The following is a 115,343-nucleotide window of genomic DNA, read 5'->3' on the forward strand; positions in this document are numbered from 1 at the left end:
ACGCTCTTCGACTTGCCGCCCCCGCCCTTGCGCCCCTTGCCGAACAGCCCCTTGACCTTGTCCTTGAGGGCGTCCTTGGCGTGGGAGGCGCCTGCGGTCAGCACGGCCTGGGCGGGGCTCTTCCCCTCGCCGAGCGCCTTGCCGCCCTTGGCGAGGCTCTTGACGGCACCGCCGGGCGCCTTACCCTCGGCGAGCCTGCCCGCGCCTTCGCCCAGCCTGCGGCCGAGGTCGGTCACCGTGTGCTGCGCCCGTGCCCGGAGGTAGTTCTGCAGTTCCTCCTTGAGGCGCTCGGTGGCGGGGTTCTCCGCGACCTCGTTCTTCAGTTTGCCGAACGCCGACTCAGCCACGGTCGTCACCGCCCCGGGTCTTGCGGGCCGCCGACGACGTGCTCTTGCGGGCTCCGGACGCGGCCTTGCGTGCGGTACCGGCCGTCTTCTTCCCGGCGGCCCCGCCCGATGCCGTGCGGCGCGGCCGGGAGGCGGCCCGGCCCGTGGACTCCGCGGAGGACTTCGTCTTCGCCCGTGCCTTCGCGGCCGGCCTCCCCGAAGACCCCGAGGACCCCGTGGACTGCTTGCGGCGCGACGCCGGCTTCCCGTCGCCCTCGCCGTCCTCGTCCCGCTCGTCCCGATGGCCGTCGTCCGGCTCCTCGTCGTCCGCCGGCTCGTCGTCCGCCGGCTCCTCGTCGAGGGGCTCGTCGTCGTCCTCGTCACGCGCCTTCGGGTCCTCCAGTTCCCGGGTGCGCCGCTGGAGCGCGTCGGCGAGGCCGGTGGCCCGCTGGGTCAGCGCGCCGGTCGCCGCCGACCGGGTGGCCTCCACGATCTCCTTGCGGACCTGGTCGTTGAGGGCGCCGAGGACCGGCGAACCGGCCAGCATCTTCCCCAGCCGCTGCGGGTCCAGCGGCAGTTTCCTGCCGGCCAGGAACATTCCGAAGCCGATCGCCAGCCTGGCCTTCTTCGTACGTCCCAGCAGATACCCGCCGACCAGTGCGGCGCCTATCCTGGCATTTCGTGTCATCTCTCGAACACCTCGGTCTCCTGCGGTCAGGAGTTGTTTGTCGTGCGGTTCCGGTACGTCTCGCATTCCGCGAGGCGGTCGAGCAACTCGTCCTCGTACCGGTCGAATTCGTCCTCGTCGATCTCCCCGTCGAGCAGTCTCCGCTCCAGGGCGGCCAGTTGCTCGCGGACGGGGGCCGGGTCGTAGTACTCGCGTTCCGCGGCGAGCACGACCTGGTCGAGGACCCATGCCGTCCCCCGGACCGGGGCGACGGGCAGGGTGAGAAGCTGCGCGATGAGGCCCATGGGCCGCCTCCGCTCGGTGGGGTGCCGCTTCAGACGAAGCTGTAGGGCGGCAGGGGCCCGTTGAGCACGAAGGTGTGGTCCTCACCACGCCGTTCGGCCTCCTCGTGGACCGCCTGGGAGAACGCCGCCGCCTCGTCCCTCCGGACGAGGAAGGAGACGTTCAGGAAGTGGTTCTTGCCGGGTTCCCCCTGCGAGGTCCGCTCGGCGGCCGGAGCGACGGCGTTCGTGATGTCCTCGGCGAGCGCCTCGTGGCGGGTCCGCACCTCGCGGGCCACGAGTTCGCCGAGCGCCATCATCGAGTCGTGGGCGTCGGGGTTGTCGCGGGTGTGGGCGCTGAGCCGCCTGGCCTCCTCGGAGTCCGCGAGGATCGCCCTGAGCACACTGCTCTCCTCGACGGAGACCTTCAGGTTGTACTCCAGGCGTCCGTCGAGTTCCCGGAGCCGGGCCGTGTAGCCGTCCCGCCCCTCTTCGAGCGCCGTGCGCACCTGCTCGTCGTCCGGGCCCAGCAGGCCGAACCTCATCGGCAGCGCGGCCCCGTCCGCCATCAGCCTCTCCAGGACGTTCTGATGGATGATCAGGTCACGGCGTTTGGCCCGCAGGTCCTCCGGGGCGTCGCTGACGACCGCGGCCAGTCCCGCGGCCTTGACCGCCCTGAGGTCCGGGGCCCGCCCTCCGACGCCCGTCAGGGCGTCCAGCCGCAGCGGGTGCTCCGCGGTGGTGACGGCGTAGATGTACGTGGGCATGTCCTACTCCTCACGTCGCTGGGTGGTGCGCCGGCTGCTGCTCGACGCCGTGGGCTTGCGGGCGGGCTTCTTCTCCTTCTCCTCCGAGTCCTCGCGGCCGCCCTGGAAGGACTCGGTGAACGCCTCGACGGCGCCCGTCAGAGCGCCCTTCGACTTGCCCTTGGCCCCGCTCTCCACCGTGTCCCCGACTATGTCGGTGAGCTGGGTGGGGGCCTTGCGGCCGGACTCGAGGTCGAGCCGGTTGCACGCCTCCGCGAAGCGCAGATACGTGTCGACGCTGGCGACGACGACACGTACGTCGATCTTGAGGATCTCGATGCCGACGAGCGAGACGCGCACGAAGGCGTCGATGACGAGTCCCCTGTCGAGGATGAGTTCGAGCACGTCGTAGAGATTTCCGCCGCCTCCGCTGCCGGAGGCGTTGCTCTGCTGAACCAGACTCATGGTCGGTCGTCCTTCCGATGAGTTCGTTTCCTGTCGTTTCCCGCCGGTCGCGGGGCGGGAGCGGTGAATTCGACTCCCCTGCCCCGCCGCGGGTCGGGAACCGCGGACCGGTACGGTCAGCGGTCCACCTGTCCCCGGGTGTACCGGCGCACACGTTCGTATCCGAGGAGCCGCCCACGGCCGTCGAGCGATACCCGGTAGGAAGCCATGACGCTCATGGTGTCCGGGATCTTCTCGATCTCCACGACCTCCACGTCCGCGGTCCATCCCTCGTCCGTGGCCTTCAGCGAGGAAACCGAACTGGGTTCGATCTGAAGCAGTTCGGCGAGCTGCCCGGCCGCTCGGCGCAGGGCCGTGGACACATCGATCCGGCTGTCACCGTCCGCACTTCCGGCGTTTTCACCGGTGCTCTTTTCCGTGGAAGTCATGGGGTCACCTGCCGTGGGTCGTCGTGGCCGCCTCCGGATTCTCCGGTGGGTCATTCATCCGGGGATGCAGTGCACGTGCCCATGGGATCCGAACATATGCATGAGCCTTCGCGGGAGGAGCCGGATCGCCTCCGGCCGGGACCCCGGACCGGCCGGCTCCGGCCGTCGCTCCAGGGCGATCACCTGCGGTCCGGGCCCGTCGCGCCTCCCGGCCTCCGGTCCGGCCGGGGCCGGCCGCGCGCACGGCGCGCCCGGCCCTCCCCCGGGTCTTCCCACTCCACCCGCATGACAGCGGCATTTCCTGCCGAAAGAACGGAGGGAGGCATCAACCGAAATAATGTACGAACGTTCTGATGGCGAACCGAACGAATGCGCACAGGAGGCACACCGGTCCTCCCGGCACCAGGGAACAGGCCGCAGTGGGGCGGAAATCTCCCTGGGCCGCGGGATTTCCGCTCTTCCGCACTCCGGTGTGCGCCATCGAGTTTCGGACTCTTCACGAGCGGTCAACTCGATAAACCCTCCGGCCTGTTAGCGTCCCGGAAGGGAAGGGCGACGGAACGGGGGGCGGGAAATGCGGGGAACGGCGGTGCGGTTGACGCTCATCGTCCTGGCCGTTCTTCTGCCGTTCCTGGGTTCTCCGTCGCCCGACCGGAGCGGTTCCGCTCCCGGCGTCTTTGACACGGCTGTCCCCCGGGCCTGGCTGCCGGAGGAGGCGCCCCGGGAGGCCGAGCGGGTCCACGGCTCCTGCCTGGTCTCGCCGCGTGGCGGTGAGGCGAACGGCCTGCCGCGCCGGCACGACCGGATCCGTCCGGATTCCGGGTCGGCACCCGTCCGTACCGTGTGGGCGCAGAGCACCGGCGGCCCGTTCGCGCCGGTGCCGGCCCGCCCGCCCGGCGAGTCCCGCCACGCCCTCAGATCCCCGGCCGCCTCTTCCTCCTCCGCTCTCCAGGTCTTCCGCTGCTGAGAGCGGCCGGCACGTGGAGGAGCGGCGCGGGGCCGTGTCCGTGCTCCCTCCGGGGCCAGGGGGGATTCCGGCCGCGGTGACGCCGGTCGCCGTGGTTCCGCCACGGCCCGCCCACCGGCACCGCGCCCGTCCGTCCGTCCGGTCCCGCTCCTTCCTCCACTCCCCGTGTACCGGTCGACCCGCGGTGCGCGAAGGCACGCCTCCCTGCCGTCCCGAGGGCGCGGCGAGGCCCTTCGCCCATGCCCTCGTGCCCGCCCGAGCCCACTCGTGTACGTATGCCGACGCGCCGGTGGCGGCGCGCCAGGAGGAACAGCCCGATGCATTCCCCCACTGCTCCACGGATAAAGAAGTTCCCCGGTCTGCGGCAGGATTTCGCCGCCTCACTCGTCGTCTTCCTCGTCGCCCTGCCCCTGTGCGTGGGGGTCGCCGTCGCCTCCGGTGTCCCCGCCGAACTGGGGCTGATCACCGGCATCGTGGGCGGTCTGGTCACCGGGTCCATGCGCGGCAGCAGCCTCCAGGTGTCGGGGCCGGCCGCCGGGCTCTCGGTGCTGGTCCTCGAGGCCGTCCGGTCCTTCGGACTGCCGGCGCTCGGGGTGATCGTGTTCACCGCGGGGCTGGTCCAGCTCGCCATGGGCGCCCTGCGGCTGGGCCGCTGGTTCCGGGCGATCTCGGTCTCGGTGGTCGAGGGCATGCTCGCGGGCATCGGCCTGGTGATCATCGCGGGGCAGCTGTACGCGGCGGCCGGGCAGGAGGCACCCGCGTCGGGGACCGCCAAGCTGGCCGGACTGCCCTCGGCCGTGGCCCGGGCGGCTTCCGGCGGGGAGGCGCTCGCGTCGCTCGCGGTCGGCACGGGGACCGTGGTGCTGCTGGTGGTGTGGAACCGGGCGCCGAGAGCCGTGCGGGCCGTACCGGGCGCGCTCGCCGCGGTCGTCCTCGCCACGCTGGCCACGCTCCTCCTCTCCCTGCCGGTGTCCACCGTGCGGGTGCAGGGTCTGCTGGACGCCGTCCGGATGCCCTCTCTCGCCGAGTTCGGCGGTCTCGCCGACGTGGGTCTGCTGGGGACCGCTCTGGCCTTCGCCCTGATCGCGTCCGCCGAGACCCTGTTCAGCGCTGCCGCGGTGGACCGGCTCCACGACGGCCCGCGTACCGGGTACGACAAAGAACTGATCGCCCAGGGAACCGGTAACACGGTGTGCGGACTGCTGGGCGCCCTGCCCATGACCGCGGTCATCGTGCGCAGTTCGGCCAATGTGCGGGCGGGCGCGAGGACCAGGGCCTCGCGGGTACTGCACGGGGTGTGGCTGCTGCTGTTCGCGGCGCTGCTGCCGGCCGCGCTGGGGCTGATCCCGCTGCCCGCCCTCGCCGGGGTCCTCGTGCACGCGGGCTGGAAGCTGATCCCGCTGCGTACGGTCGTGGAGCTGTGGCGCGGGCACCGCGGGGAGGCTCTGATCCTGCTCTCCACCGCTGTTTCGATCGTCGTGGTGAACATGTTCGAGGGGGTTCTGATCGGTCTGGCCCTGTCGGTGGCCAAGGCCGCCTGGGACGCGTCCCACATCCGGCTGGATGTCGTGGACCACGGGACCGGCACCGTACGGGCGCGGCTCTCGGGCAACGCGACCTTCCTGCGGCTGCCGAAGATACTGGACAGCCTGGAGGCCCTGCCGCAGGACCGGCCGGTGGAGCTGGACCTGTCCGGGCTGCACCATCTGGACCATGCCTGCCGTGCGGCGCTGGGGAACTGGGCGCAGCGGCACGGCGCGCCCGGCACCGGCCCCGTGCGGCTGACGGGGGCGGAAGCGGTGCCGGCGGGGTCCTGAGCCCTCCGGTGCGCCTGCGCCCGTGTGCGGGCGTGGCGTGGCGGAGGACGCCGACGGCCGTGCGCCGCCGTACCGGGGTGGTACGGCGGCGCACGGCCGGTGCGGCGCGGCGGGGGTCAGCCGTTGGGCAGGATGACCGCCCGGCCGTTGATCTTGCCGGCGTGCAGCCGCTCGTAGGCGAGCGGTGCCTCGTCGATGGAGTACGTCTCGACGTGGACGTCGACGGACCCGGCGTGCGCGAGTTCGATGACCTCGGCCAGTTCCCTGCGGGTGCCCCAGTACGGCGCGGTGACCGAGGTGGAGAACGGCAGGACGCCGAAGCCGACGGGGAGCAGGCCGCCGCCGATACCGACGATGGTGACGTCGCTGTCGATGGAGGCGACCGCGCCGGCGGTCTTGACGGTCGGTTCCACGCCGACGAAGTCCAGGACCACCTCGGCGCCGACGCCGCCGGTGAGTTCGCGGACCCTGGCGGCCGCCTGCGCGTCGGAGATCACGGTCTCGTGGGCGCCGACGGTACGGGCGAGGGCCAGCTTCTCCTCGGAGACGTCGAGCGCGATGACGCGTACGGCGGTCATCGCCCTCAGCAGCTGGATGGCGACGTGTCCGAGCCCGCCGGTTCCGATGACCACGGCGGTGGCGCCCGGCCGCAGCTTCGGCAGCGAGCGCTTGATCGCGTGGTAGGGGGTGAGTCCGGCGTCGGTCAGGGAGACGGTCTTGACCGGGTCCAGGTCACCGATGGGCGTCAGGTGCCTGGCGTCGTCGACGATCATGTACTCGGCCATGGCCCCTGGGTTGCCGAGGCCGGGCGGGTTGATGCCGAGGTCGGCGGCGCGCAGGCAGTAGTTCTCCCTGCCCTCGGCGCAGTTGACACAGGTGCCGCAGCCCCAGGGGCCGTAGACGGCGACCGCGTCACCGACCGAGAAGCCCTCCGCTCCGTCGCCGAGCGCGGCGACGGTGCCGACGCCCTCGTGACCGAGGGTGAGCGGCAGCTGGTAGGGGAAACCTTCCGCGGGCCAGCTCATCACGGCGATGTCCGAATGGCAGACTCCGGCGGCGGTGACCTTCAGGAGGATCTGGCCCGGCCCCGGGGTGGGCTCGGGGATGTCCACGACTTCGGGTGCCGCGCCGACGGTGCGGTACTGGACGGCTTTCATGGCTCTCCTTCGTTCTTCCTTGACTACCTTTGTGACCCTGTCGGCGCTCTCGCGCCACCCGGGGTCAGGAGGCCGAGTAGCCGCCGTCCACCAGGTGGTAGCTGCCGTGGACGAAGGAGGCGCGGTCGGAGAGCAGGAAGGCGGCCAGTTCGGCGACCTCCTCCGAGGTGCCGAGGCGGCCCGCGGGGTGCAGGGAGATCAGGTGCTCGCGTGCCGGGCTGTCCGTGTCGCGGAGCAGCGGGGTGTCGATGAAGCCGGGGCCGACCGCGTTGATCCGGATGTTCTTGTCCGCGTACTCGAGGGCCGCGGTCTTGGTGAGGCCGACGACGCCGTGCTTGGCGGCGACGTAGGCCGGGGAGCCCGCGAAGCCGTTGGTGCCGAGGATCGAGGACATGTTGACGACGGCTCCGCCGCCCGCGGCGAGGATCTCGGGGAGTTCGTAGCGCATCGAGTAGAAGACGCCGCTGAGGTTGGTGGCGACGACCTTGTTCCAGTCCTCGATGCCGTACTCGCCGGTCGGCTGCGAGGGTCCGCCGATGCCGGCGTTGTTCACGGCGAGGTGCAGGGCGCCGAAGGTGTCCACGGTGAACCGGACACCGGCTTCGACGGAGGCGGGGTCGGTGACGTCGAGGGCGACCGCCGCGGCGGGGGCTCCGGACGCCTTCAGCTCGTCGGCGGCCTCGCGGGCGCTGTCCGCGTTGTAGTCGGCGACGACGACGCTCGCGCCGCTCGCGGCCAGGCGCCGGGACAGGGCCAGGCCGATTCCGGAGGCGCCGCCGGTGACCAGGGCGACCTTGCCGGCGAATTCCGCCTCGTAGGCGGTGGGGAGGTGGGTGCTCATGATGAGGTGCCTTCTTCAGTGGTGCTGTGGGGCGCCGGCCCGTCCTGCCGGGAAGCCGGCAGTTCTGCGGAGAGGGCGTCGAATGCCTGGGTGACGAATTCGGGCAGGGCGGCAGGTGCGCCGCCCCGTACCCATGCCGCCTGGGCCGCGAGGAGCGCGCCGGCCCCCGCGGCCACGGCCACGGCGGGGCGGAGGTCCTGCCGCGGGTCGACTCCGAGCCGGTCCGCGACGATGGCGACCGACTCCTCCTGGGCGTCCACCCGGATGTGGTGGTACGCCGCGTAGAGGGTGGGTTCCTCCTCGGCCATGACGAGCAGGTCGAAGATGCGCGGCCGCAGGTGCCAGGGCTCGGCCACCGGGTCGGCGAGCCAGTCCAGGACGGCTCGCCGGTAGGCGGTGAGCGGGGGTTCGGCCGCGGGCCGCGCGCGGAGCGCTCGGTTGATCCGGTCTCCGTCGCCCCTGATCACGTCGAGGACGGCGGCCTCCTTGCTGGGGAAGTACCGGCTGAAGGTCCTCCGGTCGACGTCGGCCGCCTGCGCGATCTCCTCGACCGTGACCTCACGCAGTCCCCGGTCGAGCACCAGCTCGAACGCGCACCGCGCCAGCGTGTCCCGGGTTCTGCGCGCCTTGCGGCCGCGCCGTTCCGGAACTCTTCCTCCCGAATCCATGGTTTCAGCGTACACCTTTATGTCCCAGCGGGACATATATCCCAGTGGGACATTTCCGGGCTCCTCCGGGGCCCGGGCGGCCCCTTTCACGCGTCCGCCCCCGCCGGCCGGGGCCGACGGGGGCGGATGCGCTGTCCACGGAAGGAGACGGGCCGGGGCTACCGGGACCGCGCCGGGCCCTCCGTCCGCTCCTCAAAGGCGCGGCTGAGCTTTCCGGGCCACCAGGCGAGGCGGCCGATGTCCCTGACCAGGGCGGGTACCAGGAGGGATCGCACCACCAGGGTGTCGAGCAGGACACCGAAGGCGACGATGAAGGCGATCTGCACCAGGAACGCGAGCGGGATGACACCCAGCGCGGCGAAGGTGGCGGCCAGGACAACACCGGCCGAGGTGATGACCCCGCCCGTGGTGGTCAGGCCGCGCAGCACGCCTTCCCGGGGGCCGTGCAGCAGGGACTCCTCGCGGACCCGGGACATCAGGAAGATGTTGTAGTCGACGCCGAGCGCGACGAGGAAGACGAACCCGTACAGGGGGACGGACGAATCGGTCCCGCTGAAGCCGAACACGTGCTGGAACACCAGTGACGAGATGCCCAGGGTGGCCAGGAAGTTCAGCGCCACCGTGGCGACGAGGAGCAGCGGCATCAGCAGCGAGCGGAGCAGGCCGATCAGGATGACCAGGATGATCACGAGCACCACCGGCACGATGATGCCGCGGTCGTGCTCGGCGGTCCGCTGGGTGTCGTACTGCTGCGCCGTGTAGCCGCCCACCAGGGCGTCCGCGCCGGACACCGCGTGGACGGCGTCACGCAGCCGGGCCACGGCCGCCTTGGCGGCGTCGCTGTCGGCGGCATCCGCGAGGGTGGCGTCGACGCGGACCCGGCCGTCGACGACGAGCGGGGTGCCCTGGCCGGGACGGCCGGAGGCGGTGACCGGGGAGGCCCCGGCGATGCCGTCGACCCCTTCGGCGGCCTCGGTCACCTGCTCGACGCGGTCGGCGTTCGCGATGATCACGGCCGGGTTGCCCGAACCGCCGGGGAAGTGCTTGCCGAGGGTCTGCTGGGCGGCCACGGAAGGCGCGTCGTTGACGAAGATCTCCTCCAGGGGCACGCCCTTGGAGTTCAGCGTCGGCATGAAGGCCGCGCAGACGAGGAGGCCGCCCAGGGTGAGCGCCCAGACCTTGCGGGGGGCGCGGTCGACCAGGGCCGCGACCTTGGACCAGATGCCGGTCGAACCCGAGGCGGCGTCGCCCTCCTTGGGTTTGGCGGGCCAGTAGGCGCTCCGGCCGAGGAGCACCAGGACGGCGGGGAGGAAGGTGAGGGCGCTCAGGACCGAGCAGACGATTCCGATGGCGCCGACCGGTCCGAGGGCACGGTTGTTCGTCAGATCGCTGATCAGCAGGGCGAGCAGCCCCAGGGCCACGGTGGCGGCGCTGGCCGCGATCGGTCCGGCGGACTCGCGGAGCGCCGCGCGCATGGCCGTCCACCGGTCGGCGTGCCGGGCGAGTTCCTCCCGGAAGCGGGCGGTGAGCAGCAGGGCGTAGTCGGTGGCGGCACCGATGACGAGGATCGACAGGATGCCCTGCACCTGCCCGTCGACCCGGACGACGTCGTGGTCGGCCAGGACGTACACGACCGCGCAGGAGACACCGAGCGCGAACACCGCTCCGACGATGATGACCAGGGGCAGCAGCACGCTGCGGTAGACCAGCAGGAGGATGACGAGCACGGTGACCAGGGCGACGCCGAGCAGCAGTCCGTCGATGCCGGCGAAGGCGTCGGAGAGGTCGGCCTGACTGGCCGCGGGGCCGGCGATCCGGGCCTCGGCGCCGGGGACCCGGTCGGCGGCCTCCTGGATCGCGGCGAGGGCGTCGGGAAGCCCGTCGCCCAGGTCGTTCTTCAACTGGACCACGCCTTCGAGGGCCTGACGGTCCTTCGAGGGAATCGCGGGCGACACCTTCCCGGTCACCCCCGGTCCGCCCTTCATGTCCGCGAGGGCCTCGGTGGCCGCCCGCCGCTGCCCGGCGTCCAGCTCACCGCCCTCCTCGTCGGAGGTCCAGACCACGATGGCGGGCACCGTCTCCTGACTGCTGAACGCCTTCTGGGCGTCGATGACCCGGGTGGACTCGGCGCCCTGGGGCAGGAAGGACGCCTGGTCGTTGGTGGCGACCTCCCCCAGCTTCCCCGCGTACGGACCGAAGGCGCCGCCGGCCAGGAGCCAGGCGACGACGAGGAAGACGGGGATCAGCCAGCGGATCGGCCTGCGTGTGGTGGACATGGTGCTCCCGGATCGGACCAGATCAACTCAATTATTGAGTATCTTAATCATTGAAATAGTGCGGGGAGACCGCCCCGCGACATCCGGGAAGGGAAAGGCGCCCGGAAGGGAGGTGGTACCCCGAAAGGGCGAGGACACCGCCGGAACACGGAGAACGCCACGGCGGACCGTCAGCGGCGCGGGGACTCCACGCGCGCGAGCTCCTCGTTCATACGGGCGAGGAAGCGGAGAGCCGCCGCCGCCTCCTCCGGCTCCGAGAGGGAGCGGGCGCCCGAGGCGGCTTCGGCCAGGGGCATGAAGAACGAGCGGGCCACCGACTTCGCCGCGGGTTCGTAGTGGAGGTGCACGACACGCCGGTCCGCGCTGTCCCGGGTCCGCCGGATGTGCCCGGAACGCTCCAGCCGGTCGAGGCACGCGGTGACCGCACCCGAGGTGAGGCCGAGGTGGTCACGCAGCCGGCCGGGGGTGAGCGGGGTGTCCGCGTCGAGTATCGCCCCCAGGGCCTGGACGTCCGTGGCGTGCAGGCCCTGGGCGTGCGCGAACGCGTGGACCAGGCGGTTGATCTCGCCGTTCATCCGGCGGAGCTGCACGGCGAACGCCTGGAGGTCGGCGGCGGCGGACGCGTCGCCGAGCGGTTCGCGGTGCGTGCCGTCCGTACTGTTCACGGCCCCATCGTAGAGCCGTCACCACCGCCTCATCCCCCCTCTATGCTTCTACAGTTGCGTAGAAACGACGGTGCGCGCGGTACCGCGCGCACACCGCGTACGGAAGAAGGAGTGGACGCCGGCATGGTGTTCAAGAAGCTGCTCGGCTCGCTCGGGGTGGGCGCTCCCACCGTGGACACGGTCCTGTCCGGCGGCGCCGCCGTCCCCGGGGGAAGCCTGACGGGTCAGGTCCATCTGAAGGGCGGCAGCGCCGACTTCACCATCGAGGCCGTCACCCTCGAACTCGTCGCACGGGTCGAGGCGGAGCACGAGGAGGGCGAGACCGAGGGCATGGCCGCCTTCGGGCGCTTCACCGTATCGGGTGGTTTCGTCCTCACCGAGGGGACGGAGCTGAGCATCCCCTTCGACATCGCCCTGCCGTGGGAGACCCCGGTCACCGAGCTGTACGGCCAGGACCTCGGCATCGTCCTCGGGGTGCGTACGGAGCTGGCGGTGGCGGGGGCCCGGGACAAGGGGGACCTCGACCGGCTGGCGGTCGCCCCGCTGCCCGCGCAGGAAGCGGTCCTGGAGGCCCTGGGACAGCTCGGCTTCGGCTTCCGCTCCGCCGATCTGGAGCTCGGCCACATCCGCGGCACCGGCCAGCAGCTGCCCTTCTACCAGGAGATCGAGCTCACCCCCGCACCGCAGTACGCCCACGAGGTGAACGAGGTCGAGCTGACGTTCCTGGCGGGGCCCGGGGGCCTGGAGATCGTGCTGGAGGCGGACAGGCGCGGCGGTCTCTTCTCCGAGGGGCACGACGTCCTGGGCCGCTTCACGGTGGGGCACGACGACTACCGGGGGCGGGACTGGGCCGCCGAGATCGACTCCTGGATCCGCTCGCTGTCCGCGGCCCGCTCGGCGTACGGCACCCCGTCGGCGTACGGCGGGCACCACGGCCACGAGGGCCACTTCCACGGCGACGGCCACGCCGAGGGGCACCGCTCCGGCCCCGGCATGGGGACGGTCGTCGCGGCCGGGGCGGCCGGGCTCGCCGTGGGTGTGGTGGGCGGAATGGTGGCCGCCGAAGTCGTCGACGAGGTGGGCGACTTCTTCGAGGGCGACGAGGAGGACGAGGACGGCGGCGAGGACGCCTGAGACGGATGTCCGGCCGGCGGTGCGGGGCCGCGCGAGGGGCCGGCCCCGCACCGCCGGCCGGCGGGCCGGACACCCTCCCACCGGTCTCTACAGTGCTGTAGATTTCTTCTGACCGGGGGACAGCGGGCCGCCCGAGGCGGGCAGGCCGACCAGGGGAGTGTTCAGTCGTCATGTTCGGCATCAGCGAGATCGCGATCTTCCTCGTCATCGTCATCCTGCTCTTCGGCGCCAAGAAACTCCCCGAACTCGCCCGGTCCATGGGCAAGTCGGCCCGCATCCTGAAGAGCGAGGCGCGTGCCATGAAGGCGGACGGCGGCTCCCCCGCCACCCCCGGTCCCCCCGCTGCCGCCGGCTCCCCCGCCGCTCCCGTCACCGATCTCGGGACGGACGCGGACGGCCACCGTGTCATCAGGGGGACGGCCACCGAGCGTCCCGGCACACACTGACGGCTGACGTCTGACGGCGCGGAGTTGACGCGGTACCGGGCGCGGCGGCCCGTACGGAGCCCGCGCGGCACCGGACGCGCGGGGCGCCCCCGGCGGTCCGGCTCCGCGCCCCCCGGCGGTCCGGCCCCGCGCGCCCCCGCCGGACGGCGCCCCGGGTGGTGCATGGTGGGGTGCCGCGTCTGCCACCGCGCGCTGCCGCTCCTCGCGTCACGCCCGGTGACGTCGCCGCTCACCTTCGCACCGTCTGCCGGATCCGGCAGACGGGGCGAAGGGGCGGGACACCGTGCACCAGGGCGCGGCGGCACGAACGGAGAGACGATGGAGGCCGGCGAGGACCGTGCCGTTCTGCGGTGCCTGGTCACCGGCGCCACCGGGTACGTCGGGGGCCGCCTGGTTCCCGAACTCCTGGGCGCGGGCTACCGGGTGCGCGCTCTGGCGCGGGATCCGGGCAAGCTGCGGGACCACCCGTGGGCCGACGAGGTGGAGGCGGTCCGGGGCGATGTGACCGACGCCCGGTCCGTCGGCGCGGCGATGCGGGACGTCGATGTCGCCTACTACCTGGTGCACGCGCTGGGCAGTGGTCCGGACTTCGAGGAGACCGACCGCCGGGCGGCCCGGATCTTCGGGGAGCAGGCGCGGGCCGCCGGGGTGCGCCGCATCGTCTACCTGGGCGGTCTCACCCCCGCCGGGGTCCCGGAGCGCCTGCTGTCGCCGCATCTGCGTTCGCGGGCCGAGGTGGGCCACATCCTGCTGGCGTCGGGTGTGCCGACGACCGTGCTGCGCGCGGCGGTCGTCATCGGTTCGGGTTCGGCCTCCTTCGAGATGCTGCGTTATCTGACGGAGCGGCTGCCCGTCATGGTCACCCCCAGCTGGGTGTCGACCCGCATCCAGCCGATCGCGGTGCGGGACGTGCTGCGTTACCTGGCCGGCTCGGCGCGGATGCCCGAGGGGGTGAACCGGGCCTTCGACATCGGGGGCCCGGACGTCATGACGTACCGGGACATGATGCAGCGGTACGCGCGGGTGGCCGGGCTGCCCCGCCGGCTGATCCTCCCCGTCCCGATGCTGTCACCGGGGCTGTCCAGTCACTGGGTCGGGCTGATCACCCCCGTACCGGCGTCGATCGCCCGCCCGCTGGCGGAATCCCTGCGGTACGAGGTGGTGTGCGCCGAGCACGACATCGCGGAGTACGTCCCGGACGGTCCGGGGCGGCCGCTCCCCTTCGACACCGCGCTCTCGCTGGCCCTGCGCCGGGTGCGCGAGGCGAAGGTGACGACCCGGTGGTCGTCCGCCTCGACGCCCGGTGTCCCCAGCGACCCGCTGCCCACCGACCCGGACTGGGCGGGCGGCAGCCTGTACACGGATGTGCGCGAGCAGGAGGTGGACGCCTCCCCCGAGGCGCTGTGGCGGGTGGTCGAGGGTGTCGGCGGCGACAACGGCTGGTACTCGTTCCCCTCGGCCTGGGCGGTCCGGGGGTGGCTGGACCGGCTCGTCGGAGGGGTGGGACTGCGCCGGGGCCGGCGGGACGCGGAGCGTCTGCGGGTCGGGGACTCGCTGGACTTCTGGCGGGTCGAGGAGATCGAACCGGGCCGGCTGCTGCGGCTGCGCGCGGAGATGCGCCTGCCCGGCCTGGCCTGGCTGGAGATGTACGTCGAACAGGGCCCGGAGGGTGACGGGCGGTCGCGTTACCGGCAGCGGGCCCTGTTCCATCCGTCCGGCCTGCTGGGCCACGCCTACTGGTGGAGCGTGTCGCCGTTCCACGCGGTGGTCTTCGGCGGGATGGCACGCAACATCGCGCGGGCGGCGGGGCGGACGGCGTCCCGGGGAGGTTCCTCATGAGTACGGCGGTGGTGCTGTTCACCTCCGATCTGCGGCTGCACGACCATCCGCCGCTGCACGCGGCCCTCGCCTCGGCCGACGAGGTGGTGCCGCTCTTCGTGCGTGACGACGCCGTGGACCGGGCCGGTTTCGGGGCGCCGAACCGGCGGGCGTTCCTCGCCGACTGCCTCCGCGACCTGGACGAGGGCCTGCGCCGGCGGGGCGGGCGGCTGGTGATCCGCTCCGGCGAGGTGGCCGAGCAGGTCTGCCGGGCCGTCGCGGAGACGGGCGCGGACGCGGTGCACATGTCGGCCGGGGTGAGCGGGTTCGCGCAGCGCCGTGAGGAGCGGTTGCGGGCGGCGCTCGGCGAGCAGGGGTGCCGGCTGGTGGTCCATGACGCGGTGGTCACCGCCGTCGCGCCGGGTGAGGTGGTCCCCTCGGGCAAGGGCAAGGACCATTTCGCGGTCTTCACCCCGTACCTCCGGTCCTGGTCGCGGGCGCGGCTGCGGACCCCCTTCGGTGCGCCGCGCGCCGTGCGGGTGCCTCCGGGGCCGGTGTCGGAGCCCGTGCCCGCGCGGTCCGGGGTGTCCGGGGTGTCCGCGGGGCTCGCCGAGGGCGGGGAGGCGGAGGGCCGCCGGCGGCTGGCCGCCTGGCGCCGCGACGGTGTGGACGCCTACGAGGAGCGCCACGACGACCTGGCGGGGGACGCCACCTCCCGGCTGTCACCGCATCTGCACTTCGGCACCCTCTCCCCCGCCGAGATCGTCCACCGGGTGCGCGCCGCGGGCGGCCCGGGGGCCGAGGCATTCGTACGCCAGGTGTGCTGGAGGGATTTCCACCACCAGGTGCTGGCGGCCCGCCCGGCCGTGTCCCACGAGGACTACCGGCCGCGGGGCGACCGGTGGCGCGGCGAGGTGGCGGCCGCGGACGACATCGCGGCCTGGAAGGAGGGCCGTACCGGGTATCCGCTGGTCGACGCCGCCATGCGCCAGCTGCTCCACGAAGGCTGGATGCACAACCGGGGCAGGCTGCTGACGGCCGGTTTCCTCGTCAAGACGCTGTACGTGGACTGGCGTGTCGGGGCCCGCCACTTCCTGGAGCTGCTGGTGGACGGGGATGTGGCGAACAACCAGCTCAACTGGCAGTGGATGGCGGGGACCGGCACCGACACCCGGCCCAACCGGGTCCTCAACCCGGTCGCGCAGGCCAGGCGTTACGACCCGCGGGGTGACTATGTGCGCCGCTGGGTCCCCGAGCTCCGGGCCGTCGGGGGTCCCGCCGTCCACGAGCCGTGGAAGCGGGCGAAGGACGCGCCGGAGGCGGCGGGGTATCCGGACCGTCTGATCGAACTGTCCGAGGGACTGGCCCGGTTCCGGCAGGCGCGCGGCCTGGAGTGAGCGGTCCGGGCGGGGCGCCGGTGCCGTTCCGGATACGGGACCGGCCCTCGCTCACTCCTCTTCGGTGCCCTCGGCGCCGTCCGCGCTCCGCGCCTGCCCCTTGGCGCGCCGGCCCACGACGGTCGCCGCGGCCAGGGCGCTGCCCGCGAAGGCGAGGGCCACCAGCCAGGGGCGGTTGAGCACGTTGCACGTGACGTGGTCGAGGGAGTACTCGCCGGGGCCCGCCAGGCCGATCGCCGCCGCGGTGAACCCGAGGAACGCCGGGTACTCGTAGCCGCCGCCCATGGCGAAGAAGCCCGCCGGGGCGTGGACGGCGACGGCTCCGGCCATCGTGCCGGCCGCGGCCGCTCCGGCCGCCGGGGTGGCGAGGCCCAGGGCGAGCAGGACACCGCCGCCCGCCTCGCCGAGCCCGGCGGCGAGTGCGCTGTGCTTCGGGGGGTGGAAGCCCATGGCCTCCATGGCCGCGGTGGTCCCCTTGATGCCTCCCCCGCCGAACCATCCGGCCAGTTTCTGGCTGCCGTGGGCGGCGAGGACGGCACCCGTGCCGACCCTGAGCACCAGAAGTCCGAAGTCGCGTCGCTCGATGGTCATGGCGGCCTCCCGTGACGAGGGTCGGACGGAGGCCGGGCGGACGGCCCGGTCCCCGGTCCACTGTGGGCTCACCCGGGTGGAGGTGTGCGGTGCTGTTGGGCCATCCGTGGCACGGCCCCGTGAGGACGGGGCGGGGAGCCCGCCCCGGCGCGCCGGGCCGGCCGGACCGGGAGGCCGCGCGGAATGCGACGTACGTCATTGTGCAACTAGTTGCATAAGGAGCCGGGGGTGCTCTACAACTGGCACGACCGCCGCCCCCTGTACCTGGAGACCCGGATGAGCCCCTACCCCGCCTTGCTGAGCCCGCTCGACCTCGGATTCACCACCCTGCCGAACCGGGTGCTGATGGGGTCGATGCACACCGGCCTGGAGGAGACCGAGCGCGGCTTCGAACGGATGGCGGCCTTCTACGCGGCCCGCGCCCGGGGAGGCGTGGGCCTCATGGTGACCGGTGGGATCGCCCCCGGCGAGCGTGCCTGCTCCTTCCCCGGCGGCGCGAAGATGACCACCGAGGCGGAGGCCGCGCAGCACGCCGAGGTCACGGCCGCCGTGCACGCGGCGGGCGGACGGATCGCGATGCAGGTCCTGCACTTCGGGCGGTACGCGCACCACCCGGACCTGGTGGCCCCGAGCGCGTTGAAGGCCCCGATCAGCGCTTTCACCCCGCACGCGCTCACCGATGACGAGGTCGAGGAGACCATCGAGGACTTCGTCCGGGCGGCGGAGCTGGCACGGCTCGCCGGGTACGACGGCGTCGAGATCATGGGTTCCGAGGGGTACCTGATCAACGAGTTCATCGTCTCGGCGACCAACCACCGCACCGACCGCTGGGGCGGGAGCTACGGGAACCGCATCCGCTTCCCCGTCGAGATCGTGCGCCGGGTCCGGGAGCGGGTCGGCAGCGACTTCATCCTGATCTACCGGCTCTCCATGCTGGACCTGGTGCCCGGGGGCTCCACGCTGGAGGAGGTCGTCCACCTCGCCCGCGAGGTGGAGGCGGCCGGTGCGACCATCATCAACACCGGCATCGGATGGCACGAGGCGCGCATCCCGACGATCGCCACGTCCGTCCCGCGCGGCGCCTTCAGCTGGGTGACGGAGAAGGTGCGCGGTGCGGTCTCCGTACCGCTGGTGACCAGCAACCGCATCAACACCCCCGAGGTAGCCGAGGAGATCCTCGCCTCGGGCCGGGCCGACATGGTCTCGATGGCCCGGCCCTTCCTCGCCGACCCGGACTTCGTCGCCAAGGCCGCCGAGGGGCGCGCCGACGCCATCAACACCTGCATCGGCTGCAACCAGGCATGTCTGGACCATGTCTTCAGCCTGAAGATCACCTCCTGCCTGGTGAACCCGCGGGCCTGCCACGAGACGGAGCTGGTGGTCTCACCGGCCCGCACCCGCAAGCGCGTCGCGGTGGTGGGCGCCGGGCCCGCCGGGCTGGCGTGCGCGGTCACGGCGTCCGAGCGCGGGCACACCGTGACCCTGTTCGACTCCGCGGACGAGGTCGGCGGCCAGCTGAACGTGGCCCGCCGGATACCCGGCAAGGAGGAGTTCGACGAGACGCTGCGCTATTTCCGTACCCGGCTGGCCGAGGAGGGCGTGGAGCTCCGGCTCGGTACCACCGCCGCCCCCGGGGACCTCGACGGGTACGACGAGGTCGTCCTGGCCACCGGCGTCGAACCCCGGACGCCCGCGATCCCCGGTGTCGGGCACCCCTGTGTGGTCGGTTATCTGGACGTGCTGCGGGACGGTGCGGCGGTCGGCGACCGGGTCGCCGTCATCGGCGCGGGCGGGATCGGGTTCGACGTCGCCGAGTTCCTGACGGACGGCGGGGACGCGGCGAGCCGGGACCCGGAGGTGTTCGCCCGGCAGTGGGGTGTGGACACGGCGTACGCGGACCGGGGCGGACTGCGTACGCCGGAGCGCCCCCGGCCGCCGCGCTCGGTGTGGCTGATCCAGCGCAGGGCCGGGAAGGTGGGGGCCGGGCTCGGCAGGACCACCGGGTGGATCCACCGCACCGAGCTGCGTCACCGCGGTGTGACGACGATCGCCGGCGCGTCCTACGACCTGATCGACGACGAGGGTCTGCATCTCACCGTCGACGGGGTCCGGCAGGTGCTGCCGGTGGACACGGTGGTGCTGTGCGCGGGCCAGGAACCGCGCCGTGAGCTGTACGAGGCGCTGGTGGCCGCCGGGCGGCGGGTGCGTCTGATCGGTGGTGCGGACGTCGCCGCGGAACTGGACGCCAAGCGTGCGGTCCAGCAGGGGACGGAACTCGCCGCGGAGCTGTGAGGGCGGACCTCCCGGCCGCCCCGGCTGCCGCCTCGCTCGCCGCCTCGCTCGCCGCCCCGCCGGCCGCCCCGGCCCCGTACCGGAGCGGTCGGCGGGGCAGGCTGCGGTCCCTAGGATGCACTGCATGTCACTGCCCCACGCGATCCTCACCGCCCTGCTGGAGAAGCCGTCGTCGGGGCTGGAGCTGACCCGCAGGTTCGACCGGTCGATCGGTTACTTCTGGCCGTCCACGCACCAGCAGATCTACCGCGAGCTGGGGCGGCTGGAGGAGGCGGGCCGCATCCGCGCCCTGCCCGCGCCCGGGCCCGTCCGCGGCCGGAAGAAGGAGTACGAGGTCCTCCCGGCGGGCCGCGAGGAGCTGGCCTCCTGGGTGGCGCTCGCGGAGGGCCCGCGCCCGGTCCGCGATCCCCTGCTCCTGCGGATGCGGGCGGCCGCCGTGGTCGGGGCGCCGGGACTGGTCGCGGAACTGCGCCGGCACCTCGCCCTGCACCGGGCACAGCTGGAGGAGTACCTGGAGATCGAGCGGAGGGACTTCCCGCCGGAGCGGACGCCGACGGACGAGGACCGGCTGCGGCACCTGGTGCTGCGCGGCGGCATCGGCCTGGAGACCTTCTGGACGGACTGGCTCGTCGGGGCGGTCGGTGACCTGGAGGGCCCGGGAGCGCCCCAGGAGTGATCCGGCGGGCGGCCCGGCCAGCCCACGGCCCCGCCCCGCTCGTCACGGCCCGGTGGGAGGCCCGGCTGCCCGGCGGGCACGCCCCGCGCCGCTCAGGGCAGGCCGGCCTGCTCCACGCGCAGGGGGAGGGCGTCCGCGGCCCGGTGGCCCAGGGCGGCGGGCCCGGGGATGACGGTCCGGACCGGCGCCCGGACGGCGGCCGGGTGCGTGGCGGGGGCCGCTGTCACGGCGGGGGGCGCGGCCGGCGCCGGGCCGGCCGCGGGGGCGCCGCCGGCCTGGGCCCTGCTGAGCAGGACGACACCGCGTACGGCGGCCGCCGCCCCCGCCAGCGCCATGGCCAGGCCGGCCGGCCCGCCGTGGAGGTGCTCGCCGAGCAGGGCCGCCCCGATCGCGGCCGCGGCGACCGGATTGGCGAGGGTGACGACCGCGAGCGGCGCGCCCAGGCCACTGCGGTACGCCGTCTGGGAGAGCAGGAGCCCGCCCGCGGCGAAGGCGGCGACCAGCAGGGCGACGACGGTCAGGCGCCAGTCGAGCAGGGGGCCCGGACGGCCGGCCGCCGCGACGGTCACGGTCTGGGTGAGCGCCGAGGCCACGCCGGAGGCGATGCCGGACGCTCCCGCGTGCCGCAGGCCGGGGTGGCCGGGCCGGCCGAGGACGGCGACGAGCGCCAGGGTCGCGGCGCTCACGGTCAGCGCCTCCGTCAGGCTGAGCGTGTCCTGCGGGGCGGCACCGCCTGCCACCGGCAGCAGGGCCCCGAGGCCCAGCAGGGTGAGGGCCGTGCCCCGCCACTCGGTACGGCTGACCCGGCGCCCCGCGGCGTGGGCGCCGAGCGGTACGGCGGCGACGAGGGTGAGCGCGCCGAGCGGCTGGACCAGGGTGAGCGGCCCGTACCTCAGTGCGGCGACGTGGAGCAGGGCGCCGCCCGCGTTGAGGCCCACCGCGCCCCACCAGGCGCCGCGGCCCAGCAGCCGCAGCGGGCCGGCGGACGGGTCGGTGCGTGCGGCGAGCCGGGCCTGGGCCACGGCGGCGGCGGCGTAGGCGCCCGCCGAGACGAGGGACAGGGCGACGGCTATGACCGTGGCGTTCACCGGCCCGCTCCGGAGCGCGCGTGAGCGCGGGGCCGGGGCACGGACGCGCGGAGGCCGGTGGCGTACGGGCCGGGTGCGCGCCGGAGTGCCGCTCCGCGCGCCGCGGTCGCCTCCGGTGTGGAGGCACCGACGGCCTGTGCGGTGGCGGACAGCCGGGCCGTCACGGGCCGCGGCGGGCGCGGCCCGGCCGCCGCCCGGGCGGGCAGCCGGAGCACGGCGTAGGCGGCCAGCAGCAGCGCGGTGACGACCATGGCGTCGAGCCAGTAGTGGTTGGCCGTGCCGACGATGACCAGGAGGGTGAGCAGCGGATGGAGCAGCCACAGGAACCGCCACCGCGAGCGTGTCGCGACGACGAGTCCGACGGCGACCGCGAAGGCCCATCCGAAGTGCAGGGAGGGCATCGCGGCGAACTGGTTGGCCATGGAGTCGGTCGCGGGGGTGTCGCCGTACACGGAGGGGCCGTAGACCTGCCCGGTGTCGACGAGGCCGGCCGCCGGCAGCATCCGCGGGGGCGCCAGCGGGAAGACCAGGTGCAGGACGAGCGCGGCTCCGGTGAGCACGGCGAGCACGCGGCGGGACCAGACGTAGTGGCGCGGGCGGCGCCAGTACAGCCAGACCAGGAACGCCACGGTGGCCGGGAAGTGCACGGTCGCGTAGTAGGTGTTCGCCGCCTGGACCAGCGTATGGCTGTGCAGCAGCGCGTCCTGCACGGTCCCCTCGCCGGGGAGGTGCAGCGCGCGTTCGAGGTCCCAGACGTGTCCGGCGTTGCGGAAGGCGTCGTCGACGTGTCCGTTGGCGGCCTGGCGGCCGAGTTTGTACACGAGGAAGAGTCCCGCGACCAGAAGGAGCTCGCGGACGAGGGGCGGGCGGGCGGGGCTGCCCGCCTCCGCCTCCCGTGCCGCGGGCCCACTGCGGGTGTACGTCACCCTGGTGCCCCTTTGCTGACGAAGCGTTGCTACGACGTCGGACGTGGTTGTGGTGCGGCCCACGCGACATCGATACGCCAGTGTACCGATACGCTTCCGTATCGGTACACGCCCGTATCGGTACACTGGCGTACCGAAGGCCCGAAGCAGATCCCGTCGCGGTTCGCGGATTCCAGAGAGGCAGAGAGACACATGGCGTCGCCCGGTCCAGTACAGGAGCCAGCACTCTCCTCCCGCCGGTCGAAGATCACACCGGAACGGGCGCAGGAGCTCTACACCGCCGTCCTCGACCTGCTCCGCGAGAGCGGCTACGCCTCCCTGACGATGGAGGGGGTCGCCGCACGGACCCGGTGCGGCAAGTCGACGCTGTACCGTCAGTGGGGTTCGAAGCCCGAGCTGGTGGTCGCCGCGCTGCACGGGACGCGCAGGACACTGCTCACGGACATCGACACCGGCAGCCTGAGCGCCGACCTGCGCGCCGCGATGGCGGTCGTCGAGGCCGCGTCGGACCGCGACACCGCGCTGATGCACGCGCTCAGCCATGCCGCGATGCAGAGTCCCGAGCTGCTGTGCGCGATGCGGGAGACACTGATCGCCCCGTCGATCGCGGCGATCGAGACGATGATCCGGCGCGGGATCGAGCGCGGCGAGGTCGCGGCGGACAATCCCGCGGTACCGTACGTCGCCGCCCAGCTGATCGGAATCATGCGGGCCCGGCCGCTGCTGCCGGACCGCTACGCCACGGAGGGGTTCCTCACCCGCTTCGTGGAGTGCGCGGTGCTTCCCGCGCTCGGCCTGCCGGCACCGCCGTCCGGGCCCTGATGAACGTGGGCCGTCGTCCCAGCGGATGACGGCGGCCCGCCGCGCCGCACCGTGGGGACGGGGACGGCGCACCGGCCGGCCGGTGGCTTCGCTGAAGCCACCGGCCGGCTGCTTTTGCCCTCCCCCTTTTCGTCTTCTTGACGCTATACCCCTCTCTCGTTATCGTCTTGCTGACGAGAAAAGAGGGGGCCCGACATGGCCGACATCACCCGGCGCTTCGGCTTGCGGCATCTGCGCTCCGCGCCCACCGCCCACATCCGCCACCACAGGCGGGGCACGCTCGCCCACGACGGGCCCGGCATCAGCTTCTGGTACCGCTCGCTGTCCGCCGCGCTCTCCGAGATCCCCGTCGACGACCGGGAACTGGCCATGGCCTTCCACGCCCGCACGGCCGACTTCCAGGACGTGACCGTGCAGGCGACGGTGACGTACCGGATCAGCGACCCGGCCGGGGCGGCCACCCGTATCGACTTCTCGGTGGACCCGGACACCGGGGTCTGGCGGGGTACCCCGCTGGAGCAGATCGCCACCCTCCTGACCGAGACGGCGCAGCAGCACACCCTGGACGTCCTCGCCCGCACCCCGCTCGCCGCCGCCCTGGTGGACGGCGTCGCCTCCGTGCGGGAGAGCGTCGGTACGGGGCTCGCCGCCGAGCCCCGGCTGCCGGCCACCGGGATCGAGGTGGTGGCGGTGCGGGTCGTCGCGATCCGCCCCGAGGCGGAGGTGGAGCGCGCCCTGCGCACCCCCGCCAGGGAGCAGATCCAGCAGGAGGCCGACCGCGCCACCTACGAGCGCCGGGCCGTCGCGGTCGAACGCGAACGCGCCATCGCGGAGAACGAGCTGGCCAGCCAGATCGAGCTGGCCCGCCGCGAGGAGCAGCTGGTGGACCAGCGCGGCACCAACGCCCGCCGCACGGCGGAGGAGAAGTCCGCGGCCGACCTGGTGCGCACGGAGGCCGAGGCGGCCCGCACGGTGCGGCTGGCCCGTGCGGAGGCCGAGGCCGCCCGGGAGACCGGGACCGCGCGCGCCGAGGCGCAGGCCGCCTGGCTCCGGGTGCACGGCGAGGCCGATCCGGCCACTCTGCACGCCCTGGCGGTGGCACGGCTGGCGGAGAACCTGCCGCGCGTCGACAGCCTCACCCTCTCCCCCGACGTCCTGACGGGCCTGCTGGCCAAGCTGGGCCGGCCGGAGCCGGGGGCCGGGGCGTGAGCCTGGCCCCCCGCGCGGTCCTCGTCCACCGGACCACCGAGTACGAGGAACTCCTGGCCCGGCACGGCACGCACGGGCAGGCAGCGTTCTTCCTCTCCAGCCGCGGCCGGTCGCTCGACGAGGTGGCCGGGCGCCACGCGCGCCATCGGCGCGCCCTCGCCGAGGTGGCCGCCGCGGTGCCGCTGCGGTGGCGGCAGGCCCGGGTGGAGCGGGCCGATCTGGACCGCTTCCTCTTCGGCCCGGAGGACGTGGTCCTCGTGGTCGGCCAGGACGGACTGGTGGCCAACGCGGCCAAGTACCTGACCGGCCAGCCCGTGATCGGCATCGACACCGACCCGGACCGCAACCCCGGGGTCCTCGTGCGCCACCGGGCGAAGGACACGGCCGCGCTGTGCCGGGCGGCCACCGGTCAGGGGGGCGGCACAGAACCCCTGACCATGGTGGAGGCGGTCGCCGACGACACCCAGCGGCTGCTCGCGCTGAACGAGATCTGCCTGGCGCCGCCGGGCCACGGCACCGTCCGCTACCGCATCGGCACCGGCGGCCCCCTGTCCGCGTCCGCCGGGGAGCCCCAGGCGTCCTCCGGCGTGCTGGTCGGGACCGGGACCGGGGCCACCGGGTGGCTGCGCTCCCTGTGGGCCGAACGCGGCAGCCCCCTGCCGCTGCCCGCCCCCACCGATCCCCGGCTGCTCTGGTTCGTCCGTGAGGCATGGCCCTCCCCCGCCACGGGCACCACACGGACGGCGGGCGGGCTGGGGCGGGGCGAGGGGCTCACGCTCACCGTCGAGTCGGACCGGATGGTGGTCTTCGGGGACGGGATGGAGTCCGACGCCCTGGAACTGACGTGGGGCCAGGGCATCAGGATCGGCGTCTCGGAGACCTCGCTGCGTCTGGTCGTATGAGCGGGGCGGCGTACCGGAGCGGCGCGGGACGGCGTACCGGACCGCCCCGGAGCGGCGCGGCGGGCGGGCCGCCTCACGATGGATCCTACGTCCGATAAACATTTGCCTAAGGGTTGTAGGCAGATTTAGCCTCGTCCGTATGAGAGCAGTCAGTGAGCAGGACATCCGCACGTCGTTCGTCAATTGTTCCAAGGGTGAGGCGAAGCGGCTGCCGATGCCCCGCGACCTGGAGGAGGTCCGCTGGGAGGATCTGGACTTCCTGGGCTGGCGGGACCTCTCCGCGCCGGACCGGAGCTACATCGTCACGGAGCTGCACGGTGAGCTGACCGGCATCACCCTCCGCTTCCCCTCGCAGCAGCGCGGTTTTCTGCACCGCAGCATGTGCTCGGTCTGCCTGACCACACACCCCGGCAACGGGGTCTCCCTGATGACCGCCCGCAAGCGGGGACAGGCGGGGCGGGACGGCAACTCGGTGGGCATCTACCTCTGCACCGACCTGGACTGCTCGCTCTACGTACGGGGCAAGAAGCTGCCGGCGTCCGGCAGGCGCTTCGAGGAGTCCCTGACCCTGGAGCAGCAGATCGAGCGGACCCGCGGCAAACTGGCCGCCTTCCTGGAACTGCTCGCGGCCTGACCGCCCGGAGAGCGGCCGGCGCCCCTCCCGCCCGGGCGGGTGTCCGGGCGGGAGGGGCGTTTCGGCCGCGTCAGTCGGCCCGGCCGCCCTTCACGACGCAGGAGCGGCTGTCCTCCCAGCCCCAGCCGTCACCGTCCGGGTCCGACGCGGAACCCCGCACGCAGTACGGGTAACCGTTCGGCGCGGTGCCGCCGCCCGCCGCACCGTCGGCCCGGCCGCCCTTCACGACGCAGGAGCGGCTGTCCTCCCAGCCCCAGCCGTCACCGTCCGGGTCCGACGCGGAACCCCGCACGCAGTACGGATAGCCGTTCGGCGCGGTGCCGCCGTCCCCTCCGCCGTCCCCGCCGCCACCGCCGTAGACCGTGGCCTCCTCGGCGGTCGCCACGATGCCGTTCGCACCGTTGAAGAGGCGGTCGCCCCAGCCGGTCAGGGAGCCGGCGTCGAAGCCGTTGACCAGGTCGAGGTATTCGACCCCGCTGCCGTTACCGCTCCAGGACCAGCCCAGGTAACCGAGCCGCAGCGACTGCGCGGTCGCCATGATCGCGTCCTCGTCGGGGTTGCCGTCACTGTGGTTGTCACCGAACTCGCCCACCACGATGGGCAGTCCGGCGGAGACGAAGGCCCCGAGATAGTCCCGCACCTCGGCCGCCGTGTCGTACACCCCGTACATGTGGATCGAGAAGACGGTGTTGCGGTCGGGATCCGAGGCGAAGACCGAGGCGGCGTTGCTCCTCATCGTGCCGGACCAGTCCTGGCCCCAGTTGGGCGCGTCCACCATCAGCGCGTGGCCGAAGCCCGCGCTCCTCATCCGGCCGACGGCCGCGCTCGTGTCGGCGGTCCAGCGGGCGTGACCGGTGTTGCCGTAGGGCTCGTTGCCGAGGTTGATGACGACGTGGTTCTCCTGGCCCTCCAGCACGCTCCTGATACCGGTCCAGTAGTCCACCGCCTCGTCCAGGGTGGCGGCCGCGCCGTCCTCGCCGTAGCCGGTGGTGTCGTGCACCTCCAGCACGCAGATCAGCCGGTTCTTCCTGCACTCGGCGACGATGCCCGAGACCTCGGACGCGCTGGTCCTCGTCCATCGGTCACCGCTGCTGAGCACGACCCGGACCGTGTTGGCGCCCTTCTCCTTGATGTCGGCGAGCGCCCCGGTCCGCTCCGGGTACCAGGTGTGGGCGTGGTTGACGCCCCGCATGACGAAGTCGTTGCCGTTGCCCTCCAGCAGCCGGCCGTCGCTCACGTGGAGGCCGGTCGCCGCGTGGGCGACCTGCCCCATACCGGTCAGGGACAGCAGAAGCCCTGCCACGGCGGCCAGGGCCGCGGCGACCGCCCCGCTTCGGGGCCGGCGGATACGCGTTCTCATCGTTCTCCTGGGGAGTATGAATCTGACAACGTTGTCCAACTCTCCTGACAACGTTGTCAGAAAGGAGGGAATGCGGTTGTTCCCACCCTCCGCCAAGGGCACATCGCTGTGCCTGACCCCCTGGCGAAGGGTGCCGCATCGCTGCCCCACATGAGGCCCGATCGTTTCCGGCATGTCAATAGTTCGCGCACGCGCACCGGGTAGATCACCGGCCCGCCCGGTGATCTGATCCGGCGTCAGCCTTCCGCCTTCCGCGCCCGGGGCGCGGGGCCCGGGGCGCCCCCGGAGTACCGGCTCCGGGGCGCCGGGCCGCCGCGCCACAGGGGCGACGGGGTGTCAGCTCACGGTGACCCGCCCGGCGCGCGGGACGACGACCGGCGAGGCGTCGCCGGGGGCGCGCAGGATGTCGGCGTCCAGGGCGTAGAGCTCCTTGACCAGCGCTTCGTCGACGGTCTGCGCCGGGACGCCCTGTGCGACGACCCGTCCGTCCTTCATGGCGACGAGGGTGTCGGCGTACCGTGCCGCCGCCGCCAGGTCGTGCTGGACCATGACGACGGTACGTCCCGACCCGGCGACCTGGCGGACGAGTTCCATGACCTCCACCGCGTGACCGAGGTCGAGGGCGCTGGTGGGTTCGTCGAGCAGGATGACGGGGGTGTGCTGGGCGAGGACCATGGCGAGCCAGCAGCGCTGGCGCTGGCCTCCGGAGAGCCGGTCGAGGCGTTCCGCGGCCAGTCCGGTGGTGCCGGTGGCCTCCAGGGCTTCGCGGACGGCGTTCTCGTCCTCGCGCGACCACTGGCGCAGGAGCCCCTGCTGGGGGTGGCGGCCGTAGCGGACGAGTCCGGCCACGGTGACCGCCTCGGGGGCGCGCGGCGACTGCGGCAGCAGGGCGACGCGGTGCGCGGCCCGGCGCCGGTTCAGCTGCCAGATGTCGTCGCCGCCGACCCGGACGGTGCCGGACCCGGGCTGGTGCAGCCGGGCGATCGTGCGCAGCAGGGTGGACTTGCCGCAGCCGTTGGGGCCGACGATCGCGACGACCTGGCCCGCGGGGACGGTCAGGTCGACGTTCTCCACGACGGGGCGTCCGGGGTATCCGGCGTGCAGCGCGCGGACCTCGATGGCGGGCGGAGCCGCCTCGTCGTGCGTGCCGGGGGTGCGGGTGGTGTCGGTCATGGGGGTGGTCATGCCTTTCCGGTGTCGCGGTCCGGGCGGAGCAGGACCCAGAGCAGGAAGGGGCCGCCGAGGACGCTGGTGACGACGCCGACGGGCAGTTCGACGGGCGCGGCGACGCGTCCGAGCGCGTCGGCGGCGGCGATGAGGGCGGCCCCGGTGAGGGCGGACCCGATGACCGGGACCCGGGTGGGTCCGGCGAGCCGCTGGGCCAGGATGGGGGCGGCGAGGGCGACGAAGGCGATGGGGCCGCCGACGCCGACCGCCGTCCCGGCGAGGGCGACGGCGAGGACCAGGGCGCCCGCGCGCAGCCGGCGCAGGTCGACGCCGAGCGAGGCCGCCACGTCGTCGTCGAAGCGCAGCAGTTGCAGCCGGTGGCCGACGGCCAGGGCGAACGGGACCAGGACGAGCAGGACGAGTGCCAGGGGGGTGCCGACGCCCCAGTCGCGTCCGTTGAGGCTGCCGATGGCCCAGAGGAAGACGCCGCCCGCGGTGTTGTCGTTCTCGCGGGACATGATCAGGTCGCCGACCGCGCCGATGAAGGTGGAGACGCCGATGCCGGCCACGAGGATGCGGTAGCCGGCGGTACCGGCTCCGCCCGCGCACAGGACGACGATCGCGGCGGCCACGACCGCGCCGATCGGGCCGAGCCACCAGTCGCCGACCATGCCGGTGGTGGAGCCGGCCGCCGCGGCGACGACGGCCGCGGTGGCACCGTCGTTGACGCCGACGAGGTCGGGGGTGGCGAGGCGGTTGCCCGCGAGGGTCTGGGTGAGGCACCCGGCGATGCCGAGGCCGGCGCCGACCAGCAGCCCGACGAAGATGCGGGGCAGCCGGAAGTCCCGCACGATCATGACGGTTCCGGGGTCGCCGGTCCCGAGGAGTCCGGAGACGGTCTCGGACAGGCTCATCCCGGTCGAACTCGCCATCACCGCGAGCGCGACGAGGACGGTGATGAGCGGGACGACCAGCAGGGCGGCGAGTGCGCTGCGGCGCGGCAGGAGCCAGGAGAACGTGCCGGTGCGCAGCACCGTGCTGTCGGGCGGCGTCACGTCGGGCGTGCGGGCGGGGGCCGCGCCGGCGTCCACGGGTGCGGGGGCCGGGCCGCCGGGGGCTCCGGGCGGTGCCGTGCCGGGGCCGCCGGTCCGGAGGGTGCCGCCGGGAGGCCGGGTGCTCTCGGACGGTGTCGCGTCGGTCATGCCTCGGCTCCCGCGGTGGAAAGGCGTGAGGAGCGGGCGATCCAGACGAGCAGGGGGCCGCCCACGAAGGCCAGCAGCACGCTGACCGGTGTCTCCCAGGGCCTGATGACGATTCGGGCGAGGATGTCCGCCAATATCATGATGTTGGCGGCGATCAGGGCGGACAGGACGAGTTGAGCCGTCATACGAGGCCCCGTCAGGGCCCGTGCGGCGTACGGTGCCAGCAGCCCCAGGAAGGCGATGGGCCCGGCCACCGCGACCGCGCATCCGGCGAGCAGGGAGACGGCTCCCGCGACGACCAGCCGGATCCGGCCGGGGTGGTGGCCCAGCGAGCGCGCCCCGTCGTCCCCGAGCGCGAGCGCCGAGAGGGGGCGGGCGCAGCCGAGTGCGGTGAGCAGTCCGATCGCGACGAGGGGCAGCAGCGGGACGAGGTCGGAGACCTCGACACCGGCGAGCGAGCCGATCGTCCAGTACCGGTAGGTGTCGAAGGTCGACTGGGTGCCGAGCAGGACGTAGGAGGTGCAGCCGTGAAAGGTGGCACTCAGCGCGGAACCGGCCAGGACCAGCCGCAGCGGAGAGCCCGCGGTGCGCCCCGAGGCGGCGAAGAGCAGGACGACGGCGCTCGCGGCCATACCTCCGGTCAGCGCCCAGACCAGCACTTCGCCCGGGGAGTCGGCCCCGAAGAAGGTGAGGCCGAGGACGACGGCGAAAGCCGCGCCGGAGTTGACGCCCAGGAGGCCGGTTTCGGCCAAAGGATTGCGCGTGGCGGCCTGGAGGAGGCAGCCTGCCGCACCGAGGCAGGTTCCGACGAGTACGGCGGCGAGGGTGCGCGGGAGGCGTACGTCCATGACCGCGAGCCGGATCTGCGCGTCGGCCCTGGCGGCCGTGTCACCGGTGAGGAAGTCCCAGGCGCTGCCCACGGAACTGGAACCGGTGCCGATGAGGAGGGAGAGCAGCACGAGGCCGAGGAGGAGGACGACGAGTCCCGTGCTGATCCACGGAACGGCACGCGCCTTCGTCGGCGGGCTTTCACGTTGACGGGTTTCGGCTGTTCTCGGCCGACCCCCTTGCGCTATCGACATAAGGGTAGCCTAACCTAAACCTATCCACCCGGTTCCGGTGGGTACCCGGACTTCGTCATGCCCTGAAACAGTGTCATGTACGTAGCCCGCCCTGTGAACGCATTCGCCTGATGCGTGCGCGACACCCGCCGGAATCAGCCTCGATACGCATCTACAACGGAGATTTCAAGCCATGACGCCCCGCTCGTTCCTTTCTTCCCGCACTCACACACGTCCCGTCATGGCGGCTTCCGTACTCACCCTCTGCGCCCTGGCACTGAGCGCGTGCGGATCGGACGACGCGGACTCCTCCGGCTCCAAGGAGCCGGCCAAGGCGAGCAGCACCCAGATCACCGACGCCACCGGCACGAAGGTGGAGGTCCCCGCCGAGCCGAAGCGTGTCCTGGCGCTCAGCGAGATGGACCTGGACTCCGCGCTCGCCCTCGGTGTCGAGCCGGTCGGCCTGACCGCGGGCCGCGGGCAGAAGGGCGCTCCCGCCTACCTCGCCGACCAGGCAGCCGGCATCCCGGTGGTGGGCGCGGTCACCGGCCCGGACATCGAGAAGGTCGTCCAGGCCGATCCGGACGTCATCCTGGCCGGTCAGATGGCCGACGAGCAGGTGCTGGCGCAGCTCCGCAAGATAGCCCCCACCGTCGTCACCATCGACGGCACCAAGGACTGGAAGAAGTCCCTGACGCTCACCGGCCTGACGCTCGGCAAGAGCAACGAGGCCGAGAAGTTCCTGGCCGACTACGACGCCAAGGCCGCGGCGCTCAAGACGGACCTCGGCGACCTGGCGGGCTCCAGCGTCTCGGTCGCCCGCTACTCGGCCAAGGGCACCGCGGTGATGCAGCAGGGCGTCTTCATCAGCGACGTGCTGAAGGACCTGGGCTTCGCGCGGCCCGGCATCCAGAACGACAAGGGCGAGGGCCACTCGACGCCGCTCAGCGACGAGAACCTCAAGGAGATCGACGGCGACTGGCTGTTCATCGGCACCCTGGACGCGGGCACCGACGCGGACCTGCTCGCCGAGCTGTCGAAGAAGCCGGCCTACCAGCAGCTGGGGGCCGTGAAGGACGAGCACGCGACCGTGATCGACGGTTCCAAGTGGACCAGCCTCGGCGGTGCGCAGGCCGCGCTCTCGGTGCTCGAGGACATCCGCAAGGCCATGGTCAAGTGAGTGCCGATCAGGAACTCGCCGGCCGGCTGGCCCTCGTCACGGGGGCCGGCCGGGGCATCGGCGAGGCCGTCGTCCACGCCCTGGCCGAGCGCGGTGCCCGCGTCCTCGCCACCGACCTGGACACCGCGGGTGTCGAGGCGGCCGTCGCCGGACGGTACGACGGCCGGGTCACCGCCCGCAGGCTCGACGTGACAGACGCCGCGGCGGTCGAGGAGCTCGTCGCCGACGTGGAGGACACCCTCGGCCCGCTCGACATCGCGGTCAACGTGGCCGGGATACTGCGGGGTTCACCGGTGGCCGAACTCACCGACGAGGACTGGGCCGCCACCTTCGCGGTCAACACCGGCGGCGTGTTCCACGTCTCGCGTGCCGCCTCGCGCCGGATGGCCGGGCGCGGCAGCGGCGCCATCGTCACCGTCGCCTCCAACGCCGCGGGCATACCGCGTACGAACATGGCCGCCTACGCCTCCTCGAAGGCGGCGGCGGTGATGTTCACCAAGTGCCTGGGCCTGGAGGTGGCGTCCAGCGGCGTGCGGTGCAACACCGTCTCCCCCGGATCGACCCTGACCGACATGCAGCGCGGCATGTGGGCCGACGCCGGCGCCGACCCGGAGGCCGCGGCCAGGAGCGTCCTGGAGGGGGATCTGGCCGGCTACCGCACGGGAATCCCGCTCGGGCGCATGGCCGACCCGTCCGACGTGGCCGACGCCGTGGCCTTCCTGGTGTCCGACCGTGCCCGCCACATCACCATGCACGACCTGTACGTCGACGGCGGCGCCACCCTGCGCGCCTGAGGCGCCGCTCCACCACTGCCCACCCGCCGCAGTCCGAGACCGTCCCCACTGGAGACACCCATGTCTACCTCCCTGCGCGTCCCCTCCTCCTCGCCCCCGCTCGGCGCCCCCGGTACCGCCACCGCGCTGCTGGAGGCCTACCGGCCCGGCACGGACCGGTTCATCGCCACCCCCCGGCTCACCCTGCTCGGCAGCGGCAGCGCCGCCGAGGTCCCCCGGGACGCGCGCCCGGTGTCCGAGCGGGTGCGTGAGACCCTGGCGGCCCGCAGGCTCGCGGGCGACAGCGACCCGGTCGTCATCGGGGCCCTGCCGTTCTCACCCGACGGAACGCACTCCCTGGCCGTCCCCCGGACGCTCCGCCGGGCACCCGCCCTGCGCGAGGACCCGTTGATCGCCCTGCGCGGGCCGGACGTGGAGCACGCCGCCGACTGGCGGATACGCGAGGTGCCCGCCGCCGCGGAGTACGGCCGGGCGGTGGCGGCGGCGGTGGCGCGCATGCGGGCCGGTGAGTTCGACAAGGTCGTGCTCGCCCGCGCGCTGGACCTGACGTCCCCTCATGAACTCGACCTGCCCGGCATGCTGAGCCGGCTGGCGCGCCGTGACCCGGAGGGGTACACGTTCGCCGTGCCGTCGGGGCCGGGCCGCACCCTCATCGGTGCCAGCCCCGAGCTGCTCGTCGCCCGGCGGGGCGGCCGGCTCGTCGCGAATCCGCTGGCCGGGTCCGCGCCGCGCAGCGGCGACCTGGCGGAGGACGTGCGGCGGGCCGCCGCGCTGCTGGAGTCGCCGAAGGACCTGCACGAGCACGCGGTCGTCATCGACGCCGTACGGGAGGCGCTCGCACCGTTCTGCACCCGTCTGGAGGTGCCCGAACGGCCCACGCTGGTACGGACCGCGGCGATGTGGCACCTGTCCACGACGCTCACGGGCGAGCTGGCCGACCCGGAGTCCACCACCGCTCTGGACCTGGCGTCCGCCCTCCACCCGACCCCGGCGGTGTGCGGCACCCCGACGGACGTGGCGCGGGCCGTCATCGCCGAGTCGGAGCCCTTCGACCGGGGGGCGTACACCGGTGTGCTCGGCTGGCAGGACGCCGACGGCGACGGCGAGTGGGTCGTGACGATCCGCTGCGCCGAGGCCGAGGGCCGCACCCTGCGGCTGTTCGCCGGCGCCGGTGTCGTCGCCGAGTCCTCCCCCGCCGCCGAGACGGCGGAGACCGGGGCCAAGTTCAAGACCTTCCTCAACGCCGTGGGAGCGACCCTGTGACCGTGAGCGACACCGCGTCCCCCGACAGCACGGCCGCGGACGCCGACGCGCCGGCCTGGCCCGCCGAGTTCGCCGAGCGCTACCGGGCGGCCGGCTACTGGCGCGGGGAGACGTTCACCTCGGTGCTGGAGGCCGGCGCCGCCGCCCATCCCGACCGGACCGCCGTCGTGGACCCGGCGCCCGGGCGCCGTACGTGGAGCTACCGGGAGCTCGCCGAACGCTCCGCGCGGCTGGCCGCCGGGTTCGCCGAGCGCGGGATATCCAAGGGCGACCGGGTCGTCCTCCAGCTCCCCAACACCGGCGAGTTCATCGAGGTGGCCTTCGCGCTGTTCCGCCTCGGCGCGCTGCCCGTGTACGCGCTGCCGGCGCACCGCGACACGGAGATCGAGTACTTCTGCTCCTTCACCGGGGCGGTCGCCTATGTGATCCCCGACCGGCACGCGGGCTTCGACCACCGCGTGCTCGCCTCGAAGGTCCGGGCCAGCGCCCCCGCGCTGCGGCACGTGTTCGTCGTCGGTGATCCGGGCGAGCACACGGCGCTGGCGGACGTGCCCCGCGACCCGGTCTCCCTGCCGGCCCCTCCGGCCCCCGGTGACCTGGCGTTCCTCCAGCTGTCGGGCGGCACGACGGGGGTGCCGAAGCTCATCCCCCGTACGCACGACGACTACATCTACTCCCTGCGGGGTTCCAACGAGATCTGCGGGGTCGACGGTGACACCCGGTTCCTCGTGGTGCTGCCGGCCGCGCACAACTTCCCGATGAGCTCGCCGGGCTGGCTGGGGACGCTGTACGCGGGGGGCACGGTCGTGCTCTGTCCGCGTCCGGATCCCGCCACCGCCTTCCCGCTCGTGGAGTCCGAGCGGATCACCATGACGGGCATGGTGCCGCCGCTCGCCCTGATCTGGACCGACGCCGCCCCCGACATGGAGGAGGACCTGTCCAGTCTGGAGCTGGTCCTGGTCGGCGGTGCCAAGTACAGCGAGGCGGCCGCCCGGCGGCTGGAGCCCTCGCTGGGGTGCAGGCTGATGCAGGTCTTCGGGATGGCCGAGGGGCTCGTCAACTACACGCGGCTGGACGACGACCACGAGACCGTCATGACCACCCAGGGCCGGCCGATCTCCCCGGACGACGAGATCCGGATCGTCGACGACGCCGACGAGGACGTCCCGGAGGGCGGCTACGGGCACCTGCTGACCCGTGGCCCGTACACCATCCGCGGTTACTGGCGCGCCCCCGAGCACAACGCCCGCTCGTTCACACCCGACGGCTTCTACCGCACCGGTGACATCGTGCGGCGGCTCCCCTCCGGGCACCTCGTCGTCGAGGGCCGGGCCAAGGACCAGATCAACCGGGGCGGCGAGAAGATCGCGCCCGAGGAGATCGAGAACATCATCCTCTCCCATCCGTCCGTGCACGACGTGTCCGTGGTGGGGGTCGCCGACGAGTACCTCGGCGAGCGCTCCCTGGCGTACGTCATCCTGCGCGAGGGCGCCGGACCGCTGAAGCCCGCCGCCGTCAAACGGCTGGTCCGCGAACGCGGGGTCGCCGCGTACAAGGTCCCCGACCTCGTCGAGTTCGTCGAGGCGTTCCCGCAGACCGGCATCGGCAAGGTCAGCAAGAAGGGGCTGCGTTCGGACGCGGCCCCCGGCCGTACCGCACCGCGTCAGCACTGAGCCGCTCCGCGCGGCACCGAAAGGTCCCTCTCCCCATGGCACTTCCCGCCATCGCTCCCTACGCCCTGCCGACCGGAGCCGAACTGCCCGCCAACCGCGTCGACTGGACGGTCGACCCGGGCCGCGCCGTGCTCCTCGTCCACGATCTGCAGAACCACTTCCTCAGCGCCTACCCGGCGGGCGAGCAGCCGCTGACCGGCATGCTCGACAACACCGCCCGGATCATCAAAGCCTGCCGCCGGGCGGGGGTCCCGGTGGTCTACTCGGCGCAGAAGGGCGGCCAGACCCCCGAGGAACGCGGCCTCCAGCTCGACTTCTGGGGGCCCGGGGCGGCCGACGACCCCGAGGCGCTGGCCGTCCCGGAGGCCGTCGCCCCGGCGGACGGGGACATCGTCCTGACCAAGTGGAAGTACAGCGCGTTCGTGCGCACCCGGCTGGAGGAGGTGCTGCGCGGATCCGGCCGCGACCAGCTGGTCGTCACGGGTGTCTACGCCCACATCGGTGTGCTCATGAGTGCCTGCGACGCGTGGATGCGGGACATCCGGGCCTTCGTCGTGGCCGACGCGGTGGCCGACTTCTCCCGTGAGGACCACGACATGGCGCTGCGTTACGCCGCCGGCCGCTGCGCGGCCGTGACCACCACCGATGCGCTGCTGAAGGAGATCTGAGACGTCATGGCACTCACCCTGGAACAGATCCGCGCCGATGTCGCCGACTCGCTCGGCGAGGACCCCGCGGACATACCCATGGACGAGAACCTGCTGGACTACGGCCTCGACTCGGTACGCATCATGGCGCTGCTCGGACGCTGGCGCCGTGACCACGGTGTGCAGGCGGACTTCGCCGACCTGGCCGAGCAGCCCGCCGTCGAGGCCTGGGGAGCCCTGCTGGGAGCCGGGTCGTGACGGGCCCGCTCGCCGGCGGCACGGCCGGTCCCGGCGGGCCGGAGGCGGTGCTCCCGCTGACCGCAGCCCAGGCGGGCATGTGGTACGCCCAGTCGCTCGACCCGCTCAGTCCGGCGCAGAACACGGCGGAGTGCCTGGAGATCGACGGGCCGCTCGACGCGGGGCTGTTCGCCGGCGCCCTCGACCGGGTGACCGGTGAGGCCGACGCCCTGCGGGTCCGGGTGCGAAGCGGTGCCGAGGGCCCGCGCCAGTACCTGGCCGGCTCGGTCCGGCTGCCGCTGTCCGTGCACGACCTGCGGGAGACCGGTGAGCCGGACCTGCGGGCCGAGGAGTGGATGCGCGCCGATCTGGCCGAGCCGTTCGACCTGGCGGAGGGGCCGCTGTTCCGGCACGCGCTGTTCCGGGTCGGTGAGGCGCGCTGGCTCTGGTACCTGAGGATCCACCACCTGGTGATGGACGGCTTCGGCTACTCCCTGCTCGTCCGGCGCACCGCCGAGGTCTACACGGCGCTGGCGGGCGGCGCGGAGCCCGGGCCGCGGGTCTTCGGGTCGCTCGCCGACCTGGTCGCCGAGGACGAGGCGTACCGTGCCTCCGAGGCCTTCGACGCGGACCGGGCGCACTGGAGCCTGGAGTTCGGCGACCGGCCCGAGGTGCCCCGGCTCGCGGGCCGGGGCGCGCTGCCCTCGCGTACCTTCCACCGGAGGACCGCCCTTCTGGAGCCGGCGGCGGCCGACGGGGTGCGGGAGCTGGCCGGCCGGCTGAAGGCGACCTGGCCCGATGTCCTGATCGCCGCCCAGGCGCTGTACACGTCCCGGGCGACGGGCCGGCGCGAGGTGGTGCTCGGCCTGCCCATGATGGGGCGGCTGGGCTCGGTCGCGCTGCGGGTGCCCGGCATGGTGATGAACGTGCTGCCGCTGCGGCTGACCGTCTCCCCCGGGGCGACGTTCGCCGAGCTGGTCCGCCAGGTGGTGCTCGGCATCCGCCGGGTGCGCCGCCACCAGCGCTACCGCTACGAGGACATCCGCCGCGACCTGCGGCTGCTGGGCGAGAACCGGGGCCTGGTGGGTCCGCTCGTCAACGTCATGCCCTTCGACTACGCCCTGGACTTCGCCGGTGCCCCCGTGCGCGCCCGCAACCTGTCCGCCGGACCGGTCGACGACCTGACGGTGAACATCTACGACCGGGCCGACGGCCGCGGTCTGCGTATCGACCACGACGGCAACCCGGCCCTGTACGACGAGGACGCCCTGGCCGCCCACCAGGAACGGTTCCTCGGTCTGGTGGCGCGTCTGGTGCGCGCCGACCCGCACGCCCCGACCGCCGTGCACACCATCGCCACGCCGGCCGAACACGCCCTGGTCACCGAGACGTTCAACGCCACGGACCGGGAACTGCCGCCGACGACGCTGATCGGCCCGATCGAGGCGCAGGCCGCCCGCACCCCGGACGCGACCGCGCTGGTCCACGGCACCGGCACGCTCACCTACGCCGAGCTGAACACCCGGGCCAACCGGCTGGCCCGGCACCTGCGGACGCTCGGGGCCCGTCCGGGGACGGTGGTGGCGGTGTCGCTGCCGCGTTCGGTGGACCTGGTGGTCTCGCTACTCGCGGTGCTGAAGGCGGGGGCCGCCTATCTGCCCCTGGACCCGGAGTACCCGGCGCAGCGGGTCGCCTACATGCTGGACGACGCGGCTCCGGTGTGCGCGGTCGCGGACACGGCCCACCGGCTGCCCGCGGGCGCCTCCACCCCGGTGGTGGTCCTGGACGGTCTGGACCTCTCGGGCTACCTGTGGTCGAACCCGTGCCGTCCGCTGACGCCGGCTCATCCGGCGTACGTCATCTACACCTCCGGTTCCACGGGCCGGCCCAAGGGGGTCGTGGTCCCGCACGGGGCGATCGACAACCGGCTGCGCTGGATGCAGGACGAGTACGGTCTGACGGCCGGGGACCGGGTGCTGCAGAAGACCCCGTCGTCCTTCGACGTGTCCGTGTGGGAGTTCTTCTGGCCGCTGCGCCAGGGGGCGGTCCTGGTCGTCGCCGATCCGGGCGGGCACAAGGACCCGGCCTACCTCGCCTCGCTCATCCGCGAACAGCGGATCACCACCTGCCACTTCGTGCCGTCGATGCTCCAGGTGTTCCTGGCCGAGGCGGACCTGGAGGCGTGCGGCAGTCTGCGCCGGGTGTTCTGCAGCGGTGAGGCGCTGCCCCGGGAGACCGCGAACGCCTTCCTCCGCGCGCTGCCCCTCGCCGGCCTGCACAATCTGTACGGCCCCACGGAGGCGGCCGTCGACGTCACCTACCACGCGTGCGCGCCGGAGGACACGGGCCCCGTGCCGATCGGCAGGCCGGTGTGGAACACCCGGCTGTACGTGCTGGACGCGGCGCTGCAGCCGTGTCCGCCGGGTGTGCCGGGCGAGCTCTACCTGGCGGGCCGTCAGCTCGCCGACGGCTATCTGGGCCGGGACGAGCTCACGGCGTCCCGTTTCGTCGCCGATCCCTTCGGCCGGCCGGGCAGCCGGATGTACCGTACGGGTGACCTGGCCCGCTGGACCGGCAAGGGCGAGGTGGAGTACCTCGGGCGTACGGACCACCAGGTCAAGCTGCGGGGGCAGCGCATCGAACTCGGTGAGATCGAGGCGGCGCTGGCAGCCCAGGACGGGGTGGACGGGGCGTGTGCCCTGGTCCGCGAGGACCGGCCCGGCGACCAGCTGCTGGTCGGCTATGTGACCGGGGACGCCGATCCCGCCGCCGTGCGCGCCGCGCTGGGCAGGGAGCTGCCGGAGCACATGGTGCCGGCCTCGGTGGTGGTGCTGGACGTGTTCCCGCTGAGCCCCAACGGCAAGCTGGACCGCCGGGAGCTGCCCGCCCCCGCCTTCGGCGGCCAGGAGGGTTCACGGCGCCCCTCGGGAGTCCGGGAGGAGACCCTGACCCGGCTGTTCGCGGAGGTCCTCGGGGTGGACCGGGTCGGCCCGGACGACGCCTTCTTCGACCTGGGCGGCACCTCGCTGCTGGCGGTGCGGCTGGTGGGGATGGTGCGGGAGGCGCTCGGAGCCGAACTGACCATCGGGACGCTCTTCGAGGCGGCCACCCCGGCCGCGCTGGCGGCCCGTCTGGCGACGGGGGAGGCGGCCGGGGAGGACGCGCTGGACGTCGTCCTGCGGCTGCGCGGCGGCGAGGAGCACCCGCCGCTGTTCGCCATCCACCCGGCGGGCGGTATCGCCTGGTGCTACGCGGGCCTGTCGTCCCGGCTGGGGCCGGGCCGGCCGCTGTACGGCATCCAGGCCCGCGGTCTGGTCCGGGACGAGCCGCTGCCGCGCACCCTCCAGGAGGAGGCGGCCGACTACGTGGCGCACATCCGCCGGGTGCGGGAGCACGGTCCGTACCGGCTGCTGGGCTGGTCGGTCGGCGGGGTGCTGGCCCACGCGGTGGCGGTGATGCTCCAGGAGGCCGGGGAGGAGGTCGAACTCCTCGCGCTGCTCGACTCGTTCCCGGCCGAGCAGTGGCGGGACCGGCCCGCGCCCGAGGAGGGCGACGCGCTCACCGCGGTGCTGCGGATGGCGGGCTTCGAGCGGACCGGCGAGCGGACCAGGGCCGATGTGGTGGCCACGCTGCGCCGGGCGGGCAGCCCGCTGGCCGGGCTCAGCGACCTGACCCTGTCGAAGATCGTGGACATCGTGCCCAACCACGCCCGCATGATGCGTGAGCATGTGCACCGGGTCTTCGACGGTGACCTGCTGTTCTTCACGGCGGCGGCACCGCGGGCGGAGGACTGGCTGACGTACGAGGCATGGCGGCCCCATGTGACCGGAGGGATCGTGAACCACGACCTCGACTGCACCCACCCGCAGTTGATGCTGGACCGGTTCCTCGACGACATCGCCGCCGTGCTGGCGGCCCGGCTGAAGGAGCTCGACGCATGAGCGGTGAGGCAGGCCCGTTCGATCCGGCGGCCGGGGAGAGCGGCACCCATCTGGTGCTGGAGAACTCCGCGGGGCGTACGTCCCTGTGGCCGGTGTGGCGCGAGGTGCCCGCGGGGTGGTCGGTGCGCTTCGGGCCGGCTCCGTACGCCTCCTGCGTGACCGTGCTGGAGCCGGCCCGGTGAACGGACGGCTGCCGGGCCGGCCGTCCGCACGGCGGCCCGGCAGCCGGAGCGGCACCGGTCCGCCCGCCCGGGGGCCGGTGTCCGGCGGGGGTCAGGAGGAGGAACGCGGTACGACGACCACGGCGGTGCTCATGGGGCGTTCACGCGGCGCGGTGTCCTCCCACTCGTCCCACGGCCGGTTGTAGAGGCTTCCTCCGACCACCATGGTGGTGTCGCCGCCGCTGCCGAGTCCCACGGCGTCGCGGGCACCGAGCCAGCGCATGACCTGTGCGGCCTCCGGCAGGCTCGCACCGACGCTGTACAGGGGGTTGCGGCCGTCGATGGTGACGAGCATCAGGTGGCCCTCCGCGGAGACGCCGGCCAGGGTACGGGCGTGCCGGGCGGTCAGCACGCCGCTGGGCCGGCAGCCGCTCCCGGGCGCGGGAAGGCGGCAGGAGACGTGGGCCATGCCGTTGGCCGCGGGGTTGAGCATGATCCGGCCGTCACGCAGCAGGGCCGGGGTCCCGCCCGCGACGGCGGAGAAGGCCGGCGAGGTCACCGAGGCTCCGTCGGGGCCGAGGATCGTCGTGCGCGGTGTGACCTCGGTACCGGGCGTGAGGGTGGCGAGCCATGCCCCGCCCCGGCCGATGCCCTGGAGGACGCGTCCGCCCGCCGGGACCGGTCCTGGCTCGTGCCGGATGCCGAGGACTTCCCAGTCGCCGTTCAGCACTGCTTCGGTGACCGGCGTACCGGCCCATTTCCGGGCGGGTCCGGGTGTGACGGCGCCCCACTCCGGGCGGAACACCACGATTTCGTCGGGGTCGTAGCAGGTGCCGTTGCGCAGGGGGGCCGTCCAGGGCGTCGGGCCGTCTGCGGACTGGCGGAAGTCTCCGCCGACTCCGCCGCAGCCGAGTACCTGGCCCGCTACGCGGTTCAGCCCGTCGATCTCCCGCTCCCCCTTGCCGGGGGCGGACACCCAGGTGCGGGAGCTGGTCTCGGTGATCCGGTGGCCGCCCCCGGCGGCGTTCAGAAGAAGCGCGGTCCGCCCGTTGTTCGGTGCGCCGAGCAGAACGTTGTTCCGTACGTAGAGGCCCTGCGGGACGCCCTCGTACCCGAGGAAGTCCGGGTTGTTCGGGGACGCGATGTCGAACTCGGTGCCGTTGACAGCGGCCAGCGCACCGGCCGGGGCCGCCATCTGCTTCACCGTCTGGGAACCGGACACGTCCGCACCGTGTTCGGTGCGGACGTCGGCCTGGGCACCGGGGGCGACGGTGATGACGCGGATCTGCCAGGGACCGCGGCTGCCGGGATTCGTCTCGGCCGTGAAGAACGTGCGGGTGCTCGCGTAGCCCGATTCCTTCAGCCCGGTGCGCGCGTTTGCCGCTTCGGCGGCTGTGCCGTATGGGCCGACACGCACGCCGTAGAAGGTCATCGCGTACGTGTCGGCCGAGGCGGGCGAGTCCAGCGGCATCACCGAGGCGGGGAATCCGGCGTCCCGCAGGCCCTGGGCGTGCGCCGTGGCCGTGGCGGCGACGGTGGTCATCTCCTGGCCGTCGGGGAACCGCACCCACACCGCCCACGTGTCGTCGGCCGCCGATCCCTGGGAGTACACCCGGTAGGTGACTCCGGGGCCCAGCCGGGTGACCCCGCTCCTCGGTGCCGTACCGTCCCCGAGCGGGAAGCCGGAGTCCACGGCCGGGTAGTCGGGCACGTCCGCCCGGGTGGCCGCCGCGGAGGCGCCGGCGGGTACGGCGAGCAACGAGGACGCCAGCAGCACGGCGGCGAGGCCGGCGGCGGCCCGTCCGCGCAGGGCGCAGGAAGTGATCACGGGGAACAGGGTGGCGAGTTCCTCGTGCGCTTGTCCAGCGGCTGGTTCCGGAGCGGCCGGGGCGGCCCTGCACGCGTGCGCCGTCGCCGCCCTCGCGGAGCGGCCGGTCTCGTCCTACGGCCGGGGGGACAGCAGTTCCACCAGCCCGTCGGCGAGTTCGGTGCGCCAGCAGAGGTAGTCGTGGCCGCCGTTGAACTCGTGGTAGGTGGCGTCGTGGTAGCCGGCGGCGGCCAGGGTGTCGCGCAGCCGGCGGGCGGCGGGCAGGGCGACCCATTCCTGCTCGCCGAAGGAGAGCCGGAAGCGGACGGGGATCCGCGGGCCGCGTCCGATCTGCTCGGTGAGCCATTCGGCGCCGGGGCCGTCGGGCCACCAGAAGGACCCCGACTGCACCAGGGCGTTGCCGAAACGGCCCGGAGCGGACAGGGCGGTGTGGGCGGCGCACAGCCCGCCCAGGCTCTGCCCGGCGACGACGGTGCGCGCGGGGTCCTTGGTGACGGGGAGCCGGGCGGCGGCCCAGGGCAGCAGCTCGTCGGCGAGGAAGGCGGCGAACTCCGGGCGGCACGTCATGTCCGCCCAGCGCCTGTCCGCGTCCACGGACTCCGGCAGCAGCGCGACGAGCGGCGGGATGCGGCCGTCGGCGACGAGGTTGTCCAGCAAGGTGGCCACGCCGAGGTTCGGCTGCCAGTGCTCCCCGTCGAGGAGCACGAGGACCGGCAGGTCCCCGGTGTGCCCGTCGGGCAGCGGCGGTTCGTACATCCAGACGCGGCGGCTGCCGCCGGTATCCCGGTCCGGTACGTCATGGGCCGCGACGCGGCCGCGCGGCACCCCGGGCCTCGGCTGCCAGTCCACCGCCCGCGGGGCGGCCGGGAGTTCGGCGTAGGAGACCGGGTCGCCGCTCCAGCGGCGCGGCAGGGTGCGCGGGTTGTGGGGGTCGGGGCGGCGGCGGGTGCGCAGCCACTGCCAGTAGCCGGGGGTGCCGGTCTGCGGGCCGTCGCCCTCGTCGACGTAGAAGTCGTAGGTGCCACGCCAGTCGTGGCGCAGGCGCAGGGTCCAGTGCCAGACGTCCGTGCCGGGCAGGTGCTCCATCAGGTTGCCCGCCGGGTCCCGGGGGTCGCCGAGCTTGTTGGGGAGGACCTGGACGGCCCGGGTGGCGGGGGTTCCGCGCCACAGGAACGTCACGGCGCGGTGGTCCGCCTCGCCCTCGGGGTCGGGCGAGACGACCGGTCCGCCGCCCTCGCGCACGGTGGCCCAGAACGCTTCGGTCCCCTCGGGGCCGGGCAGCGGGAAGCCGGGTCGGGCGAGCCTCGCCGGTCCGTCCGGACGCGCGAGCCTCGGAGGTCGGTGCGGGGCGTCCCGCGGGGGCGTACACGTGATCACGAAAGGACTCCGAACGACGAGGTCGAGTGGCTCGGACCGGCCGGCCTTGGAGCTCCGGACGGAAGAGGCTCCCGGCTCGCGGTGCCCGGACTCCCTTGCCGTTCGGATCTCTTAGGGTCACCTTACCTTTCGCGCGCCCCCGTCCGCGGAGGGGGTTCCGGACAACAGCACCACAAAAAGTAAGGATAGGCTAGCCTAAGTGCACTTGACCGCTTCCGGTCGCGCCTGAGCGCCGGACTTCCGTGCGCCGTCCCCCACTTCACCTCTCTCCGCCCGCCAGGAGCAGCACATCATGTCCCCTGCCAGACCCTCCCGCACGCCCGCACAGGCCCCCTCCCGCCCCCGGCTGGGCCGCGTCGCCGCGCTCGCCGCCGGTGCCACGCTCGCCGCCGGCGCCCTCGCCGCCCCCTTGGCCGCGGCGGGACCCACCGGGACGGACGCGACCGGTTCCGTCGCACTCGTCGCGGACACCGTGGCCCCCTCCGTCACCCTTGGATCGGCCTCGGTGAAGGCGGGCGGCGAGGTGGGCTTCAAGGTGACCGGCTTCCCCGCCGGGGCGAACCTGGCCGTGAAGTTCGACGACAAGGACGTACTCCTGCGGGACTTCCCGATCGGTGCCGACGGCAGCGCGTCGGGCCGGGTGACCGTGCCCGCCTCCGCGGCTCCGGGCGGGGAGCACTGGCTGCGCTTCCTGGCTCCGCAGACGAGCGTCAGGAGCGAGAACCTGACGGTGACGGCCGATACGCCCTCCCCCACACCCACACCCACACCCACACCCGCCGAGCCGACACCGAAGCCGACGCCCACCCCGACCGCCCCGGCCGCCGCCCCGAAGGTGAAGCTGGCCGGGTCCTCGGTGACGGCGGGCGGGAAGCTCACCTTCACCCTCTCCGGGTTCGTCAAGGGGCAGAGCGTCACCGTCAAGCTGGACGACAGCGAGATAATCGGCCAGTGGCCGGGGGCCGTCAAGGCCGACGGCACCCTCACCGCGTCGGTGACCGTGCCCGCCTCCGCCGGGGCCGGGGCCCACTGGCTGCGCTTCCTGGCACCCGACCCCTCCACCAGCCTGAAGGCCGACTTCACGGTGACGGGCTCCGGCACGGGCGGCTCCACCGGCGGGTCGGGCGGCTCCACCGGCGGTTCCGGCACGGGCGGTTCCACCGGCGGCTCGGGCGGGTCAGGTACGGGCGGCTCCACCGGCTCCACCGGCGGCTCCGGCACCGGCGGCTCCGAGAGCGGTTCCGGCGCCGCCTCCGCCACGATCACCGCGGGCTCGCAGGTCGCGGCGGGCGGCAGGGTGTCCTTCCGGGTGACCGGCTTCCCGGCCGGCCAGCAGCTCACGGTCAAACTGGACGACTCGAAGATCATCGGCCAGTGGACGGGCATCGGCGCGGACGGTTCCTTCTCCGGTTCCGTCACCGTCCCGGCCGACGCCGTGAAGGGCGCGCACTGGCTGCGCTTCCTGGCACCCAACCCCTCGACCAGCCTCCGCGCGGACTTCACCGTCACCAGCGGGGCCGAGGCGGGCCCCGACGCCGCCGCGGGCACCTCGGGGGGCACCGCCGGCGGTCCGGCGACTCCTGTCCCGGCGGCCTCCGGGGCGCCCGCCAGCGCCTCCAACTCGCGCGGCGCCAAGGCGGAGGTGACGGCGAGCCAGGTACAGGCGGGCGGGAAGATCCACTTCAAGGTCTCCAAGTTCCCCGCAGGGCAGACGGTCACCGTCAAGTTCGACGACGAGGAGATCCTCGGCCAGTGGAAGGCGGACACCACCGGCGCGTACGAGGGTGAGGTGACCGTCCCGGAGGAGACGCCCGCCGGGGCCCACTGGCTGCGCTTCCTCGCGCCCAACCCCTCCACCACGCTCAAGGTCGACATCACGGTGAGCGCCCCCGGGGCGCCGGCCGCCGACACCGGGCAGGCCGCGGCCCTCGCCGTACCGCGGCTCACCACCGACACCACCGCCACGGCCGCGTCCGCGGAGGCCCCGGTCTCCTACGCGACGATCGCCTGGTCGGCCGCCGCGGCGGCCGCGGGCGGGGCGGCGGGCGCCGCGGCGACCACTCTGTTCGTCGTACGGCGACGCCCCGGCGGACCGGCCGCACAGGCCTGACCTGCCCCAACACACCTTTCCCACAGGAAAGTTGTTGCCTAGGTCACACAGCTGAAAGCGTGTTACTTAGGTAAGCCTAAGTTAAGTTGTAGTTGTTATCGATCCCCCGTGGACATCTGTCAGGGAGTTGACCTCAGCATGACCTCCATCCGCAGAAGCCGTCGCACCGTCACCCGTGCCACCGCCGTCGCCGTCGCGATCGCCGCAGGCAGCGCCACCGCGCTGACGGGCACCGCCTCCGCGCACAGCTCCGACGACACCGTCAAGGTCGCGCCGCTGGTGAAGGGCCTCTACCAGTCCTCCTACTCCGAGCGGAACAACGTCCTGTGGGCGACCTCCGCCGTGGGCCGTCCCCCGGTCACGCAGTCCGCGCTGCTGAAGATCGACCCCAGGAGCCTGAAGGTCGAGAAGACCATCGTCCCGCCGGTCACCGACGCCGCCACGGGCGCGGTCGAGGCCGTCTACGGCGTGGCGGTGGACGACGAGCACAACACCGTATGGACGACCAACACCCGTAACAACACGGTGTCCGTCTACAGCCAGCGCACCGGCGCGCACCTCGCCACCCTCCCGAACGTCAACCACGCCCGGGACGTCGTCGTCGACGAGCGCCACAACACCGTGTGGGCCAGCGCCTTCACGGACGGCACCCTCGTCGCCTTCGACTCCAGGACGCTCAAGGAGAAGAAGCGGATCACCGTCGCCGGCTCCGGCCCGACCGGTCTGACGCTGAACGAGAAGACCGGCGCCCTCTACGCGGCCGACCTGAACGGCGACCAGCTCATCGAGGTCACCGCCAAGTCGAAGGCCCCGCGCCTGATCCCCACGGGCGACGGGCCGATCGCGGTCGCGCTGTCGAAGAACGGCAAGACCGCCTACACCGCCGACCAGACCGCCGGCGGCGTCTCGGTCATCGACCTCAAGAAGGGTCTCGTCACCAAGTCCGTGCCGACCGGTGCGGGCGCCCTGTCCGTCGCCGACGACGACCGCACGGGCAACATCGTGGTCGTCAACCGCACCGCCGCCACGGCGACGGTCGTCAACCCGAAGAAGGGCACGGTCGTCCGCACCGTGGCCACGGGCGCCAACCCGAACCACGTCCAGATCACCGACGGCTTCGCCTACGTGGTCGACAAGTCGGGTGCCGGCCTGGACGGCGCCGACCAGATCCACCGCTTCCGCGTCACCCGCTGACCCTCCCGGCGGCTGATCCCCGCGCACCGGGAACTCCGGCGGAAGGGGCGGCGCGCGCCACGCCCCCTTCCGTCCGGGGCTCCGGAGCTCACGAGCGCCCGGTCCACCGTTTCCAGCGGTGGACCGGGCGCTGCGGCGTACCGGGCTCCCGCCGGCACGGCACCGGGGACTCCGGGGCCGCCCGTGTCCGGCGCGGACGGACCCGACGCGCCTTTCTCCTTGCCTCTTCCCGGGGCGGGGCGGCGGTGCCCGGTGCGAGCCGGGCGCCGGAGCCGGCACGGTCGGCGCGCGAAGAGTCCGGCGCGCAAGCGGTGGCCGCGCGGACGGCCGGGCCGGGCGCGGTCACACGGGGCCGCCGGAGCCCGTGAACACGGTGGCGCGGATGTGCTCCGCGATGGCCATGGACGCCGTCGCGGCGGGCGAGGGGGCGTTGCGTACGGCGGTGACGCGGCCCATCCGGTGGATACGGAAGTCGTCCACCAGCGAGCCGTCCGGGTCGAGTGCCTGGGCCCGTACGCCGGCTCCGCCGCGGACCACGTCCGCGGTTCCCACCCCGGGGACGTAGTCGCCCGCCGCCCGCATGAAGGCGGCGGCGGAGAGGGAGCCCCGGTACTCCTTGACGCCGGTCCGCCAGTGCTGGGCGGCCATCTTCCGGACGCCGGGGTAGACGGCGAGCCGGGCCAGGTCCCTCACCGAGACGTCCCGGAGCCGGTAGCCCTCCTTGGCGAGGGCCAGTACGGCGTTGGGGCCGACCTCGACCGAGCCGTCCACCCGGGGGGTGAAGTGCACCCCGAGGAAGGGGTAGCGCGGGTCGGGCACCGGGTAGATCAGACCGCGCACCAGGCCGGCGCGGTCGGGCCGCAGCAGCATGTACTCGCCCCGGAAGGGGACGATCCGGGGGGCGCGGCTGTCCCCCGCGAGTCCGGCGACGGTGTCCGACTGGAGTCCCGCGCAGAGGATCAGCCGGTCGACGCGGACGCGTTCCTCTCCGTTGCCCACCTCGATCCCGCCGGCCGTCCGGGTGAGGGAGGTGACCGGGAACGCCGTTCTGATCCCGCCGCCTGCCGCCTCGATGTCCTTGGCGAACTCCCGGCTGACCGCGGGGTAGTCGGTGATCGCGGTGCGGGGCGAGTGGAGTGCGGCGATGCCGCCGGCGTGGGGCTCGATCTCCCTGATCCCGTCCCGGGAGATCTTCCGCAGATCGGGCACGTGGTTGTTCCTGGCCCGCTCGTAGAGGCTCTCCATGCGGCCGAGTTCGTCCCGGCGGACGGCCACGACCAGTTTGCCGGTCTCCTGGTAGGGGAGCCCGCGCTCCTGGCAGTACTCCCGCAGCAGCGACACGCCCCGCACGCACAGGCGGGCCTTGAGACTGCCCGGGGCGTAGTAGATACCGGCGTGCACCACGCCCGAGTTGTGCCCGGTCTGGTGGACGGCGACCTGCGGCTCCTTCTCGAACACCACGACCCGGGTGCCCGGCCGGCGCAGCGCGATCTCCCGGCCGGTGGCCAGGCCCACGATGCCGGCGCCGACGACGCCGACCGTCTCGTCAGCCATCGGCGTCCTCCTTTCTGCTGTGGCCCGCGGTCAGATACCGGAGGGAGGGCACCGTTTCCGACGCGAGAGCGGGAACACGGGGCTTCGCCGCCCCGCGCCTGGAGGCGGACCCGGAATCCCGGAAGCCTCCGGAGGAATGGTGCACCTCCCGGCCCGGGGCCGTGGCGCCGACGGCGGTCCGCCCGCGGTCCGTTCGCGGTCCGCCCCGCCGGTGGTGCCGGGATCCTGGCGCCCGGCCGGGTCCTGGACAGACCCGCCGGGGCCGCTTCCGTACGCGCCGCCGGGGGCGGGCCCGCGCACAGGAAAGGGGGCGGTACCGGGTTCTCCGGTACCGCCCCCGGGCCGTCCTGCGCGGCCCGTGCCGTCAGGAGGCGGCGGGGAACCGGTCCCAGACCCGGTGCTCACCCAGGAGCCGGGTGATCTCCTCCAGTACGCCGGTGGCCGTGCCGCCGTTCACCACGCCCGGGGCGTCCCCGGGCACACCGGCCGCGGCCAGCACCGGCTCGCCCCCGGCCCAGCTCCCGATGGCCTTGCCGTGCCGGTACGCCTCGTCGAGCAGGACCAGGACCCGCGGGTCGGCTCCCGGCTCCCCGCCGCCCCGGGTGCCGCGCGCCCCGGCCACATCGGCACCGGAGCCCGGTGCGCCGGCGAGCAGCACGGCGTCGAACTCGACGGACCGGGCGGTGGCGAAGGTGCGCTGCACGGTGACCGGTTCGCCGTCCGCGTCGAGGACGCCTCCGGCGGGCGCGATGACCAGGGGGACCATGCCGGCCTCCAGCACCGCCGTGCGTACCGCGCGTACGCCGTCGAGGTCGGCGTCCCGTCCCGCGACGATCCCGATGATGCGCCCGTCGACCGGCCAGACCGAGCCGACCTGGGAGAGCGCCGGGCTGGGCTCGGGGTCGGCGAGCGGCCCGTCCGGTTCGGGGACGGGCAGGCCGAGCCCCGCGGCGACCTTCCGGCACAGCTCTCCGTCGATACGGGCGAGCACCTTGAGACCGCGTTCCTTGACGGCCTGCTCGTAGCACTTGCCCAGTTCGAAGGTGTACGCGCCGATGATGTGCTCGCGTTCCACCGGGCTCATGCTGAGCCAGAAGAGCCGGGGCTGGCTGAAGTGGTCGTCGAACGACTCGGGCGCCTCGCGTACCTTGCGTCCTTCGACCTCGGCCGGCACCTCGATGAACGCGCGGGTGTCCGCGCCCGCGTGGAAGGGGCAGCCGCCGTCGAGCGAGTTGGGCCGGTAGGGCGCCACGCCCCGGTGGACGGCGGTCTGGTGCATGCCGTCCCGGAGCATGTCGTTGACCGGGGCGTGGGTGCGGTTGATCGGCAGCTGCGGGAAGTTGGGGCCGCCGAGCCGGGTGAGCTGGGTGTCGACGTAGCTGAACAGCCGCCCCTGGAGCAGCGGGTCGTTGGTGACGTCGATGCCCGGGACCATGTTGCCGAGGTGGAAAGCGACCTGTTCGGTCTCGGCGAAGAAGTTGGACGGGTTGGCGTTCAGCGTCATCAGCCCGATGGGCTGGACGGGCGCGATCTCCTCGGGGACGATCTTCGTCGGGTCCAGCAGGTCGATGCCCCGGAACGTCTGCTCCGGGTTGTCGGGGAAGGTCTGGATACCCAGTTCCCACTGCGGGAAGGCCCCGGCCTCGATGGCGTCGGCCAGGTCCCGGCGGTGGAAGTCGGGGTCCACTCCGCCGGTGATCTGGGCCTCCTCCCAGACCTGGGAGTGGACACCCAGCTTGGGCTTCCAGTGGAACTTGACGAGGGTGGTGCCGCCTTCCGCGTCGACGAGCCGGAAGGTGTGGACGCCGAAGCCCTCCATCATGCGGTACGAGCGCGGGATGCCCCGGTCCGACATGTTCCACAGCGTGTGGTGGGTCGCCTCGGTGTGCAGGGTGACGAAGTCCCAGAAGGTGTCGTGGGCGCTCTGCGCCTGCGGGATCTCCCGGTCGGGGTGGGGTTTGCCGGCGTGGATGATGTCGGGGAACTTGATGGCGTCCTGGATGAAGAACACCGGCATGTTGTTGCCGACGAGGTCGAAGACGCCCTCCTCGGTGTAGAACTTCGTGGCGAAGCCCCGGGTGTCGCGGACCGTGTCGGCCGACCCCCGGGAGCCGAGCACCGTGGAGAACCGCACGAACACCGGTGTCTCCACGTCCTTCGCGAGGAAGGCCGCCTTGGAGACCTTCGCGGCCGTCCCGTAGCCGCGGAAGACCCCGTGGGCCGCGGCCCCGCGCGCGTGCACGACCCGCTCGGGGATGCGCTCGTGGTCGAAGTGGGTGATCTTCTCCCGCAGATGGTGGTCCTGGAGCAGGACCGGTCCGCGGGGACCGGCCTTCAGGGAGTGGTCGGTGTCGTACAGCCGCGCGCCCTGCGCGGTGGTGAGGTAGGCGCCGCTCTGCGCGTTGCGGGCGGGATCGGCCCCGGTCGGCTGTCCGGTGGGGCTGACCGTCTCGGGACCGGTCTGGTCGGGCTTGGGCGGCAGCGGCTCACGCGGCTGCACCGGCTCCTCCACCGACGGGGGCGCGCTGCCCGGCGCACCCGGGATCGGCTGTGTTCCTCGGTCGTCCGTCACTGCTTCTCCTCCTGTGCCGCCGGTCGCCGGCCGGCGTGCGGTGGGTTCGATGACACGGGCCCCGCCGGCCCTGCTCGGGCGGACGGCCGGACCCAGGGCCGCGGAGCTGCCCGGCGGTACGGCCGTACGCGGGCGCTCCCTGCCCGGCACGCATATCCCTGCCGCTCCCCGGGGCCGCAGCCACGGCGCGCACCGCCCGCTCACTCCTTCGGCAGCGGCCATCGGGGGAGCACGTGCCTGCCACTCGCGTGCCCGGGGACGGTGATCCGATGCGTGTGCGACGGCACGGGTCCACCGGGTGAACAAAACCGGCTGTCCCGGGCGGGCCCCGGACGGTCCCGAGGCTGGGTCCGGACGGTCCCGAGGCTGGGGGGAGAGCCCCCTCGCGAACGGGACGCTCCGCCTCTCGCTCGGGTGTTCCGCACCCGGCCCTCCACATCGCCGCCCCGCCCCATGGGCCGCGGGGTCACGCTCCCGCGTGTGGTGGTCGCTCCCGGACCGGCCGGCGGGCGCGGGGGTGCGCGGGTGCGCCCCGGAGCCGCCGGACCGGAGCAGGCGTCCCCTCGTCCGGCCCGGTCGCACGGCCCCGGTATCGGCCGTAAGCTGCCGGAGCCGACCGGGAGCGCGCCGGCGGGACCCGTTCCGCCGCCTCGTGCCGCGGGCCCGGCCGTTCCCGGGCCGGGCCCGCCGGCCACCACGGGGAGCGCCCCCTGTTTTTCGGATCATTGACCTGCCGCTCGCCGGGCAGGAGAGCGGCGATGCCGCGCGGCCCCGGGTCCGGGGCGACGAAGGGCGCGGAAACCTGGAGGGAAGGGAGCAGCACATGTCCGGTGAAGGACGCGGTGACGACGTGTACCAGCCCGACGGGTCGGACGTGGACAACCGGCCGACGGACGAGCTCGATCCGGAGAACGTGCTCGACGAGCCCGGTCTCGACGACATCCTGGACACCGGTTACTCCCCGCCGGAGAAGCCGCTGGGTGTGTCCAAGTACGGCACCACGGGTGAGGAGCAGCTCGAGGGCGAGTCCCTGGACCAGCGGATCGCCCAGGAGGTGCCGGAGGACGACCCGCTGCGGGCGGCCGAGGAGAGCGCCGAGGACGGCGACGCCGTGGAGGACGCGGAGCCGGAGGACAACGGGCCGGAGGAGGACGAGGCGGGCGACCGGCGCGCCGGACGTATCGAGGCCGCCGGGGACCCGGTCACCAGCCGGGACAACAGGGTGCTCGGCCGGGACGTGGGCATCGACGGGGGCGCGGCGACGGCGGAGGAAGCCGCGGTCCACGTACAGGACGAGGACGGGGACGACGGCAGGCCCTGACCCGCCGCGCCGGCCTCCCCCGCCCCGTGCCGCCCGGCTGCCCGGCCTCCCCGTACCGCCCCGCTGCCCGGGTGTCCTGTGCTCAGCCGTCCCCGCCGGGGGGACCGTGGCCGGCGGCCCGGCCGCCTTCGCCCAGCAGTCCGGTGGGGCGGCCCTCGTCCGGGTCCGGTCCGCCGAGGACACGGCGGGAGCGGCGGGCGACCAGTCCCGGGGACACGGCGCGGACCAGGCGGGCAGCCGGCAGCCAGCGCTGGGCGTAGACGTACGGCGAACGGTTCTCGATGCCCCGCAGCACCCGTTCGGTACCGGCCTCGACGGGGTGGACCTTGTCGGCCGGCCACGGCAGACGGGACCGCAGCGTGCGGAAGGCGTCCTCGTGGCCGGCCGCCCGGATCATCTCGGTGTCCGTCCAGCTGAGGAAGGCCACCCCCACCCCGACGCCCCGGTGGGCGATCTCCGCGCGCAGGCTCTGCGCGAATGCCTCGGCTCCGGCCTTGGAGGCGCAGTAGGCGGTCATCAGGGGGGCCGGGGCCAGGGCGGCGAGCGAGGCGATCTGGAGGAAGTAGCCGCGGGTGCGTTCGAGGCCGGGCAGGAACGCTCGCGCCGTGTTCGCGCTGCCGACGAGGTTGACGTCGACCACCCGGCGCCAGACGTCCGGGGCCTCGCGCTCGAAGGCGCCGCCCGTCGCCACACCGGCGTTGGCCACCACGACGGACGGCGGGCCCAGCCGTTCCTCGATCCGTGCCGCGACCCGGGCCATCGCCCGGTGGTCGGTGGTGTCGGCGGTGTACGGGACCGCTTCGAAGGGCAGCGACCGGGCGGTCTCCGCCAGCCGGTCCTCCTCCAGGCCCACCAGCGCGACGCGTGTCCCCCGCTCGGCGAGTCCCAGCGCGAGGGACGCCCCGATGCCCCGGGCCGCACCCGTCACCACGGCGGTCCGGCCGCGCAGCGGCGAGACCCGCGCGCGGTGCGGGAAACCGGAAAGAACGCGGCCGTCCGCCATGGTGTCCCGCCTGCCTCCCGGTCGGGGGCGGGGGGCTGTCCGGCGTGTTCCCGGACGCCGGGTAGTCCCGGCCCGCTCCTACCGCCCTTGTTCGCCTTTGTCACCTTTTACCGCCGTTCGATCGTATCGGGGGCGGGCCCGTGCCGCCCCTTCGCGGACCCGCCGTCCGCCGGTCCAGACCCGCCGTCCACCGGTCCGGACCCGCCGTCCGCCGGTCCGGATCCGCGGGGCGTACCCGCTGCGCGGAGGATCGGCTGCGGGGCCCTGTGCGCGGGTCCGCGCGGAAACGGGCGGGGCCCCGGGGTACGGACCCCACGTGTCCTGACGCCCCGGGCCGCGACCGACCGACCGAGACCCTCATGGACAGCACTCTGCCTCGTGGACGGCTTCGCCACCCCGGGGCCGCGCCACTTCCGGGCCCGCCCGGCCACCGCGTCTCCCGGTGGCCACCCCGGGCCCGGCCGCCGGGTTCAGCGCAGTTCGGCCCCCGCGGCGGTCCCGTCGAGGAGGCCGCCCGGACCGGATTCGTCGAGGAAGCCGCCCGACTGGTGCTGCCAGAGCCTGGCGTAGGCGCCGTCCGCGGTGAGCAGTTCCTGGTGGGTGCCCTGTTCGACGATCCTGCCCCGGTCGAGGACGACGAGCTGGTCCATGGTGGCGACGGTGCTCAGCCTGTGGGCCACCACCAGAGCCGTCCGCCCCTCCATGAGCCGCCACAGGGCGTCCTGGACCAGGATCTCGCTCTCGGAGTCCAGGGCGCTGGTCGCCTCGTCGAGAAGCAGGACCGGTGCGTCACGCAGGATGGCGCGGGCGAGGGCGACCCGTTGCCGCTGGCCGCCGGAGAGCTTCACCCCGCGCTCGCCCACCATGGTGTCGAAGCCGGCGGGGAGGGCGTCGGCGAACTCCGTGACGTGCGCGGCCTCGGCCGCGCGGCGGATCTCGGCCTCGGTGGCGCCGGGCCGGGCGAACGCGATGTTCTCCCTCAGCGTGCGGTGGAACATCGCCGGATCCTGCGGCACGTACGCGATCATGCCGCGCAGGTCGGCCCGGCGCAGTCTGCTGATGTCCTGGCCTCCGATCAGGATTCGGCCGGCCTCGATGTCGGCCATGCGCAGCAGCAGCCGGGTGAGGGTGGTCTTGCCGCCGCCGGACCTGCCGACGAGACCGATCTTCGTCCCGCCGGGCACGGCCAGGTCGAGCCCCTCGAAGAGCGGCGGCGCGCCCGTGTGGGCGAAGGTCACCTTCTCGAAGCGGACGTCGGAACCGTCGGGCCGCAGCGGTTCGGGCGACGGGGGGTCGAGCACGGTGGGGGGTTCCAGCAGCAGGTCGGTGAACTGCGCGGCCTCCGTCATCGAGCTCTCCAGCCGGCGGTAGATCTGGTTGAACTCGAACATGATCCGTGTGGCGTTGGCGTAGTAGGTGAAGGCGACGATGACCGCCTCCACCCCCAGCTCTCCCCCGGCGAGCGAGACGGCCAGCAGCAGGCCCACCACGTTGGTCAGTACGGACAGCGGCGCGACCAGGGTGTCGATGCGGAGGTTGCCGTAGTCCCACGACCGCAGGATCAGCCGGCGCGACTCCGCGACACGTGTCCGGTGCTCGGCGGCCTCGCGTTCCTCCGCGGCGAACGCCTGGACCGTCTCCATGTTCATCAGGGTGTCGGCGACGTGGCCGGAGACCCGGGCGACGGCCCGTTCGCGCCCGGCGACGAGCGCCTGGCGGCGCCGGATCAGGGGTGTCACCACCAGTGCCGTGAGCCCGATCAGGGTCAGCAGTCCGGCCACGAGCAGCGGGTCGTACTGCCACAGCACCACCGAGGCGAACACCAGCGGCACGAAGTTGCCCATGACCGAGAAGGTCAGTGTGTCGACGAACTGCTCGAAGCGGGAGGCGAAGCTGGACACCCGCTTGGTCAGCGACCCGGCGAAGTTGTCGTGGAAGAAGGCCGAGTCCTTCGCGATGAGCTCGTCCATGCCGATGACGTACAGGTGCTCGATGCCGCGGGCGTCGAGGCGGTTGAGGCAGTGCAGCCCGACGCGCCAGAGCAGTTCGGAGAACAGCAGGACGCCGGCGAAGCCCAGGACGTGGGGCAGCATCGCCCCGGCGCCGCCGGTGGAGCCTTCGTCCCCGGCGATCTCGCCGACCAGCTTCGCGACGATCAGGGGCGCGATGTAGTGGAGTCCGATGTTGCCCAGCGCCGGCAGCAGCATCGCGGGCGCGGTCAGCCATCGCTGCCGGGTCAGTTCCCGTCCGTAGTAGCGGAGTGCGAGGAGTACCGAGCCCTTGCCCGGCGTGCCTTCGCTCGTTTCGATCGATCCCATCGCGACCCGTTTCGTCCCGGCGGCAGGTGAGCAGACGGAGTGTCCCGCGCCGGACACGACGGGGTCCAAGGGTTTTTGTCCAGTTTTCCGCCCTCGGCGCCGGTTTCGCGCGGGGCGCCCCTCGCCGCGCGGCCGGGCCCGGTGCCCCCGCCGCGCCCCCTGGTCCGCCGCCACGCACCGGCCCGCCGCCCCCGGCGCCGGTCCGGCCGGTCCCGGACCACCGGGGCGGTTTTGGCCGGATCCCGGCGCCCCGCAGCCGCAGGAGAGCCTGTGCGGCCCGCCCCTCGCCGGGCGGGTGTTTCTCCGCCGGCTCAGCGGCAAGGCGGCGGTCAGGATGCCCGTGAGGCATACATGCGGTTGTGTGCCTGTAGGGGCCCGGGGCCCGCGCTCGTCGCGAGGGTCCGGCGAAGGGCCTTCCGCCGTTCCGGCGGAGGGTGTGAGAGAGGCGGACCGGTGGGATCCGTGTCGGAGCCGGGGAGCGGCGGGACACCCGCCATCCGGAGGAGGGCACCGGCCTCCCCGCGGGACGCGCGCCTGGTCACCGCCGCCGTGGCCGCGCTCACCTGCGCGGGGGCCGGTACGGCGTACGTCCTGCCGCGGCGGGCGGGCCGCACATGAGGCGGCCGCGGGGCGGCGGGCCGTGCGCCGCCCGTCCCGCGGCCGGGCCGCCGGGCCCTGTCCCCGGCGGACGGATGGCACCACGGACCGCGGCACGCGGACCGTCGGCCGAGACGAGAGGAATCCCATGTCGATGAAGGTGTCCGACTACGTACTGCAGCGGCTGCGCGAGTGGGAGGTGGACCATGTGTTCGCCTACGCGGGCGACGGCATCAACGGACTGCTCGCCGCGTGGGGCCGCGCGGAGAACAAACCGGTGTTCGTGCAGGCCCGGCACGAGGAGATGGCCGCGTTCGAGGCCGTGGGCTACGCGAAGTTCTCCGGGAAGGTCGGGGTCTGCGCGGCGACCTCGGGCCCCGGGGCCATCCATCTCCTCAACGGCCTGTACGACGCCAAGCTGGACCACGTGCCCGTGGTGGCGATCGTCGGGCAGACCAACCGCAGCGCCATGGGCGGCTCCTACCAGCAGGAGGTCGACCTGCTGAGTCTGTACAAGGACGTGGCGTCCGACTTCTGCGAGATGGTGACCGTCCCCGAGCAGCTGCCCAACGTCATCGACCGGGCCGTCCGCACCGCCTACGGGCGGCGGACGGTGACGGCCGTCATCATCCCCGCCGACGTCCAGGAGCTGGACTACACACCGCCCGCCCACGCCTTCAAGATGGTGCCCTCCAGCCTCGGCATGCCCTCGTACACGCCGGTGCCCGGGGAAGCGGACCTCGTCCGTGCGGCGGAGGTGCTGAACGCGGGCGAGAAGGTCGCCGTCCTGATCGGGCAGGGCGCCCGCGGTGCCCGGGCCGAGGTCGAGGAGACCGCGGACGTCCTCGCCGCCGGAGTCGCCAAGGCCCTTCTCGGCAAGGACGCCCTGCCCGACGACCTGCCCTACGTCACCGGGTCGATCGGACTGCTGGGGACCCGGCCCTCCTACGAGCTGATGACGGACTGCGACACGCTCCTCGTGGTGGGTTCCGGCTTCCCCTACAGCCAGTTCCTGCCGGAGTTCGGGCAGGCCCGCGCCGTCCAGATCGACATCGACCCGCACAACATCGGGATGCGCTACCCCTTCGAGGTCAACCTCGTGGGTGACGCGAAGGCGACGCTCCGGGCGCTCCTGCCGCGGCTGAAGCGGAAGAAGCACGCCGCCTGGCGGAAGAAGATCGAGAAGGACACCGCCCGCTGGTGGGAGGTCATGGAGCGGCGGGCCGCCGTCGAGGCCGACCCGGTCAACCCCGAGTACGTGGTGCACACCCTGGACGCGCTGCTGCCCGAGGACGTGATCCTGGCCGCCGACTCCGGGTCCGCCGCCAACTGGTACGCCCGGCACCTGCGGATGCGCGGGACGATGCGCGGCTCCCTGTCGGGCACGCTCGCCACGATGGGCCCCGGCGTGCCGTACGTCATCGGCGCGAAGTTCGCCCACCCGGGGCGGCCCGCCCTGGCGATCGTCGGGGACGGCGCCATGCAGATGAACGGCATGGCCGAACTCATCACCGCGTCCAAGTACTGGCGGGAGTGGCAGGACCCCCGGATGATCGTCGCCGTACTGAACAACCAGGACCTCAACCAGGTCACCTGGGAGATGCGCGCCATGTCCGGCGCCCCCCAGTTCCTGCCCTCGCAGGCGCTGCCGGACGTGCCCTACGCCGACTTCGCCCGTTCCATCGGGCTCGGCGGTGTACGGGTGGAGAGGCCCGAGCAGGTGGAGGCCGCCTGGCGGCAGGCCCTCTCGGCCGACCGGCCCTTCGTGATCGACTTCCGTACCGACCCGGCCGTACCGCCCATCCCGCCGCACGCCACCCGGGAGCAGGCCGAGGCGGTGGTGTCCGCCCTCGTGAAGGGGGACAGCGACCGCGGTGACGTCGTCAAGCAGGGGTTCAAGGCGAAGGTGCAGGAGTTCCTCCCCGGGCACCGGCGGGACGACGACCCCCCGGGCCCGCAGAGGAAGAAGTGACGGCGGCGGCCGCACCGGCGGCAGAGCCCCTGGCCGGCGCGGTCGGGTCTGCAAGGGCACGACCGCGCCGGCGAACCCCGTGAAGGCCGGGGTGGCGAACAGCGGCATCGTGATCATGCCGTGCACCGTGAACAGCTGGTTGTACCGCTCGGGGGAGACGATCCACATGCCCGGCCGGGCCGGTCCGGCGCGCATCACCCTCGCCGGCAGGCCGGCGGACAGGAGAAACCCGGACGCGGTGACCAGGTGCGTGTTGCCGATCACCGTGTGATCGGTGGTGGACAAGGAGGTTCAGGTGCTTCGCCCCCTGTCCGGCCCGCCGTTCCGCCCGCCCCCGCACTCCGGGCGGCCGTTCCCCGGAATGGCGGGGGCGCGCCGGGGCGGGGGCGGGGAGGCGCCGGTGGCCGGCCCGGCTCGTCAACCTCTTTACGGTGCACGGGGGTTTGGGGCGGTTACGGGTACAGGGGTACCGCGGTGGCGCCTCCTCCCCTCCGTCCCGTCCGGAGTATTGACGCGCGATGATACAAGTCAATAGTTTTTGTATCTTCGACTCGCACGGGGTGTTCCCCATGAGAACCGGAACAGCGGGCGCCGCCACGTCCCGCTCCGAAGCGGGCCGCACGCGCGGGGAACGGGGCGCCCCCGGAACGGGCCTTCGCCCCGGCGTGGCCGTCCACCCCCGTGTCCCCCTCTGGAGGCCCGATGACCGACACCACCCCGGCCGCCGCACCGCGTGCGGCGGCCTTCACCACGCGCTCCCCCGCGACCGGCGAGCCGATCGCCGAACACCCGGTGGACGGGCCCGAGGAGGTCTCCCGCGCCGTGGCCCGGGCCCGGACCGCCCAGGCCGGCTGGGCGGCGCTGCCCGCGTCCGGGCGCCGCGACCTGCTGCTGCGCTGGAAGAAGGCCCTCGCCACCGAGCTGGACACCGTGGCCCGCACCATCGCCGAGGAGACCGGCAAGCCGGCCGGTGACGCCGCGCTGGAAGTCGTACTGACGCTGGAACACCTGGGCTGGGCCGCCCGCAACGCCGGACGTGTGCTGCGTGGGCGGAGGGTGGGCACCGGACTGTTCACCGTCCATCAGCGGGCCTCGCTGGTGCACCGGCCGCTGGGTGTGGTCGGCGTGATCGGCCCCTGGAACTACCCCCTGTACACCCCGATGGGCTCCGTCGGTTACGCCCTGGCCGCGGGGAACGGCGTCGTCCTCAAGCCGTCCGAGCTGACCCCGGGCACCGGGGTCCTGCTCGCCGGGCTCTTCGGCTCCGCCGTGCCCGGTCACGCCGGGCTGCTCACCACCGTCACCGGTGCGGCGTCCACCGGGGACGCCCTGGCCCGGTCCGGAGTCGACAAGCTGGCGTTCACCGGTTCGCCGGGGACGGCCCGCAAGGTGATGGCGGTGTGCGCCGAGACGCTGACCCCGTTCCTCGCCGAGTGCGGCGGGAAGGACGCGGTGATCGTCACCGCGGACGCGGACCTGGACGCGGCCGCCGACGCGATCGTGTGGGGTGCGCTGAGCAACGCCGGGCAGACCTGCGCGGGGGTGGAGCGCGTCTACGCGGTACGGGAGATCCACGCGGCGCTGTGCGAACGGGTGGTCGAGCGGGCCGGGGCGCTGCGCCCGGGTGCCGGGGCGGACGCCGCCTACGGCCCGATGACCCTGCCGGGCCAGGTCTCGGTCGTCGAGCGGCATGTGGCCGGCGCGGTCGCGGCGGGGGCGAAGGCCCTGCTGGGCGGGCCCGGATCGGTCCGTGCCCCGTACGTCGCACCGGTCGTGCTGACGGACGTACCGGAGGACTGCGCGGCGATGACGGAGGAGACCTTCGGGCCGGTCGTGGTGATCAACCCGGTGGCCGGCGTGGACGAGGCGGTGGAGCGGGCCAACGCCTCTCGTTACGCCCTGGGGGCCGCGGTGTTCTGCCGTGGCGGGCGCGCCGGCGGGGCGATCGCGGCGCGGCTGCGCGCGGGGGCGGTCTCGGTGAACTCGGTACTGGGCTTCGCCGCGGTGCCGGCGCTGCCGTTCGGCGGTTCGCGGGACTCCGGCTTCGGGCGGATCCACGGCGAGGAGGGGCTGCGCGCCTTCACCTCCGTGCAGTCCACGACGGTGCAGCGGTTCACTCCGCCGATCGCGCTGACCTCCTTCGCGGTTCCGGCCGCCACGCGGGAGCGCGCGGTGCGCCTCGCCCGGGCCCTGCACCGGCGCCGCTGAACGGCCGGGCGGTCAGGGCGGTTCGAGCGGCCAGAGTAGTCAGGTCGGTCAGAGCGGTCAGGGCGGTCAGGCGTCCAGCAGGGGGGCCAGGTAGCGGCGGGCGAAGGCCCGGACCTCGTCCTCGTCGTCCATCTCGATGCAGCCGACGGGGTTGAGCAGGAAGGACACGGCGACGCGCACCATGAGTTCGGCGACCGGCTGCGGGTCCTCGCCGGGGCGGCCCTCGGTCTGCTGGGCGCGGCGCAGATGGCCCGTCAGATAGGTGACGGTGGCGGAGAGCGAGGAGCCGCCCTGCACCGTCAGGTAGGGCAGCACGAGTTCGGGTTCGAGGCGCAGCAGGCCGCCGAAGAGCGGATGGGCGCGGGTGTGGCGCAGGGCGACCACGAAGCCCTCGACGACCCGTTCCTCCATGGTCGGCAGCGCCGCCACCGTCGCGTCGAGCCGCCGGAAGAACCGGCTGTTCTCGCGCAGCAGGACGGCCTCGACCAGCTTGTCCTTGGAGCGGAAGCGCCGGAAGACGGTGACGCGGGAGACACCGGCCCGTCTGGCGACGTCGTCCACGGAGGAGCGGCGCAGGCCCAGGAGGGTGAACTGCTCCAGCGCGCCGTCCAGGATCCGCCGTGCCGTACGGTCCGTCGCCTCCGACCGGGCGACGGCCTGGGCGAGCCAGGCGTCGTTCGTATCCGTTCCCATGGCGCTCCTCACGATACCGGCGGACCTCTCCCCGGGAGACGATGAAACATTTAGCATATCTTCGTAACAAGATACGGACTCTGGAGGACCTGATGGGCAGTCGCCTCACCGAAGAACAGGCCGATTTCGTCGCGGCCGTCCGTGATTTCGCCAAGCGCGAGTGCGGCACCCGGGAGCAGCGCGACGCGCTGACCGGGGGCGGCCGCGAGGCCCACCACCCCGGGCTGTACGGCAGGCTCGCCGCTCTGGGCTGGCTCGGGGTGTGCCTGCCCGAGGAGTACGGGGGCTCCGGAGGCGGGCTGGCCGACGCCTGCCTCTTCCTGGAGGAGACCTCGTACGGGATGGTCCCGGCCGGGGGGTTCATCACCACCGTCATCGCCGCGAAGGCGTACGAGAAGTTCGGCACCGAACGGCAGCGGCAGGAGGTGCTGTCCGGTGTCGTACGCGGTGAGGTGCTGTCCATCGCCATGTCGGAGCCGGGGGCCGGGTCGGACGTCGGGGCGCTGCGCTGCCGGGCCCGGCGGGAGGAGGACGGCACCTGGGTGGTCGACGGCCAGAAGACCTGGATCTCCAACGCGCACTGCGCGCGGCACATCCTGCTGGTGGCCCGCACCGGTGAGGACAAGCACGGCGGCCTGACCATGTTCCATCTGCCCGCCGGCACCCCGGGGGTGGAGATACGGCGCATCGACACCATGGGCGGCCGGGAGGTCAACGACGTCTTCCTCACCGGTGTGCGGCTGCCCGCGGACGCGGTCGTCGGCCGGGTGGACGACGGCTGGCGGCAGCTGATGGCCGGGCTGAACCACGAGCGGCTCTTCCTGGCCGCGAACATGCTGGGGCTGGCGCGCCGCGCTTTCGACGACACGGTCTCCTACGTCCGCGAGCGGGAGCAGTTCGGCCGGCCGGTCGGCTCCTTCCAGGCGCTGCGGCACCGGATCGCCGATCTCGCCACCGAGATCGAGTGCACCCGGCTGCTGGTACGCGAGGTGGCCCTGGACTGTGACGCGCGCCCGGACAGGCTGTTCCCGCGCGAGGCCTCGATGGCCAAGCTGAAGGCGACCGAGACCGCCAAGCGGGCCGCCCTGGAGGGCATGCAGATGATGGGCGGTTACGGCTACACCACGGAGTTCGACATGGAGCGCCATCTGCGGGCCGCGGTGGTCTCCACCGTCTACGGGGGGACCAGCGAGATCCAGCGGGACGTCATCGGCAAGACCTACGGCCTCTGAGAGGCCGGGGACGCGGCAGGGCGGCCGTTCCGGGGGTGGAACGGCCGCCCTGCCGCGCGGGAGGGGCCTTCTCAGTCCTGGTAGAGCTTGGACAGCGAGTCGGCGTACTTGTCCCGGATGACCCGGCGCCGCATCTTCAGCGAGGGCGTCAGTTCGCCGGTCGCCGGGCCCCACTCCTCGGTCAGCAGCTCGTACCGCTTGATCTGCTCGGTGCGGTTGAGCCGGGAGTTGGCCGCGGCGACCGCCCGGTCCACCTCGGCCCGGACCGCGGGGTGGTCCACCAGCCCGGCCGCTCCCCCCTCCGCCCCGAGGCCGTTGGCCGCCGCCCAGGCGGGGGCGGCCTCCGCGTCGAGCACCAGCAGGGCGACCAGGTAGGAGCGGTTGTCGCCGTGCACCATCGCCTGGCCGATCAGCGGGTGCTCCTTGAGCGTGTTCTCCACCAGGGCCGGTGAGACGTTCTTGCCGGTGGAGGTGATGATCATCTCCTTCTTCCGGTCGGTGAGCCAGAGGTAACCGTCCTCGTCCGTCCGGCCGATGTCACCGGTGGCCAGCCAGCCGTCGGCGTCCAGGGCGGACCGCACCGAGCCGTCCGGCTGGAGGTAGCCGGAGAAGACGGAGGCGCCCCGCACCAGGATCTCGCCGTCCTCGGCGACACGGACCTCCACGGACTCGACCGGGCGTCCCACCGAACCGATCCGGAAGCCGGCCCGGGGGCTGTTGCTGGTGGCCACACCGGTGGTCTCGGTCAGCCCCCAGGCGTCCATGATGACGATGCCGAAACCGGCCCAGAACCTCACCACGTCGACCGGCATCGGCGCCGACGCGCTGGCCGACCAGGTCACCCGGTCCAGTCCGCCCGCGGCCAGGATCGGCAGCAGCACGTCCTCGCGGGCGCGGGTGTAGCGCTCCTCCAGTCCGGCGGGCGGCTTCTCGCCCCGCTCGCGGTACCCGACGTGCTCGCGGGCGACCTCGGACGCCCGGTCGATGATCTCCCTCTGCTCGGCCGGCATCAGCGAGAGGACGGCCCGTACGGCGGTGGACAGCTTCTCCCAGATCCTCGGCACTCCGAAGAACTGCGCGGGGCGCACCTTGCGCACCACGGCGGCGACGCCCGTCGGGTCGGCGCAGAGATAGACGTGCGAGGCCCGGTGGCAGGGCAGGTAGATACCCAGCATCCGCTCGGCGATGTGGGCGAAGGGCAGGTAGCAGATGTGCTCGACGTGCGGGGGCAGCTCCACCACGGCGTCCAGCGCCAGGGCGTTGGACATCACCTGACGGTGGGTCAGGACGACGCCCTTGGGTTCGCCGGTGGTGCCCGAGGTGTAGACGACGGTCAGCGGGTCCTCGGGGCGGGCGGCGTCCAGCTCCCCGGTGAACCGCTCCGGCACCGGTTCGCGGAGCAGGGCGGCGTACGGGAAGTGGCTGCCCTCCGCGCCCTCCCGCACCACCACCAGGCGTTCCAGCGGGGTGTCCGCGTCGGCCGTCAGCGGCTCCCACACCGCCACCTGGGCCGCGGTCTCCACCACGGCGAGGCGGGCCCGGCAGTTACGGGCGATGTGGGTGATCTGTTCGGGGGCCGCGGTGCCGTAGACGCTGACCGGGACCGCGCCGAGGCGGACCAGCGCCAGGTCGGACAGCCAGTGCTCGGGACGGTTGGACATCAGCAGCAGCACGTGGTCGCCACGGCCGACACCGAGGGCCGCGTAGCCGGCGGCGAGGCTTCGGGTGTGCTCGTGGATCTCCGCCCAGCTGAGGGTCGTCCAGTCGCCGTCCGGGTCCGCCGCCCGCCACGAGAGCCCGGGGAGCCCGGGGTACTCGCGGGCGTTGCGGGCCAGCAGCTGCGGCAGGGTCCGGTCGGCCGGGGCGTCGGTGGTGCGGGGTCCTGCTGTCATCGGGGCCTCCTTGCGGGTCGGAAGGGAACGTCCGGGGAGGCCGGGGCGGTGGGGACGCCCCGGCGGGGGTGCCGGGTCGGGCTCGGTGGCCGCCGGTGGGGCCGGCCTGTTCCCGGGGCGCGGTTTCCGAGCCGGAAGAGCCCCGGCCCCGGGGGCGGTTCAGGAGTCGGTGAAGGTCTCGCCCCGCTCGGCCTTCTCCACCAGCAGCGGCGGCGGCAGGAAGCGGTCGCCGTGCTTCCCGGCCAGTTCCCGCGCGCGGGCCACGAAGCCGGGCAGTCCGCCCTCGTAGCCGTTGACGTACTGGAGGACGCCGCCGGTCCACGGGGGGAAGCCGATGCCGAGCAGCGAGCCGATGTTGGCGTCCGCGACCGAGGCCAGCACGCCCTCCTCCAGGCAGCGCACCGCGTCCAGCGCCTCGACGAAGAGCATCCGCTCCGCCGCCTCGGCCAGGTCGGCGGGCTGCTTCGCGGGATCCGTGAAGTGCTCCCGCAGCCCCGGCCAGAGCCCGGCGCGCCTGCCGTCCACGTAGTCGTAGAAGCCCGCTCCCCCGCTGCGGCCGGGGCGGCCGAACTCGTCGATCATGCGGTCCACCACGGCGTCCGCCGGGTGCGGTTCCCAGCCGTGGCCCGCCTCCTCGGCCGCGCGGCGGGTCTCCTCGCGGATCCTGCGCGGGAGGGTGAGGGTGAGTTCGTCCATCAGGCTGAGGACCTTGGCGGGGTAGCCGGCCTGGGCGGCGGCCTGTTCGACGGAGGCCGGGTCGATGCCCTCGCCGACCATGGCGACGCCCTCGTCGATGAAGCGGCCGATGACGCGGGAGGTGAAGAAACCGCGGGAGTCGTTGACGACGATCGGCGTCTTACGGATCTGCCGGACCAGGTCGAAGGCGCGCGCCGTCGCCTCCCGGCCCGTCTTCTCGCCCTTGACGATCTCCACCAGGGGCATCTTGTCGACCGGTGAGAAGAAGTGCAGGCCGATGAAGTCGGCCTGCCGCTCGACGCCTTCGGCGAGGACGGTGATGGGCAGGGTGGAGGTGTTGGAGCACAGCAGCGCGTCCGGGGCGAGGACTTCCTGGACCTCCTGGAACACCTTGTGCTTGAGAGCGGTGTCCTCGAAGACCGCCTCGATCACCACGTCGCAGCCGGCCAGGTCCTGGACGTCGGCGGTGGGGGTGATACGGGCCAGCAGGGCGTCCGCCTCCTCCTGCGTCGAGCCGCCGCGCGCGACGGCCTTCGCACACAGCTTCTCGGAGTAGGCCCTGCCCTTCTCCGCCGCCTGGAGGGAGACGTCCTTCAGCGCGACGTCGATGCCCGCCGCGGCGCAGGAGTAGGCGATACCGGCGCCCATCATCCCGGCGCCGAGCACGGCGGCCTTGCGGACCGGCCGCTCCTCGGCACCGGCCGGGCGGCCGGCACCGGAGTTGACGGCCTGGAGGTCGAAGAAGAACGCCTGGATCATGTTCTTGGTGATCTGCCCGGTCACCAGTTCCGTCAGGTAACCGGCCTCCACCACGAAGGCGGTGTCCACGTCGACCTGGGCGCTCTCCACTGCGGCGGCGAGGATGTTGCGCGGGGCCGGGCAGGGGGCACCGCCCGTCTTCTTCTTCAGCAACGCGGGAAGGGAAGGAAGCTGCGCGGCCAGTCCCGGGTCCGAGGGGGTGCCGCCGGGGATGCGATAGCCCTTGGCGTCCCAGGGCTGACGGGATTCGGGGTGGGCGTCGACGAACACCCGCGCCCTGGCCAGGAGGTCGTCCGGACCGGTGGCGATCTCGTCGACCAGGCCGGCTTCCAGGGCGCGCGCCGGCTCGTACCGGGTCCCTTCCAGGAGTACTTTCCGCAGGGCCTCCACCACACCGAACATGCGGACGGTACGGGTCACTCCCCCGCCGCCGGGCAGCAGGCCGAGGGTGACTTCGGGAAGCCCGACGCGGGCGGCCGGGCTGTCCAGCACCACACGGTGGTGGCAGGCCAGGGCGATCTCGTAACCGCCGCCGAGTGCGGCGCCGTTGATCGCGGCGACGACCGGTTTGCCGAGGGTCTCGATACGGCGCAGGGCGCGCTTGACGCGCATCCCGGCCTCGAAGGAGGCCCCGGCGGTCCCAGGCGTGACGGAGATCAGGTCGTGCAGGTCGCCGCCGGCGAAGAAGCTCTTCTTCGCGGAGGTGACGATGACGCCCCTGATGCCGTCGCGGTGTTCCGCCAGTCTCGCCGCGACGTCGTCCAGCGAGTCGATGAACGCGGCGTTCATGGTGTTGGCGGATTGTGCGGGGTCGTCCAGGACGAGGGTGACGATGCCGGTCTCGTCCTGTTCCCAGCGGATGGTGGTGCTCTCGGTCATGGGTCTTCTCCGTAAACGGGGTCCGGGAGGGATGGCGTGAGCGGGACGGGTCAGAGACGCTCGACGACGGTGGCGATGCCCATACCGCCGCCGACACACAGGGTCGCCAGCCCGTAACGCTTGTCCCGGCGTTCGAGCTCGTCGACGAGAGTCCCCAGGATCATCGCGCCGGTCGCCCCGAGAGGATGCCCCATCGCGATGGCACCACCATTGACATTCACCTTGTCCAGACTCAGCCCCATCTCCCGCACGAAACGCAGGACCACCCCGGCGAAAGCCTCGTTGATCTCCACCAGATCGATGTCCCCGATGCCCAGCCCCGCCCTGGCCAACGCCTTACGCGTCGCCGGAGCCGGACCCGTGAGCATGATCGTGGGCTCCGAACCCGACACCGCCGCGGAAACGATCCGCGCCCGCGCCCTCAGCCCGTACCGCTCACCGACCTCCCCGCTCCCCACCACCACCAGCGCCGCCCCGTCCACGATCCCCGACGAGTTACCCGCATGATGGACATGATCGATCTTCTCCACCCAGTGATACTTCTGCAGCGCCACCGCGTCGAACCCGCCCATCTCCCCCACCGCGGCGAACGACGGCCTGAGCCCGGCCAGCGAATCCGCCGTCGTCCCCGGACGCATGTGCTCATCCCGGTCCAGCACCAGCAACCCGTTACGGTCACGCACCGCAACCACCGAACGGGCGAACCGCCCCTCCTTCCACGCCACCGCCGCCCGCTCCTGCGACAACGCCGCGTACTCATCCACATCACGCCGCGAGAAACCCTCCACCGTCGCGATCAGATCCGCACCGACCCCCTGCGGCGCGAAACCCGTCTCGAAACTCGTCATCGGATCCATCGCCCAGGCACCCCCGTCACTGCCCATCGGGACCCGCGACATCGACTCCACACCCCCCGCCAGGACCAGGTCCTCCCACCCCGAACGCACCTTCGCCGCCGCCAGGTTCACCGCCTCCAGACCCGACGCGCAGAAGCGGTTCTCCTGCACCCCCGCCACCGAATTCGGCAGACCCGCCGCGAGCGCGGCGATACGGGCGATGTCGGAACCCTGGTCACCCAGCGGACTGACCACACCCAGCACGACATCGTCGACCGCCGCCGGATCCAGATCCGGGAAACGCCGGAGAACCTCATGGATCAGACCGACGACCAGATCGATCGGCTTCGTACCGTGCAAAGCCCCATCGGCCTTGCCACGGCCACGCGGGGTACGGATCGCGTCGTAGACATACGCTTCGGTGCTCAAGACAGCAGCCTTTCGAAAAGGGTGGGCAGGAAGAGGTCAGCCGAGCAGGGAGCGGCCGATGATCTCCTTCATGATCTCGGTCGTCCCGCCGTAGATGGTCTGGATGCGGCCGTCGGTGAAAGCCCTGGCGACCCGGTACTCACTCATGTAGCCGTAACCGCCGTGCAGTTGCAGACAACGGTCGGCGACCCGCTTCTGCAGCTCCGTCGCCCACCACTTGGCCATCGAGGCATGGACCGCGTCCAGAGCCCCCTCGGAGTGGTCGGTAACACACCGGTCCAGGAAAGCCCGCGTGACAGCACACTCGGTGGCCATCTCCGCGATCTCGAAACGCACATGCTGCAACTTCGCCAGCGGACGCCCGAAAGCCTCACGCTCCTTCACGTACCGCGTGGTGATCTCCAGGATCTCCTCGGCCGCGGCGGCGGCACCGACCGCGATGGCCAGCCGTTCCTGGGCCAAGTTGGCCATCAGGCAGGAGAAAGCGCGGTTCTCCTCGCCCAGCAGGTTCTCCTTGGGGACGCGTACGTCGTCGAAGAAGAGTTCGGCGGTGTCCTGGGCCTTCTGGCCGATCTTGTCGAGGTTGCGGCCGCGGGTGAAGCCCTCGGCCCCGCGCTCGACGACAAGCAGGCTCTGCCCGCCGCTGCCGCCTTCGGGGGTGGTGCGGGCGACCACGACGACGAGGTCGGCGAGGATGCCGTTGGAGATGAAGGTCTTCGTGCCGTTGAGCAGCCAGTGGTCGCCCCGGTCCTCGGCGGTGGTACGGATGCCCTGGAGGTCGGAGCCCGCCCCCGGTTCCGTCATGGCGATGGCGGTGACGGTCTCGCCGCTGCAGAAGCCGGGCAGCCAGCGGCGCTTCTGCTCCTCGGTGGCGAGGGTGGTGAGGTACGGCCCGACGATGTCGTTGTGCAGGCTCAGGGCCGGACCGGAGGCGCCGGCGCGGGCGAACTCCTCGATGAGGACCGCGCTGTAGCGGAAGTCGCCGTTGCCTCCGCCGCCGTACTCCTCCCCGACCGCCATCCCCAGCAGACCCTGGCGGCCCGCCGCCCGCCACATCGCGCGGTCGACGACGCCTTCCCGTTCCCAGCGTTCGTGGTGCGGGGCGACCTCCTTGGCGAGGAAGGCGCGCACCGTCTCACGGAAGGCCTCGTGGTCGGGGCCGTACAGGTGTCGTTCCGGTGTCACAGCCAGCTCCTCACGCGCTCGATCAGCCGGGCGGGGTCGGGGCCGACGGGAGTGACGTTGAGCATGGACACGCCCGCCTCGCGGAAGACCTCGACGCGGTCACGGACATAGCCCTCGGGGCCGGCCAGGCAGAGCTGCTCCAGCAGTTCGGCCGGTACGGCGGCCTCCGCCTCCTTCCTGCGGCCCGCGAGGTAGTGCTCCTGGACGGCGGCTGCTTCGGCCTCGTAGCCGTAGGAGCAGATCAGGTCGTGGTAGAAGTTGCGGCCGGGCGCGCCCATGCCTCCGACGTAGAGGGCGACGGTGGGGCGCATCAGGTCGCGGACCGTCTCGGCGTCGTCGCCGATGGCCAGCAGTCCGCCCGCCACGACCGAGAGCGGGCCGAGAGCGGGATCGCGCTCGGCGGTGCCCTCGGCCAGGGAGCGGCCCCAGACCTCGGCGGCGTGTTCGGGGACGTAGAGGAACGGCAGCCATCCGTCGGCGATCTCGGCGGTCATCCGGACGTTGGCCGGGCCCAGCGCGGCGACGTAGACCGGGATGGTGTCGCGGACCGGGTGGTTCAGCAGCTTCAGCGGCTTGCCGAGGGTGCCGCCCTTCTCCGGCGGCAGGGGCAGGTCGGTGATGCCGTGGTGTTCGATCACCTCGCGCCGCCAGATCCGCCGGGACAGCTCGACCACCTCGCGGGTGCGGCCCAGCGGGCGGTCGTAGCGGCGGCCGTGCCAGCCCTCGACGACCTGGGGGCCGGAGGCGCCGATGCCGAGGAGGGCGCGGCCGCCGCTGAGGGCGTCGAGTCCGGCCGCGGTCTGGGCGATCAGCGCGGGGGTGCGCGAGTAGACGTTGAGGACGGCCGAGCCGATCCGCATCCGTTCGGTCCTCGCGGCGAGGTATCCCAGGACCGTCGGGGAGTCGAAGCCGTATGCCTCGGCCACCCAGACGGCGTCGAGGCCCGCGGACTCCAGGGCGGCGGCCCGGTCCGCGGCGGCACGCGGATCACCGGCGTAGGTCAGGGGTGAGGACAGTTCCATCAGCGGTGGCCCTTCAGCAGTTCGGGTACGTCCCAGTCGCGGGCCACGTCCGGGGTGTGCGCGCCGGGGACGGCGGGGGGCAGCCGGAGGGTGCCGGGGGTACGGGAGAAGCGGGGGGCGGGGGCGGGCTGGGTGGTGCCGTACGCCTCGGTGTAGGTGCCGCGCCCGGTCAGGTGCGGGTGGCCGGCCGCCTCGCGCAGCGAGAGCACGGGCGCGACGCAGGCGTCGGTGCCTTCGAAGACGGCCGTCCACTCCTCGCGGCCGGCGGCCTTGAACCGGGTGGCGAACCGGTCCCGCAGCCCGGGCCAGTTACCCGGGTCGGTACGGTCCGGCAGCTCCTCGCCGTCCAGGCCCAGCAGGGAGACGAACACCGTGTAGAACTGCGGTTCCAGGGCGCCGACCGCCATCCAGCCGCCGTCGGCGGTCTCGTAGACGCCGTAGTAGGGGCAGCCGCCGTCGAGCAGGTTGCGGCCGCGGGTGTCCTGCCAGGTGCCCTCGGCGAGCATGCCCCAGAACATGGTGGTGAGGTGTGCGGTGCCGTCCACGATCGCGGCGTCCACCACCTGGCCGCGGCCGGTGGCGCGTGCGGTGAGCAGCGCGGCGAGGACGCCGGTGGCCAGGTAGAGGGAGCCGCCGGCGTAGTCGCCGAGCAGGTTGACGGGGAGGGCTGGCGGTCCGTCCGGCGCACCGATCATGGACAGGGCCCCGGCGGTGGCGATGTAACCGATGTCGTGTCCGGCCCGGGGCGCGAGGGGTCCTCGCTGGCCCCAGCCGGTCATACGGCCGTACACCAGCGCGGGGTTGACGGCCGCGCACTCCTCCGGGCCGACCCCGAGCCGCTCCGCGACACCGGGCCGGTACCCCTCCACCAGGATCTCCGCGCGGGCCGCCAGCGCCCTCACGGTCTCCGGTCCTCCGGGTGACTTGAGGTCGACCAGGACGGAGCGCTTGTTGCGGTTGGTCACGTCGTGGGCGGGGTCACCGCCGAGCGGTGAGGGGCCGGGGCGGTCCACGCGCACCACATCGGCGCCCAGGTCGGCGAGCAGCATCGCGGCGAACGGGCCGGGGCCGATACCCGCCAGCTCGACCACGCGCACACCGTCCAGCGGGCCCGCCACGCCGCGGCCGGGAGGATCGGGTGAGTGATGGCTCATGGGTTCCTCTCTCGGTGCACGGCGGACCCGCCGCCGCTCGACCGGGGCCTTACTGAGCGTTCGCTAAGAACGTAGGAGTGCACCGACGTTCGGTCAACTCCCTGCGTTGGAAGAGTTTTTACGGATCCCGTCCGGGAAGTGGGACCGGCCACGGCATCGGTTGCCACATTTTCCTGAACGATCGCTAAGCTGGTGACAGGAGTTGTTCGGAACGCGCGGCCGTACGATGTCGCCGATCGCCGCCCACCCCGAGGAGAGCCGTTGAGCACCGAGCCGAGCCAGGACACCACTCCCCCGGCCGAGCACTGGCGCTCCTACGGGCCGCTCGGTCTGCACCCGATCCTGGTCCACGCCATGGAGGCCTTCAACGAGCAGGGTTACCACGGTGCTTCGGTGCGCGACATCGCCGCCCGGGTCGGCGTCACCGTGCCCGCGCTGTACTACCACTACGAGAACAAGCAGGCGCTGCTGGCAACGCTGCTGGAGACGTCCATCAAGGACGTCCTGGACCGCTGCCGGGCCGCGGCCGGGGAGGCCGGGGACGATCCGCTGGCCCGGTTCTGCGGCATGGTCGAGTCGATCGTGCTCTACATGACCCACCGCCAGGGGCTGGCCTTCCTGGACACCGAGATCCGCAGCCTGGAGCCGCAGAACCGGGCCCGCTACGTCGCCCTGCGCGACTACCTCCAGCACACGCTGCTGGACACGGTCGAAGCGGGCCGCGCCCGGGGGGTGTTCACCACGCCGATCCCGGCCGACGCGGTGCGCTCGGTGCTCATCATGTGCCAGGGGGTCGCCAACTGGTTCCGCGCGGACGGTCCGCTCACCGCGGAGGAGGTCGCCGAACGCCATGTGCTGCTGAGCCTCGGCACCGTGGGCCATCCCGGCGTGGTCACCGGGGACCTGGCGCTCCCGTTCCCACGGCGTCCGGCCCACGGGCGGGCCCTCGCACCCCGGGGCCCCGCCCCGCGAACCGCCCGGTGACGCTGCGGGGCACCCGTGACCCGCCCGGTCCGCAGGCGCCGGCGGCATCCTGACGTTCTCCCTGACGAGTCCCGTACCGACGAGAGGAAACCCGCATGGACGTGACCGAGGCCCGCGCCAGGTTCCACGAGCTCCGGAAGGAGGACGGTCCGGTCCCCTCCGCCGAACTCGACGAGATCTGGGCGGTGGTGGCCACCGTCCGTCCCGAGGACATCCTCGGCGAGTGGAAGGGCGGCGAGTTCCGTACCGGCCATCCTCTCGAAGGCATGCTGGCGAAGGCCGGCTGGTACGGCAAGTCGTTCGTCACCGTGCACGACGCCAAGCCGCTGATCTGCCGGAACGCGGAGGGCGAGCTGTACTCCAACCTCGAACTCGGCCAGGGTGAGGCAAGCCTGTGGACCGTCGAGTTCCGTGGCGAGCCGACGGCCACCATGGTCTACGACGGCCGGCCGGTCCTGGACCACTTCAAGCAGGTGGACGACACCACGCTGATGGGGATCATGAACACCAAGGGGGTCCCTGCCGAGGGCCCCTTCTACTACTTCTTCCTGGAGCGCGTTCCCGGGCCGGCGCACGAGGGCCCGCGTGCCGGAGAGGGCGCGTGAGACGCGTCCGCGCGGCGGTCACCGAGGCTCCGGGCGCGCCGTTCACCGTACGGGACGCGGATCTCGGCGCCCCGCGGCCGCGCGAGGTGCTGGTGAGGATGACGGCGGCCGGCGTCTGCCACACCGATCTGGGGATGCGGGACACCTGGCCCCGCCGACTCACCCCGATGGTCTTCGGCCACGAGGGCGCCGGGCGGGTGGAGGCGGTCGGCGCGGAGGTGACCGGTGTCGCTCCGGGCGACCAGGTCTGTCTCACCTTCGCCAGCTGCGGTGTCTGCGAGCAGTGCGCGGCGGACCATCCGGCCTACTGCCACGCCGCGCAGGCTCTGAACTTCTCCGGGGGGCGCGGCGACGGCACCACTCCGCTCTCTCTCGGCGGCGCTCCGCTCCACGCCGGGTTCTTCGGCCAGTCCAGCTTCGCCACGTACGCCGTCGTCCACGAACGCGGTGTGGTGAAGGTGCCCGGTGACCTGCCGGCCCAGGTCGTCGCGCCGCTGGGGTGCGGCGGCCAGACGGGCGCGGGAACCGTGCTCAACCGGCTGCGCCCCAGGCCGGGTTCCTCCCTGGTCGTCCTCGGCGCGGGCGGGGTCGGGCTGAGCGCGCTGATGGCCGCGGTGGCCGTGGGCTGCGACCCGGTGGTGGCCGTCGACCCGGTCGCCTCCCGCCGCGCCCTGGCCGTCGGACTCGGTGCCGGGGCGGCCCTGCCTCCCGGGGAGGGGCTGGTGGCGGCGGTACGCGACCTCACCGGCGGCGGTGCGCACCACGTCATCGACACCACCGGCCGCGCGGAGATGATTCGCCGGGCCGTCGGCGCGTTGCGCCCGCGTGGTGAACTCGCCCTGCTCGGCCTCGGCGGTGAGGTGACGTTCGACGTGATGGGTCTGCTGGCCAAAGGCGTCCGCGTCCACGGGGTGATCGAGGGCGACTCCGACCCCGGCCGCTTCGTCCCGGAGCTGATCGGCCTGTACAGGCGCGGCCTCTTCCCGGTCGACCGGCTGGTCACCACGTTCCCGTTCGAGGAGATCGGCGCGGCCGTGGCCGCCATGCGGGACGGCAGCGTGGTCAAGCCGGTACTCACCTTCGCCTGACCTGCCACCGGCGTCACGGCCGCCCTTGTACCGGGAGCGGTCGTACCGGGTGGCCGGGATACCTGGATACCGGGACGCCGGGATACCGGGACGCCGGTGGCAGGTTCCAGCCGTTCGCACCGTACCGGGCGGAGAGCGGGGAAGTGATCCGGGAATCACGTCCCGGGCGGTCCGTGCCGAGGGAGCCCGGTCTCCTGACGGTGTGTGATTGACTGATTCACATGGCCCCCGCCCCCGCTTCCGCCCGTTCGGCCGCGACCTCGGCCTCCAGGCCCCGCAACCGCAAGCAGCTCATCGTCGAGGCGGCCGGCCGGGTCTTCAGCGAGCGCGGTTACCACACGGCGTCCATGGAGGAGATCGCCGCCGGGGTGGGGATCACCGCGGCGGCCCTGTACCGGCATTTCCCCAACAAGTACGCGCTGTTCGCCGAGTGCGCCGACGTCATGGTGGACGGGCTGGCCGCCGCCCTCGACGAGGTGCCGCCCGGGGCGGCCCTGACGGATGTGCTCACCGCCGTCACCCGGGTCACCGTCGCACATCGCGCGTCGGGCGGCGTCTACCGGTGGGAGGCCCGCTACCTCAGCCACGAGGACCGGCGGCGCCTCAAGGTGAAGTTCGGCCGCCTCGTCGGGCGGGTCGACGAGGCGGTGCAGAGGGAGCGGCCCCTGGCCGACGGGCGGTTGCGGGCCGTGGCGGCCCTCGGCGCGATCGGTTCCGTCACGATGCATCGCACCTCCATCGCCCAGCGCCGGGCCGAGAGCCTGCTGCTGGCGTCCGCGCTGCGCGTGGCCGCGACCGATCCCGCTGCAGGCCGGGTGGGCACGCTCCCCGTCGAACTGCCCGCCCAGCCGGTGCCGCGCACGCGGCGCGCACAGATCCTGGCGGCCTCCGTCCCCCTGTTCGCCCGGGACGGGTTCGCCAGTGTCACGAACGGGCAGATCGCGGAGGCGGTGGGGCTGACGCCGTCCGCGCTCTACCGCCACTACCCCGGCAAGCTGGACATCCTGGTGGCGGCGTGCCTCCAGGCGGCGGCGCTGCTGGCCCAGGGGGTGGAGCGGAGTCTGCACGAGGTGGCCGGCCCGTACGACGCCGTCGTCGCGCTGGCGTCGACGTATGTGGCCTACTGCTTCGAGCACACCGAGCTCAACAGTGTCGCCGAGGCGGAGGTCGCCGGTCTGCCGGCCGGTCTGCGGCGGCCCCTGGTCCTCGCGCAACGGGAGCACATCGCCGTATGGGAACAGCAGTTGCTGCTGGCCCGCCCGGAGCTGGACCCGCGCCAGGCCAGGGTGCTGGTGCACGCGGGGTTCGGTGTGGCGGTCGAGGCGGGGCGCCGGCTGCGATGGCAGGACGGCCCCGGCCCGCGTGCGGCCGTGACCGCTCTGCTCGTAGGTGCCCTGGGTCTCTGACACGGCCGCCGGACCCGGCGCGCGACGGGGGTGCCGGGGCCCCGGCACCCCGGCACCTGGTCCGTGAACCGCCTGCCGCGGAGCGGGCCACGGGCCGGGTCCTGCCCGGCGGCTCAGGCGGCCCTGTTGCCGGTGGGGATCGTGATGGGGGTGGTGCCCCCGGAGGTTCCCTTGTTGAGGAACAGCATGGCCAGGCCGCGCACCAGCTGGTCGAACATGTAGAAGGTGCCGGGCATCACGGGCGACAGTCCTTCGCGGAACAGGATGAACGCCGGCCACGCGGTGCGGACCAGGGCCGCCGACACGTAGTCGCGTTTCAGTCCCAGCCAGTCGCCCACCTCGTCGCTGAGGACGTAGCGCACGAACTCGTTCAGGAACCCGCGTGTGACACCGAGGTCGATCTGCGCGGTCAGACCGAGCAGTTCCTCGGCCAGTGCGATGCCCTCGGTCGACGGTGTGAGGATCGGGGTGAGCACCTGCGCCGACTGCGCCTCCGCGGCCGCCCAGGTCTTGGGGATGTGCTCGTACGGGACACCGAGCAGGTAGATCGCGACCTGCCACGAGTGCAGGAACGCCTCCTGGTCCGCGGCCGGGTACGGGATCTTCCATTCGCGCAGCTTGCGGTGCACATAGGTGCCCAGGCTGTGGAAGGTGACCAGGATGTCGGCGGCGCTGATCGGGATGGTCTCGTCGGCGACCGCCCGCCAGTGCGGCGACTGCGGCAGCAGGTGGCGCACCGCGGCGTGCACCACACGCGTCTTGTTGGCGGTGACGACGAACTGGCCCGTCGGCTTGAACGCTCCCAGCTGGGCCAGGTCGTAGCCGAACGTGAACGTCTTGGCGGCGCGGTCCTGCATGTCCGCGCCGCCCGCGGACCAGTAGACGCTCTTGGCCTCACGCGGGATGACGGTGCTCATGATGCCGCTGCCGAGGCCGTACAGCATGAACAGGTAGGTGTCCTTGCGCCGGTTGAAGTCCGCGGCACGGGCCAGCTTGGCGGGGTCGGCCCAGGAGGGCAGCCGGTTGACCTGCTGAAGGTACGCGGTGAACTCGGCCGGCAGTCCGCCGGGCAGCGGGTCGTTGTTGTTCACCCACGACGCCCACGCGGTGTTGATCGCCGGCACATGACCGTTCTCGAGCATCGAGACCATCAGAGGGTCCGCCAGGTCGTCCCAGATCCACTCCGGACCGGTCCCCGCGCCGGTTCCGGTCACCGACCCCGTCGACGCCCACGCCTGGGCGGGGTTCACCGCACCGGCGAGACCGAGGGCGGCACCGAGGGACAGGATCTTCCTCCTGCTGAGATTTTCCATTGACTTACCTGCTTCCCTGATGGGTCAGCCAGTTGCTAAGCACCTTCGCTGACTTGCCAGTTGTGCGATCAATGTGGGATGAGACGTGTCGCTCAGATGTGATTTTCAATTAACATAGCGAGGTGAGTCACCGTCGGCAATGGTGGTGACCGAGGGCGTGTGAGCAACTTGGCGGACGGTCCGCCGGCCCCTCTCCGGGGCGCCGGTCCCCGGACGCCCGGCGCGGAGCCGGCGTGAGGAACCACCGGCCGGCCCGCGCGGACCGGCCCGGGTACACAGTGCGGTCCGGGTGCGCGGTGCGGTCCGGGTACGCGGTACGGCCCGGCCCGCCCGGAGGGCCACCGGATCCGCGCCGCTCCCCCGCCGGGCCGTGTGCGGCCACCGGGGCGCGGGGCACTGTCGTTCCGGTGCGGCCCTTATGCGCGGGCCGGGTCACGGGAGCCGGTCACCGGGTCTCTTCCAGGGCGGCGTGGGCCTCGGCGAGTCTGTCGACCGCGGTGTCGAGCGCCTCCGGCGGGAGGGTGAAGGGGAACCTCAGCCAGCGGCCGAGCGCGCCGTCGGGAGAGAAGTGGAAGCCCGGCGTGAGCGAGAGGCCGCGGGCGGCGGCGAGAGCGGCGAGCCGGCTGGAGTCGGTGTCATGGAGTTCGAGCCACAGGGACAGACCGCCCTGCGGGACCCGGAAGCGGCACCACGGCAGCCCGGACAGGCGGGATACCAGGTGGTCGCGCTGCAGACGCAGCCGGGCGCGCCGCCGGTCGAGGACCGCCTCCTGGTGTTCCATGAGCCGGGTCGCGACGAGCCGGTCGAACGGCGAGGGGGCGAGAGCGGCCGCGAGAGGAAGCGCCGCCAGGCGGCGGACGACGTCGGGGCGGGCCCGGATCCACCCCACCCGCAGGCCCGGCCACAGGGACTTGCTCAGGGAGCCCACGTACACGGCGTTGCGGTCACCGGCGCCCGTGACCGCGCGGGGAGGCGGGAGGGCGGGCTCGCGCAGGTCGAGGTCCCGCATGGTCTCGTCGAAGACGATCATGGTGTCGTGGGCGCGCAGACGGTGACGGAGCTCTTCCCGGTCCTCGTCCCCCATCAGCAGACCGGTGGGGTTGTGGAAGTCCGGGATCAGATAGGCCAGGGACGGCCGGACCGCCCGGAGGGTGCGGTCGAGGGCGGGGACGTCCCAGCCGCTGGGGGTGAGGGGCTGCGCGATCAGCCTGGCACCGGCGGCACGGAACACGGCGAGCGCACCGGGATAGGTCGGGGAGTCCAGCACGACCCTGCTGCTCCGGCTCAGGTGGGCGGCGGCGAGCAGGTTCAGTGCCGCGTCGGCGCCGCTGGTCAGCAGGAGGTGCTCGCTGTGGACCGCGACCCCCCGGGCGCGGTGGGCGTCGGCGATGGCGGTGTGCAGCGGCGACGGCCCGTCCCCGCCGGCGGTGCCGTGCAGAAGGGTGGCGGGCAGGGTGTCGGCCGCGGCGTGTACGGCCCGCAGCAGCTCGTCGAACGGCGCCGCGGGCTCCGCCACGGTCAGGTCGAGGGCCGTGCCGTCCCTGCCCGCCCGGCCCCGGTCGCTGTCCCACGGCGAGAGGCGGTCACGCAGCCGGGGCGGCAGGGAGGTGGTACTGCCGGAGCCCGTCCGGGTGGTGATCAGCTGTTCGGCCCGCAGGATCTGGTAGCACGCCGTCACGGTGCCCCTCGCGACCCCGAGTTCACCGGCGAGGAGGCGTTCGGCGGGAAGCCGCGACTCCAACGGCAGCCGGCCGTCATGGACGGCCTTCTCCACGGCGACGGCCAGCCGCTCCGCGAGCGGGCCGGTGCCGGCGCGCCAGTCGCCGAGCAGCCGGGGGAACCGCGACGCCGGGACGTGTCGCACAGAGCGGTTCATCCGGGGCCTCTCGTTCGGATCGTGCCGGGCCGGCGGGCCCGCCGCCGCACCTCGTGGCGCCGCCGCTCCCCGCCACGGCTCCCTCACGGCCTTCTTCTCCGCCGCAAGGCCTCGCCGGACCGGAAGGCACCCCCTCGCCGGGATCTTCTTGCCCGCTTCTGCCTGTTCCTGCCTGTTTCCCTCCCCTGCGGGGAGATCTCCTGGGCCACTTTACCGGGATTGGACCATGACCAGACGGTCTGTCCCTCCTAGCCTCGACCTGTGACCATCCACCACCACACCCATCCGGAAGCCCATCCGCCCTTGGGCTATCGGCATGTCGACGTGTTCGCCGGCAAGGCGTTCACCGGCAACAGCCTCGCCGTCTTCCCCGAGAGCCCGGGCCTGTCCTCCGCCCGGATGCTCGCGATCAGCCAGGAACTCCGGCACTTCGAAACGATCTTCCTGAGCGGCGCGAAGGTGCCGGGAGAGGCGGGAGGGGCCGGGGAACCGGGAGGTCCGGGGGAGCCGGGAGAAGTCCACGCCCGGGTGTTCGACCTCTTCGAGGAACTGCCCTTCGCCGGGCACCCCGTCCTGGGCGCCGCCGCCGTCCTGCACGAGCGCGCCGGAGACCACGAGCACGCCGGAGACGTCGGTGTACGGCACTGGCGGTTCCGGCTGCCCCACAAGACGGTCCCGGTGACCACCCGCCGTACAACCGCCGGGTACCACGCCGCGCTGGACCAGGGGAAGCCGGAATTCCTCGGGTCGGTCCCGGAGCAGGACAGGCCGGAGATCGCAGCGGCCCTGTCCCTGCCGGAAGGGACGCTCGCCGGCCTCCCCCTGGAGGTCGTCTCCACCGGACTGCGCTACCTCATCGTCCCGGTGGTGGGGGGTCTGTCCGGAGCGAGGATCGTCCGCGGCGATTTCGCGGAGCTGATCGCCCGCCACGGGGCGCAGTTCGCCTACCTGGTCGACGTCGAGGCCCTGGAAGGCCGCCACTGGAACAACGACGGCGTTCTGGAGGACGTCGCGACCGGCAGCGCGGCCGGCTGCGCCGGGGCATATCTGGCCCGGCACCGCATCGTGCCGGCCGGGAAGGGGTTCACGCTGCGGCAGGGCCGTTTCACCGGCCGCCCGAGCCTGCTCGACGTCCTCCCGCAAGGCCGGCCCGAGGACCTGCGCAACGTCCGGGTCGGCGGCGAAGTGACCATGGTGGCCAGGGGAATCCTGGACACCCTGCCCGAATGAGGATCTCCCGTGCCCGACTTCCCTCTCCACACCGCTGACCGGATCCGCGCGGCCGTGGGTCTCGCCGATCTGATCGAGCCGACGGCCGAAGCCTTCCGCGCGTTCAGCACCACCGACGGCGCCCAGGCGCCGGTCATGGTGCTCCCCCTGGCCGACGGCGGGGACTCCCACATCAAGGCGGCCCACCTGCCCGGGGGGAGCCACTTCCTCGTCAAGATCGCGAACTGGTTCCCCGGCAACCGGAGGCGCGGTCTGCCCGAGGGCGGCGGGTTCGTAGCCCTCTTCGACGCGAGGAGCGGCGCCGTCACCGCCCTGCTGGAGGACGAGCACCACCTCTCCGATCTCCGCACGGCCGCGGCGGGAGCCGTCTGCGCCCGCGCCCTGGCCCGCCCGGACGCGGCTCGCGCCACCGTTCTGGGGACCGGCAGGCAGGCCGGACTGCAGGCTCACGCACTCACCCTCGTACGTCCGGTCCGGCAGATCAGCGTGTGGGGCCGGGACCACGGCCGGGCGGCCGCCCTCGCCGCCCGCCTGGACCGGGATCTCCCGCACACCGAGGTCGTCGCCACCACGGACCCGGAACAGGCCGTACAGCGGTCCGACATCGTCGTCACCGCGACCGCCGGTCCCGACCCCGTCCTGTTCGGTTCCTGGCTGCGCCCCGGGCAGCACATCACCGCACTCGGCGCCGACGCCCCGGCCAAACGCGAACTCGACGGCGCCGCCCTGCGGCGCGCCACCCGGGTCTTCGCCGACAGCCGGGAACTCGCCCTGCGCTACGGGGACATCCACAGCGCCGTCGCCCGCGGGGAGGTGGGCGAGGACCGTATCGACGGCGAGATCGGCGAGGTCCTGGCCGGCCGGGTCCCCGGCCGCACGGCACCGGACGACATCACGGTCGCCAAGCTCATCGGCATCGGCCCCCAGGACCTCGCCGCCGCGGAGACCGCCCTCGCCCTCCTGGGACGGACCGGGGGATGACCACCACGGGGCGGTCATCCCCCGGCGTTCCGCCACGTCCGCGCACCGGCCGACGGCACCCTCAGCCGGCCGGTCCCCGCCCGCTCGGCGCTTCGTGCCCGGCCGGCCGCTTCGTGCTCAGTCGGACGGTCGTGCTCAGCCGGCCGTCAGGACTTCGACCCCGCGAGCCGTGAGCTGTTCGACCACCGGGTCGTGCGGGGGCCTGTCGGTGATCAGACCGCTGGTCTCCCCCCAGGGGAGGACCCGGAAGCGGGAGGCGGTGCCGATCTTCTCCGAGGAGGCGAGGACGTAGGTGTCCGCGGCACGCGCCGCGAGGGCGCGTTTCATCGCGGCGTCCTCGGCGTCGCCGGTGGTGAGCCCGGCCTCGGGGTGCACACCGGTGACGCCGAGGAGGAAGAGGTCGGCGGAGACGTTCTGCGCGGCCTCGACCGCGGCGGCGCCGCAGGCGACCGCCGAGTGCTTGAAGACACGGCCGCCGAGCATGAAGATCTCCGCCTTCGGGTGATCGAGCAGCGCGGCGGCGACCGGCGGGCTGTGGGTGATCACGGTGCAGGCCAGATCCCGCGGGAGCGCGTGGACGACGGCCAGGGCGGTGGTGCCGCCGTCGAGAATCAGTACGCCGCCGGGCCGCACCAGTCCGGCGGCCACCGAGGCGACCTTCCGCTTGCCGTCCGGGGCCACGGACTGCCGGGCACCGTAGTCCGCCACGGCCGGCGAAACGGGAAGCGCCCCGCCGTAGACCCGTTGGCACAGTCCCTCGCTCGCCAGATCCCGCAGGTCACGCCGGACACTGTCCTCGGAGATCCGCAGCTCCGCGGCGACGTCCTTGGCGACGATCTTGCCCTGGCGGGCGAGCAGGTCCAGCAGGTGGTCACGCCGTTCAGCAGCCAGCATCCGCACTCTCTCCTGTTCTTGCACGTTTCTGCATGTATCGTAGCGCCCATGACCGACACACCCATGCTCATCCTCATCGCCGGCCCCTACCGTTCCGGGACCGACGGTGATCCGCAGGCCATGGCCGCCAACCTCGCACGCCTCGAAGCGGCCGCGTGGCCCGTCTTCGCAGCCGGCCACCTGCCCGTGATCGGTGAATGGATCGCCCTGCCCGTACTGCGCTCAGCCGGCGCGGGTCCCACCGACCCCCTCGCCGACCAGGTCCTCTACCCGGCCGCCGAGCGTCTGCTGGCCCGGTGCGACGCCGTGCTGCGTCTGCCCGGCGACTCCGCCGGAGCCGACCAGGACGTCGCCACCGCGCACCGCCTCGGCCTGCCCGTCTACCACGACCTCGCGGAGATCCCGTCCCTCGCACCGCGGGGGGCCGCGTGAGACCCCGCCCCGGCGTGGACACGCCGGACCATCGCGGCCGGACCGGACTCGACCGGGCCGGGCGCGGTCTCGACCGCAATCCGGACGTCGTGGTCCGGGACGTCGAGCTGACCTCCCGGGGCTGGCACGTCCTGCGCCGCACCACCTTCGACTACCGCCGCCGCGACGGCCGCTGGGAGACGCAGGCACGCGAGACCTACGACCGCGGCAACGGAGCCGTCGTCCTGCCCTACGACACCGGGCGCGGGCGTGTCCTGCTCACCCGCCAGTTCCGCTACCCGGCCTATGTCAACGACCACCCCGACGGGATGCTCGTCGAAGCAGCCGCCGGCCTGCTCGACGCGGACGACCCGTCCACCGCGATCCGCCGGGAGGCCGCCGAGGAACTCGGTGTCTCCCTCGGCCCGCTCACCCACATCCTCGACGCCTACATGAGCCCCGGTTCCGTCACCGAACGGCTCCACTTCTTCGCCGCCCCCTACTCCCCCGCCGACCGGACCGGGACCGGCGGCGGGGTCGCGGAGGAGGGTGAAGACATCGAGGTCCTCGAACTGCCCTTCGCCGAAGCCCTCGCCATGACCCGCGACGGGCGCATCGCCGACGGCAAGACCGTCCTGCTCCTGCAGTGGGCGGCCCTGGACGGGCCCTTCGCCCCACGGCCGGCGGCCATGGACGGCACCGCCCCGCCCCGGTGACCGGGAACCGCCGCCCGGGGCGGCGGACGGCACGGCTTCCCCGGCGGGATGTGGACCGCAGGGACGAGGCCGCCACCGCGGGCACAGCGTGGCCGCACCTCGCGGGGCGGCCTCCCGGCGGCCGTCCCGCCCTCGCCCCGGACCGCCGCACTCCGCGCGGCCGGACCACCGGCCAGTACCGAAGGGGAGTCCGGGCCGGAGCACCCTGCCGCCGCCTGTTGCAGGACACGGGTCAACCGCCGTATGGTCTCGCGGGCGATGATGATCGCGACGGGGGTTCCGCCGGCGGGCATGTGAGGTCCTCGGGCCGATGGCCGGCGACAGAGCGAGGCGAAGCCGTTGTGCACCGATTTCCCGCGCCGGGCGCGGGTCTGCGGACCGGGCCGCGTCAGGCCGGGGTTCCGCGGCCCGCGCAGCGGCCCGGCGGCCGTGGCCGTCCGGCCTGAACCGGGGGACCGGACGGCGGACCGTCGTCGTCCCGCTCCCTTCCGCGCCGGCGCCGCCGGACCGGCCGGCCGCCCTCTTCGTCGAAACAGCCGCCGTGACCGCACCGCGCCCCGCGGGACGTGACCGTCGAGCCGATGGGGCAGGCCCGCCCCGGCAGAACGGGGCACGCCCTGCCGGGGACCGCTCAGCGGAGGCGTGCCGGTCACTTCGTACACCGAACAAGGAGAGATCTTGTCCACCCATCCGCTCACGCCGGACGGCAGTGAACTCAGCCCGCTCCCCCACGATTTCCCCTTCGATCCGACCCACGGATACGATCTGCCGCGCCTCCTCGCGGTGGAGGCCCCGCCCGGCCCGGACGACTTCGCCGGCTTCTGGCGGGAGCGCTACGCGAGTGCGCTGCGCGTCGATCCGGCGCCCCGGATCGAGGGCCCGTGGACCACGGTGGACGGCGTGCGGGTCGCGGACATCTCGTACACGTCCGCCGACGGCGTCCGTATCGGCGGGTGGCTGACCGTCCCCGCCGACGGCCCCGTCACGCAGGGCTGTGTGGCGACCCACGGATACGGGGGCCGCGCGGCCCCGGACCCCCGGCAGCCCCCGCCGGGTACCGCGACCATCTGGCCCTGCCTGCGCGGCCTCGGAACACGGAGCCTGCTGCCCGGCGTTCCCTCGAATTCGGCGGGGCACGTGCTGCACGGCATCGGCTCCCGGGAGTCGTACCTCATAGGCGGGTGCGTGGCGGATGTCTGGTGCGCGGCCACCGCACTGCGGCGGCTGGTGCCGGAGGCCGGCGGACGGCTGACGTACCTGGGCACGAGTTTCGGCGGCGGCATCGGTGCGCTGGCTCTCCCCTGGGACGACCGTTTCCATGCCGCCGGCCTCACGGTGCCGACCTTCGGGAACCATCCGCTGCGGGTGACGCTGCCGTGCACGGGCAGCGGGGAGTCGGTGCGTACGCGGCTCGCCGAGGGGGCCCCGGTGCTGGACGTCCTGGCGTACTTCGACGCCGCGACGGCGGCCCGGCACCTCCGTATCCCCGTTCATGTGGGTGCCGCCCTGTTCGACCCGTCGGTGCCCCCGCCGGGGCAGTTCGCGGTGTACAACGCGCTGGCCGGACCGCGCGAACTCTTCGTCCTGCGGGCGGGACACTTCGACCACCCGGGCGAGCCAGCCGAGACGGCGGCCCTGGAGGAGGCCCAGCGGCGCTTCCTGGCGGGGGCGGGTCCCGTGGTGCCGGGCCCCACCGCCTGACCGCCTCCCGCGCGGCCGGATCCGCCGGGCCGGGACGCTCCGCGATTCCCGCCCCGTGACACGGCAGTTCCGCGACGCCACCGGCGCCCGGCCCGCAGGGCGTCGCGGAACTGTCCCGGTCGCCGATTCCAGGGACGGGGGCCGATCATGCGCGATAGAGTGATGCAGATTGTGCAAGGGATTTGCAGAACGAGGAGGGCCATGGCTACGCGGGCGACTGATGCCGGGACGAACCAGAGCGTCGAACGAGCGGTCTCGGTGCTGCGCGCACTCGACTCCGGCCGGCCCGAACTCCGTGTCTCCGACGTCGCCGAACTCACCGGGCTGGGCTCCTCGACCACCTCCCGCCTGCTGTCCACCCTGGAGCGCCTCGACATGGTCGAACGCGATCCGGTCAGCAACCTCTACCGGCTCAGCCTCGGCCTTCTCCCCCTGGCCGCCACCGCCACCAACCGCCACCCGGTGCACCGGGCCGCCCGCATGGTGCTCCAGGGCCTCGCCACCCGCACCGGGCTCGGGGCCAACGTGGCCGTACGCCGCGGTGGCGAGCTGATGTTCCTGTGCAATTTCGAGGGCACACGCGCCCCCAAGTCCTATACGCAGGCCGGGCACACCGCCCCGCTGCACGCCACGAGCATCGGCAAGTGCCTGCTCACCGGCCTGGCTCCCGAGGAGCGGCGCAGGCTGCTGGGGGACCCGCTCGACGCGCACACCGAGTACACGACCACCAGCCACGACCTCCTCGACGCCGAGATCGACACCGTGCGGCGCACCGGTTACGCCGTAGAGGCCGAGGAGCGCGCCCTGGGCCGCGCGTCCCTGGCCGCGCCCGTCCGGGACGCTTCGGGGGACATCGTCGCCGCCATCTCCCTCTGGGGCCCGACCTCGGTGCTCGGGGACCGTTCCGACGCCGAGCAGCAGCGCCTCGCCCTCGTACGCGAGGTCATCGAGGCCGCCGACGCCATCAGTCAGGCGCTCGGCGCGCTCTGACGCGCACGGCGAAGGTCCGGTGGGGCGGTGCAGCCCCCACCGGACCTTCGCCGTGCGGTCAGGCGCCGTACGCCTTGAAGGCGATCACATGCGCCCGCCGTGCCCCGTGCGTCGCGTCGACCACGAGCCGTAGCGCCCCGGTGCGTACGGGGCCGCCGTCCTCGGCCTCCAGTGCGTGCACCCGGTGGCGGCGCCGGTTGTCCGTCACCGTCAGGAGGGTGTGCCACTCGCCGGCGGCGTCGCGCCCCTGGACGCGGTAGTCGCGTACGAGTTCCGGCATGACCTCGTACGGGGTGCGGTGGCGGTGCAGGTTGTTGAGGTACTCGTCGACGTCGTCGTCGAACACCAGGCGCACCTCGGTGAGTTCCTGCTCTTCGGACCAGTCGAGGCGGAGCCATTCGGCGTCGCCCTCCGGCCCGCCGGTGCCGCCCTCCGGCGCGGAGGACCACATGTGCGGGCCGCCGTAGGGCCGCTGGTATCCGCCCACGGCCCGTTCGGGGCGAAACGCCTCGGTGCCGGGGGCCGCCCGGAAGGCGAAGGTCTGCCGGCGCAGGCCCCGGGCCTGCCATTCCAGGACCAGCTGTCCGTCCTCCTCCGGGATGTCGTGGTCGACGGCCGCATCGCCCTCGGCCTTCCTGCGCAGGGCCAGGACACCGTCGGTGCGTTCGGGGAGGAGGACCAGGGCCGTGTCCTCGCAGGCCCGGACGATGAGGATCGCGTTCTGCGGGCCGTCGGGGCGGTGGCCGAACCGGGCCGTGACCCAGTGGGGGCCGCCGGCCGGGACCGTGACGGTGGTCGTGAGGAGGCGGTCGGCGGGTACCGCGTTCTCGGGGCGGCCCGTGCTCCACAGTTCCACGGTGAGCTCGCGGGGCCGGCCGTCCGGGGCGCCGTGGACGAGGAGGTCGACCGTGTCGAGTGCGGGGTCGACCGGCAGCAGGAGGGCGAGGTCGCGGGTGAGGGGGTACGGTGCGCCGGGCGCGTCCTCCGTGGGTTCGGCGGCCAGCCGGGTCAGGCAGGAGGAGGCCGTGACGCGGGCCGTGCGCGCCAGGTTGCCGGGGTCCTCGTCGGCGAGGCCGATCACGGAGGCGTCCTGGCGCAGCAGGGTGCGGTGCACCAGTTCCATTCGTCCGGTGGCGAGTTCCCGCGGCGTGAGGCCCTCGGCGACGCACAGGGCCGCGGCGGTGCCCGCGGCCTCGCCGAGCGTCGCGCAGGTGGCCATGACGCGGGTGGCCCCGAAAGCGATGTGGGTGGCGGAGATGTTGCGTCCGGCGAAGTGCAGGTTGGTGACGTTCGCCGAGTACAGGGAGCGCAGCGGGATGTGGAAGACGCCGTCCGCGTAGCGCTGGCGCGCGCCGGGCTCGTCGGCGTACATGCCCTGTACGGGGTGGAGGTCGACCGACCAGCCGCCGAAGGCGATCCGGTCCTCGAACCGGCGCTGCTGGAGGATGTCCTGCTGGGTGAGGACGTAATCGCCGAGGAAGCGGCGGTACTCGCGCTTGCCGGGGAGGCTGCCGACCCATTCCAGGGTGAGGTTCGCCGCGTCCGGGAACTGGCCGGAGTTCTTGATGTGGTCCCAGACGCCCATGATCACGGCCTGGAGTTCGTCGCGGATACGCTCGTTGTCGTGGACGGTGTCGAGTTCGCCGCCCCACTCGATCCACCAGTAGTCGCAGCCGTTGTCCCCGGTGCGCAGGATGCGGTTGCGCAGGATGGGTGTGGTCGACAGGTCCTTGGCGTAGGAGGGCGGCACGAACTTCACCGGCCGGCCCGCGTCCCTGCTGTGGAAGAGGATCGTCGAGCCGAGCAGCGCCCGGTCCGCCTCCGGCGGCGCCCAGGGCTCGTCGAACTCGGTCCGGGCCTCGCGGCCTATGCGGTAGCGGGCACCGGCGAGGTGGCCGAGCAGGCCGTCCCCGGTGCAGTCGAGGAACTGGCGCGCGTGGAAGGTGATGCGGCGCTCCGAGCCCATCATCCAGCCGGTGCAGGAGTGCACCTCCCGGCTGTCGTCGGGGCCGCTCGCGTCGACCTCGCGTACGTCGGTGTTGAGGTAGAGGTCGATGTTCGGTTCGGCGCGGACGGCGTCGAGGACGACCTGGTCCCAGTAGTAGGGGTTGCCCTCCGGGTTGCGGTACTGGTTCTCGGTGTACAGCTCGCCCATGATCCCGGTCTCCCGGGCCCAGCGGTGCACGCCGTGTGCGGTGGCACCGCAGACCCAGACGCGGATCTCGCTGCTGGCGTTGCCGCCCAGGACGGGCCGGTTGTTGACCAGGGCGACGCGTCGGCCGAGCCGGGCCGCGGCGATGGCCGCGCAGGTCCCCGCCAGTCCACCGCCGATCACGGCGATGTCGTAATGGACCTCTTCTTCCCGCACGGTGCGGCCTCCTTGGTGTGAAGCTCGGATACTCCCCGCCACAGCGGAGCGGCCTCGAACGTACATCACATCCATATCGTGCAACCACTGTTCAGTCAGTGGGATCCGTTGTAAGTTCCGGTTGCGGCCACCGACCTGGCCACCGTGAGCCGAAGTGCAAGTTCGGTGCAGGTGGAGCGTGTTCGCCGGTTCCGCACAGAACCGGCGATTCACCGACCAAAAGGGTTGACGCCATCGCACGATATGGAGAACGATCCCGCATGCTGCAACTTGCATCCATCGGAGCAGGGACGACGTTCACGCAGGGCCCCGGCACTCCCGCCACCGTTTGAGAGGACAGAACCATGAGTACGGCCGCACCTCCCCAGAAGGCGCCCCCACCCCGCCGGCGGACCGGAGGACGGCTCTCCAACGGTGCGTTCGCACTGCTGCTGACCGCACCGGGGCTCGCCCTGTTCGCGGCGATCATCTTCTATCCGCTGCTGTCGGCGCTGTTCACCGGCTTCTTCGAGCAGGACCTGCGGCTGCCCGGCCGGGAGTTCGTCGGCCTGGACAACTTCGCCTACTGGCTGGACGGCGACCTCCTCGCCATCCTCGAGCAGACGCTGGTCTTCACCGTCGGCGCGACGCTCGTCCCCTTCGTGCTCGGCTTCGCGCTCGCGCTCGCGCTGAACACCGGGCTCAAGGGAAGCGGCTTCCTGCGCGGCCTGTTCCTGTTCCCCTGGGTGATCCCGGGCGTGGTGGTCTCCTTCCTCTGGATGTGGATCTTCAACGCGAACTACGGGGTGCTCAACGGCGTCCTCATGGAGACCGGGATCATCGACGAGTCCGTGGCCTGGCTCGGCCGGCCCGGCACCGCGATGCTCGCCGTCATCGTCACCAAGACCTGGGCCAGCTTCCCCTGGATGATGGTGATGCTCCTGGCCGGTCTCCAGACCGTGCCCAAGGAGCTGCACGAGGCGGCCTCGATGGACGGGGCGGGCTCGGTCCGGCGCTTCTTCGCCGTCACCTGGCCGCAGGTCCGCGGTGTCGCATCGATCGTGCTCCTGCTGGAGTTCATCTGGAACTTCCAGCACTTCGACACCATCTACGTCCTCACCGGCGGCGGGCCCGCCGGCACCACCGAGACGTTCGCCACCGCCGTGTACCAGACCGCCTTCAAGGGCTTCGACATCGGCCGGGCCACCGCACTGGGCGGACTGTGGATGCTGCTCCTGCTCCTCCTCGTCGCCGTCTACCTCAGGATCACCGAGCGGAAGGGCGACGCCTGATGACCTCCACCACCTCCACCCCGCTGTCCGCCGCCGGCCGGCCGCAGCCGTCCGCCGCGCGGGCCGGGCACCGCACCAGGCGCCGTATGCGCAAGGACCTGCTGCGCTCGCGGATCGCCGCCTGGAGCGCGGTCGCCGTCATCGGCGCCTTCGGCCTGCTGCCGGTCTACTGGCTGCTCGCCACCGCGCTGAGCACCCCCGAGTCGACCTTCCAGTTCCCGCCGAAGCTGATACCCACCGACCTCACCCTCGGCAACTTCACGGCCCTGGCCGAGAACGACCAGCTGATCAAGTACATGGTCAACTCGCTCGTCGTGGCCTCGGTCACCGCCGTACTGAGCGTGGTCGTCGCCACGTACATGGGCTACTCGTTCTCCAAGTTCCGCTACCGGGGGCGGCGGTCGCTGATGCACCTGGTGCTGGCCTCCCAGATGTTCCCCCAGGCGCTCCTGCTGGTGACGCTGTACGCCGTCTTCTCCAGCTTCGGCATGCTCAACACCTACACCGCCCTGGTGCTCTCCTTCACCACGTTCACCATGCCGCTGTGCGTCTGGATGCTGAAGGGCATCTTCGACACCATCCCGGACGCCCTGCTGGAAGCGGCGGCCATCGACGGCGCGTCCCGGTGGCGGACGCTGCACTCCATCGTGGCGCCGCTGGCCGCGCCGGGCATGATCGCCGCAGGGCTCTTCGCCTTCGTACGCGGCTGGAACGACTTCATCTTCGCGCTGACCCTGGCCGACAAGGAGAAGCAGACCCTTCCCCCGGGGCTCGTCTCCACCTACATCGGCGAGTTCCAGACCGCCTGGCCCCAGCTGATGGCGGCCTCGCTCGTGGTGTCCGTCCCGGTGATCGTCGCCTTCATGTTCCTGCAGCGCTACCTCGTCGGCGGCATGACCGCCGGTTCGGTCAAGAGCTGAACCCGCGGGAACCTCCCGCGCCCTCACGTACCTCCCTTCCCGCTCACTCCCCCATGGAGAGATCATGACCCCCTCTGGCATCAGCCGGCGCGGCGCGCTGCGCATGTTCGGCATCGGCGTGCTCGGTGCGGCGGGCGCCGGTGCGCTCGGCGCCTGTGCGCCGTCCGGCGCCGGCTCCCCCTCGAACGGCGGGGACCCGAAGTCCAAGAACTTCGACTTCACCTCCTGGTCGCTCAACGAGGAGGCCGCCAAGCCCTCGATCGAGAAGATCATCGCGGCATGGGAGAAGGCCGAGAAGTCGAAGATCCGCGCGGTCTCCTACCCGTACAACGAGTACCTGAGCCAGCTCACCCTCAAGCTGGGCGGCGGGGAGACGACCGGGGCGGTGCACCTCGACATCGCCTGGCTCGCCGCGATGGCGCAGATGGGCAAGCTGGCCGACCTCGGACCGGTGGCCGGCCAGGGCGGCTACACGGACGTGGCGCTGAACAGCGGCGTCTACGACGGCAAGCAGTACGGGCTGCCGTGGAACACCGGATCGATCGGTGTGATCGCCAACTCCCAGCTCCTGGAGAAGGCCGGGATCAAGGAGCACCCCGCCACCGTCGAGGAGTTCGAGGCCGCGCTGCGGGAACTGAAGGGGCTCGGCGGCGGTGTCGTGCCGTATGCCGCCGCCACCAAGGTCGCGCAGCTCAAGGACATCTTCCCGTGGATGCAGACCTTCGGCTGCAAGCTGCTCGACGGCGGGAAGGTCACGATAGGCGACGACGCCTCGGTCGACGCGGTCACCTGGTACAAGAAGCTGCACGACGAGAAGCTGATCGCCGCCGACGTGGACCGCTTCGACGCGCGCGCCCTGTTCGGGCAGGGCAAGGCCGCCTTCTACGACGACGCGATCATCGGCAAGGGTGTGACCTCCGCCCAGTCCGCGGACAAGACGCTGGCCGACGCCATGCAGCCGATGGAGCGTCCGGTGCTCAGAGCCGGGGACACACCGCAGGCGCTGCTGTGGGGCGGCGTGATCGCGATCGTGAAGGGCAAGGGGCAGGACGCGGCGACCGAGTTCGCGCTGCACACCACCACCGACCGGGCCACCACCTCCGAGTACTTCGCCGCGCGCGCACTGCCGCCGTCGACCACCGCGGGGCTGGCCGCTCCCGAGGTCGTCAAGGACACCTTCACCACGGAGTGGACCCGGAAGATCACCAGAACGGCGACCGGCAGCCCGTTCTGGCAGTTCGCGCAGAACGCCCAGATCGAGGAGGCCGTCGCCAAGCAGGTGCAGGCCGTCCTCGTCGGCAGGACGAAGCCGAAGGACGCGATGAGGCAGGCCGGCGAGGAGGCCGCCGCACTCATCAAGCGCTGAGGCCGGGCGCCGTGGGCCGGGCCCGGTGGACGCCGCACGCTCCGCCGGGCCCGGCTCCGTCTCCGGCCCCGTACGGCGGCCACGCCGGCCGGCCCCGGAAAGGCGGGACTCCCGGAACCCGCCCCGGAACACGCCCCGGAGCCGCCGCCGTCCGCGCCGCCTCCGCACCCTCGCCCGTCTCCGCACCCGCACCCGCACCCGCACCCGCACCCGCGAAGGAGATCGTCTTGCGACGTCCCACGCTACGCACGTACGCCGTCTCGGCCACGGCTCTGGCCGCCCTTCTCCTGCCCGCCCCGGCCGCCGGAGCCGGCACCGCGCAGAGCACCGCAGCCGCGGCGACGGTGATCGAGAAGGTCCCGTACGCGATGGACTCGTCGAACCAGGCCGCCTGGTGGACGCCGGTCGCCACGTACAAGGGCCGCGGCCAGTACACGTACTTCGCCTTCAACGAGCCGGGCTCGACGGCCGCGACGCACCGGCCCGCCGTCGCACGGCGCGACCCGGACGGGGTCTGGAGCCTGCTGCCGCTGCTGGACAGCGACGGGCAGCGGGCCGAGTTCCCCGACGACAACGGCCACAACCAGCCGTCGGTCGCCCGCGACGGCAGTGGCCGCCTGCACGTCTTCACCTCCATGCACGCCGACACCTGGCGCTACTTCCGCACCGAGGCCCCCGGCGGCGCCGTCACCGACCACGCGTCCGAACTGCCCGACCAGGGCACGGGCATCACCTACCCGGTCGTCACCACCGCGCCCAACGGCGACCTGTATCTGGCCGCCCGCGTCGGCACGGGCTCCGACCAGCGCCCCGGCAGGCTGTACCGGTGGGACGACGCCGGCTCCCGCTGGAGCGTCGTCGCGACCTTCGCGGGTGCGCCGGACCGGTCCGTGTACCCCGATGACATCACGGTGGACGCCTCCGGCCGCGTACACCTCCTCTACGAGTGGGCGAAGGCACCGGCGACCGCGTTCCGCCACCAGCTCTCGTATCTGGCCTACGACCCGGCGACCGGCTCCTTCACCGACAGCACGGGCACGGCCGTCACCACCCCGCTCACGCCCGCCACCTCCGACGTCGTCCAGGACCTCACCCCGGGCGAGGAGTGGAGCACCGACAACGCGTACACCGGCCCCGCGGTGCAGAGCGCCAAACTCACCCTCGACGGCTCCACCCCGAAGGTCGCCCACCGCTACCGCTCGGCCGACAGCGGCGGCCATTTCCGCGTGTACTACGCCTATCCGAGCGGCAGCGGCTGGGTCAGGAAGACCGTGTACGCCGGCGGGCAGACCTCGGCCGCCCTCGGCATCACCTGGGACGGGACGGACGGCAAGCGGATCTACTACGTGACCGCCTCCGGCACCGACCGGGTCTTCTCCGCCACGCAGTCGGCGGATGGAGCCTGGGCCGCCCGGTCCGCCGCGCCGGGTGTGAGCGCGGACCGGCTCGCGGTGCGACAGGACTCGGACGGTCACGACGTGCTCTACCTTCCGGACACCGCGCACAACTCCCTTTACTACGGGTTCCGCTGAGCGGTCATACCGTTCGCGCCGTCCGTACGGGAGCGAGGCCGCCGCCAGAGTCCGCGTACCCGTCCTGCGCGGGAGCGCCGGCCCGGGACGCCGGCCACCACCCGGCGCCGTCCGGCACAGTCACCTGAACGTGTGTCCGTTTCCGCGGGAGGAAGGCCCGGTCGGCCCTCACCCCTGGGGGCAGCCTGCCCGCCGGACCGGGTCCAGGGGCCGGTGCGGGGCCCGCACCGTGTGTTCCGGTGCCCAGTCCAGGATCCTCACCGCCGCGCCCGCGGCTTCCCGGCCGCGGCAGTGCGCGTGGTGGCGTAGCGCGATGCCGTCCAGATCGAGATGGGCGGCGAAGGCGGGGTGCTCCGCGAGACGGCGGGCGTATGCCCACAGGTGCGGGTGGCCGGTGATGCGGTGCACCGCGCCGGCGTCCAGGTGCCAGCGGTGGACGGTGTCCAGTTGCAGCAGCGTCACCCACAACTGGACGTCGGCGGCCGTCAGACGGTCGCCCAGCACGTAGGGCCGGCGGGCCAGGGCCCGTTCGGCCGATCCCAGTCCCTGGAGAAGCGTTTCCAGTGCCCTGTCGCGTGTGCCGTGGTCGGAGTCGGCCTTTCCCGCCTGCTGGGCGGCCGCGGTGATGTCCCGCTCGCAGAGCCGCTCGACGGCGTGGACCGCGTCCTGGGAGCCGGGCGGGTGGAGGGTGGCGCCGAGGCTGCCACCGAAGTGCCGGACCAGGTCGCTGAGGATGTCCGGGGTGTGCGTGGTGACGATCCGCCCCGTCCAGTCGTCGCTGAGGACCGGGGCCGCCGCCGGTCCGGGATACCGGTGCGCGCTCGCCTCGTACAGCGGGCGCAGAGCCAGGTGTCCGCCGTCCGGCCCGTCGGGCACGGCCGGCAACGGCTCCACGGGGAGGACGCCGTCCAGGCCGAGCAGGCTGTGCGTGATCGCGATCCGCAGACAGTACGGGCAGGTGAGTGCGAGGTGGAGCCGGTAGCGGTGGGGCGCGGCGTGGTAGCCGCTGCGGGCGTCACGGCCGATCCTGCCGCGGAGGGAGGGGACGGCTGTCGGGTAGGTGGCGGGCATTACGTCTCCCTGGAGCGCTCGGTCTGGTAGCCCGGTCCGGAGCGTCCGGCGGCGGCGGGTGCGTGCCCGGGGCCGCGGAGTGTCGGAGGGGCCGGCCGCCGGCCCGTGGCACGGGTCCGGCGGAAGAGGGGATCAGGCGCCGTGGGCTGCCGGGGCGCGGACGGGCCGGCTGTGTGCGGCCGACGCGCTGCACACGCGCAGCAGATCGATGTGGCGGCGGCTGGTCAGCAGAGGCAGGTACGCCGGCGTACGGAGACCTTCGTCGGGGTCCCGCGCCGAACGGCCCATGCCATCCCTACCTTTTCACTGGGAATTCCACTCCGGAGTGTGCGTCCGCTCCGCCGCCGCGTCAAGAGCGCGGACCGCGGGACCGCGGATACTCCGCCGCCCGGTGCGGACGCCGGGTTCGCGTCGGCACCGGGCGGTTCCACCGGGCCACGGGCCGGTCGTGGCACGGCGCGGGGTGCGCTCGTGGTCGCCGGCACCGCCCGCGGGGCGGTGCCGCGTGGCGCGGCCGCCCCGGCCGGTGGCACCGCCGGCCCGCCCTTGCCGACGCACGCGGCGCCGGCCCGCGCGGACCGGTCGCACGCGGCGCCGGTCGTACGCGGACCGGTCGAACGCCGCGCCGGTCGCACGCGGCGCCGGTCGTGCCGGCTCGCCGGTCTCCTCCGCCGCCCGCTCCCCACCGGCGGCTTCCCGGCCGGTGTCCGCCCCTACGAGCCGGCCGCCCCCACCGGTTTCCGGGCCCCCGCGCCACCGCCCCTCGCCGAGCCGCCCGCCGCGTGGGTCATCGCGGCCTCGCGGCGCCCGCGAAAGCCGCCTGTGCCGCCGGCGGCGGCGTGGCCGCCCCGGGGCGGAACGGGTGGGTCCACAGGCCCTGCGCCCGAAGCCGCGGCAGGACGCCCTCCCCGAACCAGTACGCCTCCTCCAGGTGCGGGTAGCCGGAGAGGACGAACTCGTCGATGCCGAGGTGGTGGTACTCGGCGATCCGCGCGGCGACCTCGTCGTGGCCGCCGACCAGCGCGGTGCCCGCGCCACCCCTCACCAGCCCGATCCCGGCCCACAGGTTGGGGTGGATCTCCAGGTCGTCCCGGCTCCCTCCGTGCAGGTCCAGCATGCGCCGCTGTCCCTCGGACTCGCTCCGGGCGAGGCCGGCCTGCACGGTCCGCACGGTCTCCGCGTCGAAGCCCGCGAGGAGCCGGTCCGCCTCCGCCCATGCCTGTCCGGAGGTGTCGCGGGTGATGACGTGGAGGCGGATGCCGAAACGGAGACGGCGGCCCTCCCTGCTGGCCAGCGCCCTGATCCAGGCGATCTTCTCGGCGACGGCCGCGGGTGGCTCGCCCCAGGTGAGGTAGACGTCCGCATGGCGCGCCGCGACCTCGCCGGCGAGGGGTGAGGAGCCACCGAAGTACACCTCGGGCACGGGGTCGGGCAGCCGGGCGAGCCGGGCGTCCTCGATCCGGAGGTGCTCACCGCGCAGGCCGACGGTCCCGCCCTCCCACAACCCGCGTACGACCTCCAGGAACTCTCCGGTACGGCGGTACCGGGCGTCCTTGTCGAGGAAGTCGCCGTACGCCCGCTGCTCCTGGCTCTCACCGCCCGTGACCACGTTCAGCAGGAGCCGCCCGCCGGTCTGCCTCTGGAAGGTGGACGCCATCTGCGCGGCCAGGGTCGGCGAGACGAATCCCGGGCGGAAGGCGACCAGGAACTTCAGGTGCTCGGTGTGCTGGCTGACCATGGCGGTGGTCAGCCAGGCGTCCTCGCACCAGGCGCCGGTCGGGGTGAGCGCGCCGGCGAAGCCCAGGTCCTCGGCGGCGCGGGCGATCTGGGTGAGATAGGCGACGGTGGGCGGCCGGTCCTGGCCGAAGGACGTGGCGGGGGCACCATGACCACCGCCGACGACGTGGCGGCTGTCTCCGTTGGTGGGAAGGAACCAGTGGAACGTGAGGGGCACCTGGGTCTCCGATCAGGAACGCGTTCGAAACGGTGCGGAAGGACCGGGCAAGAGGGTCACGCGGCGGTCATCCGGTGGCCGCCAGCAGGTTCGTACGGCCGCCCAGCGCTGCGGAGAAGAGGTCCGACACCTGCGCCAGGGGCTCGGCCGCGCTCGGCGCGAGGGCCGGTGTGCCGTCGTCGCCCCCGGTGATGTCCTTGTCGAGCGTGAACCAGCCGGGGACGATGTGCGAGGCGCCCATGGAGCTCAGCACGGGGCGCAGGGCGTAGTCGATGGCCAGGACGTGGGCGGTGCTGCCGCCGGTGGCCAGGGGGAGGACGGTCTTGCCCGCCAGCGCGTACTGCGGGAGCAGGTCGAGCAGCGACTTCAGCAGCCCGGAGTAGGCGGCCTTGTAGACGGGGGTGCCGATCACGACCCCGTCCGCCCGGTCGAAAAGGGCGATGGCCTCGACGATCGCGGGGTGCCGGAGATCGGCACCGAGCAGCGCGTCGGCGGGGAGGGTCCGGACGTCGAGCACGGTCACCTCGTGCCCCTGCGCGATGAGCCGCTCGTCCAGGTGGCGCAGCAGCCGGGCGGTACGGGAGGTGGCGGAGGGGCTTCCGGAGACGGAGAGGACGGTGGCCATGGCGGGTGAACCTTTCAGGAGTGCCGGGTGGGGTGGGCGGTTCGCCCGGTGCTGATGTGACGGCCCGGCAGCCGGGCCCACCGGGCTCGTCGGGTTCATCGGATTCGTCCAGCTCACCGCGCTCACCGGGCTCGTCGTGCGGGAAGGCGGTGCCTTCCGCCGCGGGGAGGAGCGGGCCCGGCGGTGCCCCCGCGGGCGAGCGGGTTTCACGACGCCGCCTGCCACTCGCCGCGTGCGTCGTCGGGGTGGGCGAGGCCGAGCTGGTGCCGCAGGGTCGGGCCCTCGTACTCCGAGCGGAAGACGCCCTGTTCCTGGAGGAGGGGGACCACCTTGTCCGCGAAGGCGTCCAGGCCGCCCGGTGTGATGTGGGGGACGAGGATGAAGCCGTCGGAGGCGTCGGACTGCACGAAGTGGTCGATGTCCCTGGCGACGGTCGTCGGGGAGCCTACGAAGGTCTGGCGGTTGCCGGTGTTGATGACGAGGTCGCGGATGGACCAGTTGTTGGCCGCGGCGAGCTCGCGCCATTCCCGGGCCGTGGCCAGCGGGTCGCGGTACATCCGTACCTGGGCACGGCCCTCGGCGATGTGGGGGCCGCCGACGTACGGGTCGATGCCGGGGAGCGGCCCCTCCGGGTCGTACGACGACAGGTCCCGGTTCCAGACGAACTCCAGGTGCTTGAGAGCGGTGGCCCCGCTGACCTGCCGGCGGCGCACCTCCCGCGCCAGTTCCTCCGCCTCCGCGTCGGTGTCGCCGAGCACGAAGGTGGCGGCGGGCAGGACGAGGAGCTCTTCGGGGCGGCGGCCGTACGCGGCGAGGCGCCGCTTGACGTCGGTGTAGAACGCCTGGCCCGCTTCCAGGGTGGTGTGCCGGCTGAAGATCGCGTCGGCGCCGGCCGCGGCGAACTCGCGGCCCTCGTCGGAGTCGCCCGCCTGGAAGATCACCGGGCGTCCCTGCGGGGAGCGCGGGACGTTGAACCGGCCGTGGATGTCGAAGTGCTGCCCCGTGTGGACGAAGGAGCCGGCCTTCGCGTCCCGCAGGAAGGTACCGGTGGCCTGGTCGGCGACGATCTCGTCGCCGTGCCAGGAGTCGAGGAGTTCGTTCGCCGTGGCGAGGAACTCCTCGGCGCGGCTGTAGCGCTCCTCTTTCGGGAGGAAGCCGCCGCGGCGGAAGTTCTCGCCGGTGAAGGCGTCCCAGGAGGTGACCACGTTCCAGGCCGCGCGGCCACCGGAGAGGTGGTCGAGGCTGGCGAACTGACGGGCGACCTCGTAGGGCTCGTTGAAGGTGGAGTTGATGGTGCCGGTCAGCCCGAGGCGCTCGGTGACGGCGGCGAGCGCGGCCAGGACGGTGAAGGTGTCGGGGCGGCCGACGACGTCCAGGTCGTAGATCTTCCCGCCCTGTTCGCGCAGTCTGAGCCCTTCGGCCAGGAACAGGAAGTCGAACTTGGCGCGTTCGGCGGTCTGCGCGAAGTGCGTGAACGAACCGAAGTCGATGTGGCTGCCGGCCTCCGGGTCGCTCCACACGGTGGTGTTGTTGACGCCCGGGAAGTGGGCGGCCAGGTGGATCCGCTTCAGCGGCTTGCTCATGACGGTCGCGTCCTTCCGGTTCAGGCGGCGTAGCGGTTGGCGGGCCGGGCCAGTCCCAGCAGTCCGCGCAGGGTGCCGGCCTCGTAGGCGCGGCGGAAGACCCCCCTGCGCTGGAGTTCGGGGACCAGGCTCCGGGTGATCGCCGGCAGGTCGTGCCCCAGGACGGCGGGACGCAGCCGGTAGCCGGTGAGGCCGGCCGCCCGCCACTCCTGGAGCAGGTCGGCAAGCCCGGCGGGCGTGCCGGTGAAGACGCGGGCGTCGCTCGGGTACGGCCCGCCCGCGAGGGCGTCGAGCCGTTCGCGCCGGGCCGCCGCGGCACCGGGGGCGTCGTCGAGGAAGACCACGAGGTCGGCGAAGACGTGCAGTGGCTGTCCGGCGCGGCCGGCCGCTTCCTGCTCGGCGCGGATCTCCGCGACGATCGCGCGGGCCTGCCCGGTGTCGTGCGGGGTGACGTAGCCGATGTCGGCCTGCCGGGCGACCAGCCGGTACGGCAGGGTCCCGTGGGCGAGGGCGGTGACGACGGGCTGGCCCTGTGGCGGGCGGGGGGTGACGGAGGGGCCTCTGACGCTGAAGTACCTCCCCTCGAAGTCGATGTGGTGCAGTTTGCCGCGGTCGACGAACCGGCCGGTGGCCACGTCCCGGATCTCCGCGTCGTCCTCCCAGCTGTCCCAGAGGCGGCGTACGACCTCGACGTGGTCGGCGGCCTCGTCGAAGAGGCCGCCGACCACCTCGCGGGCGGCCGGGCTGTCGTAGGCGCCGACGCGGGGGATCGTGCGGCGGCCGAAGTGCGCGGCCTCGTCCGGGCGCGCGGTGATCCGCACGCGCAGACCGGCCCGGCCGTTGCTGACGTGGTCGAGCGTGGCGATCGCCTTGGAGAGGTGGAAGGGCTCCGTGTGGGTGACGACCGCGGTCGGGACCAGGCCGATGTGCCGGGTGAGGGGCGCGACCCGGGCCGCTGTCTGGACGGCGTCCAGACGGCCGCGGACCTGGTCGGTGCGGTCGTCCGGTTCGAAGGGGTGGGAGGACTGCGGGCCGAGACCGTCCTCGATGGTCACGAAGTCGAGCAGTCCGCGCTCGGCCTCGGTGACCAGACCGGCCCAGTAACCGGCGGTGAAGAGCTCCTGGGGGCGGGCGGCGGGCTCCCGCCAGGAGGCCGGGTGCCAGCCGGTGCCGTCCAGGGCGACGGCGAGGTGCAGCGGGGCAAGAGGGGCTGAGGACACGGGTGGGTACCTTCCTGGCAGGAGGCCGGGGCGCGGGGACGGGCGGCGGCCGGACGGCCGCCGCCGGGGCTATGTGTCGGTCCTCGGCAGGCCGGGCGGGTTGATCTCCGACTTCGTCACGGCCTCGTCGGTCAGGCCCCAGCGTTCGAGCACCTTCGCGTACGTCCCGTTGCCGATGACGTGGTTGAGCGCGTCGGCGAGCGGCTCGACCAGGCCGTTGTCCTTCTCGGTGGTGGCCGCGATCAGTCCCTGGAGGGTGTCGCCGGCGCCGGAGTAGGTGCCGGCGACCTCGGTCTGCCCGGTGGTGGCCGCGTGGTAGGCGGCGGTCGGGTTGGGGCCGAGGTAGAGGTCGATGCGGCCGGACCGGAGGGCGAGGTAGGTGTCGCTGTCGTTCTGGTAGTACTTGATGTCCACCGGCTCGCGGCCGGCCTTCTCGTTCTCCTCGCTCCACTCGATCAGCAGCTTCTCCTGGTTGGTTCCGCTGCGCACGGCGACCGTCCTGCCCGCCACGTCCCGGGGCCCGGTGATCCTCAGGCCGCTGCCCTTCTTCGCCTCGAAGCCCAGGTTGTCCTCGCGGTAGGTGGCGAAGTCGTACTTCTCCTTGCGTTCCTCGGTGACCGTGATGTTGCTGAAGCCGACGTCGTACTTGGCGCTGTCCAGGCCGACGAAGACGTTCTCCCAGGAGACCGCGCTGATGCGCGGTTCCAGGCCGAGCACGTCGGCGACCAGGTGAGCGATGTCGGCCTCGACGCCGATGACGGTCTTGTCGTCGGTGGCGTAGAAGCTGAGCGGCGCCGCGGAGCCGGACGCGGTGACGAGTTCCAGGGTGCCTCTCCCGCGGATCTTCTTGGGGACCTCGGCGGCTATGGAGTCGACCTTGCCGGTGGTGACACGGCGCTGCTGCGGACTCAGGTTGATCTTCGTACCGGCGCCCTCGGCGGCCGCGACCTCGGTGGTGGTGCCGTCGGAGGGGTTGCCGCAGGCGGCGAGGGCGAGGGCGGCGGCGAGCGCGGCGGCGGCGGTGCGGTGGATGGTCGGGGAGGACACGGTCGTGCTCCTTGCGAAGGGGAAAGGGGGCGGGGTGGGGTCAGAGGACCTTGGAGAGAAAGGCGCGGGTGCGCTCGTGCCGCGGGGCGTCGAGTACGGCTGCGGGCGGGCCCTGCTCCACGACGACGCCGCCGTCCATGAACACCACGGTGTCGGCGACCTCGCGGGCGAAGCCGATCTCGTGGGTGACGACGATCATGGTGGTGCCCGTGTGGGCCAGGTCCTTGATGACGTCGAGGACCTCGCCGACCAGTTCCGGGTCGAGTGCCGAGGTGGGCTCGTCGAACAGGAGCACCTTCGGTTCGAGGGCGAGCGCGCGGGCTATGGCCACGCGCTGCTGCTGGCCGCCGGAGAGCTGGCGCGGATAGGCGTCGGCCTTGTCGGCGAGGCCGACCCGCGCGAGCAGGCGGCGGGCGTTCTCCGCCGCCTGCCTGCGCGGGCGGCGCAGGGCGGAGACGGGGGCCTCGACGAGGTTGTCCAGCACGGTCAGGTGCGGGAAGAGGTTGAAGTTCTGGAACACGAACCCGATGTGGGTGCGCTGCCTCAGGACGTCCTTCTCCTTCAGCTCGTACAGCTTGTCGCCGGAGCGGCGGTAGCCGATGAGCTCGCCGTCGATGCTGATCCAGCCGCGGTCGACCTTCTCCAGGTGGTTGATGGTGCGCAGCAGCGTGGACTTCCCGGAGCCGGACGGGCCGAGGACGACGGTGACCTCTCCGGCGCGGACCTGGAGGTCGGCACCGCGGAGCACCTCCAGCGGTCCGAAGCTCTTGTGGACGTCGTGGACGTCCACCATCACCTTGCTCATCGACTGTCTCCCGGGTGCTTCAGAGGTGGGGCGGACCGTGCTGCCTCCGTGCGCAGGCCGCTGACGAAGTGCCGGGCGCGCTGGAGCGGCGTGGGTGGCGGGGTGCGGTCGGTCCCCCGGGCGAAGTGCCGTTCCACGTAGTACTGGGCGGCCGACAGCAGCGAGGTCAGTACGACGTACCAGGCGGTGGCGACGAGCAGCAGCGGGATCACCCGGCCGTTGCGGCCGTACACGACCTGTACCTGGTAGAAGAGTTCGCCGATGGCCATCACGTAGACCACCGAGGTGCCCTTGAGCAGGCCGATGATCTCGTTGCCGGCGGTGGGCAGGATGGCGCGCATGGCCTGGGGCAGCACGATCCGGCGGATCTGCCGCAGCCGGGGGATGCCCAGGGCCGCGGCGGCCTCCTGCTGCCCGTGGTCGACGGAGATGACGCCACCGCGCACGGTCTCGGCGGCATAGGCGGCCTGGTGCAGCGTCAGCCCGATGACGGCGGCGCCGATGGTGCCGATGAGGCTGCTGCTGTCGACGGACCAGAACACCGGGCCGAAGGGGATGCCGATGCCCAGTTCCTCGTAGAGCGCGCTCAGATTGAACCAGAACACGAGCTGGACGATCATCGGGATGGACCGGAAGATCCAGACGTAGGTCCAGGCGACGGTCTGCAGCACGGGGCTGCGGGACAGGCGCATGAAGGCCAGGACGGTGCCGAGGACGAATCCCAGCACGGTGGCGTAGGCCGTGAGCTGGAGGGTGACCCAGACCGCCTGGACGATCGTCTCGGACAGGACGTAGTCGCGGAAGACCCCCCATTCCCAGACGGGGTTGGTGGCCAGACCGTGCGCGAACTGGGCGACCAGCACGATCACGGCGACGGCCGCCGCCCATCGGGCGGGGTGGCGGGCGGGGACGACCGTGAGCGAGGCCGGATCGTCCGGGGCGGGCGGGGCGTGGGGGCCGCCGGGCGGTGCGGCCGGGGCCGGCGGCGTGGTGCCGGTGACGAGGTCCATGGTGGAGGTTCCTGCTTGCTCACGTGTGTTCGGGCGGGTTGATCCGCGATGTCTCGATCGCGGAGGCGGAGGTGCCCCATTTCTCGAGGATCCGGGCGTACGTGCCGTCCTTGATCAGCTCGTTGACCGCGGCCTGGAACGCCTTGGTGAGCGGGGAGCCCTTCCTGAAGGTGAAGCCGACGTCGAGGCGGTGGAACTCGCCGAGGAACGCGGTGTGCGCGGCGGGCTGCGACGCCTGGTACCGCAGGCCGTTGATGGTCGACATGATCACGTCGATCCGGCCCTGCTGGAGCGCGGTGACGGTCGCCCCGTTCTCCGAGTAGACCTTCACCTCGTAGGGCTTCTTGCCGGCCTTCCCGCACACCCCCTTGTTCGCGTCCAGCGTCGCCTCGAAGGTGGTCCCGGCACCGATGCCCACCGTGTGCCCGCACAGCTGGACGAGGTCGGTGACCTTCTTGCCGAAGGAGGTGTTTCCCTCCTTCACCGCGAAGCCCTGGCCGTCGTCGATGTAGGTGACGAAGTCGATGGTCTCCAGGCGCTCGGCGGTGACTCCGAAGTTGCCGGTGCCGAAGTCGTACTTGCCGCTGCGCAGGGCGGGCAGGATCGTCTCGAAAGAGGCGTCCTGGCGTTCCAGCCCGATACCGAGGACCCTGGCGACGGCGTCGGCGATGTCGATGTCCTGGCCCTCGGGCCGCTTGTCCGACCCGTTCGGGTAGTACGCCGCGGGCGGGGCGGCGACGGAGCTGCCGACCCGGAGCGTGCCCGACTTCCGCACGTCCGCGGGGAGCAGGGCGGCGATGGAGTCCACCTTGCGTACGCCGGCGACCGGGTCGTCGGCCGGCGCGGAAGAGTTCCGCGCGCCGGCCGCGGCGGTGTGGCCGGGGTCGCCGCTGCCGCACGCGGTCAGGAGCAGCAGGGGCACGAGGGCGGCAGCGGCCGCGGCGGGGCGCAGGATGCCGCGGAGGGCGGGTGGCTTCACAGGTCGGTGGCCTTTCCGGTGCGGGGTGCGGGGGTGAGGTGCTTCTCGAAGGGCAGGGGGCCGGCTTCCGGGGCCGCCTGCGGGGCGAACAGCGGTGTGTAGCCGGTGGCGAGGTACAGGCCGAGGGCTTCCGGCTGGCGTGGGCCGGTGGTCAGGTAGATCCGCCGGTAGCCGCGCGTGCCCGCTTCGTGCTCCAGTTCGGCGACGACCCGGCGGGCCAGGCCGCGGCGCCGGTGGGCGGAGTGGGTCCAGATCCGTTTCAGCTCGGCCGTCTTCGCGTCGTACCGGCGGAAGGCCCCGCCCGCGACCGGCTCGCCGCCCAGGAGCAGAAGCAGCAGCACTCCGCCGTGCGGGGCGGTGAACTCCTCGTCCGGGTAGCGTGCGAGTTCGGTGCGGGCGTCGCTGCCGTACCGGGTGGAGTACTCGTGGCCGAGTTCGCGCAGCAGCGGTGTCACACGCGGGTCGGAGACGGGCACGTGGACGACCGTGAGACCGGGGAGCGGAGTCCGGGCGGCGGAGCTCACCCGCCCACCGCCGCCAGGCTCTGCGGACCGCGCGCCGCCCGGGCCGCGTCGCGCTTGGCGACCTCCTCACGGACGATCGGGATCACGTACCGGCCGAAGTCGATCGCGTCGTCCAGCAGGTCGTAGCCGCGGGCGGACAGGATGTCGACGCCGAGGTCGTAGTAGTCGAGGAGCGCCCGGGCCACGGTCTCGGGGGTGCCGACCAGGGCGTTGGAGTTGCCCGCGCCGCCGGTGGCGGCGGCGGTCGGGGTCCACAGGGCCCGGTCGTAGCGCTCCCCCGCGTCGGCGATGGCGAGCAGCCGCTGCGATCCCGTGTTCTGCGGGGCGCCGCTCCGGTGGTGCCGCGCGAGTGCCTTCTCGCGCCGTTCCCGGATGGCACCGACCGTGCGGTGGGCCTTTTCCCAGGCCAGTTCCTCGGTCGGGGCGATGATCGGACGGAACGCCACCTGGAACCGGGGGAGGCCGGTACGGCCCGCGGCTCTCGCCGCGTTCCTCACCGCCTCCATCTGCTCCGCGGTCCTCGCCAGCGGTTCGCCCCACAGGCAGTAGATGTCGGCCTCCGCGCCTCCGGCGGCGTAGGCGGCGGGTGACGATCCGCCGAACGAGACGTCCGGGCGGGGCTGCTGGACGGGGAAGACATCGCTCACGAAGTCGTGGAAGCGGTAGTGCTCGCCCTCGTGGTCGAACGGTTCGTGAGTGGTCCAGATCTTCTTCACGATCCGGATGTACTCGCGTGTGCGGGCGTATCGCTCGTCCTTGGCCAGGGTGTCGCCCTCGCGCCCCTGCTCGTGGTCGTTGCCGCCGGTGATGAAGTGCACGGTCAGCCGTCCTTCGCTGATCCGGTCGAGGGTGGCGAAGGTCTTGGCGGCGAAGGTGGGGTAGGAGACGTTGGGCCGGTGGGCCAGCAGGATCTGGAGGCGTTCCAGCCGGCCGGCGAGATAGGCGGCGGCCGGGGCCGGATCGGGCGAGCCGGAACCGTAGGCGAACAGCACCCGGTCCCAGCCGTGTTCCTCGTGCGCCCGGGCGAGGCGGAGTGTGTACTCCTTGTCGAAGGCGGCGCCGGAACGGGGTGTGGTTTCGGAGCCGTCATGGGTGGCGGCGATACCGAGGAACTCCACGGGCATGGCAAGGGCCTTTCGGAACGAAGCCGTGTGCGGGCACGGCGGAGGAACCCGCCGTGTACGCGAAACGGAAGCGTCGGGACGACGAGGGGTGACTACGGGTGTGACGACGCCGGTGCGTCGGGGGAAGCGGTGCCGTGGCAGCTCACGCAGGGACGGATTCCGGCCCGCAACGGGTCACCGAAGGAGGGAAAGGGCCTGCCCCGCGGCCTGCTGCCGGGTCAGACGCAACACGCGGCGGACCACACCCGACCGAAGTCGATGTGGTCGCGCGAGACCAAGCGTTCCTGGGCAGCCATGCCCTTCATTCAGCCGTGCGGACGCCCTGGCGTCAAGCACGGGCCGCGTGCCGTCCCGCACCCTGAGACCGTATGACGGCAGCGTGTACGGGCTGTTGCAACTTCCCCCGAACAGTTGACCGTTCGCGCTCTTCGAGGGCTAGTCTCGGCAAAGGACCGGCCACCCGCCACGCGCGGTGGACGCCCCGGCCGCGTTGAGGGACGCGGCATGTGTGACGACACCCATGCCCGCACCCCTTCCTCCCTCCGGAGCTCTTCCCGATGGTCACGCCTCCCGATGTCACGTCCCTTCCCGCTCCGAAAGCCTGGAGAGGAACCGAGCCGCACGAAACCGGATCGCCACGGATCGTGCCGCGCCGGAACGTCGGCCGGCTGCTGGCGGCGGCCGCGGCACTGCTGCTCTTCGCCATGACGGTCAACTCCGTCGTCCGCAACGACGCCTTCCAGTGGAACGTGGTGGGCCGGTACCTCACCACGAGCGCCGTGCTCGACGGGCTGCTGCTGACTCTCTGGCTCACCGCGGCGGTGACGGCACTCGGCTTCCTGCTCGGCATCCCGCTGGCGGTGATGCGGCTGTCCGCGAACCCGGTACTGCGCACGCTGAGCTGGGGCTTCGTCTGGATCTTCCGGTCCACTCCGCTGCTGGTGCAGCTGCTGTTCTGGTTCAACATCGGGGCCCTCTACCCCACTCTCGGACTCGGCCTCCCGTTCGGCCCGGAGTTCGTGACCGTCAAGACGGTGAACCTGCTGGGTCCCACGCTCACCGCGGTGATCGGCCTCACCCTGCACGAGGCCGCCTATGCGGCTGAAGTGGTACGGGGCGGCATCCTGTCGGTGGACGCGGGCCAGACGGAGGCCGCCCAGGCCCTGGGCCTCGGCAGGCGGCGCACGCTGCGCCGGATCGTCGTCCCGCAGGCGATGCGCTCGATCGTGCCGACGGCCGGGAACATGCTGATCGGCACGCTCAAGGGAACGAGCATCGTCAGTGTGCTGGCCGTACACGACCTGCTGTTCTCGGTACAGCTGATATACAACCGTACGTACCAGGTCATACCCCTTCTGATGGTCGCCACGCTCTGGTACATCGCGGTGACGACCGTGCTCGGCGCCGGCCAGTACTACGTCGAGCGGTACTACGCGCGCGGTGCCGCCCGCGCCCTGCCTCCCACTCCCCTGCAACGGCTCCGCGCCGGCCTGGCCGCCTCACGTGCCCGGCTGGTCCGGGCGTCCGCCGCGGACGCCCGCCCCGCCCTGGGCGGTGACCGGTGAGCACCCCGCCCTCCGCGGCCGTCCTCGTCATCGTGGGCGCGGGACCGCGCGCCACCGGACTGCTGGAGCGCATCGCCGCCAATGCTCCCGAACTGTGGGACGGCGAAAGGAAGCTGACCATCCATCTCGTGGATCCGCACCCGCCGGGACCGGGCCGGATCTGGCGGCACGGGCAGTCGCCGCTGCTGCGTATGAACTCCATGGCCGAGGACGTCACCATGTTCACCGACGAGATGTCCACCGTCGAGGGTCCCGTGCGGCCGGGCCCGTCCCTGGCCGAGTGGGCCGCCTCGTTCTCCGGAGGGCCCGAGGCACCGCGCCACGCGCCGCACACCGAGCCCGCCGACCCGGACGTGCTCGCCGAACTGAGCACCCTGACCGGCACGGACTTCCCCACCCGCCGGGCTCAGAGCGCCTACCTGGACTGGGTGTTCCGCCGGGTCCTGGCCGAGCTGCCCGCTTCGGTCACGGTGGAGTGGCACCGCGCCACCGCGACCGCCGTCTCTGACGCCCCGGACGGACGCCAGCACGTGCGCCTGTCCGGCCGCACCGCCCCTCTCCGTGCCGACACGGTGGTTCTCGCCCAGGGGCACCTGAGCTCGGCTCCCACCGCCGAACACCGCACCCGCGCCGCCTTCGCCCGCCGCCACGGCCTCTTCCACCTGCCGCCGAGCTTCTCCGACGACGCCGGCCTGTCCGCGCTGCGGCCGGGCGAGCACGTCCTCCTGCGCGGGTTCGGGCTCGCCTTCATCGACCTGATGGTGCTGCTCACCGAGGGGCGCGGCGGCACCTACCGCACCGGGCCCGACGGCATGCCGGTCTATCTCCCCTCCGGCCGTGAGCCGGTCCTCCACGTCGGCTCGCGACGCGGGGTGCCGTACCACGCCAAGACCCACTACTCCCTCCTGGGCCCCCGGCCCCCGCTGCCCCGCTACTTCGGCCCCGGGGCCGTCGACACGCTGGCCGCCCGGGGCCGGCCGCTGGACCTGCGCCGCGACGTGTGGCCGCTGATGGCCAAGGAGATCGGCTTCGGCCACTACCACGAGCTGTTCCACGCCCACCCCGAGCGCACAGCGCTGCCCTGGCCGGAGTTCCTCGCCGCCTACGACCGCCTGGGCTGGTACTCCGAGGAGATGGCGGCTCTCGTCACCAGGGCCGTGCGGGACCCGGCGGACCGCCTGGACTTCGAGGCCCTGGACCATCCGCTGGAAGGGCTGGTCTTCGCGACGCCGGAAGCCTTCCGGAGCCACTTGCGCGACCACATCGCACGGGACGTCGCCCGCCGCGAGGACGCGGCCCACAGCGCGGACCTGGGCGCCTTCCTCGCGCTGCTCTCCGTCTACGGGCAGCTGCCCCGGCTGGTCACCGCCGGGCGGCTGACGGCCCGCTCCGTCGCCGCCGGTCTCGACGGCTGGTGGAACGGCTTCTTCAGCTTCCTCGCCTCCGGTCCGCCGGGGTTCCGGCTGCGCCAGCTCCTGGCCCTCTCCGAGGCGGGGCTCGTCCACTTCCTCGGCGCGGACCTCCGTATCGGCACGGACGAGACCACCGGCACCTTCGTCGCCACCAGCCCCACGGTGCCCGGCCACAGGGTGCACGCCACGGCGCTGGTCGAGGCGTATCTGCCGGGACCGAACCTCGACCGCACGCGGGACCCCCTGCTCCGGCACCTGCACCGCCACGGCACCCTCACGGAGGAGGTCATCTCCGACTCCACGCACACCCACCGCTCCGGCAGGCTCAGGGTCACCCCGGCCGGCGGCCGTGTCATCGACGCGGGTCTGGGCGGTCCCCACCCCCGCCTCGTCGCGCTCGGCGCACCGACCGACAGCCGCGCTCAGGCCGCGTTCGCCCGGCCCCGCACCGACGCCCCCGTCTTCCGGCAGAACGACGAGGTGGCCCGCGCCCTGCTGCGGTCTCTGCGCACCGTTTCGCCCGGCGGGCCCGGGGAGGGCCGCGAGGACAGCGCGGCCGGCCTCCGGGCGCGTGTCGGGGGGTGACCGCGCGGCGGACGGCTCCGGGCTCATCCGCAGTGCTCCGTGTCCGCCGGGGCGGCCACGGGCGCGTGGGCCCGGCTGAGCCGGCGCGCGGCGTCGGCGGCACGGGGCCGGTCGCGGGGCGCTTTCGCGCGGGCGGCCCGGAAGGCGGCACCCCGGTGGACCTCGCGGCCGCTGTGCCGCGGCCGGAACCGCGGCGGGTGCTCAGCGGACCTCACGGGCGAGGCGGATCCTCTCCTCCGGGGTGAGCCGGGTCCCCCTGCCGTACGCCTCCGAGAACGCGTCCGGCCCCAGCACGGCCCGTGCCGAGGCCGTGACGCGATCGACGTCGGTGCGTTCGGCGGGCGGCAGGGGGGCTCCGGCACAGCGCCGTGCGGCCGCCGCGGCACCGAGCAGGACGGCCGCGCGGGTGGCGGCGGGATGCCGCCCGGAAAGGGCCGCCGCACCGGCGAGGCCTTCCAGGGAGAGGGCCAGGGCGCGGGGCTCGGCGAGGGCGAGGGCGATCTCCATGCCTTCCAGGTGGCGGGCCGCCGACCCGTGCGCGTCACCGCGCAGCTCGGCGACGAAGCCGGACTCGGCCAGGAGCAGGTGGTCGCCCGCCCGGGAGGAGACGCCGGCGTAGCCGTCGCGGATGCGGCGCAGGTGCGCCTCGGCCCCGTCGAGGTCGCCCGAGCGGCGGGCGCCGAGGGCGAGGCCCATCTCGGAGTGGATCTCGCCGTACTTGTAGCCCTGCTCAGCGGCGATCCGGCGCGCCTTTTCGTGCAGGTCGCGGGCGCGGTCCCAGTCGCCGGCGAGCAGCGCGAGCCGGCCGAGGCCGGAGAGCCGTGCGGACACCTCCGCCTCCAGCCCCAGCTCCCGCGCCATGAGCAGCCCTTCGCGCTGACGGCGCTCGGCCTCCTCGTACGCCCCCTTGATCTCGGCGAGCGCGGCGAGCGGGGAGACCGTCTGCAACTCGCCCCACCGGTCGCCTAGTTCACGGAAGATCAGGGCACTGCGGGTGCCGTCGCGGCCGAGCCCGGCGAGATCGCCGCAGACCAGCGCGAGTGTCGCGCGCAGGCCGAGTGCGGCGGCGGTGCCCCACCGGTCCCCGGCGGCGGTGAACAGGGTGAGGGCACGGGCGTTCAGCTCGCCGCTCCCCGCCGTGTCACCCGCGCTGAACAGGCCGAACGCACAGAGCCAGAGCGCGCGGGCCCGGCGTACGGGGTCGGGGACGGCGTCGGACGCGGAGGCGGGGACGTGGCCGTCCGCCCCGATGGCGGCTGCCCCGGGATCTCCGGTCAGGAGCGCGAAAGCGGCGTGCAGCGAAGCCAGTTCGGGCGGCCCGCCCGTCACCTCCAGTACCGCGCCCAGGCTCCGGCGGGCCTCGGTGAGGCGGCCGCGCAGCAGCCACCACCAGGCGAGGGCCGTGGCCAGCCGGACCGCCTCCTCCGGCTCCCCCGCGCCCGCCCGGCGCACCGCCTCGTCGAGTGCCGTACGGAGGTTGCCGGCCTCCGCGTCCAGCCGGGCCAGCCAGGGCCGCTGCCCGGCACCGCGCAACTGCGGCTCGGCGTGTTCGGCCAGGGCCCGGTAGTGGCGCAGATGACGGTCGCGTACGGCGGTGAGGTCCTCCATCTCGTGGAGCCGCTCGGTCGCGTACGCGGCGACGGACTCCAGGAGCCGGTAGCGGGGGCCGGCGGGTCCGGCCACCACGACCACCAGGGACCGGCCGACCAGCCGGGTGATCAGGTCCAGCACCTCGTCCCGGGCCACGCCGTCCCCCGCGCAGACCGCTTCGGCGGCGGCCAGGTCGCAGCCGTCGCTGTGGGCGGCGAGGCGGCGCAGGACGATGCGTTCGGGTGCGCTGAGCAGTTCCCAGCTCCAGTCGATCACCGCGCGCAGCGTCTGCTGGCGGGCCGGGGCACCGCGCTGCCCGAAGGTCAGCACCCGGAAGCGGTCGCTGAGCCGCTCCGCCAGCTCCCTCACCCCCAGGGCCCGTACGCGGGTGGCGGCGAGCTCCAGCGCGAGCGGGATGCCGTCGAGGCGGCGGCAGATATCGGCGACCGCCCGGCGCTCCGGCTCGTCCGGCGCCTCCGGGTCACGCGGGAAGCCGGGGGCGGCCGCGGCCGCGCGCTCCATGAACATCCGGACCGCGTCGGCGGGCTCCAGCGGCTCCACCAGGAACGTCGTCTCACCCGCCAGGCCGAGCGGCTCCTGCCCGGTGGCGAGGACCCGCAGACCGGGGGCGGTGCGCAGGAGGAGTTCGGTGAGTTCGGCGGCGGCGTCCACGACATGCTCGCAGTTGTCGAGGACGAGCAGGGTGCGGCGGTCGCGCAGGGCGGCGGCGAGGCGGTGCGGGAGGGAGGGGGTGGAGGTGCCGGTACCGGGCAGTGGCCGGGGGGCGTCGTCGCGGATGCCGAGGGTGGCGGCGACGACCTGGGCGAGGTCGGCGGGGGTGCCGGCACGGATTCCGGCGAACTCCACGAGCCAGGTGCCGTCGGCCAGTTCGCCCGGCTGCGCCCTGTCCCGCTCCGCGGTGGCCGCTGCCACGGCCAGCCGGGTCTTGCCCACGCCGCCGGGTCCGGTGAGGGTCACCAGGCGTACTCCGGCGAGGAGTCGTGAAAGCTCGGCGAGCGCCCGGCGGCGGCCCACGAGGGGGGTGAGGGGGGCGGGGAGGTTGGAGTGGGGGGGCGGGCCGGCGGTGGAGGCGGCCGGTACGGCGCCCGCGGCATGAGCCGTGGCCGGGGCGTGAGCCGTGGCCGGGGCGGGCTCCGTGGCCTGGGCGGGCTCCGTGGCCTGGGCGTGAGCGGTGACCGCGGCGTGAGCCGTGGCCGGGGCGGGCTCCGTAGCCGGGGCGTGAGCCGTGGCCCGCGCCCGGGTGCGGTCCGCGGCCCCCGCGCTCAGCTCCGGCTCCTGCCGCAGCACCGCCTCGTGCAGCGCGGCCAGTTCGGGGCTCGGGTCGACCCCCAGCTCCTCCACCAGCCGGGTGCGGAGGTCCTCGTACGACGCGAGCGCCTCGCTCTGGCGGCCCGCCGCGTACAGGGCCCTCATCTGGACGGCGCGCAGGCGCTCCCGTAACGGGTGGAGTGCGACGAGGCCGGCGAGCTCCCCGGCGAGGAACGCGTGGTCCCCGGCCTCCAGGCGCGCCTGGGCCTGCTCCTCCAGCACGGAGAGCCGCTGCTCCGCGAGCCGCTGGGCGGCCGCCCGTGCGAAGGGGGCGTCCGCGAAGTCCGCGTACGCCGGTCCGCGCCACAGCTCCAGGGCCTCGGTGAGCAGCGAGGCCCTGGCGTGCGGGTCCTGGACGGGGCGGGCCTTCGCCACCAGGGCCCGGAAGCGTACGGCGTCCACCTCGTCGCCGTCGAACCGCAGCCGGTATCCAGGGGGCCGGCGCACCACGCGGTCGCGGCCGATGGCCCGGCGCAGCTGGGAGACCTTGGCCTGGAGAGCGCCCGCGGGTCTGCCCGGCAGGGCGTCCGCCCACAGGTCGTGGACGAGACGGTCCGCGGACACCGGTCCCCCGTCGTTCGCGAGCAGATCCGCCAGCAGGGCCCGGACCTTGGCTTCGGGGACCGCGACCTCCCGTCCCTCGCCGTCCCACACCGTCAGTGGCCCGAGCACCCCAAACCGCATAGGCGCCACCGTACAGGTCCGGGGCGCCGACCCCGGGTCCCAGGGCACCCGCCGCCCCGGGACCGGCCGGCCCGAAGGTTTTCCGAAGGTTCCCCGAAGCGCCCGGGCGCAGAGTCGTCCTCGCGAGCGATACCGCGACGCGTCCCCGCGGGCGGCACCTGGAGGCAGCGGCAGCCATGACCAAGTACGCGCACGAAAAGGCCCTGGTCTCCGGTGAGGCCACCGACATCGGCCTGGCCATCGCCAAGCGGCTCGTGGAGGGCGGTGCGAGCGTCCTGCTGACCGCCCGCACCGATGCCGAGCGCGCCCACGCGGTCACCGAACTCGGCTCCGTCGCCCGGGTCGTCACGCCGTCGGCCGTGGGGGCCGCCGTCACCGGGGACGGCACCGCCGGCTTCGGCGGCGTCGGTCTCCTCTTCACCGACGCCGTCCCCACCGCGCGCCTCCTGCTTCCGTACGTCGAGGACGGCGGCGCGATCGTGCTGACCGCCCCCGCCCCGTGCCCCGACGCCGTGCGGGCGCTCGCCGCCGAACTCGCCGCCCGGGGCATCCGTGTCAACGCGGTGGCCCCGGGCTGTATCGAGGCGCCGGGGTCCGGCGCCGTGCCCCTGCCCCCGCTCGGGCGCCTCGGCGCCGCCGAGGAGGTGGCCCGCGCCGCGCTCTTCCTGGCCACGGAGGCGACGTTCACCACGGGAGCCAGGCTCCCCGTCGACGGCGGCCTCGGCAGCCCGTGCCCCCGCGCCCCTTCCTCACCCTCCACCCCGCCTCTCCCATCCGGAAACCTGGAGCACACCCCATGAGCACCGCACCCGACACGGCGCCCGCCGCCGCGGCAACGGACCCGAAGGGCGGAGGCGGGGAGCAGCAGAGGCTGCCGCTGTTCGCCCTGCTCGCCCTCGCCACCGCCGTCTTCGTCACCAGCCTCACCGAGACCCTCCCCGCCGGTCTGCTGCCCGCGATGAGCAAGGACCTGGGGGTGAGCCAGTCCGCGACCGGTCAGACCGTCACGGTCTACGCGATCGGTACCGCCCTGACCGCGATCCCGCTCACCGCCGCCACAGCGGGCTGGCGGCGCAAGAAGCTGCTGCTCACGGCCATGGGCGGGTTCGCCCTCGCCAACACCGTGACGGCCCTGTCCTCCGTCTACGAGCTGACGATGGTGGCGCGGTTCGTCGCCGGGGTCGCGGCCGGTCTGGCCTGGGCCCTGCTCGCCGGGTACGCCCGCCGCATGGCCCCCGCGCACCTCCAGGGCAAGGCGATGGCCGTCGCCATGGCCGGTATCCCCGTCGCGCTCTCCCTCGGTGTGCCCGCGGGGACGTTCCTCGGCGACTGGCTCGGCTGGCGCGTGGCGTTCCTGTCGATGACGGTGCTCACGGTCGTACTCCTGGTGTGGATCTCCGTGGGCGTACCGGACTACCCCGGCCAGGGGCGCGGCGAGCGGCCGAAGCTGCTGCGGACCCTGACCATCCCGGGCGTCTCCCCGGTCCTCTTCGTCACGCTGGTCTTCGTGCTGGCGCACACCATCCTGTACGCGTACATCGCCACGTACCTCAAGGACCTGGGCCTCGGCGGCTCCACCGGCTTCATTCTGCTGGTCTTCGGCGCCGCCTCGCTGGCGAGCATCTGGATCGTCGGCGCGCAGATCAACCGCCGGCTGCGCGGCCTCACCGTCGGCGGCGCGCTGCTGGTGGCCGTGGCCTCCCTGCTCCTGGCCGTCCTCTCCGACACCACCGCCCTCGTCTATGTGGCGGTGGTGCTGTGGGGTCTGGGCTGGGGCGGTGTGCCCACCCTGCTCCAGACCGCCGTCGGTGACGCGGGCGGCGAGTCGGCCGATGCCGCGCAGGCGATGCTCGTCACGCTCTGGAACGTCGCGATGGCGGGCGGCGGCATCGTCGGCGGCATCCTGCTGGACACCCTGGGCAGCGAGTCCTTCCCCTGGGCGGTCCTGCTGCTCCTGCTGCCGGTGATCGCGGTCGTGCTCTACGCCCGCCGGGCCGGCTTCCCCGCCCACCGGCCGGTGGCGGAGGCCGGGGAGACGCCGGACCGGGCCACCGTCCCGGCCCCCACCGGCTCCGGCCCGGCGGCCTGACGCACCGCGCCCGGGCCGTGTTCATGATTTGTTGACACTTCACCGGCCGGCTCCGGGACCCGGCTCCACCAGCGGCGGAGCCGGGTCCTTCGTCTCCACGCGCCCGTCACCCATGCCCCGTCGAGGGGTGTTTTCGCAGGTCAGGCCCCGAACTCGCGAAATAGGCGGCCGAGGCGGGCAAACTCCGTCCCGGACGGTACTTTCACCCCGTACTGATGTGCCATGTACCCACTCGGGTGCGAGCGGTGACGAGTGCGGTGACGAGTATCGAGGGGGCGTAGCGTTACATGTCGTCAAGTGGGGTGCGCGCGGAGGTGCCGGGCGACGGCGCGTACATGCAGACGTTCATGGACGAGATCTTCCGGGCGTTCCGCCGTCCGGAGCAGCGCCGCTGGGCCCACGCCTATCTGTGGGCCCTGATCCACGTGCCGGGCAAGAAGACACCCCGCCGCATGGCACTGGCGGAGCCCCTGCCCCCGGCCGCGGCCCACGGTCTCCACCGGTTCATCAACGCCAGCCCGTGGGAGTGGACCCCGGTACGCCGCCGGCTCGCCCGCCGGGTCGCCGCGCTGACGACCCCGCACGCCTGGACCGTCGCCGAACTCATCATCCCCAAGCGCGGCGAGCACTCGGTGGGCGTGCACCGGCGCCTCGACCCCGTCACCGGACGCACCGTCAACTGCCAGCGGGCGCTGGTCCTCTTCCTCGTCTCGGGGACGCAGTGCTATCCGGTGGACTGGAGCCTCGTGCTCGGCGGAGCGTGGGACTCGGACCAGGAGCGCAGACGCCGGGCACGCGTCCCCGGGTCCGAGGCCGGGCGCACCCCCGCCGATCATGTCGTCGGGTACGCCGCCGGAGTGGCCGGCCGGCCCCGGCTCGCCGGGCTGCCCTGGGTGCTGGACCTGACGCGGTGCGACGACGCGGCGGGAGTCCTCGCGGGCCTCGCCCGGCAGCGGGCCGACGTGGTGTGCGAGGTGCCCCCGGACCACCCGGTGCTCCTCGCCGGACAGCACACGCCCGCCGTGGCCGAGGTGGGCGCGCTCATGGAGTCCCGGCACGCCCGGCAGACCCACGTCCTGCTCCGGCAGGGCCCGGACGGCCGGGTCCGGCCCGTACCGGTCCACACCTACGCGGGCACGGTCATGGCGCCGCGGCCCGGCCCCGGCGACGACGTGGGCGTACGCCCGTACCGCGTTCTGGAACGGCCCGACCCGGACGGCCGGCGGCCCGCCCGGTACTGGCTCACCACGCTCACCGACCGGCGGGTCGAGGAGGTCCTCCGGCTGGCGCGCAGCCACGCCGCCGCCCTCTCCGCCGTCACCGCGCTCGGCCGCGGATTCGGCGTCCTCGACTTCGAGGGCCGCTCCTTCCCCGGCTGGCACCACCACATGACCATGGTCTCGGCCGCCTACGTCTACCAGCGCCTGCCCGGGGCCGCAGAGGGTGCCACCGGGGGTGCCACCGCCCCACCGGAAGCGCCGCCCCGCGCCCGGACACCGCCCGCCGTCGCCCTCACCGGCGTCCTCGACTGACATGGCGGCGCTGCGGACCGGCGTGAAGCCGGGGAGAAAGGGCGGGCGGGACACATGAGACAGGTACTCGTGGTGGAGCAGGACGCCTCCGCGGCGGCGGCCATGGTGAGCGATCTGCGGCGGCAGGGGTTCACCGCCCGCAGCGTCTCCACCGGGGAGCGGGCGCTACGGGTGTACGGGGAAGCGGATCTGGTGCTGTTCTCCCTG

At 73.1% G+C, this 115,343-nt stretch carries 94 protein-coding genes and 1 pseudogene (2 of these 95 running past the window's edge); 46 read left to right on the plus strand and 49 right to left on the minus strand.

Features of this window, described 5'->3' with window-relative positions; translation table 11 throughout:
• The 6 genes from CP967_RS01330 to CP967_RS01355 form a co-directional block, all read right to left on the minus strand.
• Positions 1-347 carry the beginning of an SRPBCC family protein gene (locus CP967_RS01330; protein WP_150491635.1) on the minus strand. Its footprint begins 928 nt before the window's first position, so the window shows 347 of its 1,275 coding nt (coding positions 1-347); the start codon lies at positions 345-347; its stop codon lies off the left edge, out of view.
• Positions 340-1,014 carry a hypothetical protein gene (locus tag CP967_RS01335; RefSeq protein WP_150486140.1) on the minus strand — a complete coding sequence of 225 codons (675 nt, stop codon included), beginning with the start codon at positions 1,012-1,014 and terminating at the stop codon, positions 340-342. The genes CP967_RS01330 and CP967_RS01335 overlap by 8 nt, the downstream gene beginning before the upstream one ends.
• A gap of 26 nt (positions 1,015-1,040) precedes the next feature.
• The gene (locus tag CP967_RS01340; protein WP_150486141.1) at positions 1,041-1,298 is read right to left on the minus strand and encodes a gas vesicle protein GvpG; all 258 of its coding nucleotides are present in this window, start codon (positions 1,296-1,298) and stop codon (positions 1,041-1,043) included.
• 29 nt (positions 1,299-1,327) lie between these two features.
• Complete coding sequence (locus tag CP967_RS01345) at positions 1,328-2,041, minus strand: GvpL/GvpF family gas vesicle protein (RefSeq protein WP_150486142.1); 714 nt, start codon at positions 2,039-2,041, stop codon at positions 1,328-1,330.
• Between the two features lie 3 nt (positions 2,042-2,044).
• Entirely contained in the window at positions 2,045-2,485 is a 441-nt protein-coding gene (locus tag CP967_RS01350; protein WP_150486143.1) for a gas vesicle structural protein GvpA, read from the minus strand.
• 116 nt (positions 2,486-2,601) lie between these two features.
• Positions 2,602-2,913, minus strand: a complete 312-nt coding sequence (locus CP967_RS01355; RefSeq protein WP_150486144.1) for a gas vesicle protein GvpO — start codon at positions 2,911-2,913, stop codon at positions 2,602-2,604.
• 589 nt (positions 2,914-3,502) lie between these two features.
• Between CP967_RS01355 and CP967_RS01360 the strand changes: the two genes are divergently transcribed.
• Both CP967_RS01360 and CP967_RS01365 read left to right on the plus strand, forming a co-directional pair.
• Complete coding sequence (locus CP967_RS01360) at positions 3,503-3,880, plus strand: hypothetical protein (RefSeq protein WP_150486145.1); 378 nt, start codon at positions 3,503-3,505, stop codon at positions 3,878-3,880.
• Between the two features lie 317 nt (positions 3,881-4,197).
• A complete protein-coding gene (locus tag CP967_RS01365; protein ID WP_150486146.1) occupies positions 4,198-5,697 on the plus strand; it encodes a SulP family inorganic anion transporter in 1,500 nt (499 codons plus the stop codon).
• Between the two features lie 116 nt (positions 5,698-5,813).
• Here CP967_RS01365 and CP967_RS01370 read toward each other — a convergent pair whose 3' ends face one another.
• The 5 genes from CP967_RS01370 to CP967_RS01390 all read right to left on the minus strand — a co-directional run bounded on the left by CP967_RS01370 (position 5,814) and on the right by CP967_RS01390 (position 11,304).
• Positions 5,814-6,854 carry an NAD(P)-dependent alcohol dehydrogenase gene (locus tag CP967_RS01370; protein WP_150486147.1) on the minus strand — a complete coding sequence of 347 codons (1,041 nt, stop codon included), beginning with the start codon at positions 6,852-6,854 and terminating at the stop codon, positions 5,814-5,816.
• Between the two features lie 64 nt (positions 6,855-6,918).
• Entirely contained in the window at positions 6,919-7,695 is a 777-nt protein-coding gene (locus CP967_RS01375) for an SDR family NAD(P)-dependent oxidoreductase (RefSeq protein ID WP_150486148.1), read from the minus strand.
• Positions 7,692-8,363, minus strand: a complete 672-nt coding sequence (locus CP967_RS01380; protein ID WP_150486149.1) for a TetR family transcriptional regulator — start codon at positions 8,361-8,363, stop codon at positions 7,692-7,694. The genes CP967_RS01375 and CP967_RS01380 overlap by 4 nt, the downstream gene beginning before the upstream one ends.
• 158 nt (positions 8,364-8,521) lie before the next feature.
• Positions 8,522-10,639 carry an MMPL family transporter gene (locus tag CP967_RS01385; protein ID WP_150486150.1) on the minus strand — a complete coding sequence of 706 codons (2,118 nt, stop codon included), beginning with the start codon at positions 10,637-10,639 and terminating at the stop codon, positions 8,522-8,524.
• Positions 10,640-10,809: 170 nt separating this feature from the next.
• Positions 10,810-11,304 (minus strand): MarR family winged helix-turn-helix transcriptional regulator, encoded by a 495-nt coding sequence (locus CP967_RS01390; protein ID WP_229888625.1) that lies wholly within the window; start codon positions 11,302-11,304, stop codon positions 10,810-10,812.
• Positions 11,305-11,427: 123 nt separating this feature from the next.
• On the opposite strand from CP967_RS01390, the gene CP967_RS01395 reads away from it, so the two are divergent.
• The 4 genes from CP967_RS01395 (at position 11,428) to CP967_RS01410 (ending at position 16,099) form a co-directional block, all read left to right on the plus strand.
• Positions 11,428-12,438, plus strand: coding sequence for a sporulation protein (locus CP967_RS01395; protein ID WP_150486151.1), 1,011 nt, complete (start codon positions 11,428-11,430; stop codon positions 12,436-12,438).
• A gap of 170 nt (positions 12,439-12,608) precedes the next feature.
• Positions 12,609-12,884: a Sec-independent protein translocase subunit TatA gene (gene tatA / locus CP967_RS01400; protein ID WP_150486152.1), complete on the plus strand. Its 276-nt coding sequence runs from the start codon at positions 12,609-12,611 to the stop codon at positions 12,882-12,884.
• Between the two features lie 318 nt (positions 12,885-13,202).
• Entirely contained in the window at positions 13,203-14,723 is a 1,521-nt protein-coding gene (locus CP967_RS01405) for an SDR family oxidoreductase (RefSeq protein ID WP_150486153.1), read from the plus strand.
• Positions 14,720-16,099 (plus strand): cryptochrome/photolyase family protein, encoded by a 1,380-nt coding sequence (locus tag CP967_RS01410; protein WP_150486154.1) that lies wholly within the window; start codon positions 14,720-14,722, stop codon positions 16,097-16,099. The genes CP967_RS01405 and CP967_RS01410 overlap by 4 nt, the downstream gene beginning before the upstream one ends.
• Before the next feature lie 51 nt (positions 16,100-16,150).
• On the opposite strand, the gene CP967_RS01415 is transcribed toward CP967_RS01410, so the two are convergent.
• Complete coding sequence (locus CP967_RS01415; RefSeq protein WP_150486155.1) at positions 16,151-16,690, minus strand: DoxX family protein; 540 nt, start codon at positions 16,688-16,690, stop codon at positions 16,151-16,153.
• Positions 16,691-16,966: 276 nt separating this feature from the next.
• Between CP967_RS01415 and CP967_RS01420 the strand changes: the two genes are divergently transcribed.
• Both CP967_RS01420 and CP967_RS01425 read left to right on the plus strand, forming a co-directional pair.
• On the plus strand, positions 16,967-18,982 hold the full coding sequence (locus tag CP967_RS01420) for an NADPH-dependent 2,4-dienoyl-CoA reductase (RefSeq protein WP_150491637.1): 2,016 nt from the start codon (positions 16,967-16,969) through the stop codon (positions 18,980-18,982).
• A gap of 124 nt (positions 18,983-19,106) precedes the next feature.
• Positions 19,107-19,658 carry a PadR family transcriptional regulator gene (locus tag CP967_RS01425; protein ID WP_150486156.1) on the plus strand — a complete coding sequence of 184 codons (552 nt, stop codon included), beginning with the start codon at positions 19,107-19,109 and terminating at the stop codon, positions 19,656-19,658.
• A gap of 92 nt (positions 19,659-19,750) precedes the next feature.
• On the opposite strand, the gene CP967_RS01430 is transcribed toward CP967_RS01425, so the two are convergent.
• Both CP967_RS01430 and CP967_RS01435 read right to left on the minus strand, forming a co-directional pair.
• Complete coding sequence (locus CP967_RS01430; RefSeq protein ID WP_229888626.1) at positions 19,751-20,746, minus strand: DMT family protein; 996 nt, start codon at positions 20,744-20,746, stop codon at positions 19,751-19,753.
• Positions 20,743-21,672 carry a phosphatase PAP2 family protein gene (locus tag CP967_RS01435; protein ID WP_150486157.1) on the minus strand — a complete coding sequence of 310 codons (930 nt, stop codon included), beginning with the start codon at positions 21,670-21,672 and terminating at the stop codon, positions 20,743-20,745. Before CP967_RS01435 ends, CP967_RS01430 begins: the two co-directional genes overlap by 4 nt.
• Before the next feature lie 192 nt (positions 21,673-21,864).
• Between CP967_RS01435 and CP967_RS01440 the strand changes: the two genes are divergently transcribed.
• From CP967_RS01440 to CP967_RS01455, 4 genes are all read left to right on the plus strand, one after another.
• Positions 21,865-22,494: a TetR/AcrR family transcriptional regulator gene (locus tag CP967_RS01440; protein WP_150486158.1), complete on the plus strand. Its 630-nt coding sequence runs from the start codon at positions 21,865-21,867 to the stop codon at positions 22,492-22,494.
• Positions 22,495-22,689: 195 nt separating this feature from the next.
• Positions 22,690-23,703, plus strand: coding sequence for an SPFH domain-containing protein (locus tag CP967_RS01445; protein WP_150486159.1), 1,014 nt, complete (start codon positions 22,690-22,692; stop codon positions 23,701-23,703).
• Positions 23,700-24,605 carry a hypothetical protein gene (locus CP967_RS01450; RefSeq protein WP_150486160.1) on the plus strand — a complete coding sequence of 302 codons (906 nt, stop codon included), beginning with the start codon at positions 23,700-23,702 and terminating at the stop codon, positions 24,603-24,605. Before CP967_RS01445 ends, CP967_RS01450 begins: the two co-directional genes overlap by 4 nt.
• A gap of 139 nt (positions 24,606-24,744) precedes the next feature.
• Positions 24,745-25,239 carry an FBP domain-containing protein gene (locus CP967_RS01455; protein WP_150486161.1) on the plus strand — a complete coding sequence of 165 codons (495 nt, stop codon included), beginning with the start codon at positions 24,745-24,747 and terminating at the stop codon, positions 25,237-25,239.
• A gap of 70 nt (positions 25,240-25,309) precedes the next feature.
• On the opposite strand, the gene CP967_RS01460 is transcribed toward CP967_RS01455, so the two are convergent.
• From CP967_RS01460 to CP967_RS01475, 4 genes are all read right to left on the minus strand, one after another.
• A complete protein-coding gene (locus tag CP967_RS01460) occupies positions 25,310-26,599 on the minus strand; it encodes a cellulase family glycosylhydrolase (protein ID WP_150486162.1) in 1,290 nt (429 codons plus the stop codon).
• Between the two features lie 336 nt (positions 26,600-26,935).
• Positions 26,936-27,772, minus strand: coding sequence for an ABC transporter ATP-binding protein (locus CP967_RS01465; protein WP_150491638.1), 837 nt, complete (start codon positions 27,770-27,772; stop codon positions 26,936-26,938).
• Between the two features lie 8 nt (positions 27,773-27,780).
• Entirely contained in the window at positions 27,781-28,968 is a 1,188-nt protein-coding gene (locus tag CP967_RS01470) for a FecCD family ABC transporter permease (RefSeq protein WP_150486163.1), read from the minus strand.
• Complete coding sequence (locus CP967_RS01475) at positions 28,965-30,050, minus strand: FecCD family ABC transporter permease (RefSeq protein WP_190175384.1); 1,086 nt, start codon at positions 30,048-30,050, stop codon at positions 28,965-28,967. The genes CP967_RS01470 and CP967_RS01475 overlap by 4 nt, the downstream gene beginning before the upstream one ends.
• Positions 30,051-30,222: 172 nt before the next feature.
• Between CP967_RS01475 and CP967_RS01480 the strand changes: the two genes are divergently transcribed.
• From CP967_RS01480 to CP967_RS01515, 8 genes are read left to right on the plus strand one after another with little or no spacing between them, the layout of a single operon-like run.
• Positions 30,223-31,209 carry an ABC transporter substrate-binding protein gene (locus CP967_RS01480; protein WP_150486164.1) on the plus strand — a complete coding sequence of 329 codons (987 nt, stop codon included), beginning with the start codon at positions 30,223-30,225 and terminating at the stop codon, positions 31,207-31,209.
• A complete protein-coding gene (locus CP967_RS01485; protein WP_150486165.1) occupies positions 31,206-32,003 on the plus strand; it encodes a 2,3-dihydro-2,3-dihydroxybenzoate dehydrogenase in 798 nt (265 codons plus the stop codon). The genes CP967_RS01480 and CP967_RS01485 overlap by 4 nt, the downstream gene beginning before the upstream one ends.
• A gap of 60 nt (positions 32,004-32,063) precedes the next feature.
• The gene (locus CP967_RS01490; protein ID WP_150486166.1) at positions 32,064-33,266 is read left to right on the plus strand and encodes an isochorismate synthase; all 1,203 of its coding nucleotides are present in this window, start codon (positions 32,064-32,066) and stop codon (positions 33,264-33,266) included.
• On the plus strand, positions 33,263-34,939 hold the full coding sequence (locus tag CP967_RS01495) for a (2,3-dihydroxybenzoyl)adenylate synthase (RefSeq protein ID WP_373300447.1): 1,677 nt from the start codon (positions 33,263-33,265) through the stop codon (positions 34,937-34,939). Before CP967_RS01490 ends, CP967_RS01495 begins: the two co-directional genes overlap by 4 nt.
• A 35-nt stretch (positions 34,940-34,974) precedes the next feature.
• Positions 34,975-35,607, plus strand: a complete 633-nt coding sequence (locus CP967_RS01500) for an isochorismatase family protein (protein WP_150486168.1) — start codon at positions 34,975-34,977, stop codon at positions 35,605-35,607.
• A gap of 6 nt (positions 35,608-35,613) precedes the next feature.
• Positions 35,614-35,844 carry a phosphopantetheine-binding protein gene (locus CP967_RS01505; RefSeq protein WP_150486169.1) on the plus strand — a complete coding sequence of 77 codons (231 nt, stop codon included), beginning with the start codon at positions 35,614-35,616 and terminating at the stop codon, positions 35,842-35,844.
• Positions 35,841-39,764: an amino acid adenylation domain-containing protein gene (locus CP967_RS01510; RefSeq protein WP_268253067.1), complete on the plus strand. Its 3,924-nt coding sequence runs from the start codon at positions 35,841-35,843 to the stop codon at positions 39,762-39,764. The genes CP967_RS01505 and CP967_RS01510 overlap by 4 nt, the downstream gene beginning before the upstream one ends.
• Complete coding sequence (locus CP967_RS01515) at positions 39,761-39,946, plus strand: MbtH family NRPS accessory protein (RefSeq protein ID WP_150486170.1); 186 nt, start codon at positions 39,761-39,763, stop codon at positions 39,944-39,946. The genes CP967_RS01510 and CP967_RS01515 overlap by 4 nt, the downstream gene beginning before the upstream one ends.
• A gap of 91 nt (positions 39,947-40,037) precedes the next feature.
• Here the strand turns inward: CP967_RS01515 and CP967_RS01520 are convergent, their stop codons facing one another.
• Positions 40,038-41,753: a phosphodiester glycosidase family protein gene (locus CP967_RS01520; protein WP_150486171.1), complete on the minus strand. Its 1,716-nt coding sequence runs from the start codon at positions 41,751-41,753 to the stop codon at positions 40,038-40,040.
• 114 nt (positions 41,754-41,867) lie between these two features.
• Positions 41,868-43,130 (minus strand): enterochelin esterase, encoded by a 1,263-nt coding sequence (gene fes, locus CP967_RS01525; protein ID WP_150486172.1) that lies wholly within the window; start codon positions 43,128-43,130, stop codon positions 41,868-41,870.
• Positions 43,131-43,422: 292 nt separating this feature from the next.
• On the opposite strand from fes, the gene CP967_RS34270 reads away from it, so the two are divergent.
• Positions 43,423-45,240: a hypothetical protein gene (locus CP967_RS34270; protein WP_190175385.1), complete on the plus strand. Its 1,818-nt coding sequence runs from the start codon at positions 43,423-43,425 to the stop codon at positions 45,238-45,240.
• Positions 45,241-45,378: 138 nt separating this feature from the next.
• Complete coding sequence (locus tag CP967_RS01535; RefSeq protein WP_150486173.1) at positions 45,379-46,434, plus strand: YncE family protein; 1,056 nt, start codon at positions 45,379-45,381, stop codon at positions 46,432-46,434.
• Between the two features lie 342 nt (positions 46,435-46,776).
• On the opposite strand, the gene lhgO is transcribed toward CP967_RS01535, so the two are convergent.
• Together lhgO and CP967_RS01545 are read right to left on the minus strand one after the other, a co-directional pair.
• Positions 46,777-47,988, minus strand: coding sequence for an L-2-hydroxyglutarate oxidase (gene lhgO, locus CP967_RS01540; RefSeq protein ID WP_150486174.1), 1,212 nt, complete (start codon positions 47,986-47,988; stop codon positions 46,777-46,779).
• Positions 47,989-48,352: 364 nt separating this feature from the next.
• Positions 48,353-50,560, minus strand: coding sequence for a catalase (locus tag CP967_RS01545; protein ID WP_167535305.1), 2,208 nt, complete (start codon positions 50,558-50,560; stop codon positions 48,353-48,355).
• 823 nt (positions 50,561-51,383) lie between these two features.
• Here CP967_RS01545 and CP967_RS01550 point away from each other — a divergent pair.
• The gene (locus tag CP967_RS01550) at positions 51,384-51,881 is read left to right on the plus strand and encodes a DUF5709 domain-containing protein (RefSeq protein ID WP_150486176.1); all 498 of its coding nucleotides are present in this window, start codon (positions 51,384-51,386) and stop codon (positions 51,879-51,881) included.
• Positions 51,882-51,963: 82 nt separating this feature from the next.
• On the opposite strand, the gene CP967_RS01555 is transcribed toward CP967_RS01550, so the two are convergent.
• On the minus strand, positions 51,964-52,884 hold the full coding sequence (locus tag CP967_RS01555; RefSeq protein WP_150486177.1) for an SDR family oxidoreductase: 921 nt from the start codon (positions 52,882-52,884) through the stop codon (positions 51,964-51,966).
• Positions 52,885-53,354: 470 nt separating this feature from the next.
• Complete coding sequence (locus CP967_RS01560) at positions 53,355-55,202, minus strand: ABC transporter ATP-binding protein (RefSeq protein WP_150486178.1); 1,848 nt, start codon at positions 55,200-55,202, stop codon at positions 53,355-53,357.
• A 745-nt stretch (positions 55,203-55,947) separates the two neighbouring features.
• Here CP967_RS01560 and CP967_RS01570 point away from each other — a divergent pair.
• Entirely contained in the window at positions 55,948-57,771 is a 1,824-nt protein-coding gene (locus tag CP967_RS01570) for a thiamine pyrophosphate-requiring protein (protein WP_190175386.1), read from the plus strand.
• A gap of 102 nt (positions 57,772-57,873) precedes the next feature.
• Here CP967_RS01570 and CP967_RS35340 read toward each other — a convergent pair.
• A pseudogene (locus CP967_RS35340) lies at positions 57,874-58,035 on the minus strand (hypothetical protein); the annotation flags it as partial.
• 438 nt (positions 58,036-58,473) lie between these two features.
• Here CP967_RS35340 and CP967_RS01575 point away from each other — a divergent pair.
• A complete protein-coding gene (locus CP967_RS01575) occupies positions 58,474-59,979 on the plus strand; it encodes an aldehyde dehydrogenase family protein (RefSeq protein ID WP_150486180.1) in 1,506 nt (501 codons plus the stop codon).
• Between the two features lie 66 nt (positions 59,980-60,045).
• Here CP967_RS01575 and CP967_RS01580 read toward each other — a convergent pair whose 3' ends face one another.
• Positions 60,046-60,672: a TetR/AcrR family transcriptional regulator gene (locus CP967_RS01580; RefSeq protein WP_150486181.1), complete on the minus strand. Its 627-nt coding sequence runs from the start codon at positions 60,670-60,672 to the stop codon at positions 60,046-60,048.
• 92 nt (positions 60,673-60,764) lie between these two features.
• Between CP967_RS01580 and CP967_RS01585 the strand changes: the two genes are divergently transcribed.
• Positions 60,765-61,904: an acyl-CoA dehydrogenase family protein gene (locus CP967_RS01585; RefSeq protein WP_150486182.1), complete on the plus strand. Its 1,140-nt coding sequence runs from the start codon at positions 60,765-60,767 to the stop codon at positions 61,902-61,904.
• Positions 61,905-61,975: 71 nt separating this feature from the next.
• Here the strand turns inward: CP967_RS01585 and CP967_RS01590 are convergent, their stop codons facing one another.
• From CP967_RS01590 to CP967_RS01615, 6 genes are all read right to left on the minus strand, one after another.
• Positions 61,976-63,796 (minus strand): AMP-dependent synthetase/ligase, encoded by a 1,821-nt coding sequence (locus tag CP967_RS01590; RefSeq protein WP_150486183.1) that lies wholly within the window; start codon positions 63,794-63,796, stop codon positions 61,976-61,978.
• 159 nt (positions 63,797-63,955) lie between these two features.
• The gene (locus tag CP967_RS01595) at positions 63,956-66,130 is read right to left on the minus strand and encodes a 3-hydroxyacyl-CoA dehydrogenase NAD-binding domain-containing protein (protein WP_150486184.1); all 2,175 of its coding nucleotides are present in this window, start codon (positions 66,128-66,130) and stop codon (positions 63,956-63,958) included.
• 50 nt (positions 66,131-66,180) lie between these two features.
• The gene (locus tag CP967_RS01600; protein WP_150486185.1) at positions 66,181-67,395 is read right to left on the minus strand and encodes an acetyl-CoA C-acetyltransferase; all 1,215 of its coding nucleotides are present in this window, start codon (positions 67,393-67,395) and stop codon (positions 66,181-66,183) included.
• Between the two features lie 36 nt (positions 67,396-67,431).
• Entirely contained in the window at positions 67,432-68,580 is a 1,149-nt protein-coding gene (locus CP967_RS01605; protein WP_150486186.1) for an acyl-CoA dehydrogenase family protein, read from the minus strand.
• Positions 68,577-69,602 (minus strand): LLM class F420-dependent oxidoreductase, encoded by a 1,026-nt coding sequence (locus CP967_RS01610; protein WP_150486187.1) that lies wholly within the window; start codon positions 69,600-69,602, stop codon positions 68,577-68,579. Before CP967_RS01610 ends, CP967_RS01605 begins: the two co-directional genes overlap by 4 nt.
• Positions 69,602-70,756: a CaiB/BaiF CoA transferase family protein gene (locus CP967_RS01615; protein WP_150486188.1), complete on the minus strand. Its 1,155-nt coding sequence runs from the start codon at positions 70,754-70,756 to the stop codon at positions 69,602-69,604. The genes CP967_RS01610 and CP967_RS01615 overlap by 1 nt, the downstream gene beginning before the upstream one ends.
• A 261-nt stretch (positions 70,757-71,017) precedes the next feature.
• Here CP967_RS01615 and CP967_RS01620 point away from each other — a divergent pair, with 261 nt between their 5' ends.
• The 4 genes from CP967_RS01620 (at position 71,018) to CP967_RS01635 (ending at position 74,839) form a co-directional block, all read left to right on the plus strand.
• On the plus strand, positions 71,018-71,740 hold the full coding sequence (locus tag CP967_RS01620; RefSeq protein ID WP_150486189.1) for a TetR/AcrR family transcriptional regulator: 723 nt from the start codon (positions 71,018-71,020) through the stop codon (positions 71,738-71,740).
• Positions 71,741-71,835: 95 nt separating this feature from the next.
• Positions 71,836-72,345 (plus strand): DUF4334 domain-containing protein, encoded by a 510-nt coding sequence (locus CP967_RS01625; protein WP_150486190.1) that lies wholly within the window; start codon positions 71,836-71,838, stop codon positions 72,343-72,345.
• The gene (locus CP967_RS01630) at positions 72,342-73,433 is read left to right on the plus strand and encodes an NAD(P)-dependent alcohol dehydrogenase (protein WP_150486191.1); all 1,092 of its coding nucleotides are present in this window, start codon (positions 72,342-72,344) and stop codon (positions 73,431-73,433) included. The genes CP967_RS01625 and CP967_RS01630 overlap by 4 nt, the downstream gene beginning before the upstream one ends.
• Before the next feature lie 221 nt (positions 73,434-73,654).
• The gene (locus CP967_RS01635; RefSeq protein WP_150486192.1) at positions 73,655-74,839 is read left to right on the plus strand and encodes a TetR/AcrR family transcriptional regulator; all 1,185 of its coding nucleotides are present in this window, start codon (positions 73,655-73,657) and stop codon (positions 74,837-74,839) included.
• Positions 74,840-74,952: 113 nt separating this feature from the next.
• Here CP967_RS01635 and CP967_RS01640 read toward each other — a convergent pair whose 3' ends face one another.
• Both CP967_RS01640 and CP967_RS01645 read right to left on the minus strand, forming a co-directional pair.
• Complete coding sequence (locus CP967_RS01640; protein WP_150486193.1) at positions 74,953-76,152, minus strand: oxygenase MpaB family protein; 1,200 nt, start codon at positions 76,150-76,152, stop codon at positions 74,953-74,955.
• Positions 76,153-76,597: 445 nt separating this feature from the next.
• Entirely contained in the window at positions 76,598-78,028 is a 1,431-nt protein-coding gene (locus tag CP967_RS01645) for an aminotransferase-like domain-containing protein (protein ID WP_150486194.1), read from the minus strand.
• A gap of 261 nt (positions 78,029-78,289) precedes the next feature.
• Between CP967_RS01645 and CP967_RS01650 the strand changes: the two genes are divergently transcribed.
• Together CP967_RS01650 and CP967_RS01655 are read left to right on the plus strand one after the other, a co-directional pair.
• A complete protein-coding gene (locus tag CP967_RS01650) occupies positions 78,290-79,258 on the plus strand; it encodes a PhzF family phenazine biosynthesis protein (RefSeq protein WP_229888589.1) in 969 nt (322 codons plus the stop codon).
• 9 nt (positions 79,259-79,267) lie between these two features.
• Entirely contained in the window at positions 79,268-80,239 is a 972-nt protein-coding gene (locus CP967_RS01655; protein ID WP_150486195.1) for an ornithine cyclodeaminase family protein, read from the plus strand.
• Positions 80,240-80,374: 135 nt separating this feature from the next.
• On the opposite strand, the gene CP967_RS01660 is transcribed toward CP967_RS01655, so the two are convergent.
• On the minus strand, positions 80,375-81,133 hold the full coding sequence (locus CP967_RS01660) for a DeoR/GlpR family DNA-binding transcription regulator (RefSeq protein ID WP_167535306.1): 759 nt from the start codon (positions 81,131-81,133) through the stop codon (positions 80,375-80,377).
• A 48-nt stretch (positions 81,134-81,181) separates the two neighbouring features.
• Between CP967_RS01660 and CP967_RS01665 the strand changes: the two genes are divergently transcribed.
• The 4 genes from CP967_RS01665 to CP967_RS01680 all read left to right on the plus strand — a co-directional run bounded on the left by CP967_RS01665 (position 81,182) and on the right by CP967_RS01680 (position 84,951).
• Positions 81,182-81,565: a DUF4406 domain-containing protein gene (locus CP967_RS01665; protein ID WP_167535307.1), complete on the plus strand. Its 384-nt coding sequence runs from the start codon at positions 81,182-81,184 to the stop codon at positions 81,563-81,565.
• Positions 81,562-82,260: an NUDIX domain-containing protein gene (locus tag CP967_RS01670; protein WP_150486196.1), complete on the plus strand. Its 699-nt coding sequence runs from the start codon at positions 81,562-81,564 to the stop codon at positions 82,258-82,260. Before CP967_RS01665 ends, CP967_RS01670 begins: the two co-directional genes overlap by 4 nt.
• Before the next feature lie 678 nt (positions 82,261-82,938).
• The gene (locus CP967_RS01675; protein ID WP_150486197.1) at positions 82,939-83,961 is read left to right on the plus strand and encodes an acetylxylan esterase; all 1,023 of its coding nucleotides are present in this window, start codon (positions 82,939-82,941) and stop codon (positions 83,959-83,961) included.
• Positions 83,962-84,162: 201 nt separating this feature from the next.
• Complete coding sequence (locus CP967_RS01680; RefSeq protein WP_150486198.1) at positions 84,163-84,951, plus strand: IclR family transcriptional regulator; 789 nt, start codon at positions 84,163-84,165, stop codon at positions 84,949-84,951.
• Positions 84,952-85,009: 58 nt separating this feature from the next.
• Here the strand turns inward: CP967_RS01680 and CP967_RS01685 are convergent, their stop codons facing one another.
• Positions 85,010-87,319, minus strand: coding sequence for an FAD-dependent oxidoreductase (locus CP967_RS01685; protein WP_150486199.1), 2,310 nt, complete (start codon positions 87,317-87,319; stop codon positions 85,010-85,012).
• A 344-nt stretch (positions 87,320-87,663) separates the two neighbouring features.
• On the opposite strand from CP967_RS01685, the gene CP967_RS01690 reads away from it, so the two are divergent.
• The 4 genes from CP967_RS01690 to CP967_RS01705 all read left to right on the plus strand — a co-directional run bounded on the left by CP967_RS01690 (position 87,664) and on the right by CP967_RS01705 (position 92,408).
• Positions 87,664-88,590 carry a carbohydrate ABC transporter permease gene (locus tag CP967_RS01690; RefSeq protein WP_150486200.1) on the plus strand — a complete coding sequence of 309 codons (927 nt, stop codon included), beginning with the start codon at positions 87,664-87,666 and terminating at the stop codon, positions 88,588-88,590.
• The gene (locus tag CP967_RS01695) at positions 88,590-89,510 is read left to right on the plus strand and encodes a carbohydrate ABC transporter permease (protein ID WP_150486201.1); all 921 of its coding nucleotides are present in this window, start codon (positions 88,590-88,592) and stop codon (positions 89,508-89,510) included. Before CP967_RS01690 ends, CP967_RS01695 begins: the two co-directional genes overlap by 1 nt.
• A 64-nt stretch (positions 89,511-89,574) precedes the next feature.
• Positions 89,575-90,876 carry an extracellular solute-binding protein gene (locus CP967_RS01700; RefSeq protein ID WP_150486202.1) on the plus strand — a complete coding sequence of 434 codons (1,302 nt, stop codon included), beginning with the start codon at positions 89,575-89,577 and terminating at the stop codon, positions 90,874-90,876.
• Between the two features lie 227 nt (positions 90,877-91,103).
• Positions 91,104-92,408, plus strand: a complete 1,305-nt coding sequence (locus CP967_RS01705; RefSeq protein ID WP_150486203.1) for a BNR-4 repeat-containing protein — start codon at positions 91,104-91,106, stop codon at positions 92,406-92,408.
• Positions 92,409-92,576: 168 nt separating this feature from the next.
• On the opposite strand, the gene CP967_RS01710 is transcribed toward CP967_RS01705, so the two are convergent.
• The 12 genes from CP967_RS01710 to CP967_RS01760 all read right to left on the minus strand — a co-directional run bounded on the left by CP967_RS01710 (position 92,577) and on the right by CP967_RS01760 (position 104,350).
• Positions 92,577-93,479 (minus strand): glutathione S-transferase C-terminal domain-containing protein, encoded by a 903-nt coding sequence (locus tag CP967_RS01710; protein WP_150486204.1) that lies wholly within the window; start codon positions 93,477-93,479, stop codon positions 92,577-92,579.
• Positions 93,480-93,611: 132 nt separating this feature from the next.
• Complete coding sequence (locus CP967_RS33815; protein WP_167535308.1) at positions 93,612-93,767, minus strand: hypothetical protein; 156 nt, start codon at positions 93,765-93,767, stop codon at positions 93,612-93,614.
• A gap of 499 nt (positions 93,768-94,266) precedes the next feature.
• Positions 94,267-95,433: an LLM class flavin-dependent oxidoreductase gene (locus CP967_RS01715; RefSeq protein WP_150486205.1), complete on the minus strand. Its 1,167-nt coding sequence runs from the start codon at positions 95,431-95,433 to the stop codon at positions 94,267-94,269.
• A 67-nt stretch (positions 95,434-95,500) separates the two neighbouring features.
• Positions 95,501-96,058, minus strand: a complete 558-nt coding sequence (ssuE, locus tag CP967_RS01720; RefSeq protein ID WP_150486206.1) for an NADPH-dependent FMN reductase — start codon at positions 96,056-96,058, stop codon at positions 95,501-95,503.
• 206 nt (positions 96,059-96,264) lie between these two features.
• Positions 96,265-97,641 (minus strand): NtaA/DmoA family FMN-dependent monooxygenase, encoded by a 1,377-nt coding sequence (locus tag CP967_RS01725; RefSeq protein ID WP_150486207.1) that lies wholly within the window; start codon positions 97,639-97,641, stop codon positions 96,265-96,267.
• A 20-nt stretch (positions 97,642-97,661) separates the two neighbouring features.
• Positions 97,662-98,861, minus strand: a complete 1,200-nt coding sequence (locus tag CP967_RS01730; RefSeq protein ID WP_150486208.1) for an LLM class flavin-dependent oxidoreductase — start codon at positions 98,859-98,861, stop codon at positions 97,662-97,664.
• 69 nt (positions 98,862-98,930) lie between these two features.
• Positions 98,931-99,908: an ABC transporter substrate-binding protein gene (locus tag CP967_RS01735; protein ID WP_150486209.1), complete on the minus strand. Its 978-nt coding sequence runs from the start codon at positions 99,906-99,908 to the stop codon at positions 98,931-98,933.
• 40 nt (positions 99,909-99,948) lie between these two features.
• Positions 99,949-100,713 carry an amino acid ABC transporter ATP-binding protein gene (locus CP967_RS01740; RefSeq protein ID WP_150486210.1) on the minus strand — a complete coding sequence of 255 codons (765 nt, stop codon included), beginning with the start codon at positions 100,711-100,713 and terminating at the stop codon, positions 99,949-99,951.
• Positions 100,710-101,723: an amino acid ABC transporter permease gene (locus CP967_RS01745; protein WP_150486211.1), complete on the minus strand. Its 1,014-nt coding sequence runs from the start codon at positions 101,721-101,723 to the stop codon at positions 100,710-100,712. The genes CP967_RS01740 and CP967_RS01745 overlap by 4 nt, the downstream gene beginning before the upstream one ends.
• Before the next feature lie 19 nt (positions 101,724-101,742).
• Positions 101,743-102,702 carry an ABC transporter substrate-binding protein gene (locus tag CP967_RS01750; protein WP_373300440.1) on the minus strand — a complete coding sequence of 320 codons (960 nt, stop codon included), beginning with the start codon at positions 102,700-102,702 and terminating at the stop codon, positions 101,743-101,745.
• A complete protein-coding gene (locus CP967_RS01755; protein ID WP_373300439.1) occupies positions 102,699-103,178 on the minus strand; it encodes a GNAT family N-acetyltransferase in 480 nt (159 codons plus the stop codon). The genes CP967_RS01750 and CP967_RS01755 overlap by 4 nt, the downstream gene beginning before the upstream one ends.
• A 44-nt stretch (positions 103,179-103,222) precedes the next feature.
• A complete protein-coding gene (locus CP967_RS01760; protein WP_150486213.1) occupies positions 103,223-104,350 on the minus strand; it encodes an LLM class flavin-dependent oxidoreductase in 1,128 nt (375 codons plus the stop codon).
• Positions 104,351-104,907: 557 nt separating this feature from the next.
• On the opposite strand from CP967_RS01760, the gene CP967_RS01765 reads away from it, so the two are divergent.
• Both CP967_RS01765 and CP967_RS01770 read left to right on the plus strand, forming a co-directional pair.
• On the plus strand, positions 104,908-105,915 hold the full coding sequence (locus CP967_RS01765) for an amino acid ABC transporter permease (RefSeq protein ID WP_150486214.1): 1,008 nt from the start codon (positions 104,908-104,910) through the stop codon (positions 105,913-105,915).
• On the plus strand, positions 105,912-107,912 hold the full coding sequence (locus CP967_RS01770) for an FAD/NAD(P)-binding protein (protein ID WP_150486215.1): 2,001 nt from the start codon (positions 105,912-105,914) through the stop codon (positions 107,910-107,912). Before CP967_RS01765 ends, CP967_RS01770 begins: the two co-directional genes overlap by 4 nt.
• Before the next feature lie 201 nt (positions 107,913-108,113).
• Here the strand turns inward: CP967_RS01770 and CP967_RS01775 are convergent, their stop codons facing one another.
• A complete protein-coding gene (locus tag CP967_RS01775) occupies positions 108,114-111,515 on the minus strand; it encodes an AfsR/SARP family transcriptional regulator (protein ID WP_190175363.1) in 3,402 nt (1,133 codons plus the stop codon).
• A gap of 176 nt (positions 111,516-111,691) precedes the next feature.
• On the opposite strand from CP967_RS01775, the gene CP967_RS01780 reads away from it, so the two are divergent.
• The 4 genes from CP967_RS01780 to CP967_RS01795 form a co-directional block, all read left to right on the plus strand.
• Entirely contained in the window at positions 111,692-112,315 is a 624-nt protein-coding gene (locus tag CP967_RS01780; RefSeq protein ID WP_150486216.1) for an SDR family oxidoreductase, read from the plus strand.
• Complete coding sequence (locus tag CP967_RS01785; RefSeq protein WP_150486217.1) at positions 112,312-113,604, plus strand: MFS transporter; 1,293 nt, start codon at positions 112,312-112,314, stop codon at positions 113,602-113,604. The genes CP967_RS01780 and CP967_RS01785 overlap by 4 nt, the downstream gene beginning before the upstream one ends.
• Before the next feature lie 287 nt (positions 113,605-113,891).
• Positions 113,892-115,136, plus strand: a complete 1,245-nt coding sequence (locus CP967_RS01790) for an IS701 family transposase (protein WP_229888588.1) — start codon at positions 113,892-113,894, stop codon at positions 115,134-115,136.
• Between the two features lie 54 nt (positions 115,137-115,190).
• Positions 115,191-115,343, plus strand: the start of a protein-coding gene (locus tag CP967_RS01795; protein ID WP_150486218.1) for a response regulator transcription factor. Its footprint extends 537 nt past the window's final position; 153 of the gene's 690 nt are visible here — the first part of the coding sequence; it begins with the start codon at positions 115,191-115,193; its stop codon lies beyond the right edge, outside the window.

The sequence above is a fragment of the Streptomyces nitrosporeus genome, assembly GCF_008704555.1.
GTDB classification, from domain to species: Bacteria; Actinomycetota; Actinomycetes; order Streptomycetales; family Streptomycetaceae; genus Streptomyces; species Streptomyces nitrosporeus.

What these genes read in the sequence shown, in the direction of transcription:
- CP967_RS34270 (WP_190175385.1), top strand. Translation starts at nt 43,423, where the DNA reads ATGTCCCCTGCCAGACCCTCCCGCACGCCCGCACAGGCCCCCTCCCGC.
- CP967_RS01560 (WP_150486178.1), bottom strand. Translation starts at nt 55,202, where the DNA reads ATGGGATCGATCGAAACGAGCGAAGGCACGCCGGGCAAGGGCTCGGTA.
- CP967_RS33815 (WP_167535308.1), bottom strand. Translation starts at nt 93,767, where the DNA reads ATGGGCCGTTCGGCGCGGGACCCCGACGAAGGTCTCCGTACGCCGGCG.
- CP967_RS01585 (WP_150486182.1), top strand. Translation starts at nt 60,765, where the DNA reads ATGGGCAGTCGCCTCACCGAAGAACAGGCCGATTTCGTCGCGGCCGTC.
- CP967_RS01425 (WP_150486156.1), top strand. Translation starts at nt 19,107, where the DNA reads ATGTCACTGCCCCACGCGATCCTCACCGCCCTGCTGGAGAAGCCGTCG.
- CP967_RS01580 (WP_150486181.1), bottom strand. Translation starts at nt 60,672, where the DNA reads ATGGGAACGGATACGAACGACGCCTGGCTCGCCCAGGCCGTCGCCCGG.
- CP967_RS01780 (WP_150486216.1), top strand. Translation starts at nt 111,692, where the DNA reads ATGACCAAGTACGCGCACGAAAAGGCCCTGGTCTCCGGTGAGGCCACC.
- CP967_RS01480 (WP_150486164.1), top strand. Translation starts at nt 30,223, where the DNA reads ATGACGCCCCGCTCGTTCCTTTCTTCCCGCACTCACACACGTCCCGTC.
- ssuE (WP_150486206.1), bottom strand. Translation starts at nt 96,058, where the DNA reads ATGGCCACCGTCCTCTCCGTCTCCGGAAGCCCCTCCGCCACCTCCCGT.
- CP967_RS01340 (WP_150486141.1), bottom strand. Translation starts at nt 1,298, where the DNA reads ATGGGCCTCATCGCGCAGCTTCTCACCCTGCCCGTCGCCCCGGTCCGG.
- CP967_RS01470 (WP_150486163.1), bottom strand. Translation starts at nt 28,968, where the DNA reads ATGACCGACGCGACACCGTCCGAGAGCACCCGGCCTCCCGGCGGCACC.
- CP967_RS01505 (WP_150486169.1), top strand. Translation starts at nt 35,614, where the DNA reads ATGGCACTCACCCTGGAACAGATCCGCGCCGATGTCGCCGACTCGCTC.
- CP967_RS01350 (WP_150486143.1), bottom strand. Translation starts at nt 2,485, where the DNA reads ATGAGTCTGGTTCAGCAGAGCAACGCCTCCGGCAGCGGAGGCGGCGGA.
- CP967_RS01455 (WP_150486161.1), top strand. Translation starts at nt 24,745, where the DNA reads ATGAGAGCAGTCAGTGAGCAGGACATCCGCACGTCGTTCGTCAATTGT.
- CP967_RS01790 (WP_229888588.1), top strand. Translation starts at nt 113,892, where the DNA reads ATGTCGTCAAGTGGGGTGCGCGCGGAGGTGCCGGGCGACGGCGCGTAC.
- CP967_RS01625 (WP_150486190.1), top strand. Translation starts at nt 71,836, where the DNA reads ATGGACGTGACCGAGGCCCGCGCCAGGTTCCACGAGCTCCGGAAGGAG.
- CP967_RS01575 (WP_150486180.1), top strand. Translation starts at nt 58,474, where the DNA reads ATGACCGACACCACCCCGGCCGCCGCACCGCGTGCGGCGGCCTTCACC.
- CP967_RS01695 (WP_150486201.1), top strand. Translation starts at nt 88,590, where the DNA reads ATGACCTCCACCACCTCCACCCCGCTGTCCGCCGCCGGCCGGCCGCAG.
- tatA (WP_150486152.1), top strand. Translation starts at nt 12,609, where the DNA reads ATGTTCGGCATCAGCGAGATCGCGATCTTCCTCGTCATCGTCATCCTG.
- CP967_RS01370 (WP_150486147.1), bottom strand. Translation starts at nt 6,854, where the DNA reads ATGAAAGCCGTCCAGTACCGCACCGTCGGCGCGGCACCCGAAGTCGTG.
- CP967_RS01690 (WP_150486200.1), top strand. Translation starts at nt 87,664, where the DNA reads ATGAGTACGGCCGCACCTCCCCAGAAGGCGCCCCCACCCCGCCGGCGG.
- CP967_RS01700 (WP_150486202.1), top strand. Translation starts at nt 89,575, where the DNA reads ATGACCCCCTCTGGCATCAGCCGGCGCGGCGCGCTGCGCATGTTCGGC.
- CP967_RS01680 (WP_150486198.1), top strand. Translation starts at nt 84,163, where the DNA reads ATGGCTACGCGGGCGACTGATGCCGGGACGAACCAGAGCGTCGAACGA.
- CP967_RS01465 (WP_150491638.1), bottom strand. Translation starts at nt 27,772, where the DNA reads ATGACCGACACCACCCGCACCCCCGGCACGCACGACGAGGCGGCTCCG.
- CP967_RS01665 (WP_167535307.1), top strand. Translation starts at nt 81,182, where the DNA reads ATGACCGACACACCCATGCTCATCCTCATCGCCGGCCCCTACCGTTCC.
- CP967_RS01490 (WP_150486166.1), top strand. Translation starts at nt 32,064, where the DNA reads ATGTCTACCTCCCTGCGCGTCCCCTCCTCCTCGCCCCCGCTCGGCGCC.
- CP967_RS01355 (WP_150486144.1), bottom strand. Translation starts at nt 2,913, where the DNA reads ATGACTTCCACGGAAAAGAGCACCGGTGAAAACGCCGGAAGTGCGGAC.
- CP967_RS01570 (WP_190175386.1), top strand. Translation starts at nt 55,948, where the DNA reads ATGTCGATGAAGGTGTCCGACTACGTACTGCAGCGGCTGCGCGAGTGG.
- CP967_RS01745 (WP_150486211.1), bottom strand. Translation starts at nt 101,723, where the DNA reads ATGGACCTCGTCACCGGCACCACGCCGCCGGCCCCGGCCGCACCGCCC.
- CP967_RS01615 (WP_150486188.1), bottom strand. Translation starts at nt 70,756, where the DNA reads ATGAGCCATCACTCACCCGATCCTCCCGGCCGCGGCGTGGCGGGCCCG.
- CP967_RS01500 (WP_150486168.1), top strand. Translation starts at nt 34,975, where the DNA reads ATGGCACTTCCCGCCATCGCTCCCTACGCCCTGCCGACCGGAGCCGAA.
- CP967_RS01410 (WP_150486154.1), top strand. Translation starts at nt 14,720, where the DNA reads ATGAGTACGGCGGTGGTGCTGTTCACCTCCGATCTGCGGCTGCACGAC.
- CP967_RS01640 (WP_150486193.1), bottom strand. Translation starts at nt 76,152, where the DNA reads ATGGAAAATCTCAGCAGGAGGAAGATCCTGTCCCTCGGTGCCGCCCTC.
- CP967_RS01660 (WP_167535306.1), bottom strand. Translation starts at nt 81,133, where the DNA reads ATGCTGGCTGCTGAACGGCGTGACCACCTGCTGGACCTGCTCGCCCGC.
- CP967_RS01765 (WP_150486214.1), top strand. Translation starts at nt 104,908, where the DNA reads ATGGTCACGCCTCCCGATGTCACGTCCCTTCCCGCTCCGAAAGCCTGG.
- CP967_RS01595 (WP_150486184.1), bottom strand. Translation starts at nt 66,130, where the DNA reads ATGACCGAGAGCACCACCATCCGCTGGGAACAGGACGAGACCGGCATC.
- CP967_RS01335 (WP_150486140.1), bottom strand. Translation starts at nt 1,014, where the DNA reads ATGACACGAAATGCCAGGATAGGCGCCGCACTGGTCGGCGGGTATCTG.
- CP967_RS01380 (WP_150486149.1), bottom strand. Translation starts at nt 8,363, where the DNA reads ATGGATTCGGGAGGAAGAGTTCCGGAACGGCGCGGCCGCAAGGCGCGC.
- CP967_RS01405 (WP_150486153.1), top strand. Translation starts at nt 13,203, where the DNA reads ATGGAGGCCGGCGAGGACCGTGCCGTTCTGCGGTGCCTGGTCACCGGC.
- CP967_RS01775 (WP_190175363.1), bottom strand. Translation starts at nt 111,515, where the DNA reads ATGCGGTTTGGGGTGCTCGGGCCACTGACGGTGTGGGACGGCGAGGGA.
- CP967_RS01415 (WP_150486155.1), bottom strand. Translation starts at nt 16,690, where the DNA reads ATGACCATCGAGCGACGCGACTTCGGACTTCTGGTGCTCAGGGTCGGC.
- CP967_RS01590 (WP_150486183.1), bottom strand. Translation starts at nt 63,796, where the DNA reads ATGACAGCAGGACCCCGCACCACCGACGCCCCGGCCGACCGGACCCTG.
- CP967_RS01445 (WP_150486159.1), top strand. Translation starts at nt 22,690, where the DNA reads ATGGCCGACATCACCCGGCGCTTCGGCTTGCGGCATCTGCGCTCCGCG.
- CP967_RS01635 (WP_150486192.1), top strand. Translation starts at nt 73,655, where the DNA reads ATGGCCCCCGCCCCCGCTTCCGCCCGTTCGGCCGCGACCTCGGCCTCC.
- CP967_RS01345 (WP_150486142.1), bottom strand. Translation starts at nt 2,041, where the DNA reads ATGCCCACGTACATCTACGCCGTCACCACCGCGGAGCACCCGCTGCGG.
- CP967_RS01395 (WP_150486151.1), top strand. Translation starts at nt 11,428, where the DNA reads ATGGTGTTCAAGAAGCTGCTCGGCTCGCTCGGGGTGGGCGCTCCCACC.
- CP967_RS01375 (WP_150486148.1), bottom strand. Translation starts at nt 7,695, where the DNA reads ATGAGCACCCACCTCCCCACCGCCTACGAGGCGGAATTCGCCGGCAAG.
- CP967_RS01610 (WP_150486187.1), bottom strand. Translation starts at nt 69,602, where the DNA reads ATGGAACTGTCCTCACCCCTGACCTACGCCGGTGATCCGCGTGCCGCC.
- CP967_RS01760 (WP_150486213.1), bottom strand. Translation starts at nt 104,350, where the DNA reads ATGCCCGTGGAGTTCCTCGGTATCGCCGCCACCCATGACGGCTCCGAA.
- CP967_RS01740 (WP_150486210.1), bottom strand. Translation starts at nt 100,713, where the DNA reads ATGAGCAAGGTGATGGTGGACGTCCACGACGTCCACAAGAGCTTCGGA.
- CP967_RS01515 (WP_150486170.1), top strand. Translation starts at nt 39,761, where the DNA reads ATGAGCGGTGAGGCAGGCCCGTTCGATCCGGCGGCCGGGGAGAGCGGC.
- CP967_RS01475 (WP_190175384.1), bottom strand. Translation starts at nt 30,050, where the DNA reads ATGTCGATAGCGCAAGGGGGTCGGCCGAGAACAGCCGAAACCCGTCAA.
- CP967_RS01550 (WP_150486176.1), top strand. Translation starts at nt 51,384, where the DNA reads ATGTCCGGTGAAGGACGCGGTGACGACGTGTACCAGCCCGACGGGTCG.
- CP967_RS01535 (WP_150486173.1), top strand. Translation starts at nt 45,379, where the DNA reads ATGACCTCCATCCGCAGAAGCCGTCGCACCGTCACCCGTGCCACCGCC.
- CP967_RS01385 (WP_150486150.1), bottom strand. Translation starts at nt 10,639, where the DNA reads ATGTCCACCACACGCAGGCCGATCCGCTGGCTGATCCCCGTCTTCCTC.
- CP967_RS01440 (WP_150486158.1), top strand. Translation starts at nt 21,865, where the DNA reads ATGGCGTCGCCCGGTCCAGTACAGGAGCCAGCACTCTCCTCCCGCCGG.
- CP967_RS01420 (WP_150491637.1), top strand. Translation starts at nt 16,967, where the DNA reads ATGAGCCCCTACCCCGCCTTGCTGAGCCCGCTCGACCTCGGATTCACC.
- CP967_RS01710 (WP_150486204.1), bottom strand. Translation starts at nt 93,479, where the DNA reads ATGCCCGCCACCTACCCGACAGCCGTCCCCTCCCTCCGCGGCAGGATC.
- CP967_RS01555 (WP_150486177.1), bottom strand. Translation starts at nt 52,884, where the DNA reads ATGGCGGACGGCCGCGTTCTTTCCGGTTTCCCGCACCGCGCGCGGGTC.
- CP967_RS01460 (WP_150486162.1), bottom strand. Translation starts at nt 26,599, where the DNA reads ATGAGAACGCGTATCCGCCGGCCCCGAAGCGGGGCGGTCGCCGCGGCC.
- CP967_RS01645 (WP_150486194.1), bottom strand. Translation starts at nt 78,028, where the DNA reads ATGAACCGCTCTGTGCGACACGTCCCGGCGTCGCGGTTCCCCCGGCTG.
- CP967_RS01365 (WP_150486146.1), top strand. Translation starts at nt 4,198, where the DNA reads ATGCATTCCCCCACTGCTCCACGGATAAAGAAGTTCCCCGGTCTGCGG.
- lhgO (WP_150486174.1), bottom strand. Translation starts at nt 47,988, where the DNA reads ATGGCTGACGAGACGGTCGGCGTCGTCGGCGCCGGCATCGTGGGCCTG.
- CP967_RS01785 (WP_150486217.1), top strand. Translation starts at nt 112,312, where the DNA reads ATGAGCACCGCACCCGACACGGCGCCCGCCGCCGCGGCAACGGACCCG.
- CP967_RS01725 (WP_150486207.1), bottom strand. Translation starts at nt 97,641, where the DNA reads ATGAGCAAGCCGCTGAAGCGGATCCACCTGGCCGCCCACTTCCCGGGC.